Source organism: Arthrobacter sp. LAPM80 (assembly GCF_046736435.1).
Classification (GTDB): Bacteria; Actinomycetota; Actinomycetes; order Actinomycetales; family Micrococcaceae; genus Specibacter.
In genome coordinates this window covers 1-101,295 of sequence record NZ_JBCHVD010000013.1, presented here as the reverse complement: position 1 = coordinate 101,295, position 101,295 = coordinate 1, and the positions used below count along the sequence as shown (strand labels likewise).

Sequence of the window (101,295 nt, the reverse complement as noted above, 5' to 3'; positions counted from 1 at the left end):
GAATAGTTCTCGGAGCCATTGTTTGACGGGGTCAAAGCAGTAGGTGTAGTCGGCGGGCTGGAATTCTCTGCCGGTGATGTAGTAGCCCCAACGGGCCCGGAGGTCATGTCAGTGGATTCCGGCTTGGCGACGCCGTTGTTGGAGCCGACAGCCAAAATCTGCCGAGCCGTGGTGCTGCCTGGACTGCTGGCATCGACCGTCACGACGGCACAGAACAGTGCAACTACAACAACAAGAATGCCCCCAGCAATTGTTACCGCGACCACGTGGCGCCGGGACGCCCAATAACTGGGGTCGGCATCGGCAGAATCTGCCCCGAACGAACGTTCCCGATTGTTCACGGTGAAGCTCCTAACGTGAGGCGTCAGATCTGGCGGTTGGTGCAGTCGCCCACAGACCCAAAACAATGGCTCGGGGCAATCCTACGCTTACGCATCCATGCCAATGCCGTGTCAGCTTCCAATCCGCACAGTCACTTCATTGACAGCCGCAAAATAGGTCTGCATGAAAAATGCGCCCGTCCCCGCTTTTCGCGCCCGTTGTAACGGGCGCGAAAAGCGGGGACGGGCGCAGATCTCGACAAACTGGACCAGTGAGGTGAAGTTAGCCCTCAACGCCGAGCGTCTTGAGGATCAGCTCGCGCACACGGGCCGCATCAGCCTGTCCGCGGGTCACCTTCATGACGCCGCCGACAATGGCACCGACAGCCTGGATCTTGCCGCCACGGATCTTCTCGGCCACGTCGGGCTGTGCCGCCAGCGCCTCATCGATCGCCCTCTGCAGGGCACCGTCGTCGGACACCACGGCCAGGCCGCGCTTGGCCACAACCTCGGCGGGTGTGCCTTCGCCCGCAAGGACGCCGTCGAGCACCTTGCGGGCCAGCTTGTCGTTGATGGCACCGGAGGCGATGAGCTTTTCAATCTCCACCACGACGGCGGGCGTGACACCCAGTGCGGCGGGGTCGACGTCGGCCAGCTTGGCCCGGCGGGCGATCTCACCCATCCACCACTTGCGGGCCGCGGCTGCCGTTGCACCGGCAGCAACTGTCTCTTCGATTTCGTCCATGAGTCCGGCGTTGACAACGTCGCGGAACTCCAGGTCGGTGTAGCCCCAGTCAGCCTGCAGGCGCTTGCGGCGCTCGGCGGGCGGCTCGGGCAGGGTTGCGCGCAGTTCCTCAACCCACTCTGCGGTGGTGACGATGGGCACCAGGTCAGGTTCCGGGAAGTAACGGTAATCGTCGGAGTCGGACTTGGGGCGCCCCGAGGTGGTCGACTTCGTGTCCTCGTGCCAGTGGCGGGTTTCCTGAACGATCTTCGCGCCTGATTCCAAGACAGCGGCGTGTCGCTGGATCTCAAACGTCACGGCGTTTTCGACGGCGCGCAGCGAGTTCACGTTCTTCGTCTCGGTGCGGGTGCCGAGCTTTTCCTGGCCGTAGGGGCGCAGCGAAACGTTGGCGTCGCAACGGACGTTGCCGTGCTCCATCTTGGCCTCGGATACGCCGAGGTTCTTCACAATTTCGCGAATGGCTGCAACGTAGGCCTTGGCCAGTTCGGGCGCACGGGTGCCGGCACCGACGATGGGCTTGGTGACGATTTCCACCAGGGGCACACCCGAGCGATTGTAGTCGACCAGGGAGAAATCTGCACCCTGGATGCGGCCGGTGGAGCCACCCATGTGGGTCAGCTTGCCGGCGTCCTCTTCCATGTGGGCGCGTTCAATTTCCACGTGGAAAACTGTGCCGTCGTCCAGTTCAATGTCGATCCAGCCGTCGTAGCAGATGGGGTCATCGTACTGGGACGTCTGGAAGTTCTTGGGTGTGTCCGGGTAGAAATACTGCTTGCGCGCAAAGGTGCTGTGCGGGGCAATCTTGCAGTTCAGTGCCAGACCGATCAGGATCGAGGACTCAACGGCTTTTTTGTTGACAACGGGCAGTACGCCGGGCAGGCCCAGGCACACCTCGTTGACGTTGGTGTTGGGGTCATCGCCAAAGACGTTCGGCGCGGAGGAGAACATCTTGGTCTTGGTGTTCAGCTCAACGTGGACCTCGAAACCCATGACGGGTTCGTACTTTTCGAGGGCTTCCTCGTAGCTCACAATGGTGTCAACGCTCATTAGTTTGCCTCCTCGGCTGCGGTCTCGTTGGTGGACGCCAGGACCGGGGCCTGGTCCAGGATGGGGCCGCCCCACTGCTCTTCAAGCAGGGCTTCCAGGACTGCGCCGACACGGTACAGGCGCGCGTCCTCGCGGGCAGGTGCCAGGAATTGGATGCCGACGGGCAGGCCGTCTTCATCCGCGAGACCACCGGGCAGGGTCAGACCGGGGACGCCGGCCATGTTTGCCGGGATCGTGGCAATGTCGTTCAGGTACATAGCCAGCGGGTCATCGAGCTTCTCACCCAATTTGAACGCCGTCACGGGGGACGTCGGGGAGATCAGCACGTCAACCTGAGCGAACGCGGCGTCGAAGTCGCGCTGGATCAGGGTGCGCACCTTCTGGGCCGAGCCGTAGTAGGCGTCGTAGTATCCGGCCGACAGGGCGTAGGTGCCCAGGATGATGCGGCGCTTGACCTCATCGCCAAAGCCGGCGGCGCGGGTTGCACCCATGACGCGCTCAATCGTGAGCGGGCCCTCGGTGGGCAGGGTGCGCAAACCGAAACGGACGCCGTCGAACTTGGCAAGGTTCGAGGAGGCCTCCGACGGCATGATCAGGTAGTAGGCACCCAGGGCATAGCCGAAGTTGGGGCACGAGACCTCGATGATCTCGGCGCCGGCGTTGCGCAGCAGTTCCACGGATTCGTTGAAGCGGTTCTCGACGCCGGGCTGGAAGCCTTCACCGTGCAGTTCCTTGATGATGCCGATTTTCATGCCCGCAACGTTGCCAATGCGGGCGGCGTCGGCAAGGCCGGTTGAGGGGTCGGTCAGCGAGGTGGAGTCCTGCGGGTCGTGACCGCCGATGACTTCTTGCAGCAGCGCCGAGTCAAGGACCGTGCGGGTAACCGGGCCGATCTGATCCAGCGAGGAGGCCATGGCGATGGCACCGTAGCGCGAAACTGCACCGTAGGTGGGCTTCACGCCAACGGTGCCCGTGACGGCGCCGGGCTGGCGGATGGAGCCACCGGTATCGGTGCCCAAGGCAAGGGGGGCTTCGAAAGCTGCAACAGCAGCTGCGGAGCCACCGCCGGAACCGCCCGGGATCCGGTCAAGGTCCCAGGGGTTGCGGGTGGGGCCATAAGCAGAGTGCTCGGTGGAGGAACCCATGGCGAATTCATCAAGGTTCGTCTTGCCCAGCATCGGCATGCGTGCGGCACGGATCTTCTTGATAACGGTGGCGTCGTAAGGGCTCATCCAGCCCTCAAGGATCTTCGAGCCAGCCGTGGTGGGCTGACCCTTCGTCACAATGAGGTCCTTGATGGCGATCGGCACGCCGGCAAGCTCGTGGAGGTCTTCGCCTGCGGCGCGGCGGGCGTCGACATCGGCTGCGACGGCGAGCGCTTCTTCAGCGTTGACGTGCAGGAACGCGTGAACGCCGCGCTCTCCGCCGTCGACCTCGGCAATGCGGTCAAGGTGGGCCTGGACCAGTTCAACGGAGGTGATCTCGCCGGCGGCGAGCTTGGCGGCCATGACGGCCGCGCTGGAACGAATCAGTTCGTGGGCGCTCATGGTTTAGCTTTCCTCCAGAATGGCGGGGACCTTGAAACGGCCGTCGGCGGAATCGGGGGCGCCCGAGAGTGCCTCCTCGACGGTGAGTACGTGTCCGACGACGTCTTCTCGCATGACATTTGTCAGCGGAATCGGGTGCGAGGTGGCAGGAACATCCGCCCCTGCAGCCTCGCTGACGCTCTTCACCGAATCGACAATCACTGCCAGCTCGGTGGCCATGCGGTCCAGTTCTTCGTCGCTCATCTCGATGTGAGCCAGTTGCGCCAAATGCGCCACGTCGTCACGGTTGATCGCAGCCATGGATCTCCCCTACAAAAAGAAATAAAAGTGTGTACCCCTAGCTTATCTCCCGTGGCGCATGATGAATTGCGTCCCGTCGCGACCACAAACTCGACTTCTGGGCCGACAAGGCAAGCAGCAACAAGATGTCCACGGGGAGCCCGAAGAGGTCCCCGCGCAACGTGACGGACATGCCGCTGAAGAAGCCAACGGCCGCCACCACAATCAACACCACACTAAAGGCCATGACGGTGACCCTTGCCCGGTTGCTGCCACGGAAAACCAAGACGGCGAGCGCCACGTAGAGGAGCATGGAGGCGGACGTGACGGCGACGACGATGTCCACGACCAAGCCCGCGATGGCGACTTCGTTGGCGGGCAGTGAGGCCGCCGCTTCGCCAATAATGCTCGCACGGTCGCCCAGGGTCAGGCTCAGCGTCACGATGCCCACCACGACACGGATGCCCATGAGGACCACGCCCAGGGTTGTTGAGACAGGCCGGCGCCGTTCCCGCGCGGCCATCCGCGCCTCGGCACCCTGATGTGCAGCCATGGCGGCCGAGGGCACCTTGCTGACATCGACCACCGGCAGGTTGCCGTCGGTTTCGATCGTGTCCCCGCCGCCGTTGCGCGAGTGGTATCCGGTGGAAAAGTCCGCGATGGTGCGTACAGAAATTTCAGGGCGGCTCTCTACCAGGGTTGCCACGATATGGTCGCGCTCAACGTCGGTGTCGGCGTCGATCTTGTGCGTGATTTGAAGCGTGAAAAGTGAGAAGCCGACGGCCCTGTCAAAGGTGCCCGCCGCAAGCCAGCCAGCCTTATGTCCCCCGGGTAGCATCCAGCCCTCGGGACATTTCCGAAAGCGCACGTGGTGGCGTTTGGCGGGATTACCGGCGACTTCCTGCTGGTACGCCAGGTCCTGTTGGCGGCCAAAGAGCAGCAGGGGGCTCACGGGCGCCTCGTCGTAGCTGCGCCTGAACACCGTTGAGGTCACGATGCGCCAACTCGAACGCAGGGTGACCTCATCGGCCCTGATCCAGCCGGCACCGGTCATGGCGGCGTCCAATTGGGCTTCGCTGCCTTCTGCGGCGAGGTTGATGGGGTCCCCGAGCAGCCCGTCGGAGGTGCGGGCCCGGCCGATGAAGTAGTCGGGAACATAGATTGAGGTTAGGATCCTGTGTACCCGGGGCAGCACCAGGTAGGCCAGGAGCAGCCAGAAGAGAATGAAGGCAGGCACAAGGTACCAGCCCACGTGCAGGGACTCGGTCAGTACCAGCCAGGCCAGCCACAGCGCCGCCACACCGCTCAGGGCGAAGACGAAGTTGTCCATCAGGGAGTTAACGGAGGGCGGCTGCAGGAGTCTGCGGTGGCCGTTGCCCAGCTTTGCCGCCACGGGTTCGGAGTGCTCTCCGGGTGTCATGAGGCCATCCTCGGCTCGAGCGCCATCCGGTACACGCGCAGCATCTTGCCGTTTTCAGGGATGGGCCAGTCACGTTCGGGAACGCGCGAGAACCCCAGCTTCTGGTACAGGGCGTGGGCCGAGTGCCAGTCGTTGCCCGTGGTGAGGCTAACGGCCGTGATCCCCTCCGTGCTGCGTGCCTGATCCAGGATCCAGCTGACAAGGGCACGCCCGGCACCGCTGCGCTGCACGGCCGGATCAACCACCAAGAGTCGGAATTCCAGCTCATCCGGCAGGGCCAAGTCCGCCCATTGATCACCATAAACGGCGAGGGTGGCCGAGCCCACCACCGCCCCGTCGCGCTCGGCGACAATCATCGGCGCCACGGCCGCCCGCTCCGCCACCCTCATGATCTTGGCCATATAGGGATGGTTGGTGTCGGTAAAGTACCCCGCACCCAGGTACGCGTCGGCGGTAATCCGCGCCACGGCGTCGTAATCTGCTTCGGTGATGGGACGGACGGTGATGCTCATGCGATGGAGGCTCTCTGGCTGGTTCTATACTGCTGGTTCAGTGGTGCTGGTTCAGTCGCAACGTCCGGTGGTGGCCCTTGCCTTCCAAGTCTTCCGCACCCGGGGCCCGGCTGGGAAATTTCCGCGCCCGGCCCCCGTCCCGGCCGAACATTCCAAACTGCAGGTGATGCGATAAATCGCGCCTGTTTATCGCATCAGCTGCAGTTTGGAATCAGGAGACCGCCGGACCTTAGCCAGCGACAGCCCCTGCCTGTGGATAACTGCGGATGCCGGACGTTAAAGTGGGCCAGACTTGATGCATGGTCGCCCCTCCGAGAAGATTCGGCTTCCTTGCCCGGCGCTCCTTCACGTTTGAGGAGGGCCTGGCGTCAGGAGCCACGCGCAGTCATCTGCGTGCTGCCGGCCTGGGCACGCCCAGCAGGGGCATCAGGGTTCCTCTCGGCAGGCAGCAGAAGTTGCTCGATCGGGTGCGCCCCTATGCGCTCTTGTCCTCATCAGGGTGCATCTCCCACGTTACGGCGGCGCAACTTCACGGAATGCCGCTGCCATGGTTTGACGATGAGATTCGAACCATCCACATCACCCGCCCGGCCCATTCAGCCCAACCACGGCGCAGGAACGTCATCGGCCACACCAACACCCTGGCCCCCGAAGACGTCATGTACATCGACGGCGTCCCGGTGACAACTCCGGAGCGGACGTTCCTGGACCTCAGCGCAATTCTTGGCCTCGATGACCTGGTGGCTGTGGCCGATTTCCTGATCTGCTGGCACGACCGGCCCTTTGAACCACCCAAGGCGCCGATCGTGCCGGCAGGGAAACTCCGGTCCTATGTGGCCGGACACCACCGCGTCCGCGGCCTGAACGCCGCCCGGGCAGCCATGGAACTGATGCGGGTTGGCGTGGATTCCCGGCCGGAAACCAGGCTGCGGCTGCTGCTGCACCGCGCCGGACTTCCCGAATTCATGACGAACTTCGCCATACCCGGCGACCCGGAAGTATGGCCGGACCTGGCCTGCGAGGAATACAAGACCAGCGGCCAATATGAAGGTGAGATCCACCAGACAACGCAGAAGCAGCTGTACGACAGGAACCGCGATGAACGAAGCGCGGCGCGCGGATGGCTGCAGGTCAAGGTGTACAGCGCCGACATGCGCAAAGGCGAGGCCCATGTGGCCGGGATGTTCGCCAAAGCTCTGCGCAAGCAGGGCTGGCAGGGGTAAGTGGCCAGGCCAATCCCCGCCGGGGTGTCAGCTTCAGCCGGGGTCCCGGGATTTGAAATCGCAGCTGATGCGATAAATCGGCCGGATTTATCGCATCAGCTGCCATTTCAAATCAGTGGACAGGCAGGGCGTCGCATCAGCTGCTGTTTCAAGCGCCGGTGCCGTCCGCCCAGCGCGGCGGTGCCGAACCGAAACCCCGCGCCTGCACGTCCGTGGACATGGGCACTCCTTCGATCACGACCGCTGGAGGCAGCCGCAGCCCGGGACCCCGCACGGTTTCTTCAGCCACCAGTGACGCGGGTTCGGCACAGGGCAGGGGCGCAGCAGGGTCGGACGGCCCCGATTTCATCAGCTCCAGCGCCGTCCGGGCCAGCGAGAGCCGGGCATTGCGGGCCGTCCCCTCCAACCGGCCGAGCCAGGCGTCGACGGCGGCGCCCGCGCACAGGTACCCGGTGGCGTGGTCAAGGGCCTGGACGGGCAGCGGGTGCGGCGTGTCGGCGCCGAAGTGGAGCATCCCGGAGTGGGCAATGCCGCAGCTCATTTGAACCAGAGAGTCAAAGCCTCGCCTGTTGGCCCAGGGACCGCTCCACCCGTAGGCGTCAAGCGCCACCGAGACAAGGTTCCGATGGCGCACGGCAAGCGCCTCGTCCGAGAATCCCAGCCTGTCCAGGGCGTCGGGGCGGTAGCCGTGAATGAAGATGTCGGCCCCGGCCAGCAGCCCCTCAAGCACCGCCAAATCACTAGGCTGTTTCAGATCCAGCCGCGCGCAGTGCTTGCCCACGCTCATTTCCGCCTCAAGCCCCGCCTCCTCCCATCCGGGCGGGTCGATCCGCAGGACGTCAGCCCCGTACATCGCCAGGAAGCGGGTTGCCACGGGACCGGCAATCACCCGGGTGAGGTCAAGCACCCGCACCCCCGCCAGAGGCCTGCCCGCACTGGCAACCCGGGCATGTCCGGGTGCGCCGGCGTCGTCCGTCAGGCGCCCGGCACCCCACGCAACAAGCGGTTCGGCCGCAACTGCCGCGCCCTGCGGGTGGGCGAGCCACTGCTCCGGCGAGCGCATGAGCGCTGCACAGCCATTGGCCGCGACAACGGCGGCCTCCAACTCCTCCCCGTTCCAATGCCCGACGGCGGACGCCACAGTTGCGCGGGCGGCGCCGGCTTCCAGCCCGAGCACTCCAAGGGCCGCGGCTCGGTGGTGCGGGGCGTTGGTGTGCAGGCGGATCCAGCCGTCGGCGCAGCGGTAGTCTCCGGCAATGGCGTCCCATACGGGAGGAAGCTCCCAGCCAACAGGAGTGAAGGACTGCCCGAACCACAGTGAGGCAAGGTCCCTGTCGACGGTGACGGCGGGCGAGGAGGAGCCGTGGTGTTGGGCCAACCGGGCCATGGCGCCGGCAGCCTGCGCCATGGCCGACACCGCGAAGCCGGACACGTCAAAGGCGGAGAGCAGGGTCCCGGCACCCTTCACGGCTACTCTTTCCATCGTCATGGGATCAGGCTACTCTGCCGATCGGCCCTGGCCAGCCGGGGCAAAGCCGCCTTCCAGTCCCGGCACGCAGGCGCCCGTCCACACCGACAGCACTTCCTCCCGGCTGGGCAATCCGTTGACCGCCGGGCTAAGCACCGGCCGGTGCACCCAAGCGCCGGCCTCCTGGGCAATCAGCCCGCCGGCGGCAAAGTCATGCTCGAACAGGCCGTATTCGAGGTAGGCATCCACCGACCCTTCCGCCACGGCACACAGCTCAAGGGCCGCCGAACCCAGCCGGCGGAAGTCGCCAAAGTTGTCCATCCGCCCGTCAAGTTCGGAGACGAGGCGGCGTCGCACTGCGGGATCGTTGGTCAGCGCCGTAGACAGCAGGGTGCCGCCCCGCGTCTCGAGCGGTCCATGCAGGGGGCGCACCGAGCGCTCGCCGTCGGCCCGGGTTTCATCCAGCCACGCCCCGCCGTCGCGGGAGGCGAAGTAGATCCTGCGCAGGGCGGGCGCGTTGACAACCCCTGCCAGCCATTGCCCATCGGGGCCCATCACGGCAACGGATGTGCCGTAGTAGGCGATGTTCCTGATGAAGTTCATTGTCCCGTCGAGCGGGTCGATGCTCCAGCGGTACCCCGACGGTTCGGCGGGCAGCGCGGGGGCAAGTTCCTCGCCCGTGATGACGTCGTGCGGGCGGGCATCGGCGATGACAGCCCGCACGGCGTTCTCGGCGGCGACGTCGAAGGCCGTGACCCAGTCGGCGTCGGAGGACTTCTCGGTGGCACCGAAGCCTGCCGGGTCCCGGGCGGCAAGCACGGCGGCCCCCTCGGCGGCCGCGCGCAGGGCAACCTCCAGCAGTTCATCGACGCTCACGTTATGCGTGCTCATGTATTTCCTTTGCTTGGTTTATTGCTCGAATGCTGCGGGCCCGCTGGCCAGCAGCTCGCGGAAGGCGTCCTCGTCAAGGACCGGGATGCCCAGCGCCTCGGCCTTGTCCAGCTTGGTCCCGGCCGCCTCCCCTGCCACCACGTAGGAGGTGTTCTTGGAGACGGATCCGGCCGCCTTGCCGCCGCGGATGATAATGGCTTCCTTCGCCTCGTCGCGGCTGAGGTTTGGCAGCGTCCCCGTCACCACAATGGTCAGCCCCTCGAGGGTTTTCGGCACGGATTCATCCACGGCGTCGGCCATGAGGACCCCGGCCGCCGCCCAGGCGTCGACGATGTCCTTGTGCCAGTCGACCGCGAACCACTCGATGAGGGCCTCGGCAATGATGCCGCCGACGCCGCCGACGTTCGCCAGCTGTTCCGCGGCGTCCGGGGCCGCCAGTGCCGCCCGGATGGCGGCCATTGATCCGTAACGGGTGGCCAGGGCGCGCGACGCCGTGGGGCCGACATGCCTGATGGACAGCGCGACGAGCACCCGCCACAGGGGCGCCTTCTTGGCCTTTTCCAGCTCCTCGTACAGCTTCTCGGTGGTTTTGGTGGGCACGGAGGGCTTCTTGGCGGTCGCCTTCGTGTAAAAGTACGGCACCTGCGCGAAGCGCCCCGTCCCCTCGCCCTTGGACCTGATTTCACGCCACACCACGACGCCGGACAGGTCAAGTTCGGCGATGGAGAAGACCTGCGCCTCACTCACCAGGGGCCCCGGACCGGCCGGTGCGATGATGCCGCCGTTGCCTGCCGGGTCCGGTCCGGGCCCGGTGGTCAGGGCTGCAGCCGCCTCATAGCCCAGCGCCTCAATGTCGAAGCCGCCGCGCCCGGCAAGGTGCGCCACGCGCTCGGTGAGCTGGGCCGGGCACGACCTGGCGTTGAGGCAGCGGATGTCAATGTCGCCTTCCTTGGCCGGTGCCAGGGCGGTGCCGCAGGACGGGCAGTGCGTGGGCATGACGAACTCGCGCACGGGCGGGTCCTGCGCATCCCGCAGCGCCATGACCGGGCCAACGATCTCGGGGATCACGTCACCGGCCTTGCGCAGCACCACGATGTCCCCGATCAGCACGCCCTTGGCCTTGACCACGTCCTGGTTGTGCAATGTTGCCATCTCCACCACGGAGCCGGCCACCTTCACCGGTTCCATGACCCCGTAGGGGGTGACCCGTCCCGTGCGGCCCACGTTGACCCTGATGTCCAGCAGTTTCGTGTGCACCTCTTCCGGCGGGTACTTGTAGGCCACGGACCAGCGCGGCACGCGGGAGGTGTGGCCCAGTTCGCGCTGCGTGGCGAGGTCGTCCACCTTGACCACGATGCCGTCAATTTCGTGGATCAGGTCGTGGCGGTGTTCGCCGTAGTGGGAGATGAAGTCCATGACTTCCGGAAGGGTGTCCACCACCTTGTAGTACGGGCTGATGGGCATGCCCCACGATTTCAGCAGCTCATAGGTTTCGGACTGTGTCGCGGTGGTAAGCCCTTCGCGCGCTCCGATGCCGTGGACGTACATGCTCAGCGGCCGCTTGGCGGTCTCGGCCGGGTCCTTCTGGCGCAGTGAGCCGGCAGCCGAGTTCCGGGGGTTCGAAAAGGGCGCCTTGCCGGCCGCGACCATCTTTTCATTCAGCGCCGTGAAGTCCTTGGAGGCAATGAACACTTCGCCGCGGATCTCCACCTCGGACGGAAAGTTGGTGCCGTGCAGCTTCTGCGGAATGTCCTTGATGGTGGCCACGTTGTGGGTGATGTCCTCACCCGTGGTGCCGTCGCCGCGGGTCGCGGCCCGCACCAGCACGCCGTTGCGGTACAGCAGGTTCACGGCCAGCCCGTCGATCTTTAACTCGGACAGCCATCTCGGAGCCTTGCCCCCGCGATGCGCCACCGATGCGGCGGCCTTCGTCAGCCAGGCTTCCAGCTCCTCGAGGGAGAACACGTCCTCCAGCGAGTACATGCGGGCCAGATGGTCGACGGCGGCAAACGCCACCGAGACCTCCCCGCCAACGTTTTGGGTCGGCGAGTCGCCCGTGACCAGTTCCGGGTGCAGGGCTTCAAGGGTTTCAAGCTCGCTGTAGAGCAGGTCGAACTCGGCGTCGGAGACAATCGGTGCGTCGTCGTTGTAGTACGCCGCCCGGTACTTCTGGATCAGGTCCACCAGGTCGGCGTGGCGTGCGCGGTCGGCGGCCGCAGGCAGGGAATCGGCTGAAGGCGTTGAATCAGGGGTCTCTTGCTGGCTAGTCACGGTTCCATCTAACCCCAAACAGCCCGGCTTCGCACCGTCATGGGCGGTGATTCCCGCCGCTACTCCCCCAGCACCAGGTCCAGGGCGTTTAGTTCAACGTGGTCAAGGGCCAGGCGCACGGCCCCCAGCGTCACGATCGCGTCCCCGAGGGTCGACACCTCCACCCGTGGCGGATTCGGCATGAGCCGTGCAAGCTCCGCCTCCAACGGCCCGAGCAGGCCACCGGCCGAGGACGCCACGGCGCCGCCAATCACCACCACGTCGGGGTCGAAAAGTGTCCCCACGAGCGAAATAATGCGTGCCATGCGCACGGCGATGACGTCAAGGATCCCGCGGGCCGCCGTGTCCCCTGCGGCCGCCGCGGCAAACACCATTTCTGCCCCGACGGCTTCCCCCGCCTCGGCCACCATGGTGCTCATGAGGGTCTTGGCAGATCTGGACTCAAGCAGTTCCTGGGCCATGTCGCGCGCCAGCACAGCAATCCCTTCGGGTGTTCCAACACCCTTGACGAGTTCAAGATGGCCAACTTCGCCGGCGCGTCCGCCCACACCGCGCAAGAGGCGGCCCGATTCGATCAGGCCGAAGCCGATCCGGTCTCCTGCCAGCATCACCGCAAGGTCCTGGGCCCCTGCATGCACGCCCATCCAGCGCTCGGCCAGGGCTGCGAGGTTTGCGTCGTTGGCCAGCAGGACGGGCCAGCCGTGGCGGTCCCGCAGGTTTTCCTGCACGCCGATGTCCAAGTTCGCCCAGAACGGCTGGCTGTGCGAAATCCTGCCCTTTCGGTCAACCGGCGCGGCAATTCCGACGGCGGCCACCAGGACGTCCTGGGCCCGCACCCCGGCGTCGGCCAGGACTGCGTCGACAGCGGTGTCGATCGAGGCAAGGCGTGCGGCGGCGCCGGATTCGCCAAAGGCCCGGGTGGACTTGGCGAGGATTTCCCCCCGCAGGTTCGTCACGAGGGCAGTGGTTTTGGCCACGCCGATGTCAAGGCCCACCACCACCCCGGCCATGGCAGCAAACTCAAAGACCCGCGCGGGCCTGCCCTTTTGCGGTCCCGATACGGGGCGCTGGGCCGGCAGCTCATGCACCCAACCGGCCCGGATCAGGTCATCGCATACGGCAATGACTGTTGCCCGCGCCAGCCCCGTGGCCTCGATGAGGTCGGTTCCTGTCACCGCGGCCGAGCGGCGCATGACACCGAGGATGGCGCTCATGTTGGTGTGGCGAAGCTGCTGCGGAGTGTTTGCCGTGAGTTCCAAAAAGTGCCCCTTGACGTCTGGCCTTATGATGTAAATAATACTAACAGGGCATAAATTTATACTCTAAATATAAGCCGTAAATTATTACCGGTGGGGATTCGGCCACGGCAACCGTTCGGCGGCTGGCATGAAGGAGTTTTATTCATGAACGCAACAGCAGGCCCATGAGCGCCAACGCTGGTGGTCTACCACTTCGCACAGCGCTGGATCATGTCCGCCGTCATGCGGGGCGGCGTCAAATAGCGCCCCTCTAACCTCTTGCACCAACTCCACGAGAAAAGGACCACCCCATGACTGCTTCACCGCTTTCCGTGCTCAGCGCCGATATCCTGGCCACCGACCCCCACTGGTGGCGCCAGGCCGCCGTCTACCAGATCTACCCGCGCAGCTTCTACGACGCCAACGCCGACGGCTTGGGCGACATCAAGGGCATCACCGCCAAGGTCCCGTACCTGGTGGAACTGGGGCTCGACGCCGTATGGCTGAGCCCGTTCTACCCCTCCGAGCTGGCCGACGGCGGCTACGATGTCGCCGATTACCGCAACGTCGACCCGCGCTTGGGCACCTTGGCCGACTTCGATGAGATGACAGCGTCACTCCACGCCGCCGGCATGAGGTTGATCGTTGACATCGTCCCGAACCACTCATCCGACCAGCACGCATGGTTCCAGGAAGCCCTCGCGGCCGAAAAGGGTTCCGCTGCCCGTGCACGCTACATCTTCCGTGACGGCCTGGGCGCCAACGGCGAGCTCCCGCCGTCGGACTGGGATTCCATCTTTGGCGGACCGGCCTGGACCCGGGTTGCCGACGGCCAGTGGTACCTCCACCTGTTCGCCTCCGAACAGCCCGACTTCAACTGGGACAACCGCGAAATCCGCGACGACTTCCTGAGGACCCTGCGTTTCTGGTCCGACCGCGGCGTTGACGGCTTCCGCATCGACGTGGCCCACGCACTCTCAAAGGACCTCACCGAACCTCTGCCGAACAAGGCCGAACTGCAGCGGCTGGAGAAGCGGCACAACGGCTCCAACCCGCTGTGGGACCGCGATCAGGTGCACGAGATCTACGCCGAATGGCGCGCCTTGTTCAACGAGTACAACCCGCCGCGCACGGCAGTCGCCGAGGCCTGGGTGGACCAGTCCCGCCGCGCCCGCTACGCCTCCCCCACAAGCCTGGGCCAGGCCTTCAACTTCGACCTGCTCATGGCCGACTTCGAGGCCGAATCCTTCGCATCGATAGTGACGAAGAACCTCGCCGAGTCCGCAGCCACCGGCGCGTCATCGACCTGGGTCCTCTCAAACCACGACGTGGTCCGCCATGCCACCCGCTACGGCCTGCCCAAGCTTGCCGATGCGGAGAAGACCCAGGACGGCAAGACCTGGCTCCTCGAAGGCGGCGATGAGGCAGATCTGGACCGCGCGCTCGGCCTGCGCCGTGCCCGTGCCGCAACCCTGTTCCTGCTGGCCCTGCCCGGCTCCGCCTACCTGTACCAGGGTGAGGAATTGGGCCTGCACGAGGTGGCTGACATTCCCGACGCCGACCGCCAGGACCCCACGTTCTTCCGCAACACAGGCATCGAAAAGGGCCGCGACGGCTGCCGCGTGCCCCTGCCCTGGACCGCAGCGGACGCCTCCTTCGGATTCGGCGACGTTCAAGCACACCTACCCCAGCCAGCCTGGTTCGCCGAGTACGCAGTGGGCGCCCAGGACGCCGTTGCAGGGTCAACCCTGAACCTCTACCGCGACGCCCTGGCCCTGCGCCGCCAGCTCCAGACATCCGAGGAGCTGGCCTGGGTGGCCAACACCAACCCGGACTTCTTGCACTTCACCCGGCCCAACGGCTGGCAGACCGTCACGAACTTTGGGGATGCCGCCGTCGCACTTCCCGCAGGCACAGTGGCCCTCAGCAGCGTTCCGCTCGTGGACGGCATGCTGCCCGCGAACGCCACCGCCTGGCTCGTCTAGGAAACCTCTCCGCGGCCACCGCTAACCCACGGTGATCTGCAGAATCTCGGGCCGATTAAGCAAAAACGCCGGTCCCCGCATGATGCGGGGACCGGCGTTGTGCGTCTGTCAGTTAGTTCGCCGAGGTGTCGAGCTGCTGCTGGCGCTGCTTGCTGACCAGGGTCTTGACATCGTTCAGGTCGGATATGACCCGGTTGAGCTGCTGCTTGGATGCCGGCCACTGGCTGCCCTTGAAGCGGGTGGCGTCCGGGCCTGCCCACTGAACGGAGTTGGCCTTGCCGTCGATTGAGGACATGGCATGGGAGATCTGGTCGATTGCACTTGCGAGCTTGGACACCAAATCAGCCATGTCCTGCGGGTCGTTACCGATCATTCCGGCCATGATGCACATCCTTCGTACTGGAAATTTACCCCGGCTGGCTTCTCCGGCCGGGCAACTACTAAAAACATATCAACCCCGCGTGTGCAGCGTCGATGGGGACAACTCCCCTTGGCTTTATTACGCCTACCGCTCGTGGTCCATGGTGCTTGCGACCTGCAGCTTGTACGCCTTTCCGCGTCCAACCACATAGCCCCGTCCGGGGATGAACTTGTTGTTGTACAGGCGCCCCAGCGGCGTGCTCATCAAGGTGTCACCCTCGACGTCGCCGGGGTTCATCAGCAGCCCGCGGCGGCCCGCCTTGAACAACCCGGCAAGGCTCCAGGCTCCGGACCAGGTGGATGTTTCGGCCTCGCCGACCACAAAGTGGTTCGCCTTGATGGCCGCCTTGATCAGGTTCACCAAATCCATTTCTGCCTCGGAGTCGCCAAACTCCGTGACACCCTCGATGAAGAACGCCACGGGCTCGCTTTCCCGTTCAACCAGGTCGATGAAGCGCTGCAATTCAGGTTCCAGCGCTGCGGCTGTCACGATCGACTCATCCCACACCGGCAGGTTGGCGATGGCCGAGCGCCGCGAGCCGAAGTACACGCGCCGGGTGCCCGGCGTCGAGCGTTTCAGCGCTTCGGCCAGGGTGACAAGGGCTGTGGTGCGGCCCGACGACGGCGGGCCGGTGAGCATGAGTGCGCCGCTTGCCTGCAGTCCGGCAGGCTCCAGGCTGAAGTCGTCGACGCCGATCGTGACATGCCCGTGCGATGCCGCCGGCAGGACGTTCAGGTCGAGCATTTCAGGAAGCGACTCAACGCGCGGGGCAGCCTTGACGCCCTGGCGGATGAGCGATTCGGCCAGGCTGGCAACCTGCCGTGCCTGCAGCGCAAGGTTGGGTGTGCCGCCGAAAATGGCCATCTGGACCTCGGCGCCGTCGAGCATGCCGCGTCCGGGCGGGGATGCCGGGCTGAGGATGTCGCGGGGCAGGCCAAGGTTGGAGTAGTCGTCGGCCGTGGCAAGGCGGAGGACCAGCAGCCGTTGCACGGATGACGCCAACGACGCCGGAAGCGACTTCGGGCTGTCGCCGGCAATGACAATGTGCACGCCCATGGGACGGCCGTCGGTGGCGATCTGCTGCAGGGTTTCAAACTGCGTCATGCCGGCCCTGAACTCGTACAGCTCACGGAATGTGGCGAGCCCGTCGACCATGACGATGATGCGCGGCTCGTCAGGCTTGTTGGCCAGCCGGCGGTACTCGGCGATGGTGCCGGCCTTGACCTGGGCAAAGCTCTCGGCCCGCTCCTCGATGAGGCCGCGGACATGGCGCAGGAGGCGGCCGACGCGTTCGGCGTCCTCGGCGTTGATGATGCCCCCGACGTGCGGGAGGACATCGAGCATCTGCAGTCCGTTGGAGGCGGCGTCGATGCCGTACACCTGCACGGGGCCGCCGCGCGGGGTGATGGCCGATGAGATCGCGATGGTGCGCAGGGCCGCAGACTTGCCCGATCCGCTGGCACCGAGGATGGCCATGTTGCCGTCCCTGTCGGGCTCGAAGAACACCGTTGGCTGGGCCTGGTGTTCGGGGTCGTCCAGGACGCCCAGCAGCAGCTGCGCATCGGTGCGCCGGCTGGGGAGCTTTGACAGCTCGTAAATTTCAGACAACTCGCTCAGCCACGGCTTGCGGGGCGCCTTCACACCAAGTTCGACGGCGGCAAGAGACACGTTGGCGACGACCCGTGCGATGTCGTTGGGACCCTCGGATTCCTCCGCCGAAGCCGCTTCAAGCTCCTGTTCCCAGGGCGCGCCGGCGCCAAAATCCATCTCCACAATGTCGATGCGGGGGCGCTGCGGGGTGCGGGTGGTCCAGCCGCCGGCGTATCCTGTCTGGAATCCCTGGATGCGTCCCGGGCCTGTCTTGGCGGCGCCGCGTCCGGGAATGGACGGGCTGAAGTACGCCGCGGTGGATTCGCCCAGGATGTCCAGGGAGTCGTCGGCGTCGGCCATGCGCAGGGCAATGCGCATGTTCGTGTTCGCGCGCAGGCTGTCCTTGATGACGCCCGAGGGGCGCTGGGTGGCAAGGATCAGGTGCAGTCCCAGCGAGCGTCCGCGGGCGGCAACGTCAACCACGCCGTCAACGAACTCGGGCACCTCCTTGGCGAGGGCGGCAAATTCGTCCACCACAATGATCAACGACGGCGGCGTCTCGGGATCCGCTTCACGCTCAAGGGCCAGCAGGTCCTTGGCCTTCTTGCGGTTGAGCAGGTGCTCGCGGTAGTGCAGCTCGGCGCGCAGGGACGTCAGGGCCCGGCGGACCAGGTGTGGCGAGAGGTCCGTGACCAGGCCGACCGTGTGCGGAAGCTGCACGCAGTCGGCGAAGGCCGCCCCGCCCTTGTAGTCGACAAAAAGGAAGGACACCCTGTCGGGGCTGTAGGCCGCGGCCATGCCCAGCACCCAGGCCTGCAGGAACTCGGACTTGCCGGCGCCGGTGGTGCCGCCGACAAGGGCATGCGGGCCCTCGGTCTTCAGGTCAAGGTACATGGGCTCGATGCCCTTGGACCCGACCAGGGCGCGCAGCGAGCCCTGGTGCTTGCGGTTCTTCACGGCACGGGAAGCCACGGAGTTGTTCTCCAGCCAGCGGTCGGCAATGCCCGATGTGCCCTCCACGATGTCGTGGCCTGCAAGGGCAACGTAGGAGACGCTGCGCGGCAGGTCGGAGTCGTCCTCAACGGGCTTGCCGGCGTCGATCACGGGGGCAAGCATGCGGGCAAGCGCGGCGGCAAGGTCCTGGCTGACGCTTTCGCAGCTGACGGGGAACGTCAGCTGGCCCAGGCGGACCTGCCCGGTGGTTGCAGTTTCGGCCACGTGGACAAAGTCACGGCACGACGCCGGGAGCGCCTCGACCGAGCTGGCAACCCACAGGACGTGGACGCCCACGTCGGCGCCGTATTCACTTAGCCGTGTCAGGCGGGCGCGGTCAACCTTGACGTCGTCCTCAATGATGACCAGCAGTGCCGGCATGACCGGCTGGGGAAGATCAAACTTTTTGGGGTCAAGGGCACCCCTGTGCGCGGCCCTGTGGGCGTCCATGATGGCGCCGCGGGTGAGCAGCAGTTCCTCCAGCGAAGCAAGGAGCATGCTGGCGGCACCGCGGCCCGAGGCCAGGTGTTCACCTGGCAGGGGCGAATGCACGGAGCCGACGTGGGGAAGCCATTGCAGCCATTCCCAGCGTTCCTTGGACTCGGCTGATGTCATGGCCGCCACTGCCAGTTCGGCGGGGGAATGCAGCCCCACTGCCTGCAGGACAAGGGCGCGGGCCACGTCCTGGACCACGCCGCGCGGCCCGGCAACGCCCAACGCCCCGCTGGTGCGCAAGTGGGCGACCACGGGGACCGCGTCAATGTCCGAGAACTCGGTCTTGATGTCCTGGATCTCGGCCATGTATTCCGGGAGCGTGTTGTTCTCCCCCGGCGCCTTCACGGGTGTGCGTGAGGGTTGGCGGCCCACGCCCAGGCGCAGCGAAAGGAACGCCTTGTGCTCGGGGCGGTGCGTCCACATCAGGGGGCCCAGCTTGTAGATGGCCTCGACAGTTTCTGCCGTTGACGGGGTCTCAGCCAGCCGCACGGCCCGCTCCACCTGCTGGCGCGCCGTCATTTGCCGGCGGAACTCGGCCACTGCGCCACGGAACTGGGCGATTGCTTCGCGCAGCTCGCGCCTGGTGTTCGCCTTTTGGTCGAAGTGGCTGGCGATGATCATCAGCGGCATCATGGCGACGAAGATGAGGCTGTAAATGCTCCCGGTGACACCAAACATGACGGCGCCCATCAGGACGGGGGCGATCAGCATGATCATGGGGAAGCGTTCACGCTTGGGGCGCTGCGGGCCGGCGGGAATGGTTTGTTCCTCGGCTAAAAAGTGCGGGACCACGCGCGGGGAACGGTTGAATTCCACGAGCGGGCTGCTGGGGCCGGCCTGTGCGCCGCGGCCAAGGCTCACCACCGAAATGGTGGTTTCGCCCAGCGTCACCTCGTCGTAGGAGCCAAGGACGGCACGGGACACCTGGGTGCCCTCCATCATGAGCCCGTTGGCCGATCCGGTGTCCGCAATTTCAATGGTGTCGCCGACGGTGATGCGGGCGTGCCGTTTTGAGGTCATCGGGTCGCTGAGCCTGACGTCGACGTCAAAGTCGCGGCCAACATAGCTGGTGCCCTGCGGCAGGGCGAATTCGCTGCCCGCGTCAGGACCTGAGATGACGCGCAGCGTTGCAGCCGCCGGGCCGCGGTCCTGGTTCGCCACGGCAAAAGTTTCGCTGACCTGGGTCAGGGACACGACGGCGCCGGGCCGCAGCCCCGATTCCAGCAGGTTACTGTCGGGGGGAAGGGTGCGTCCGCGCATGCCGCCAACCATGGATTCCTCCACCAGCAGGGACAGATTCTCCGGCGCGCGGGCGCCTTTGCGTGCGGGGTCCGCAAGGTAAAGTTCGGTGGCGATGTCGCCAACGGATGCCAGGCCGTCAACCGTCACGGCGAGGTTTTTGTCCTCCAGCGGGGCGCGCTTGAGTGTCAGCCTGATCCTCATTCGGCGTCAGTTCCGCGCTGGGATTCCAGCAGTGGCAAGTCCTCGGGGGTGACCAGGTGGGAGGTGACTGCGTGCTCGACGAGCCGTGCGCGCCTGTTCGTAGCCAGCTTGCCGCCGCCGCCTCGCAGGCCGACCACGCCGACCCGATCAAGCTTGTCGCACACATTGTCCAGCTTGCGGTTGAAGCGTGTGAGCGCCCAACCAAGCCGCCTGGCTGCCTCCGCCGAGGACGGGATGGAGCTGAACCCTGTCCCGCCGCGGCGGAGCATCGGCTCGGCCAGGGCAACGATCAGCGCCTTCTGCGATGGGGTGAACGCCACTGGGCCGATGGTGGTTGACCCTGCCGAGTCCTCCTCGCGGCTCAGGGACGTGAACGATGGCGCGGCCAGGTGCACCGAGAATTCGTAGGTTGTGGGGCCGGCAGTGAAAATCACGTTTGTCTGGCTAAAGACCAGCGGGATGCGCGCACCCGGCGCCATCCACGCCTGCATGCCGCCGGCGGCGTCGGCGATCGTGGCAGAGAGCATGGTACCGGCGTTTGTCAGCCACCAAATGCCGTCGTACTTGCCCACTTCCAGGAATTTCCTGTGCAGGTAGGGGTTCTCGTCAACCTCGATGTCCCCTTCACGGCCAATCTTGAAGATTGCCTCGGCCGAGGGTTCGTACCATTCGCCGCAAAAGTCAATCCTTAGTTCCCCCATGAAGGCTCCCCCTGGTGTGCGTTGTTGTTTCTGGTTGTTGCTAGGAGCACTTCTTGCTCTCCTGGGACGTCTGGCCGTTCTTGCGCACCAGTTTCACCGCAATGCACGACTGGTCGTTTGATCCGTTGACGGCAAAGACCCTTGCCTCGGTGATCGGCTTGAACTCGCCGGAGTCGACGGCACTGACGGCCGCCCACACGTATTTGTCGCCATCTTGCGGATCAGGATTGGTCCAGGTCCACTCCGAGCCGCCGTTCATGGGCGTGGCGCTCAGTCCGGTGACGGCGGGAACCTCCGCTCCAATCACCAGTGCCGTTGCTGGTGCGGACTGCGCAACGTCGCCAGGGTCGCTCTTGTGCGGCGCCCCGACATTGATGAAGACCATCGCCCCAACCACGACGGCGGCCGCGAGCACCAGCCCCGAGACCAGTCCCAGCCACTTGCGTTGCGGGTGGGCGGGTGCGGCCGGTGCCTGCACGGCGTCCCCCGGCAGATCGTTGCGCGCGATGGTTGAATCAAGCACGAATTCATGGGCCGGTGGCGGCGGGGCCTGGCGGAGCAGGGCCGGGCCGGGAATTGTCTGCCCGTTGCGGGTCAGACCCGTGGTGGACCCGGTGGACCCGGTGGTTCCGGTAATTGCGGCGGGGCCGCCGCGCAGCGGGCGCGTCGGGAACGTGGGGTTTGAGGTGGCTGCATCGGGGTCAATGGAAATGATGCTGCGGACCCTGGTGGCTTCGGAATTTTCGGCGGGCACCTCGTGGGATGGCGCCTCCTCCTGCACCTCAAACGGGGTGACTGAGAGGTTCATATCTGCCTGGACGCGCATCAGGGCGCGGGCAAAGTCCTTGGCAGAGCCGTACCTTGAGCTTGGCGGCTTCGCCATCGCCGTAGCCAGCACCAGTTCCAAGGCCTCGGGCACGTCGGCCCGGCCCAGGCGGGGCAGCGGCGCGGCAGCGATGCGGTCCATGAGGTTCCGCTGTGAATTGTCGGCGCCGGGGATGACAAACGGCGAGTGCCCGGCCAGCAGGGTGTAGATGGTGGCGGCGAGTGCCCAGATGTCGACCTTGACGCCATCCGTTGCCCCCGGACCAAAGGACTCCGGCGGCGACCACGGGATTGACATGCCACCGCCGCCGGACTGGATTGAGTCCGTGGTTCCCGATATGCCAAAGTCGGTCAGGGCAGGGCGGTTGTAGTCGGTGACAAGGATGTTGGCCGGCTTGATGTCGCGGTGGGCGATGCCGGCCCGGTGGGCGGTTTCAACGGCCGAGGCCACCTGGATGCCGATTTCAAGTGCCTTGTCGGCGCTGAAGCGGCCCTGCCTGTATTGCATGTCAAGGCTTGGCCGGGAGCAGTACTCCATGGCCAGGTAGGAATGCCCGGAATCGGTGATCTCCGCCTCGAAAATCGTGACGATGTACGGGTGGGCCGACAACTGCGCCATGAGGTTGGCCTCGGACTCGAAGCTGGCGCGGGCGCCCTCGGTCATGAGGTCGGCGGTGAGCACCTTGACTGCGACCTTGCGCCGCGGCCTGTCCTGCGCGTAGAGGTAGACGTCGGAGAAGCCGCCAGATCCGAGGACCGAGACAAACCTGTAGCCCGGCAGCGTTGGTGGTGCCGCCGGGGCCCGCCGGCTGCTCACAGGAGTCCGTCAAAGAGCAGCGAGACGCCGTCTCCCAATTCGGCAATGTCGCCGTTGAGCAGGATCGCTTCCTCGCCCTGGCTCAGGCGGCGCGGCATCTGGCCCTCGCGGACAAGCACCGTGCCGTTGGTGGCCTTGAGGTCAACGAGCAGCACGTCCCAGCCGTCGAGGCGGACCTCGACGTGGGAGCGTGAAATGTCGCCGTTGCCGCTCTTGACCTGCACCAGCCGGGGCATGGCACCGCCCATGACGCGGGACACCGATGGCTGCCGGCCAATGATCAGCGAGTGGTCAAGCTCAATCACTTCACCGGTTGAAATGTGCATGGTGCCCAGCCGGGGCCTGCCCACTTCGCGGGGTTCGGAACTGATCATTGCGCCGCAGTCGGAGCACTGCGAGTGGCTCGGCGGGTTTGCATGCCCGTTGGGGCACACCCGCGCCAAAACCATGGGGCCTGTGGGCGGGCGTGATGCCACTGTCTCGGGGGCAGGCTGTCCGTCGCGGAGAAGGCCGCTGCGCATGACTGTGTGACCGTCGTGGTCCGGGTCGTAGGCCGTGTCCTCCTGTTGGGTTGCCTGCTGCGCTGCTGGGGCCTGTTCGTCTTCAGGTGCTCCTTCAGGCTGCGCGGAGGCGATGTCCCACGGTACGGAGTCAATCAGCAGTCCCTCAGGCGCCGTCTCCGCAGGCTCGGGTTCGGCCACGGCGGTGTCCACTGCCTTGGCGATGTGGCCGGCAGACGGGGGCAGGGGCGGCAGTGGGGGCAGCGAATGCTCCAAGGGCGCCTGGCTGATGGGCTGGCCGTCTTCATCCAGCCGGACCGCTGCATTCTCAACGCTTCCGCCGACCAAGGTGTCGCCGAAGAGGAAGTCATAGTTGGTGGTGAAACCCTCGTCGACAGCCTCGGCCCCCGCCGGTGCCGCGTACTCGAAGGGGTCCGGTTCGGAGGCTGCCTGATCGTCCGCGTCATCGTCCGCGTCATCGCCCGTCTCGGGGCGCATGGTGAGGTTCATGTCGGCTTCAACGGCCTGCAGTTCCGGGGATTCCTCCGCAGCACCGTCGTCGGCAATGTAGGGTTCAGCGTCGTGTTCGACATCCGGTTCATCGGCGTCCGGATGCGGCACGTCGAGGGGGGCCAGCTGCGCATTCCATTCGGCATCGGCGGCCTCCGCGGCCATGGCGAATTCGGCCAGCGCCCAGGCGTCCTCCTCCGGGGTGGTTTCCTGCGGTTCGGCCTCCTCAGGGGCGGGTGGCTGGTCTGCCGGCTCCTCAAGTACCCCGGGCGCTGGCGGGCCGGGAACGGGGGTGGGCAATCCGCCGTCGTGGGTGGCTTTTGCCTCGACGGTGGCGGCGGTGGATGCGCCGGCCATGGCCAGTGCCCGCAGCCGCACCACGGCTTCGCCCAGGGGCAGCACGATCGCTTCGCTGCCGGAAGCAGGTTCGCCCATGGCCATCTCGATGGCGCCCGACAGCTGCAGGGACCGTTCGCTCCAGGTGGTGACGTCGCGGCCCGACACCATTTCGATTCCCTGCGGCGTGTGGGCAAGCAACGTGATGTCCCCGCGCAGGATGGCGTGCAGCCTGTCGCTTTGGACCACGATGGCGAAGTCGGGCATGCCGGTCAGGCTCGTGCCGAACTTTTCGGTGACAGCGTTCAGGACGCCGTGGATGGTCGGCTCCTGGCCCAGGAAGTCCCACAGCTCACCCACGGTGGAGGGATCGGTGTGCCCGTCAAGGACAATGATCGATCCCGAGCGCACGATTCCTAGCCAGGAACCCGTCGTGTAGGTCGTGCTAACCATGATTCTCCTCGTGCAAGGGTGCTGATAAATGGGGTGTGCGCACTGACTCCGGAATGGATTCAAGCACGGGCAGGACGCCGGTTGACGGCGACATCCGGGGCAAGGTGGTTTTCTCGACGATGGGCTGCGCCGCGGTGTCGACGTTGTTTAGGGTTTCCTCGGCCGCGCCGCCGTTGACGTTGCCGGCATCGACCACCACGACAGTGATGTTATCGCGCCCGCCGGAACGCAGTGCGGACTGAATCAGCGAATCGACGGCGTCCTGCGGATGGCGCAGGGTGCCCAGGGCACGGTGTATCTGGTCGTCGCTCAGCTCACCGGAGAGTCCGTCGGAACAGATAAGGATCCTGTCGCCGTCTTCGATCGGCACAAGCCAAAAGTCCGCCTGGGTGTCCGGTCCTGTGCCCAAGGCGCGGGTCACCACGTGGCGGCGCGGGTGGACCAGGGCCTCGGCGGGGGTGATTAACCCGGCGTCGACAAGCTCCTGGACCTCTGAATGGTCCACGCTGATTTGGCCAAAAGTGCCTTGGCTCAGGCGATACGTGCGGGAGTCGCCCACGTTGAAGACAAGCCAGTAGGGCACGCCGCGTTCCTCCACCACAACGACGCCGCTGACAGTGGTACCCGCCCTGGCGTTGGTGAGTTCGCGAATGCGCTGGTCGGCCAGTCGCAGGGCCGTCTGCAGGTCCGACGCCGTTGCCTCCCGGCAGCCCCCCGTCAGGAGCGGCTGTTGGCTCAGTGTCAGGATGCATTCGCGGCTTGCGACCTCGCCGGCCTCGTGGCCGCCCATGCCATCGGCGACAGTGAACAGGGGGTCCGCGGCCAGGAAAGAATCCTCGTTCAGTTCCCTGCGCAGGCCGCGGTCGGTGCCGAAGCCAAAGCTGATCCGCACACCCCCGCCCTCATGCCCTGTGCCATTGCCCGGCATCACGCGGGACCCACCATCAATGAGCGGTCGCCAAAGTCCACGCGGGAGCCGACCCCGGCGAGTGCGGGCGCGCCGGGAGTGAGCGGGGTCCGGACGCCGCCCGGGTTGGTGATGGCGCTTCCGTTGGTGGAATTCCTGTCCGTCACCCACAGGCCCTCCCCGCCGACTCGAAGATGCAGGTGCGTCTTGGACACCGACCTGCCGGAGTCCTGGACGGGGATGAGTCGCTGAATCATTTCACCATCGTATCCGGCGGGATTGCGGCCGATCAGGGCCACCGCGCTGATGTCCTCCGTGCGGCCGTCATCGAAGGTCAGCCGCAGGGACTGGCTGGGGGCGTGCGGACGCATGCGGGTCTCCCCCGCGTCGTCGTCGGATTCGGCGGTTGCCGCAGACTGTTGTGCTGCGGCAGGCTGCACGGGCTGGAAGGGTTCGGTGGGGCGGGCCACGCCGGGAACTGAAGTGATGGGCCCCTCATCGACAGGGATCCGGGGCTGCGGGCTCGACGGCGGCGCGAAGGGACTGCCCTGGGCGGGCCGGGCCAGCGGCGAATGGACCTGTGAAATGGTGGGAACAGGTGCCGGGGTGAAATCGGCGCGTCCTGCGATGCCGCCGGTTTCCAAAGGATCCCGTCCGCCCTTGACGTTGAAGACCAGGGTGTGGGCCACCTTGTCGTGCCAGCCCTGCCTTTTGCCGTTTGCGTCCCAGACGTTGGAAATGATGACGATGATCGGGCCGATGGTGGGAACAATGCCGCCCAGGCCGATGATCAGGTTGCGCAGGAAAATCGCCAGGATGCCGGCGGGTCCGCCGTCCATGTTGGTTGTGCGCAGCCCCAGCAGGATGTTGCCCGGCGTCTTGCCGGCCTTGGCTTCCCACAGCCACAGCCAGATGCCGTAGGCAATCGACAGCAGTGCGGCAATGCCAACGAAAGTGCTCAGCCAAAGAAAGTTGTATTGTTCAAAGTTGCCAACCCGGGTCACCGTGACGGTGAAGCTGCCAATGATGACGGCCACGGTCAAAAGGAGGAAGGGCAGAATCCCGTCGATGATCTTTGCGGCGAAGCGCAGGCCGGCACCGCCGGGAACCAGTGCGGCCGCCGCGGCGATGCGCGGGTCTGCCCCCAGCTGTTGCGGGGCAAGCAGCGGCCCCTGGGACGTTACGCCCACGGGCACGATGCCGGGCATCGAAACGGGGGTGATGGTTGAAGCCTGCGCCACGGAGGAAGGCGCCGGAGAGGCAGCACGGTTCGCCACCGCGGCCCCGCACAGTGTGCAAAAGGCCGCGCCGGGGGCAAGCACCGTCCCGCAGTTTCGGCAGGGGTCAGCCACTTTTTGCGCCATTTCCTTCGTACCCTTCTTAGGACTTCTTCATCCACCGGGCCAGTGCGGAGCGTTGTGCCCCACTGCCAGGCGTTGCATCTTCGGCGGGGTCGCTCCGTGCACGGGCCTTGTTCCTGGCCCGTGCCTTGGCGTCCGCCATGAGCGACCTCGGGGAGAACTTTGCCCGTTGCCGCTTCCAGAATCCTACCGACCCGCTCATGGTGTTGACGGATTGTTCGACGTTTTGCCAGTATGTGGCGACGTCATCTTCACTTGGCTGCCCCGGGCCGAAGATTGCGGCATCGGCCCGTTCTGCCAGCAGCGCGTTGGTTGCCTGGCTTTCGGGGAAGGCCCCGTGAAGCAAAACCGCCATCTCGCGCCGGGTGCCTTTTCCCTCCAGCGGCGCCCCCAGATCGGTCGCGACGCTGAGCACCTCTGACCATCCGCCGCCCAGCCTGTCGGTGGGCAGGCCTGCCCGGTGGCGGCGTTTCCGGCGTCGTGTTTTAAGGGCAACGATGAGGATCAGCGGCAGCGCAATGACGGCGACGGGGATGGCTGCCACGCCGATGACCATCAAGATGGCGCCGAACATCTCGTCCTGGTTGTTCTTCTTCCCGTCGGTGTCCAGCGCGTCGGGGGCACTGTCGGGAGGAAGGTCGGCCGGCTCCTGCGGCGGGGGCGGCGGCTGCAGCACCTGCGGCTTGGGTTTGGAGGCGTTCTGTGGCTCGGGCGGGCTGGGCACGTGGTCCTTGTCAGGCGTCGGGTTGAAGGGCACCCAGCCGAGTCCGGCAAAGTTCACCTCGACCCACGCGTGGACGTCCGAACCCTTGAGCTGGACGGTCGATGCCCCGTTGTTGGGATCCTTTTCGTCCAGGTAGAAGCCCATCACGACGCGGGCGGGAATGCCAAGGTGGCGGGCCATCAGCACCATGGCGGAGGCGTATTGCTCGTCGTCGCCCACCATTTCCTTGCCGCTGAGCAGCTTGGTGATGCGCGCGGCGCTGTGGCCCGAGTTCGACGGCGTCTGGCCGTCGAGCCCGTTGCTGAACTTGCCCTCGCGTTGGAGTGCGCCTTCAAGTGCCTGCACCTTTTTCAGCGGTGTGTCGGCCTCACCGATGATGTCGTTGGCCTTGGTGCCCACCACGGGTGGCACGTTCTCGAGCGTTGGCAGGCGGACGGAACCGAAGCCGGAGCCTGCAAGCTTGTTCGCATCGACGCCGGGGAATTCCGCCTCCATGGAGTACGAATCCCCCTTGGCCACGCCGGAGAGGTTCAGCGCCGTGCCCGATTCCTTGTTCAGGTACAGCGTGGGGGTGGCGCCCTGGGCGCTTGTGTAGCGCAGGCTTAGCGGCACAGAGAGGCTGGGGATCCAGACTCCCGCGTAGCCGTCGATGACAAGCCCGACGTCGGCCCCGGTGCCTGTGCCGCCGTGGTTCAGTGACTTGGGGTCGCCGATCGGGGCAAAGGATGCAGAGCTGTTCGGGTCCACGTTGAACACGACGCCGTCGTAATTGTCCATGGCGGCGACCCGGACGCGGCCGTTTTTGGGCAGCCCCTGGACGTCAAACAGGACGGTGTCCTTTTCGTTCTTGACGTAGTCGCGGAACTTCGTCAGCGGCGAGGGCAGCTCGTGCAGTTCAGGCGGCGGGATGACGGTGTCCCGCAGGACCTCCCTGCTTGAGCTGGTGGTCAGCGCGGGTGCGGCACCCATCGTGACGGCGCCGGCTATGGCGATCACGCCAGCGGCGAGGCCAATGCGGCGCAGCAGGGACGTGCGGGCGCCGGCGGCATCCTGCACAGGCTGGTTGGCGGAGATGGCCACGGCGGTTTCCCGGCGCAGCAATTCCTGCCTGTAGGCAAGCCACCCGATGGCGCCGACGCTCAGGAGCGAGCCGCGCAGGACAGGAAGGAAGACCTCCGCGGTGCCGAACAAGATGGCGGTGACGAACAGGACAAGCACTGGCAGCATGGCCCAGTAGGCGCTGCGCAGGCGCCAGGCGAGCGTGCCGGCAACCACCGCGCACACGAACGCCGACAGGTACGGAACCACCATGACCTCGACGCCGATTCCCACCGGCGGGGCCAGGGTCAGCAGCTGCTTCCACGAAAGCATGATGCCAAGCAGAAGCCCGCGCAGGGAGGCAAGGCTGGGAATGATGCCCAGAATCGCCTCGTTCGACGCCGCCAGGGCACTGCCAAAGAGCATGTAGACAACAAAGCCAAGCCCGACCATGGTGATGAGGCCAAGGCGCCAACGGACCCCCGCCGCGGCAACGCCCAGGCCCAGCACTATCGCACCAAAGCCGGCAACCAGGTACCGCAGGTCGTGGCCAAAAGTGGGGCCGAAGCCCAGGACCGCGATGCCCAGCAGAACGAGCAGCACGGCGCCGTCGAGCAGGAAGTGCCACGTTGCACGGCCGCCGGCAAAGGGCGACGGGGCCCGGCGCACCGAGGTGCGGGGCAGGTTTGGCTGCGGCCGGTTTGGCTGCGGCTGTGCAGCCGCGCTCCTGCGGGCGCTCACGCGACGGCCTTTCTGAGGACAACGGCCAGATCGTTGATGTCTCCCAGTGTCAGAACTGTCAGATCGGCAATGTTGGCGCGGGCTGACTGCGCCCCGGTGTGGCACCGGATGGCGAAGGCCCGGACGCCCGGCGGCACTGACGCAGCGGCACTGCGCAGCTGCGCCGGGGTGACCTTGGAGCCCACCACCATGAACATGACAGAGGCGTTGGGCACGGCGTCCGACAACGTGCGTGCCAGGTCAACGGATGTGCCGCGGCGGTTGTGGCCGGCAAGCCTTGTCATGTCGTCCAGGAGGTTCCTGCCCGTCTCGCAACGGACCGGACCCCGCTGGGTGAGCACGCTCAACTCCCGGTTTTCCTTGATGGCCTGGCGGCCAAGCGATGCCGCAGCCGAAATGGCCAACTCGAAATCGTCGTCGTGCTCGTATTCATCGGTGTTGATCGACAGCGCCACCGCCATGTGCGATCGGCGGGTCTCCTCAAACTGGCGGACCATCAGCTTGCCGGTGCGGGCTGTGGTTTTCCAGTGGATGTGCCGACGGTCGTCGCCCGGTACGTAGTCGCGCAAGGCGTGGAAGGCGATGTCAGAACTTGTCAGGTCCTTGGTGGTCAGGCCCTCGAGGTCCTTCAGGAAGCCGGCCGCGGGGCCGTCAAGGGACGTGGTCCTGGGGTGGACGAAGAGGTCTGTCGGCTCGGTCCACAGCACCTGGCGGCGCAGCAGTTGCAGGGGGTCCGCGCGCACCGAACGCACGGGGCCCACAGTGATGACGGCGCGGCGGGTGGTGGGAATCGTGAACAGGTCCTCATGGACCCCGGCCGTCTTCATGCGCGGCAGGTGGAACAGGGCCGTTGCCTGGCCGACGGGAAGTTCGACGGCGGCCGGCAGCACCGTGCGGGAGGACGTGTTGGTGACGGCGATGCTGCCAACGGCGTTGTCGCCAACGGCAACCCGGGTGCGGGCGAGGTCAAGCGTGACGGCGTACATCGACGTGCCCAGGACGAAGGCAACGGCAATGAGCAACAGCACCACGGCCAGCAGCGCCGCAACCTTGGCTTCCTGCCAGCCGAAGCCGGCACCAAGGATCCACAGGAGCACGGCCGCACCCATGACCACATAGCCAAAGGTGCTGACCGTGGCAAGAACGGGCATGATGTGGCGCCGGCACCACACGGCGGCCTTGGACCACACGGGGGCAACGTATATGCCTGCCACCTTGCCAGCCTCACGACCCAGGGATGTGGGGTGCAGGCGCGTGGGTGTCCCGTCGCGGCGGAAGGGTCGGGACAGGACGTCCCGGACCTTTCCTGCGCTGGATTCAATGCTCATTATTTACCTTTGGCCGACTGGGCTGTTGTTGTTAGACGGAGGCCCGTTGTTGGGGTGCTGCAACTTCGGCGAGAACCCGGGAGAGGACTGCCTCCGGGGTGGCGCCGGCAAATTCGGCTTCGGGGTCCATGACGAACCTGTGCGTCCACACGTAGGGGGCAAGCTCCTTGATGTCGTCGGGCAGGACGTAGTTGCGGCCCTTGGCGGCAGCCCACACCTTGGCGATGCGGACCATGGCGATGGCGCCGCGGACTGAGACGCCCAAGCGGGTTTCCGGGGCGTTGCGGGTCTCTTCACAAAGGCGCGAAATGTATTCAAGCACGGCCGCGTCGGTGTGGGCGGTGGAGGCCAGGTCAGCCATTTCAGAGACCGCCGTCGGGGTGATGATTGCCTGCAGGCTGGCGGACCTGTCGCGTTGGCTTGAGCCGGCAAGCAGCTGGACAGTGGATGCGTGGTCCGGGTAGCCGATCGAGGTCTTGACGATGAAACGGTCAAGCTGGGCCTCGGGCAGGCGGTAGGTTCCGGCTTGCTCGATGGGGTTTTGCGTGGCCAGCACCATGAACGGGCGGCCCGTTTCGTACGTGGTGCCGTCCATCGTCACGCGGGACTCTTCCATCACTTCAAGAAGAGCCGACTGGGTCTTCGGCGATGCACGGTTGATCTCATCGGCCAGCACGATCGTTGCGAAGATGGGTCCCTTGTGGAACTCAAATTCCTGCTTCTTCTGGTCGTAGATCATGACGCCGGTGACGTCCGAAGGCAGCAGGTCGGGGGTGAACTGGATGCGCGAGTTGGTGCCCTTCACCGTTGCCGAGAGGGCCCTGGCCAGCATGGTCTTGCCGGTGCCCGGGGCATCCTCAAACAAGACGTGGCCCTCGGCGAGCATCGCGGCAATGGTCAGGCTGATGACGTGGGACTTGCCCAGGATCGCCTGGCCGACATTGGCTACCAGCTTGTCAAACGTTCCAGCAAACCATGTGGCCTGTTCCGGCGTCATGGACATAGTCGATCCTCTTTCAGTCTTGTTCATTCGTGCCTTGCACGCGGATAAACCCGGATTAGTTTATCCATTAGTTGGCGTTACCGGCCATTTGAGTCGCGATCTACGGCGTCAGCAGATCGCGACCCGTTGTTTCAGGGATCAACCACGGCGCTCAAGGCAGTTCGGACCTGGTCAATAATCGCTGGGTGGTTTTATCTGCTCCAAAAACCATCTCCATCCCCCACGCTGGCCGTGTCAGGTTGCGTCGGGGTGGTTGGTGCGGAAGTCTGCGATGGCTTGTTCGGTCAGGATGGTGTTGTCTTCGGCGTTGGGGATGGCCCAGGCGGGTTCTTCGGGGAGGTTCTCGGGGTCCCAGTCTTGTTCCTGATCGATGGTGGCTGCGGCTTGGGTGTAGTAGGCGTCATCGTGCCAGTTGCCGCTGGTTTGGAGGTCTTCGAGGGTGGTGTTGATGAGGTTTTTCAGGAATGCGGGGTAGAGCGGTGGTTGCCCGTCCCCGGAATCTGGCGGGTAGTAGTAGCCTGCCGGTGAGGTCCAGGCGACCCCTGTTTCTGTCATGGTCGGGGTCCAGCCGCGCAGGGTGATGGCGGCCCGGTCCGGGGACTGGTCGGTGCGGTACGCACCGGTGCGGGTCCTATCGTCCTTGAAGTGCTTGAACCGGGCATGGTGGCGGTGGCACAGGTGCTGGAGATTCTTATAGGTGGTGGTGCCGCCGTGTTCGTAGGCGTGGAGGTGGTCGATGTCGCAGGTGGCGGCCTTGGCCAGGCAGCCCGGGAATTGGCAGTATTCATCCCTGATCGCCAGCATGGTCCGCATCGCGGTGGTGACCCGGTAGCGTTGCGGGGCACTGTCCAGGGGCTCGTTGCTGATGGGATCCACCAACACCCGGTAGAAACTGGAGGATTGCGCGAGGAGGTGTTCGGCGACGTCCATGCTCAAGGGCCCCACGCCCTCCATCCACGCCGGCTCATTCGTGCACCCCAACAACGACAGGGCCGGGATAAGGATGATCGGCAGGACCTTCGGCATCGGCGGCCACACCACCGGCGACCCCGCCGGGGTGGCCTCCGCCACCCCGGGCCCATCGGGGTGGTCGTGGTTGGCTGGCGGGTCAGGTGGTGTCCCTGCCCTGGCCGGTGCTGGTGCTGGGGTTCTGGGTGGGGCTGGGGTGAGGGTGGGTTGTGTGGCCAGGGGCCGCCACGTGTTCCAGTCGAGGACGTCGGGGTCCGTGAACCCGGGGTCTTCGTAGTCTGGGTCATCAAAGTGTGGGACCCCTGAGGCTGGCGGGTTGTAGCCGCCGTGGAACGGGTCCGGGAACCCGCCGCCGGCACACCCCTCCGGCTCCACCGGAGCAAACCACGGCCCACCGTCCTGCCCTCCAGCCGGTGCCTGCGCCTGTGCCGGAGCCCGTACCTGGACCGGTGCGGGTGTGGGTGTGAGTGTGGGTGGTGGGGTGTGGATGTGGTTTTCGTCCATGGTTTGATTCAGCAGCAAGGCGGTGGCGACGTCGGCGCGGAGTTGGGTCAGGGTGCGGGTTTCGTGGGGGCCTTGGGCTGCTTGGGCGGTGCGGGTGCATTGGTCCCAGATCCCCTCGATACTGGGGGCTGGGGCCCACAGGCTCAGCAGTGACATGCCATCCACGGCGCGGCTGATCCGTAAGTTCCGGTGCGTATAGGCTTGGCGGGTTTTGGCCGGGATCGTTTCCGGGTACGAGCGTTCACGCAGGCGGCGGGCTTTTTCCTTGAAGCTGGGCAGGCTGGACCCTTCAGCCTTGCCCAACAAGGCCGCCTCGAACCTCTCAATCGTGTCCCCGGCGATGCCGCCCTGGCGCAGCAGGGCGGTTTCTTGCGCGATGATCACCGCATGCTCCCACCCCAGCCCGCCCGCCTCCAGGACGGCCATGGTGGCTGGCAGGTCCCGGACCAGGGTCTTCGCGTGGGCCATCAACTGGTAGTTCACGCCCTCGGGCAGGTGCAACAGGGAGGCGATCTCGGCCCGGGACCCGTCCAGGTGGGCCTCCCGCGCCCACACATCCAACCCCAACACCGTCCCTTCGAAGGCGGCAGCGGATTCAAAACGTTCCAACAAGCGCGCAGCAACCCCGGCACACCGATTCTGCAACCGGTTCAAGGCCGCGATGTCCGCAGCGCACTGATCCATCAAAAGCCGGGCACCATCCAACTGACACTCAGGCACAAAAACAGCATCAGCATCAGCATCAGGGCCGGAACCGGATGGGTCGGAGCCGGATGGGCCGGTGGGGCGGCTCTGGAACCTGGCGGCGGGATCGGGCAGGCGCGGCAAATCCGCCAGGCACGCAATGTCAGTGGCAAGGGGTTCAATGGAGGGAAGAACAAGACCGGCCACCAGTGCCGCCACACCGGAGGTGGCGGGGGAAGGATCCCGACCCGTCGGGAAATTCACTGAACTGCCCATACCACTATTTTAGGCCTTTTGTATGGGAATTACTACACTTTCCAGAACTTTCCCGTTAATAAATCCGATGGACTGGCGGTGCTCAATGACGGGCCAGGAGGAGCGGAAGTGGTCCCAGTGTGGCCGTCCGCAGTCATGCTCAGTGCGGACGGCCAAGAGACACGCGCTAGCAGGCCGGTATGCCGCTGGTGTTGGGCCTGTTGGTCGTGTCTACCTTGACGTGGTTCCACCTCTCATAACCGGGGGTGATGATGTGGTACCAGGGCTGGCTTCCCCAAATCCTGTAACAGTTCACTTCTACGGGGACGTTCGGGGCCAGCCATTGCGAGGTGCAGGTGGCCGGATTTCCGGGGAAGAAGTGGTTGCCGCTGCCTGAGGCGATATCCAAACACGTCTGGTACGGCGTTGCGTGGACGGTCCAGCTGGTGGGCTTGGGGGGTGTCTGGGCACCGCTTCTGGGCGACACCGACTGCACCGGACCGAATGTACCCACGGAGTTGACCGCACGCGCATTGATGGTCACCGTTTTGTCAAAGCCGCCTGTGTTGTAAGTGGCACTGCCATTGCTGGCCTTGGCCGACCAGGCACCTCCGTCAACCTGGACCTGGACACTCTTGGCATCTGTTGCCCCGCCCGGGAAACTCCAGGCATAGGACACTGTTTGGCTGTCTTGTGCGCCGTTGCCGCCGCTGAGCCCAGGCGTCCCGGGTGCACCGAAGGGCGTCACCGCGTTCGACGGCGGAGAAGCACTCCCGGCGCTGGCGAAGACTGAGGACCTGGCATAGACCGTGACGGACGTGGCGGAACCGTTGGAAGCCGGCACGCTCTGGCCCGGAGTCACCGGGATGTTGCTGCCACCAGGGGCGACATTGGCAAAGTAGGTCATCTCCCCTGCCGTTGCACCACCGAGGGCGGCCCCGCCCAACGGTGTGAAGTTGACGGTGACCTGCCCTCCGGCCCCACCGGTGTTGGCTACGGCAATGGAAGGCTTGCCCACCTGACCGGGCTGGCTCACCGACCGCCAGCCGGCCGATGCCGGCCCCGGATCGGAGGCGGCCACCTCCGTGGCCACCTGAACCTTGAAGGTGTAGTTGGCTGCCGCATTGGGCAGGGAAACAGTCTGGCTTGTCTGCGTGGTGGTGATTGAGTCCTTCTGTACCCCGTCCAGATAGGTCATGAGCGTGTACTGCTTCAGCTCACCGCCGTTGAGGTCAGGCGCGGTCCAGTTGACCCGCAGCTGGTTCTGATTGCCCACCTGGTCGACAAGGGCCGTGGTCGGGGCAGCAACGGCAAACGGCTTGCCCGCAGGCTTGCCGGGTTTGACAGCGTATGCGCTCCAGTCCGACGGCTTGGGTGCCTTGTTGACGGCCTGAACCCTGAACGTGTATTCGGTGCCGTTGACCAGGCCCGGCCAGGTGAACTTGGTGCCTGTCACCGACCTTTGCGCATTCTGCCCTGCAGGAACCGGGGAGATTTCGAGGTTGAAACTCGTCACGGCCGAATACTCCCCCACAGGGGTCACCCAGCTGACATCCAATTGTTTGTCTCCTCGCACCACAACGGGCGGTGCAGGCTTGTCCGGCTGCTGGTCCGGCGTTGCCGAGGCGGACGCCCTAGAGAAGGCGGACTCCCCCACGGCATTCTTCGCACTCACGGTAAACGTGTAGGGCGTGGCATTTTTCAGTCCGGTGATCAGGCAGGTGTTCGTGGCACATTCCTGCGTGACGCCGTCGTTCCTCTTGACCGTGTATCCGGTCAATGGCGAACCGTTGTCAACGGGAGTGGCCCATTTCAGCATCACCGACTTGCTCTTGACCTCCTGCACCAGCGGAACCGAGGGTACGGAAGGTTTGCCCTTCACATTCAAGGTGATGCGTCCGTCCACCCTGCGAGCCTGGTCGCCGGTCTTGTCGGCAACGGTGTAGGTGACAACCACGTTGCCCGTGAAGTCATCCGGCGCCTGCACCGTGACGTTGTCCCCCGCCACGGCGACCCTGGTGCCGGCGGCCCCGGTCGTCATTTTGGCATCCACAACTTTCAAGGGTGTGTCCGGGAACGGGTTCACGTCATTGGCCAGCACGGGGACCGTTTCGAGGCGCCCTGCGTGGGCATCCGGAACGGTGTCGGCATTTGCCACGGCCTTCGGCTTGGTCGACGACGTCACAGTGACGGTCACAGCGGCAGTGACAGGAGGGTTGTGGCCATCGTCGGCCGAAATCCCCAGTGAGTGCACGGATCCCAGGACGGCGTCCTTGCCTGCCTCCACGGTGAGGATCCCGCCGTCGAGCCTTGCCTTGAGGCCTGCCGAATTCTCGCCGGAAAGGGCGAACTTCAGCGGATCCTTCTCGGGGTCGCCCGCCAGAAGCGCCAGGTTCACCGTGCCGGATTCCAGCTGGGCAACCGTAAGCTCCGTGCCCTGGAGCTTCGGGGGCAGGTTCTTCGCGGGGGCAGGGGCCACCTGGGTCATGATGGTCAGGGTGGACTTCAAGCCATCAGGATCTTCCGGGCCGGTGCCGTCGGTCACTTCAAAGGTGATGGAGCCCGGGCCGTAGAAGTCGAGGTTGGATGTGTAGACCAGCCCGGATCCGTCGGCCGTCACGGCGTTGCGGGCCGGTGCGCCGATCATCTGGATCTTGTCGGCCTGAGTGATCCGCGGGGTGCGCCCTTCGCGGACCTTTACGTAGTCACTCAGCTTGGCCGTGGCGGTCTGCCCCGCTTGGACCTTGATGACCGCGTTGTTGGCCAGCACCGGGTACTGGGCGTTCAGCCCGGGCAGCCACACGATGGCCGTTGACGACAGCTTGTCCTGATCGGTGACCGTGTACGGCACCATCTGCGGTTGGGGCGTCAGCACAACCTGCAGGGTACCGTCGGCGTTGACCGACGCATTGGGGTTGGGAGCAGCCAGGGTCACCGTGAGCTGTTCGGCCACACCGTCCGGGTCCTCGTCGTTCTTCAACACTGGAATGTTGACTGTGTTCTTGCCCAGCGCCTCCCGCACCGTCACCTCATCGTCACGGGCAATGGGTGCACGCAGCGGGGCGTCGGGGGTGACGCTCATGCGGATGTTGGCCGTGGCCGTGGCCCCCGAGGGATCGCTGACCGTGTAGCCCATCGTGGCGGCGCCCGTCTTGGCGGGACTTGTCAGAAGGACCCGGCCAAGTTCGGTCACCGACGGGTTCATCTCCTGTGGACCGGAGAAGCCGTCCTTGGTGACGAACAGCCTGTCGGCGTCGGGATCGCTGTCGTTGAGCACCACGTCGAGCGCCACCTGGCGGCCCGGTCGCATGGAAATGAAGTCGTCGGAGGCAACCGGCGGACGGTTCGTGGAATCTTCAGGGGCAATGCCCACCTCAACGGTGCCGATGGCTTCCGCGCCCAGCCGGTCCCGCACCTTGTAGGTGAACTTGTCCGTCCCTGCCGCGTTCCCGGCAGCCGTGTACAGGATGTATCCATTGCCGGCGACGGCGGTGCCGAGGGTCGGCGGGATGTCCACACCAACCAGGCGCACGGAGTCGCCGTCGGGGTCGATGCCGTCAAGGGGGATCGCGATTTTCGTCTGCCCTCCGGCGATCACCCGGCCCTGAACGTTCTTCGGCGCTGGCGGCAGGTTGCGTTCGGGGTCGGCGGCGATGATGTTGATCGTCACCGCTGCCGAGTCCGACTGGCCCGAGTCATTGGTGACCTTGTAAATCGCCGTGAACGAGCCTGGCGTGTCCTTCGCCAGGAACCGCAGGCTGTCCTGGTCTACCCACAGCTTGCCGGTTGCACCATCCGGGGACTGCACAATTTCGGGGTGCTTCAAGGTGTCACCGTTGGGGTCCATGTCGTTGGCCAGGACAGGGATTCTGGCGACGTCGCCCACGCGGACGTCAACCACGTCGGGGCGCGCCACTGGCGGCTGGAGTGTTGACGCCGAGGGGATGCGGACGACGGCGATGCTCCCCTTCGATGTGCCCTGGCCGTTGGCCACTGTGTATTGGATGGTGACAGGGAAACCCGGGTCTCGGATGTCGGTAATTTTTACGACGTTGTGTTCGAGCACCGTCACCGAAACACCTGCGTCCTCCTGCACGTCGACGCCGCGCACCACCAGCACGCCTCCCGTCGGGTCGGTGTCGTTGCCGAGCACGTCAACGAGCACGGTTCCGCCCAGGGGGAGCAGCGCCATGTCCTTGACGGCAATGGGGGCAAGATTTTCCTCGGCCGGAACCACGTCGATCCGGATGAGCCCCGTTGCGCTCTGCGGACCATTGGTGACCTGGTAGGTCAGGTACGTGGCGCCCACGGTTTCCGATTTGAAGGTGAAGGTGCCGTTGTCGGCAATGGGGGAAACAGTTCCTGTTGCGGGCTTGTCCACGCTGGCAAGGCGCAATTCGCCGCCCAGGGGGTCCTGGTCATTCTTCAGCGGTGCCACGATGGCGCTTTTGCCGACCACCACACGCACGTAGTCGGCGTTGGCCACCGGCGGCACTCCCCCGGCTGGCTTGACGCTGACAGTAATCTTCTTTTCGACAATGGAGCGGGTGTCCGAGACCTTGACTGTCACTGTCCGCAGGCCGTTGGAGGAGCCGTCGTCGGTGTAGGTCAATTCGCCGTCGGGGGTGAACTTGACCTGACCGGTTTCCTCCCCGGAGGTGGCGCCTACGAGGAAGATACTGTCGCCGTCGGGGTCGATCATGTCGGCCAGGACGTTTTGGGTGATGCTCTGGCCCTGGGCCACAACCATGGTGGTGGGCCGCATCGAAACGGGCGCGGAGTTTTCGGATTCGGGCACCACGCGCACGCTGACGGAGCCTTGCGCCGTGCCGCCGCGTCCGTCGTCGGCGGTGTACCCAAAGGATTCGGTGCCGGGCGCGGCATCCGCGGGCACCACCAGCTGCAGGCCCGTTCCGCCGTACACGGTTTGCAGGGTACCGGCCTTGATCCGTGCGGCACTTTCGCGCACGGTCAACACGTCCCCGTCGGGATCGGAGTCGTTGTACAGGACGGGCAGCAAGGTGGTGGCTCCGGCCCTGACGCCGAAGGTGTCCGGCGCTGCCACGGGCGGACGGTTTGGCTTGGTCCGGTCAGGCAGCGTATTGACAACGTTCGGGTCCGAGGATTCCTTGTCGGCATTTTCCGCGTTCTTTTGGTCAACCTTCAGGTCATCCCAATTGTTCACGAGCATCATGTTTTCGTTGACGAGCCACACGTCGCCGCCCGCCATGTCGTTGAGCACCACCACGTCCCGGTTCTTCCTGAACACCACCTCCGAGGCCGCTGTGGCCTTGGGGATGCTGATGGGCTTCGAGTCGTTGCCGGGGCAGTGGAACAGGTACTTGTTGGATCCGTTCCATGCCGCATGGACGCAGCCGGCCTGCTGCACGGGCGCGATGGGCCGGCCCAGCGCACCAACATCGACGCTGCTTGCCTGCCCGCCACCAAGCGGCTGCAGCACCAGCGCATTGCCGGTTTCCAAGGCCACAAAATCGCTGTCGGCACTGCGCTGCTGCAGCATCGCGCCCTTGGCCTGCGCAACGGTGACCCGCTTGTTGCCGGGCAGGAACACGGTTCCGGTGTCGGGATCGAGCACCACGGGCTTGTCCCCCACAGTGCTCAGGAGCAGCTTGGCCGAATCGGGGAGGCCGTCCATGGCCGTTTCCTTGGCATCAACAACTTTTCCGTCCGCCCCAATACGCGCTTCGGTGAGCACCCCGGCACGCGGGTTGAGCACGAAAACCTGGCTCACGCCGTCGTGCGTTTTAAGTGCGACGGCGGCCCGGGCGTTGGTCATTTTCGTCAGGATGGGTTTGCTGGTCTTCTCATCGAACGACGCCGCCGCGGTGGTGGGCACGGCCCAGACCTTGCCCGACCCCGGGTCGGTGATGATGGTGATGTCGCTGCCGAGCGAGACCGACTTGCCGCCACCGAGCGCGATGTCCTGCGTGAGCGTCATGCCGGGCACGTCGACCTGGTTCAGGAGCGTGCCTGAATCGTTGTCCATGAAAACTGTGCCGGCGTCCTGGAGCACGTTGAAGCCGGGCACGGTGGCTGTGAACCCGCCGTCGAGGACCGTCGATGGCACGTTGAGGTGGCCCACCATGTTGGCGCTGCGGTTTGTCACCCACACCCCGCCGTCGTTGAGGTCGACGTCTGCCGTGCTGAAGCCGGGGTAGATCAGCGCACCCGTGACCACGGCGGTTGCGACTACTGCCGCGGCGGAAACCGAAAAGAGCTTCCTGCGGGAATTAGCGCGGGTGAAAACCTTCGAAACCATGAAATACCTTAATTCGACAAATGTGCCATCTTGAGTTTTGCGGCGCCAACGCCCGGGATGCGGGCCGTTCGACATTAGGGGCTCAGGTGCGGCGGCGCTGATCCGGCTGCATCCCCCCATGCCGGAAATATCGGGTGAAACCAGACGGGAGACCTAAGAACATCGCCCATGGCATCCTAGCGGATTGCTCCACATGATGGCGTAATACTTGATGTGCCACATTTCTTAGCTCTGCCCAGGGAGGCGGGGTCCCGCGGCGCTCGAACAAGGGCCGGGCCGCACTCTATCCGCAGGAGAGACACCTCAGTACTATGGAACCGTAATCAGGGAGGGCTTTTGATGCGCAGTGTGACGTACTCCATGCTCGTGTCACTGGATGGCTACGTTGTCGGGCCCGACGGCTCCCTCGACTGGGGGACTACCGACGAGGATGTATTCCGCCTCGCCACCAACGAAGTGCGCGAGGCGGGCGTCCATCTGCTGGGGCGACGGCTGTACGAGACGATGCTCTACTGGGAGACCGCCACCCAGAACCCGGCGCTGGACTTCTCGACAGTCGACTTCGCGGAAATCTGGGTGGCGCTCCCGAAGGTGGTTTTCTCTTCCACTTTGTCGGCGGTGCAGGGCAATGCCCGGCTGGCCTCCGGCACCCTGGCGGAGGAAATCGAGCGTTTGCGAGCCGAATCTGCCGAGGGCAGCATCGCGATCGGCGGGGCGATGCTTGCCGCAGAAGCGGCTGCCTTGGGATTGATCGACGAGTACCGGATCAGGGTATGCCCGGTCCTGCTCGGTGGTGGTATTCCGTTCTTTTCCCGGCACGAGGACCGGGTGAACCTTGAAAGGGTCGAGACCCGCACCTTGAGCTCGGGAGTCCTCTACCTCCGCTACCGCGTGGTGCGTTAGCTGGACCCGGCGCCGAAGCACCCCCGACCCGCGGGGGCAGGCGTTAGTCGACCACGAGCCCCTTGCCCTTGCCGCGACCGAGCAGCACGGGGGCAATCTCGCCAAAACCACGGACATTTTGTACGGGCAGTTGCGTCAGGACGAACCTGTCGTCATTGGTCAGCGCAGACGCCGTGACGGAGTCAACGAGCACGGTCCCGGGCTCGGCAAGGGACGTCAGCCTGGCCGCGAGGTTCACCGTCGGGCCGTAAATGTCGCCCAGCCGCGAGAGCACCCGGCCCCACACCATGGCAACGCGGGCCTCGGGCAGGAAGTCGTCGGCCGCCATGGCCTCGGCCAGGGCCAGGGAGATTTGGGCGCCGGCAACCGGCGTTTCGCAGTTGAACAGTACCTCGTCCCCGATGGTCTTCACCAGGCGGCCGCCGCCCACGCTGATGATTTCCGCGCAGACGTTCTCAAAGCGCTGCACCAGGCGGGCCAGCGTCTTCTCATTCATGCGCCGGGACAGCGATGTGTAACTGACAAGGTCCGCAAATCCGACGGCGCGGGCCAAGGGAAGCGGCGCATCGTCCTCATCGCCATCACGTCCCAGTTCGCTGGAGGCCAGGCCCTCCTCGGCGCGCACGGCAAGGCGCTGGATGCCGGCGTTGAGCTGGCGCCTGTAGGAATAAATCAACAGCTCTTCGAGCGGGGCGATCAGGTTGGGCAGCTCGGAAACCACTGCACGGCGGGCTTCGGCATCGCTGACGCCGTGTTCAGCCACGAGGTCCTCAACGAGGGCCTCAATCTGCCAGACGGCCATGCGGTCTGTCATCTGGCCGATGGAACGGGTCACCGATATGGCCGTTTCCTCGGTCAGCAGGCCCTCGCGGACCATCGTGACAACGGTTTGCAGCGCTTCCTTGTCGCGTTCGGTGAAGGCGACGTCGTCGTCCCCCAGGTTGGGGAAGCCCATGGCGCGCCAAATTTTGCGCGCGGACAAAAGCGACACGCCAACCCCGGCGGCTACGTCACGGCGTTTGAGCGTCCGCTCACCGCCGAGCAGCTGTGTTTCCAGGGCCCGCGTTTGATGGCGTGATGCAGGAGGCAACAATGGCTCGGGTGGATCAATGGACTCTTCCAAGCTTGCGCAGCTCCTTCTCTTTCATCCCAACTTCACTAGCCTAGTCCCCCGGCCGGGGACTTTGCTGAATGGACTCTCTGAACACCTTGGTCCACGCCTGTTGGGTCTCACTATTAAACCTGTTAAGTACGGGAACTTCAGCAATCGTTCGGACAGGACCCCTGTACATGTGCAATTGCAGGTCACCGGAACCGACCATTTTTTGCCGCCAATTCTGTACGGGACGCACCTCCTGGACCTGTTCCAGGACGTGGATCTCCTTGATCCGGCCCAGCACACCACGCCTGACGAGCAGCCTCTGGTTGGTCAGCACGTAGCGCGTGAACACCCAGCGCAGCACGCGCCGCACCGGGTAGGCCAGCAGCATGAAAATCACCCCCGTCGACACCAGCGCAACGGCTGGCTGGCGCAAGGCGGCGGCGCCGGGTGCCCACCGGGCGAAGGGCACCGGCTGCAGGGCGCCCAGCCCGGCAAAACCAATGAAGAGCAGCATCAAGCCCACCGTGATGGGCCAAATAAGCGGGCGCGGGTGGGGGCGGATGCGAAGTTCCACCTGTTCATCCTCCAGCAGCCACTTAGGCATACGTCACCGTGCCGTCTGGCCCCGTGCGGCGCAGGTGGACCACATCCCCGGCGCTGACGGCGTGGACCGTCCCGCCCGCATCGCGCAGCAGTAGCGCGCCGTCGACTCCCAGGCCCGTAGCAGTTCCCTGCAGCATGGCGCCGCCGGGCAGTTCGGCCCGCACCTCCGCGCCCAGGGTTCCCATATGCGACCCAGCCAGTTCCAGCAGGCTCAACCCGCCTGCCAGCGGACGCTGCGCATCCCCGCCAACGGCCACAAATTCCCTGTACAGGGCGGCAAACTTGTTCAAATACGCCGGCAGCAGGACATTGCGGTCAAGCACTGTTCCGCCCTCCACCAAGAGGGACGTGGCGCGGGGTGTCGGCAGCTCATCGGCCCGCAGGCTGACATTGATCCCCGCCCCGACCACGACGCCGGGTCCCTCCCGGGTGCCCGAGGCAGGCACGACCTGGGCCAGGATTCCCGCCAGCTTGCGGCCGTTGGCAACGACGTCGTTTGGCCACTTTAGCTCGGCCGGCACCCCTGTGAGGGTACGCAGCCGCTCGCACGCGGCAATTCCGGCAAGGATGGAAAGCCAGCCGTAGCCTGTCGGCAGGAAAGCGGCAGGGTTTCCGGTTCCGTTGTGCCGCAGCTGTGCCGCGGGATGCAGGTAGACACTTGAAATCATGGCCGCCCCCGCCGGCACCTCCCAGGATCTGCCCAGGCGGCCCTTTCCCGCGGGCTGGGCATCGGCAATCAGAACGCTCAGGTCAGGCCAGCGCGCCGTACTGTCCGCGGCGTGTGCGGCAAGGTCGGTGTTCGTTGATCCGGCGGAGGCGACAACCTCCACACGGGCGAAGTTCCCCTGGGGGTGGGTCAGCGCGGCCTTCAGCGATGCTGCGTTCAGTGGCGCGGGCTGCGGGCCGGGTTGCTTGGATATTATTGCTGCGCCATTCATGGTTTCAATCCTATCGGCACCCTCTGACACGCCGACCGGTGGCGGTATCTAAGATTGTTTTCTGCCGACTTTGTAGGGTTCCTACACACGCAAGCGCCAATTCCCTTATTAGACTGATCCTAGAGTTTGCCCTTTTGTGCAATTCCTATGAATGGGCACGACGTTTTCCACACTATTGAGCCGGAGTACCAATGAGCCACGATCTATCAACGACAGCAGGCAAAATTGCCGATTTTCGCGACCGCCTGGCTCAGTCCGAAAAGCCTTCCGGTGAGGCAGCCATAGAAAAGCAGCATGCCAAGGGCAAGAACACCGCCCGCGAACGCATCGACTTGCTGGTTGACCCCGATTCCTTCGTGGAGTTCGACGCCCTGGCCGTACACCGTTCCACAGCGTTCGGCATGGAGAAGAAGAAGCCGCTGGGCGACGGCGTCGTCTCCGGCTACGGCACAGTTGACGGCCGCCTCGTGGCCATCTACAGCCAGGACTTCAGTGTTTACGGCGGCTCATTGAGCCAGGTCAACGGCGAGAAGATCGTCAAGGTCCAGGAATTTGCCATGCGCAACGGCTGCCCCGTGGTGGGTATCAACGACGGCGGCGGCGCCCGCATCCAGGAGGGCGTGGCCTCGCTGGCCATGTTTGCCGACATCTTCCGCAACAACGTGCATGCATCCGGCGTCGTCCCCCAGATCTCCCTCATCATGGGCCCCTGCGCCGGCGGTGCCGCCTACTCCCCCGCCCTGACCGACTACGTTGTCATGGTCGATAAGACCTCTCACATGTTCATCACCGGCCCCGACGTCATCAAGACGGTGACTGGCGAGGACGTAGACATGGAAACCTTGGGCGGGGCCCGCCAGCACAACGCCACCACGGGAACCTCCACCTACCTGGCCACGGACGAGGCAGATGCCATTGAGTTTGTCCGCGAGCTCCTTGACTTCCTGCCCTCGAACAACCTCGCCGAGGCGCCCGTCAGCGACCATGGGCAGGAGTTGACGCTCGAGGACGCCGACCTCGCCCTTGACACGTTGATTCCGGACTCGGCGAACCAGCCCTACAACATGCGCGACGTGATCGAGCAGATCCTCGACGACGCCCACTTCCTTGAGATGCAGGCCCTCTACGCACCCAACGTCATGATCGGCTACGGCAGGATCGAGGGCCGCACCGTGGGCATCGTGGCCAACCAGCCGATGCAGTTCGCGGGCACCCTTGACATCAACGCCTCCGAAAAGGCCGCCCGCTTTGTCCGCAATTGCGACGCCTTCAACATTCCGATCATCACCTTGGTGGACGTCCCCGGCTTCCTGCCCGGTAAGGACCAGGAATTCCAGGGCATCATCCGCCGCGGCGCGAAGCTGCTCTACGCCTACGCCGAAGCCACAGTGCCGAAGCTGACTGTCATCACCCGCAAGGCCTACGGCGGAGCGTACATCGTCATGGGTTCGAAGAAGCTCGGCGCCGATTTGAACCTGGCCTGGCCCACGGCCCAGATCGGCGTTATGGGCGCCCAGGGTGCTGTGAACATCTTGTACCGCCGCGACCTGGCGGCCGTTGAGGCCGAAGGCGGCGACGTCGAGGCACGCCGGGCCGAGATTGTGCGCAACTACGAAGACGAACTGCTCAACCCGTACCAGGCAGCAGAATTGGGCTACGTTGACGCCGTCATCGCCCCTTCGGATACGCGCATCCAGCTCATCAAGGGCCTGCGCGCACTGCATGATAAGCGTGCCAGCCTGCCCGCCAAGAAGCACGGGAACATGCCGCTATGATCCCCGAACGCTCCCAGAGCTCACAAGCTCGCTCCGGGGCCCTCGCGTTCGGGGGCCCAACCACCGACCCAACACATGGGAACCCCGCCGCGGAGCCTTTGCTGAGCGTCACCAAAGGCAACCCGACGGCCGAAGAGCTTGCTGCCGTGACCGCCGTCGTGCTTGCCTTGGCGGCCGGGGGTGAAACGGCATCCACTGCGGCGCCCACGAGGCATTGGGCCAGGCGGTCGCAGCTGAACCTGCCACCGAGCCCCGGCGCCGGTTCATGGCGGCGTTCGGCACGCTAGGCACGCCAGTAACGACGCCGGCACCAGATGCGCCCCCACCAGCTCGCGAAATCAGCCGGGGCTGCTTGTTTGAGGCCGCGGATGGGGAGCGGGTTTGGCGTGTTCGCGCAGTAGGTGCACCGTGGTGTCCAGGGCATTGGCGATTCGATCCGTGGCATCCAACAGTGCCGGGCGCACCGTCGCTGGCCCTGCTTGAACCTGGTCCAGCGCGTCCTTGAGCCGTGCATAGGAATCGCGCATGTTGGGCGCTCCCCGCGGCGCGCTGCCATCGACGACCGACTTCTCACAGGCCCTCATGGTGCGGGCGTAGTCGCTGATAAACGGCTCCATTTTCTCCAACAGCGGCCCCGCGGACAGGCCATCAGCCTGCATGGACAGGCGTGCGGCATCCACCACCATGGCGGCCTGGATCAACAGGTGGCTTTGCACCAAGACACCCTGCCCCACGTCAAGGCTGGCCTGCCCGGACACCGGTTCAGCCTCGGTTCGTTGCAAGGACGCCTGGGCGTTGGACCGGGCCAGCCTGGCCGTGCTCCGGGCACCCTCAAGGGCAAATTTGGCGGCGTCCTTATCCGCCACCGTCACCAAGTATTGACGGTAGGCGCCCAGCAGGTCCGCAATCTTCGCCGGCAGGTAGCTGCGTTCCCACGCGGGCCAAATCACGGTTGCGCCCACGGCAAGGATGCCGGCCAAGATGGTGTCCACGATGCGCGGAATAACGACGGCGGTGGCTGGCGAACCGGCAAGGTCAAGCAGCGCCACCAGGTAGGCAGCGGTCCAGATACTCATGAAGAAGGCGTTGGGCGCCCCTGAAATTCGAACCCCAAACACAAATACCACCACGAGTGCCACGAGTGCGTACTCGGCTCCGGGTGCCACCAGAAACGTAGCCGCCGTACCAATGGCAAGGCCCAGCAACGTCCCAAAAAGTCTGGCGCTGGTGCGATGCAGCGTGGCGGCAAAGTCGGGGCGCATGAGCAACAGCACCATCAAGGAAATCCAATAGCCCCTGTCACTGCCCGGCAGGAACCGCGCCAACCCGTCGGCTGCCGTGACCACCACCGTCAGGCGGACGGCATGCCGGGCGATGGCTGAATCCCAGCGCAGATTGGCTTTGATCGTTTGCAGGGGAGCCTGCACGGCCATCTTCACGCTCCCCACACGGGCGGTGTCCTGGACCACACGCCCCTCCACGGCTCCGGGATTGACCATGCGCGAACAAGCACGGAGTTGACCGGCCAGTGCCCTGGCATGCATGGCGGCAAACCTTCCGGTGGGCGAATCCGGGTAGCCGGCCATAACCTCCTCCAGCACGGCCAGCGCGGCCCGCGCCGGTGCCAGCACTTCCGTGTCAATGACGGCACCCTTGCGCAGGCACCCTGCCACGGCCTCCAACGCTGTGCCGCTGGCGCTCAACATTTCGTGGATGGCGTCACGGGGCTCCAGCATCTCAACCCGCTCAAACCGCTCCAAACAATAGGCCAGGGCCATGACCTCCAGCCGGATTCGTTCAGCCTCATCCAGCAGTCCCCGGTAGGACTGCATGCTCGGTCCTTGCCCGTGGCCGAATCCGGTGATGGTGGCCCGTGCGGCGTCCAACAGCGCCCCCGCCCCCGGGGCCATCATGACCGGGTGTGCCGACCGGGTGCGCAGGGCCAGGGCGTCAAAGACACTGGCCAGCGCTCTTCGCTCCGGCGCATGCCGGTGCAGCGGCCACCCGGCGATGGCAAGCAGGCTTTGCAGGAGCCCGGCGGCAGTCACCACCGCGGCAATGCCCAACGCCCCTGATAGCGACATGGGGAAGCGGTTCAAAACAATGGCCACGGCTGTTCCGGCAATACCGATTTGGGCCACATTGGCGCCCAGCGCGAGCATCATGCCTGACGTGAAAGCAAAAACGGCGACCAGCAGCAAGGACAGCGGCACCGAATGTGCACACAGCACAGAAAGGCCACCGCCAATGCCGACGGCCAATGAAGTCCCTGACATTCGAGCAAAACGGACCCGGTAACTGCCGGGGCGGTCGGCGAACGCGGCAAACAACGCGCCCACCGCGCCGAAGACGGCGATGGGATAGTTTCCGCTGGCCACCCCGATGAGCAGAACAATAGCCACCCCGATCGCGTTGCGCGCCGCAACAACAGGGTCCGACTGCGAGAAATCCAGTCGCAGCGACTTCTTAAACGTCGCCGCAACTGCTTGTATTGCGCTCACGAAACCCAGTATGGCAGGCCAAGGCGGCAAGCTGGCGAAAAGTTCTCCAAGGCCCCGTTCGTGTCCACCAAGCGCCCGGCCGAAGTGCCCGGCGCAGAGGAGACCTCAGCAGATATGCTCGTGCCATGACTCTCGCTTCCGCAGCACACACCCGCCCGGCCACCGCCATCGATGCGGCCGCCAACGCATACACAGAACGCCTCCTGGAGCTCGACCCCGGTTTTGCCACACAGCTGGGCCGGCCCGGACACGAAACCGACTACAGGGACCACTCCCCTGCCGGGCTGCAGGCTGGGGCAGACGCCACCCGCCGCGCCCTGGCCGAACTTGCCGGGCTGGAGCCCGCGGATGAGGTGGACAGGGTGACCCTGCACGCCATGCGCGAGCGTCTCGGGCTGGAGCTGGAACTCCACGAAACAGGGTGGCCGCTTGCAGACCTGAACAACATCGCCTGCCCCGCCCAGGAAATCCGCGCCATCTTTGACCTCATGCCCACGGCAACAATCACCGATTGGGAGCACATATCCGGCCGCCTGGCGAACGTCCCGGGCGCGGTGGACGGCTACGTGGCCTCATTGCGTGAGGGTGCTGCCCGCGGACTCGTCGCCGCCCGACGCCAGGTGTCGACGGTGATCGCGCAGTGCACACGGCACGCCGCGGCCGACGGATTCTTTGCCTCGCTGGCCGCAGGTGCAGCCCTGGACCGTACAGAAGGGACGGACGACGGCGTCACGCAGCTCCCGGCCTACCTCGCCGAGGCGCTGGCAGCCAATGCGGAACTGGCGCGTGCCGGTTATGGCACGCTCGTGACGTTCCTGCGCGAGGAACTGCTGCCGCTGGCGCCGGAGGCCGACGCGGTGGGCCGGGAACGCTACGCACTTGCCTCGCGCACCTTCCTCGGCTCCGCCGTCGACCTTGACGAAAGCTACGCGTGGGGCGTTGCCGAACTGGATCGGGTCATTGCCGAGCAGGAGGCCGTGGCCGGGAAGATCCGGCCCGGCGCCACCGTCGAGGAGGCGAAGGCGCTGCTGAATGCAGACCCCGCCCGGGCGCTGCACGGCACGGCGGAACTGGTGGCCTGGATGCAGGAACTTTCCAACGCGGCCGTCGCCGACCTCGCCGGCACCCAGTTCGACATCCCCGAGATCATGCGCACGCTCGAGTGCAAGATAGCGCCGACGCATGACGGCGGGATCTACTACACGGGCCCTTCGGAGGACTTCTCACGGCCGGGCCGCATGTGGTGGTCGGTGCCCGAGGGTGAGGATTCGTTCACGACCTGGGCCGAAACCACCACTGTCTACCACGAGGGCGTGCCGGGCCACCACCTGCAGGTTGCCACGGCCACCTACCAATCGGCCCTGTTGAACGACTGGCGCCGCAATGCCTGCTGGGTGTCCGGCCACGGCGAGGGCTGGGCGCTTTACGCCGAGCGGCTCATGGACCAGCTTGGCTACCTGTCGGATCCGGGCGATGCGATGGGCATGCTTGACGGCCAGCGCATGCGCGCCGCCCGTGTGGTATTCGACATCGGCGTGCACCTTGAACTTGAAATCCCTGCCCGCTGGGGCAGCGGCACGTGGACGGCCGGGAAGGGCCGTGAGTTCCTGGCGAAGAACCTTGACATCTCCGCCGGGCAGCTCGACTTCGAGTTCAACCGCTACCTCGGCTGGCCTGGGCAGGCGCCGTCGTACAAGATCGGCCAGCGCCTGTGGGAGGAAATCCGGGACGCCCGTGCCGCCAGGGACGGCGACGCGTTCTCACTGCGCGACTTCCACACACAGGCCCTGAATCTTGGCTCGGTCGGGCTCGACACGCTCAAGATGGCGTTGCTCGGCTGACCCTTTTGGGCTTCCCACCAGCCGGGAAACTAGGAAACCCTCCGGAATAACGCTGCGAGGGCCTGGCCGCCACCTATGCACATGGTCACCACGCCCAGTTCCAGATCGCGGCGCACCAGATCCTTGGCAACACGCAGGCTCAGCATGGCACCCGTGGCACCCACCGGGTGGCCCAAGGCAATGGCCCCGCCGTACGGGTTGGTCTTGGCGGGGTCCAATCCGGCATCTCGCATGACAGCGACGGCCTGTGCGGCAAAGGCCTCGTTCAGCTCGATCGTGTCAATGTCCGCCGCAGTAGTCCCGGTCAGTGCGAACAACTTTTGCAGAGCCAGGGTGGGCGCATATCCCATCAATTGTGGATCCAGTGCGGCCGTTGTGACGGCTTCCAGTGTCACCAGGCCCTGCAGTCCGCGCTCCAGGGCGGCACCTGCACGGGCCAATACCACCGCTGCACCGCCGTCGTTGATGCCCGAGGCGTTGCCGGCCGTGACCGTCCCGCCCTTTTCAAAGGCAGCTCGCAGCCCGGCGAGGGTTTCCAACGTGGTCTCAGGCTTGGGATGCTCATCGAGGGTGACCGTGTGTGGCTTGCGCCCGCCCACCTCCACCGGGGTGATCTCCTGGGCAAAGGCGGCCTGCGCAGCCGGTGTTGCCGCCCGACGCTGGGACTCAACGGCAAATTCGTCCTGGTCTTGGCGAGATACCCCGTACTTACGGGCCACGTTTTCGGCCGTGACGCCCATGTGGATGTTGCTGAACGGGTCCGTCAGCATGGCCACGGTCCCATCTACCAGGGTGCGGTCCCCCATCCGGAACCCAGCCCGGGCGTTGAAATCGTAGAACGGCATACGCGTCATCGACTCGTTGCCTCCGGCCAAGGTGAAGTCCGTCCCGGCCCACCGCATTTGCATGGCTGCAGACCAGATGGCCTGCAGCCCACTGCCACACAGCCGGTTCACGGTGTACGCAGGAGTGGACTTGTCCAGGCCGGCTGCCAAGGCTACCCGGCGCGCGTTGTAGGCATCAGCCCCCACCTGCCCGATGCAGCCCATCACCACTTCGGAAATATCCGCCCCTGAAATACCGGAACGCTCAATGGCGGCCCTGGCTGCCGCCGCCCCCAGCTCATGGGCCGGCACATCCTTCAAGACCCCGCCAAAACTGCCGATCGGGGTTCGAGCACCCTCCAAGATGACAATTTTCTCTGCGTTCATCGCTGCTGCGTTCATTGCGTGTGTCCTTCGTGTTGAAGTTTTTCCCAGATAGGGCGAAGGTGCTGCAACCCCGTTGCAGTCAATAATGGTTGACAAGAGCCGTTAGCGGCTGACCCTGCCGGTGAGGGAGGCGATGGAGCGCAGGAACAACGGCCTCGCCATGAACCAGGCAGCCACCATGACCGCCAGCGACACCGCAAAGATCCCCACACCCAGCCAACTATCATCAGTTCGTCCTGCGTACATGTGATTCAAGTTTTGCAGGGCCCCAGTGGTCAGCACCAGGGTCACATGCACTGCCATGAAGGCCACAAAATAGAACATGACGGGAAGGTGAAGTGCCCGGGCTACCTCGATCGGGTACAGCTTGTTAAGTGCCGTGTTCTTCGGCCAGGCCGGGGACATCCTTAATCCTGAGATCAGTGCCAGCGGTGCAGCCACAAACACGGTCACAAAATATGCCAGTACCTGAAGCGCGTTGTAGTTCACCCAACCAGATTCCAAAGGCCAATTAAAGGATGCGTATTGCAGCATGGCCGAGGCCGCGTTCGGGATAATATCCCAGCTTGTGGGCACAATTCGCATCCACTGGTTCGTGGCGAACAACAACACCATGAATACGATGCCGTTCAGCACCCATAAAGCGTCCAAGGAAAGGTGGAGCCACAGGTCAAGACTGATCTTTTTTGGAGTCCCCTTGGTCCGGATCAGTCCTTTGTTGTTCCGGGTCCAATAGGCCGCAGGACGCGTGGTGGTGCGCACCTGCCACCCTGTGCGCACTATCAGCAGGAGGAAAAACCCGTTGAGGAAATGCTGCCAGCCCAGCCATGCCGGCAACCCCACAGGAGCCCCGGCTGGCAGTGCCGAGTGCCCGGTGTACCGGGTCAGGAAGTCCTGTGCCCCGTCAGTGCCGCGCAGCCATCTGGCACCGAGCACCACCAAGACCAAAAGCACCACGGCGGCCACTGTTGTGAGTGCCAACCGCACCTTTTTATCTCCTCCGGCGCGCCGGGTCTGCAAGGTCGTCATGTGCCCGAACGTGCTTCCAGTGCGGAGATCAATTGCGGCACTACAGTAAAGATGTCTCCCACAATGCCGAAGTCTGCCACGTCAAAGATCGGTGCGTCCGCGTCGGAGTTCACGGCCACAATGGTCTTGGCCGTCTGCATTCCGGCCCTGTGTTGGATGGCCCCCGAAATGCCCAAGGCAATGTAGAGCTGGGGCGAGACGCTCACTCCCGTCTGACCCACCTGCGCCGACTGTTGCACATATCCAGCGTCCACTGCAGCCCGGGACGCTCCCACAGCAGCGCCGAGCGCGTCGGCCAGTTCGTCAACCAACGCAAAGTTCTCCATGGAACCCAGTCCACGCCCACCAGCCACCACGCGGGCTGCCCCACGCAGTTCCGGACGGTCGCTCAGTGCTGTGGCTGCCTTTGTTGAAAGGATCGTGGCCGCCGGTCCCTGTAACGGTTCCAGCACAACAGTGGTCACGGCGGGAGTTGCCGCCGGGGCCTTGTCCTCGATGGCGCCTTGGCGAACGGTCAGAACTGCAACTCCGGCCGTAACGGTGGCTTCCACTGTGTAGTCACCACCTAGGACCGAGTGCGTTCCAATGATGGTCTCACCCTCCCTTCGTACGTCAACGATGTCGGCAAGTAGTCCTGCACCTGTGCGGGCGGCGAAACGGGCGGCTGCGTCGCGTCCGGCCACGGAGTTCGCGGCCACAACGGCCACCGGGTTCAGTGCCTGCGCCGCCGCCGTGAGTGCCGCGAGGTCAGGGGCTACCAAAAGCTGGCCAACGCTCTGGGACTCAGCCAAGAACACCGTCGCGGCGCCCCAGGCACCAAGCTGCTCTACTAGTTCGGCGCCGCGTCCCGGAGCCACAGCCACAACAGCTACGGGCGAGCCGATCTTGGCGGCGGCACCGAGCAGACCTGCGGTGGTATTGCTAAGTGCTCCGCTTGCGGTGGTTTCAATGAGTGTCACGACATTTTTCATGATGGTCCCTATGTCCTAGATCAAACGGCTGGAGCGCAGGAACGCCGCCAATTCTGTCCCTGCATTTCCTTCATCGACAATGACCCGCCCTGCACTACGGGCTGGGCTGCGCACCGTGCTGAGAACAACGGTGCTAGCCGCTGTGCCGTTAGAGGGCTGTGGGCCCAGCTCGGCGACGCTCATCACGGACAGCGGCTTGCGCTTGGCTGTGATGATGCCCTTAAAGCTGGGGAACCGTGCCTCTGCGCAGCGTTCGGTGACCGAGACGACCGCGGGAAGGGGGACGCTGGCACGCAGCGAACCGGATTCAGTGCCGCGCTCCCCTATCACTGCCTGTTCAGAAAATTCAAGGGTGTCAACGGCACTCATCAGTGGCATCGATAAGTGCTCGGCGATCATGGCTGGCACAACACCGCCGCGACCATCGGTTGACTCGTTGCCAGCCAACACCAGGTCGGCGCCGGTGTGGCGCAGGGCGGCGGCGAGCACTGCTGCCGTCCGCCCCGCATCCGCACCGGCTAGGTTCGCATCGAGAACGTGAAGTGCAGAGTCGGCGCCCATGGACAGGGCTTTCCGCAACCCCTTCGTGAGGGTGTCTGGGCCCATGGAGAGAACTACTACCTCGGTGCCTTTGTTTGCGTCCTTATACTTCAACGCCACTTCCAAGGCACGTTCGTTGATCTCGTCCAACAAGTTTTCTCCGGAGCGGTCCAAGATCCCCTGTGCGGGGTCAAGGCTGCGCTGCTCCCCGGTGTCTGGAACCTGCTTCACCAACACTGCAATCTTCACGTTGAACTTCCTTCTCATCCCCGATGGGTGGGCCTTATGGGCTAGGCCGTTGACTGGTAGTGCTAGAGGTTGCGGGAGATCACCAAGCGCATGATGTCCGAGGTGCCTTCCTCGATTTCCTCCAGCTTGACATCGCGCATCCACTGCTCAACCGGGTACTCACGCGAGTATCCCCAACCACCGAGGGTCTGAACAGCCGCCCAGGTGACAAACATGGCGGTCTCGGAGGCCTGCAGCTTGGCCATGGCGGCCAGACCGTTGACGTCTTCACCGGCGTCGAGCTGGCGTGCGGCGTGCAGCGTCATCAGCCATGCCGATTCAATCCGGGTGGCCATGTCGGCCAGACGGAACGCCACGGCCTGGTGTTCGATGATGGGCTTGCCGAACTGCGTGCGTGTCCGTGCGTAGTCCAGTGCGTACTCGTAGGCTGCGCGGGCGGCACCCGTGGAGGCGGCTGCCAAGATCACCCGGGAAACATCGAAGGTCTTCATGAGTCCGTAGAAACCCTGGCCTTCCTCGCCCAGGCGGTCTTCTTCCGGAACAAACACGTTGTCAAAGAACATTTCGCGACACACGATGGCTCGCTGGCCCATTTTTTTCATCGGCTCGCCAAAGGAAATGCCGGGGGTGTCCTTTTTTAGCAGGAATGCGGTGACGCCCTTGGAGCGCTGGGACGGGTCGGTCTTGGCAAACACCACGTACTGATCGGCCAGGCCGGCGTTGGAGATCCAAGCCTTCTGGCCGTTGATGGAGTAGCCGCCTTGAACCTTCTCGGCGCGGGTCACCATCGAGGCGGAGTCGGAGCCGGAGCCGGGCTCGGTGGTGGCCAGGGCTGTAAACACAGCATCAGGACCGGCCAGCGGGGTCAGCCACTTCTTCTTCTGGTCCTCGCTGCCCAGGGCCAGGATGGGGTCGGCGAAGAAACCGTTGGAGCACACAAAGTTGCCAATGCCAGGATCCCCCCAGCACAGTTGCTCCTGCACCAGGCACTGGGTGAAGGCGTCGGTAAACCCGCCGCCGCCGTATTCCTCCGGCATCATAAAGTCGGTGATGCCCACTTCGGCGGCTTTTTGGAAGATGTCCACGGGGGAGACGGTGTCCGCCTCATCCACTTCACGCCCACGCGGGCGGATCTCATTGGTGGCAAAATCCTTGACCATTTCAACGATGGCGCGCTGCTCATCGCTCAACGGCCAGTATTCAACGTTCTTCTTTGCCATGGTCTTCTCCTGTGTTTTAGTGTTAAGTGTTTTGGTCTAGGCCGTGAACTGCGCCACAAGGGGCGTGTTCACGGGGTTCTTGGGGATCTGGCGGTGGTGCCAGGAGACAACATTTTCTGCTTGTTGAAGCACGTAGTCCCGTGCCGATTCGGCCGAGAGATACGCCGCATGGGGACTGAGTAAAACCCGGGGATGGCCCACCATGGCGTCTGCCGCGTCGGGCGGTTCCACAGCCAGCACATCCAGGGCTGCCCCGCCCAGCTGCCCACTGTCCAGCGCGTGCGCCAGTGCCCCGTGGTCAACCAGTCCCCCGCGGGAGACATTGACTAAAAACGAACCTCTTGGCATGAGTGCCAGGGTTGCCGCGTTCACCAGGCCAGCCGTCCCGGCGCTGAGCGGAAGATGCAAGCTGATTAGCTCGCTGCGGGCAAAAAGCTCCGGGAGTGCCACGGATTCCACCCCGTCAGGAACGTCTAAGAAGGGATCGAAGCCCAGGACGGTGCCCACCGCAGGGCGGATCAGGCTTGCGAACCGGGCACCGATGCGCCCCAGCCCCACCACGCCCACGGTGGTTTCCGAGAGGCGGCGCGGCTTTTCGTTGCTGACGTTCCAGTTCCCGGCCCGAACGTCCCGGTCCAGGAACGGCAACCCGCGCATCAGCGACAACGCCATGGCGAAGGCGTGCGTGGCCACTTCTTCGGTGGCCGCAGCCGGGACGTTGGATACCCAGATGCCGCGGTGGGCGGCGGCTTCCGTGTCCACCATGTCAAAGCCCACTGATTGGGTGGCCACAATGCGCAACTCCCCCAGCCGGTCCAAGAGCTCAGCATCCACCGGGGAGTAGCCGATCAACAGCGCCTGCGCGTCCTGCGCCGTTTGGGCGATCATCGCCGGATCGGCACTGCTGGCCACGCGAACCTCAAAGCCGGCAGCTTCCAGCAGCTCAATGCCGGGCTGCGGGTCGGTTCCCACCACATCCGTGTAGACGGCGATGGGGCGGGTCATCGCTGCACCGCCGTGATTTCGGTGTATTCTTCCAAGCCCAGGGCTCCGAGTTCGCGACCGATCCCGGAATCCTTCCACCCGCCAAACGGTGCCTGCGGGTTGAACGCTGCGCCGTTGAGGTCCACCTGGCCGGTGTCCAGCTGCCGGGCGATCGCCAGCGCACGTTCGGTACTGGCGGCCCAAACTGCACCGGCCAGACCGTACACCGTTCCGTTGGCAATTTCCACGGCATCCGCTTCAGTGTCGTAGGGGTGGACCACCAGTACGGGTCCGAAGATCTCTTGCTGGCTGGCGGGATCATTCGGTTCCAGATCCGCCAGGATGGTCGGGTTCACAAAGTGACCGACGTCGTTTCCCGGGCTGGTGGGGCCCGTCACAACCCGTGCGCCGCGGGCAACGGCGCCGGCGATCACGGCGAGTACGTCCGCCTTCTGCGTGGCGCTGATCAGCGGGCCCAGGTCGGTGGTTTCCAGGCAGGGGTCTCCCACCACGAGTGATTTGGCGTGGGCTGCCGCCACTTCCAGGGCTTCCTCGTACCGTTCGGCCGGCACCAGCAATCGGGTCCAGGCGCTGCAGGTCTGACCGCTGTTGAGCATGGCAGACTCCACTGTGCCCGTGACAGCCGCCGCAAAGTCGGCGTCGCGGGCCACGATGGAGGATGATTTGCCGCCCAGTTCCAGGCAGGCCCGCTTCAAGTTCCGCGCCGCGGTGGCCCCCACCTGGCGTCCCACGGCCGTGGAGCCGGTGAAGGAGACCAAATCCACGCCGGGGTGGCCGGTCAAGGCGTTGCCGATGGCGCTGCCTGCCCCGCTGATGAGGTTGAAGACGCCGTCGGGCAGTCCGGCGGCAAGCGTGGCCTCGGCGAAAATGTAGGAAGACAGGGGCGCCAGCAGTGCTGGCTTGAGTACAACCGTGCACCCGGCGGCCAGAGCCGGGCCCACCTTGGCGGCGAGTTGATAGAGCGGGTAGTTCCAGGGTGTGATGCAGGCGATTACCCCCACCGGCTTGCGCAACAGCACCGAGTTTCCGGTTTCCTCCTCAAAGGCGTAGCTGCGGGCGTGCCCGGCGGCGGCCTCAAACAGTTCAATGGCCAAATCCACATGCCAGGCACGGGCGTTCACCACCGATACACCCACCTCAGCTACGGTGACCTCAATCAGTTCCTCGCGGCGATCCTTCAGTGCCGCCACGAGCCTGTCCAGGGCACAGGCACGCTCAGCGGGAGCAGTTTGGCCCCAGGCGCCGGCAGCCTTGCGTGCTGCCGCAACGGCGGCGTCCACCACGGCTTCATCGCAGAGTGCGGCGGAGCCGATGATCTCCTCAGTGGCCGGGTTCTCAACGTTGGCGGCGGCGGCGCTCTGCTGCCAGCTGCCGCCGATCAGTACGTCGTCACGGAACCAGGAGGTGGTGGGTGTGCTCATGACATTCCCTTCGCTGCTCGGCTGTATTCATGGATGTGCAGCACGGTGGGCCGGTCTGCGTCGAGCGCCGACTTGATGGCGTTGGTGAGTTCGTCAGCATTTTCAATGGCAATGCCGTAGCACCCCAGCGACCGGGCCAGGGCCGGGAAGTCCGGGGCGCCCAGAGCCACTGCGTGCACGGGTTCGTTACGGTCGGCCATTTCGTTGCGGATCTCCCCGTAGCCGCCGTTGTCAACGATGACAATGGGCAGCGCCAGCCCCAGTTGTGCGGCCGTGGCCAGTTCGGCGATGGTGAACATGATGCCGCCGTCGCCTTGAAGGACCAGCACGGGAGTGTCCGGGTTGGCCACCTTGGCCCCAATCCCGGCGGGCAGACCATAGCCCAGCGTGCCGACGCCGGTCGGGTACAAGAAGGCGTTGGGCCGGTGCAGGGGCAGGTTGGACAGAGCCCCGTAGTAGCATGCCATGGCGCTGTCTGCGGCCACAATGGCGTCCCTGGGCAGTGCCGCCTCAAGGGCGGCGACGATCTCCAGCCACGGGGCGCCCTCGGTCTGGGCGTCCGTTGTAAAAGCCTTGAGGCACGCGGCTGCCCGCTCGGCACCGGAGTCGGTTCTTGCACCAGCACCGGCGTCGGAACCGGCGTCGAGCATGGGCACCAGCGCATCCAGCACGGTGGCCGCATCCCCCACCAGGGCACGGGCGGGGACGGCATTGGTGTTGATGGACGTGGCGTCGATGTCGACCCGGACCAGCTTGCCGGCCAGCTCGGGCAGGCCCAGCCACCAATCGGCGGGCGAGAGCTCCGTGCCGACGGCCAGCACGGCGTCGGCGTCGCTGAAGGCTGTCAGCACGCTGGGGTGCTGGACGCCGGCGCCGACGGACAACGCATGGTCCTCGTCGAAGATGCCTTTGCCGTTCGTGGTGGCAAAAACAGGTGCGGACAGGGCTTCGGCGATGGCCCGGACCTGGGCGGCGGCGCGGGATGCGCCTCCACCCACCAACAGCAACGGGCGTTTGGCGGCGGAGAGCAGCGCCGCGGCGGCGGTGAGCTGCGCGGCAGGGGCCGAAACGATTCCGGCGTGGACCGGCGGGACGACGGTGGCCTCCCCCACCTCGTCCAAGAGGTCCAGCGGGATTTCCAGGTGCACGGGGCGCGGACGGCCACTACCCATGGCGGCAAATGCCTGGGCCACGGCCAGCGGAATCTCGGCCACGCTGGTGACGCGGTGACTGTAGGCCACCACCGCGGCCAAGGCAGCACCCTGGTCCTTGATTTCATGCAGCAGCCCATTGCCCAGGCCCGGATGGCGCAGCGGCATCCCTGGGGAGATGAACAGCACAGGGATGGAGTCCGAATAGGCCTGGGCGGCGGCGGCCGCCGCGTTAAGGATGGCCGGGCCCGTGGTGGTCAGCACCACGCCGGGGCGCCCCGATGACCGGGCGTACCCGTCGGCGGCGTAGCCGGCACCCTGCTCATGGCGGGGCGAGACGTGGGTGATGCCGTACCGTGGCAGTGCCGCGTAGGCCGCGAGGTTGTGGGTGCCGGGGATCCCAAAAATGGTGTCGACGCCGTGCGCAGCCAGCCCTGCAACGAGGGCCTCCCCTCCTGTCATGGTGCTCATGCCTTGGTCTCTTCCTTGGTGTAGACGCTCTTTCCCAGCCACTGTCCGCCGTCAACCACCATGACTTCGCCGGTCACGTAATCGGCGCGTGGGCTCAGGAGGTAGGAAGCAGATTCGGCAATTTCTGCCGGGCTGGCAAACCGGCCGGCAGGGACACCGTCCAAGACCTTGGCGCGGGCAGTTTCGTTGCCCCACAGTGCTGCGCTGGCGCCTTCGGTTTCGGTGGGGCCGGGGGCGATGCAGTTCACGCGGACACCGCGGGCTGCCCATTCAACGGCCAGGGTGCGGGTCATGGCTACGATGCCGCCCTTGGCCGCGGCGCTGTGGACCGTGCCCGGGTGGCCGTGCCATGCGTACGTGGCAATGACGTTCAGGATGCTGCCCGTCCCGGCCGCAAGCATGTGCTGCGCTGCGGCGTGGGTGGCGAAGAACGTGCCGTTTAGAACAATGTCAATCACGGCCTTCCACCCATTGGGGCTCAGGTCTTCACCGTTGGCGATGAAGTTGCCGGCCGCATTGTTCACGAGGGCGTCGATGCGCCCCTCGCGCTCCACCACGCCGTTGATGGCCTCGGCCAGGCCCTGGGCGTCACGGACGTCGCAGGAAATGTAGTTGGCTGCGCCGCCGGCCTCGGTGATGAGCCGAACGGTTTCCACCAGCGGCTCCTCCCGGCGGCCAACCACCACTACCTTCCCGCCGGCGGCGGCATAGCGTTGGGCGATCGCACGGCCAATGCCGGAGCCTCCCCCGGTGACGACGGCCACCTTTCCGTTGAACTCTTCCCTGATGTCCGGAATAATCATGGCGTTCTCCTTCATGCGTTGACCGCGGCAGCCGTTAACACCAGTGCGTCGACGGCGAGTGCCCCCTCGGGGGCCACGCGGATGGGATTGACTTCAAATTCGGTAATGTGTTCGTTCGCTGCCACGGCCTCGGAGACTGACACCACAATGTCGGCCAAGGCGTCGATGTCCGTCGCGGGGCGCCCTCGCCAGCCCTGCAGCAACGGGAAGCACTTGAGCCGGGCGATCATCTCCAGAGCCGTGGACTTGGACACGGGCGCCAGTTCCACGCAAATGTCCTTGTGCAGTTCCGTTTCCGTGCCACCGGCCCCCACTGTCACCACTGGGCCAAAGTCCCTGTCGGACCGGGCGCCCACCAGCACTTCGACGGTGTTCGCACGCAGGTCCTGCTCTTCCACCACATAGTCCCCGTCGCCCAGGCGGGCGAACATGTCGTCATAGGCGGCCAGGAGCTGTTCAAGCGAGCCCAGGCCCAGCTTGACGCCGCCGTGTTCACTCTTGTGTTCAAGCCAACCGGCCTTCAGGACCACGGGGAACCCGAGCGTCTCCGCAGCCCGTACGACGTCGTCCCGTGACTGTGCCAGTTTGCCCGCCGGGGCGGGGATGCCCAGGCTTTCCAGTAATCCGCGAGCTGCCCAATAGCCTGGGCGGGGGGTGTCATCGCTGCGCACCGGGGTAGCCAGCTTACGCCCCGGGGTGGCGGCCAGGGCAGCCGCGGAAGCGAGCGTCCGCATGGCAAATTCAATCCCGTTGAAGGTTGGCACGCCGCGTTCCCACAGCCGGGTGACGGCAGCTGACCCGGCGCTCATGCTGTGCACCACCAAGGACAGCCCGGTGCGTGCAACGATGCTGCCCATTCTGTCCACCACCTCCAGCTCACGGTCCTCCATGGAGGGTGTGTCTTCGCCATAGCAGCCCAAATATCCCGAAAGCACCACCGCATCCACCTCCCCGGAGTCCAATAGCACTTCCACCAAGTCCGCATATACGTGGAGGTTAGCTTCGCCCGCGCCAGCCAAATCCACCGGGTTGGACACTGCTGCCCCGGCCGGAAGGATCCTGGCCAGACGTCCCTGCAGCGCCTCGGAAAACACGGGTGTTTCCAGCCCGTTCAAGGCAGCGGTGTCGGCGGCGATGCCGCCCTGTCCCCCGCTGTCACTAACAATGGCCGTCCGGCGCCCACGCGGTTTCGCGGCTGCCACCAAGAAGTGCGCCGTGTTCACCAGTTCTGTGGGCGTTGAGACTCGGATGGCGCCGGCGGCACGGCACGCTGCATCCACCGTGTCCAACGCTGACGTCAGTGAACCGGTGTGCGACTGGGCCAGGCGCTGGCTGCCGTCGCTTGCCCCTGTGGTCAACACCAGCGTTGTAATCCCGCCAGCAGCCAGCTTGCGCATGGTTTCCACCAGGCGGGCCCCACCGGTGAAGCTCTCCATGTACAAGGCAATGACCTTGGTTTCCTCGTGGTCGGACAAATCCGCCAACAGTTCAGCAGCCGTAACATCTAGCTGGTTGCCGACCGAGATGAAGCGTGAAACGCCCATTCCTACGCGCGCACCCAGATTGGCGATCTCGGAGCCGAGCTGGCCACTTTGCGAGATGATCGCCAGCGGACCGGGGGTGAAGTGACCCCAAGCAAGCTGCAGTTCTGAGCTGCCGTCAAAGAGCCCCAGACTGTTGGGTCCAATAATGCGCGCACCTGCGTCGCGGATCATGGCGCCGAGCGCCGCCTCGTCGGGGACGCCGGCGGTGATGCCCAAAAAGGCCTTAACACCGCAGGCCAGAGCTTCCCGGACCACGTCATGGACAAACCGCGGCGGCACGCACAGAACTACAAGGTCCGGTGTGGCGGGGAGAGCAGAAATATTGTTGTAGGCCGTTTGGCCCTGAACTGTGCTAGCCGAGCCATTGATCAAGTACACCTGACGGCGGGCGCTGCCGCGCAGTGCGCCGTTGGCCAGCCAGTATCCCCATTTGGCGTGATCGTCGGAGGCGCCGACCACGGCCACGGAGGACGGGTTGCGGAAAGGGTTAAGCGAGGACGCGTGCATCGGTGGCCTCCCAGTGCATCTGGATCTGGGCACCAACGTGGATGCCGTCTGGAGAGCGAGGAACGTCAGTGCGGGCAACCAGCAGGGCGCCAGCCCCGGTCCTGGCCTGCACGGTTCGGCTGCTGCCCAAATAAATGCAGTCCTCAACCGTGGCGAAGACATGATCGTTAGCTGGATTGGTCACGGCTCCAGCCGGCGCAACGCGGAGGTGCTCGGGGCGGATCAGCAGGGAGGTTCCTTCCGTGCGGTGTCCGGACGGAAGTTTGAATTCGCAAGCATGGTCCCCGTCAACGAAGGTGGAGTTTCTTACGTTGCCGTGGAAGAGGTTGGAAACTCCAACAAACTCTGCCGCGTAGCGGCAGTTCGGTGCATCGTAGAGCTCTTCGGGCGTGCCCAATTGAACGATTTTCCCATCCTGGAGCAGAGCAATGCGATCTGACATAGTCAACGCCTCGTCCTGATCGTGGGTGACAAACACAAACGTGATGCCAATGTCCTTATGCAATTTCCTGATTTCCAACTGCAGCTGCTCTCGAAGCATCTTGTCCAGGGCTCCCAGGGGCTCGTCCATCAGCAGAACACGGGGGCGGAAAACTATGGCACGGGCCAAGGCCACGCGCTGCTGCTGGCCACCTGAAATTTCGGTGGGCTTGCGGTTGCTGAGCCGGCCAAGTTCCACCAGGTCCAGCGCTTCGGCAACTCGGACGGCGATCTCAGCCTTGGGCACCTTCAATCGCTTGAGCGGGAAGGCCACGTTCTCGGCAACACTCATATGCGGGAAGAGGGCGTAGTGCTGGAACACCATGCCCAGCCCACGTTTGTGCGGAGGCAGCCTGGACATGTCGACCCCGTCGACCTCGATGGTCCCGGAAGATGGCTTGACGAAACCGGCCAAGATGTTCAACAGTGTGGACTTGCCGGAGCCGCTGGCGCCAAGCAGGGTCAGGAATTCCCCGCCGTGGATGTCCAGGTCCACATGGTCCAGGACAGTCAGGTCCTTGTAGGTCTTGCTGATCCCGGAGATGCGGATGGGTGCTCCCGGTACTTCCGGGGTCGTTCTGTGAGACTTCGTCATCTCATTGTCCTTCGTTGATGGTCAGGGCCGCACGGCGGCCAACAATTTTGCGGATCAGCTTCACGGCACCCATTAATAGGAACGTGGAGACGATCACGAGCAAGGCGAGGCTGGACACTGCGGCCACTGCCGGATCAACCTGGACCCGGATACCTGACCACATCTTCACGGGCATCGTGGTCAGTTCCGGGCCGGAGAGGAAGATGGCTGTGACCACTTCGTCCCAGCTGGTGATGAAGGCAAAGAGCGCGCCGGCCAGCACGCTGGGCAGAATCAACGGCAGCGTGATGCGGAAGAACGTTGACACCGGCCCGGAGCCCAGGTTCATGGCCGCCAGCTCCAGGCGGCGATCCACCGAGACCAGCCCCGAGGCGACGTTGATCATCACATAAGGCACACCCAGGCAGGTATGGACCAGCACGAAGCCGAGAGTGGTTTCGGTCAGACCCAGGTTCAAGAACGCGATGTAGACAGCCAGGCCCACAATCACGTACGGCACGATCAGCGGTGCCAGCAGGACTGCTGTGATGGCGTTTCGGAAGGGGAAGCGCCCGCGGACAAGGGCCAACGCAGCCATGGTGCCCAGTACCACAGAGATCATGGCGGACAGCACGGCCACCTTGAGGCTGGCAAATGCCGAGCGCCCCCAGGTGGGGTCATCAAGGAGCTGCTGGTACCACCGCAAGGACAGGTCCTTGGGGGGAAAGGTGAGGAAGGAACTGCTCGATAATGACATGGGGATGACCACCAGCACCGGCAGAAGCAAGTACATGCCGACTGCGACGGCCAGCAGGACAAGTCCCGATCTGGTCAGTATTTTTGTCATGACCGTCCCATCAAATGTTTTTGCAAATCAAAGTACTTGCTGGCAATGCCGATGAGGATGAAGGTTGTCACCAGCAACATCGTTGCCAGCGCCGCGGCAAACCCAAAGCGCAAGACAGTGCTGACCTGTTGGACAATAAGTTCACCAATCATGGTGTTCTTTGGCCCGCCTAGGAGTGCCGGGGTGATGTAGTAGCCCAGGGCCTGGACAAAAGTAAGCAAGACAGCGGCTGCCACGCCAGGCAGGCTCAGCGGCACAAAGACCCTCAAGAATGCCCCGGACGGCCTGTCCCCCAGACCTTCGGCGGCCTGCAGGAGTCGACGGTCGATGGTGCGCATAGTGGCGTAGATGGGCAGCACCGCGAAGGGTAGTGCCACTTGGACCATGCCAAACACCACCCCACCCATGGTGCGGATGATGGTGAGGGGCTGATCTATCACTCCGGCGTCTTGGGCCAGGGTATTGAGCACGCCGGTGTCACGCAACAACAGCACCAAGGCAAAGCTGCGGACCAAGATGCTTGTCCAAAATGGCACCAGAACCAGCACCATCATTACCGACCGCCACGCGGGTGTGGCCAGGGTCATCAAGTACGCGTAAGGGAAGGCCAGCAACAACGTGACGATGGTGACCACTGCCGCAGTGAAGAACGTGTTACCCAGCACCTTCACGTACACGGATTGGGCAAAAATTGCCGTGTAGTTTTGCCAGCCAAGGTTTGGATCGGTGAAGCTCTTTTGCAGCATCACGAACAGCGGGACGATGAACACCAACACCAAGAAGACAAGCAGCGGCAAAACCAGGGCACCCCACCCATCAATGCGCACCAAACGTGAAGCCCGGCGTTTGACTGCGGAGGGCGTGGGCGCGGGCAGCCGCAAGTCCTCCTTGGGACCTACGGCGAGACTCACTTGGCGATCCAGTTGTTCAGCTGTTCGGTAACTGTGTCATAGTTTTTGGCCCAGTATCCGTAGTCGATCAGACCGGCGGAATTCTTGGCGACTTCCTCGCTGCCAGCCAGGTCATTTCGATTCGCGGCGGGGACCAGGCCAATGGCTGCGCTGGAGACCGGGCCGTAACCGGAAGCCACTGCGTCATCGGCTTGGGCCTGGGGGTTGCCCAGGAACCACACCATCCAGTCAGCAGCCAGTTCTGCGTTGGCGTAGCCCTTGGGGATGACGACCTGATCGTAGGAGATGAGGTTCTGGCCATAGTCGTTGGCCACGGCCTGGCCTTCGGCAGCTGCTTTGGTGATGCGGCCGTTCCAGGCCTGCACCAGGGGCGCTTCGCCACTGGCAACAAGCTGAGTTTGTTGGTCACCGGTGTCGTACCAGACGATGTCCTTTTTGATCGTGTCCAGTTTTTTGAAGGCCCGGGGCAGATCCAGTGGGTAAAGCTTGTCGGCCGGGACACCGTCGGCGAGCAGTGCTGCCTCAAAGATGCCGCCGGTGGCGTACTTCCAGAATCCTCGCTTGCCGGGGTACGTCTTTGTGTCAAAGAATTCGGCCCATGTTGTGGGGTGCTTGTCCGCGAAGGTCTTGGTGTTGTAAGAGATGCTGAATGTGTATTGGAGATTGGGGATGGCACATGCACCCATCTGCGCATCAGGCACGCCGGCTTTCTTGGCGGCATCGATGACCCGCTGTGGGAGCTTCTCGAGAAGTCCCTTCTCGCAGGCCGTGTTGGCGAAGTTCGGCTCCACCTCCACGACGCCCCAGTTGACTTTTCCGGCGTTGACCTGAGCTTCGATCTTCGCGTAGTCCGTGGGTGAATCCTGTTTGATGGTGACTCCGTTTGCCTTGCCCCACGGTGTGAAGTAGCTATCCACGTGTGCGGTCTGCGCCTGGCCTCCCCACATCGTGACGGTGAGCGACTTGGCTTCATCGGCTGTGCTGCCACCCCCACAGGCCGAAAGTGTGAGTGCGAGCGCTGCCGCTCCTGCTAGTGCCGTGTACCCTCGTGCCACCATGTGGTCCAACTTCCATAGTTAACTAATCAGTCAGTTATCAATAAGACTGTGACGCAGTTCACCTGGATTGTCAACACTTGGGATCAGAGTTTCTCGAATAATGAGATTCCCGGGGTACGCGCGGCCGCCGGGTACAACACGCACTCAGAACAGGCGCACAGCAGCCGGCGCAAGGCACTGGCGCACGGCAGTCGGCAGGAGCACGGGCGCCGTGCTGGCGCTAGCGATGCCCCGGCGCCCCGGAACCAGAATTCTCAGAGCCCGAAATTTTCAAGGAGCGCCTGAGGAACTGCTGTCCAGCGGACTGACCTCCAGGAACTTACGGCACAAGGAAGTTGTCGATGAATGAGGTGCAGGTCTCCTGCATGCGTTGCACGGTCATGTGGGTGGCCCCGATCAAGACTTGGATTGCCAATCCGTCCAGCATGGCCACGTACACGTCGGCAAACGCCACAACGTCGGAAATGTTGAGCAGGCCTTCGTCGCGGGCAGCGGTGGCCGCTTCCAAAACGGCGTTGCGCCAGTCCCCGTAGTAAACGTCATTCAAAGCCGCCAGGGGACGATCGCGCAGCGCTGACACCCACAATTCCAGCCAGACCCGCCATGCTTGGATAGTGCTCTCTGAACTTGGCAGGTACCCTCTGGCCAGCTTGCGCAGCCGGAGCACAGGGTCATCATCGTCTTGGAAATAATATTCCCGCCGACCTACCGATTGTTCATATTGGAAGCGGAAAGCCTCGACCAGAAGTTCATCTTTGGAGTCGAAGTAATAATGCACAGTACCGGTGCTGTATCCAGCAATCTTTGCCACATCCGCAATCCGTAGATCACGGAAGCCCCGTTCAGAGATCACCAGGCAGGTTGCCTTCAGTATTTCGTGGCGCCGTTCAGCAACCGCACTTGGACGGGGCATGACGTGATTCCTCTCCTGAAAGGTGATTCGTGCCTTGACTCTAACCCGGGGCAGCGTTTTTTCGGCACCCGGCGTGTCACTGGATACCGTGAACCCTTGGCAGGTGCCAGCCAACGTCCGCACCCTGTGGTTCAGAAAACGTCAACCGGTTCCGGCACGTTGGGATTTTTCCTGGATTGACAAACCGCCATGACCGGAAGGCCCAGCACGGCCACAACAATGGCTACCATGCCAAGAATTTGTACCGGAAGCAGCCGTTCGCTCAGGGCGAGAACTCCAATGAGGGCTGCGATGGCCGGCTGCGACGTGTCTGTCAACGAGGTGAATGTTGCCCCCAGACGTTTCAGCCCCGCATAGTAGGCGGCCAGACCGATGGGTACGATGACCACGCCGTGGAGAGCCAAATACCCGGCGCCTACCACCGTCTGGGGAAATTCAAGCTGCCCTGTCACGAGCGCGGCAACAACACTGGAACTGCCGGCGCCGAGCAGGACCAGGCTGGCTGCCGCCAGAGGTGGAGTGTCCCCCACAACGGTCCCTGCTGAAAAGACGTACAAGGCATATCCCACCGCAGTCACTGCAGCCAAAACCAGTCCGGCAGCAGAGCCTGTACCCACGGGGTTGGCGAGAACTATAGTGCCCACGCCACACAGCCCAAGGACCAGCAGCCCAATTTCTGCACCTTGGGGAACCTTGCGCGCCTGCAGCGCGACCAAGATGGCCACCAGGGCCGGATACACATACACCACTGCCACAGTAATGGAAGTATCAAGCCGTCCCAATGCGGCGAAATAGGCCCACATCTGCGGTCCAAAAAGGAACGCACCCACGAGAATCAGCCGCCAGGCATTTCCCCACGGGGCCGCCTTTTCCCGCACCAGACGGGCCACGAGCCACAACACGGCCGCGGCGATCAAACATCTGAACACCACCAGTGAAAGCCCGTTGATTTGTGCCGTGTAGGCCAGACGGACAAACGCCGGAGTGCTGCCAAAAGCCAGTGCTGAAAGCAGCACAAACCCTACGCCAATGGTGACCGTGAACGGCTTCGAGCGCACCTTCCGGGCGTATCCGTGGGACTGACTCTCAGGCTTCTTTGCCTGCACTTCGAATGCTTCCACCAAGGTCCAATCACACGCATATTATCCAAACTTGTCTTCTTACCGCCGTCGACTGCGCCCTGGCGATCCCGAAGGGATGCTATCAGGGCTGCGGGTACGCTGCATCAATGGCCCGCAGCTGGTCAGAAGTAAAAGCCAGGGCAGCCTTGCGCAAGGTGATCCCTTCCTTCCGGGAGCGGTTGAACATGTCGGTGACGATTCGCCGCATTTCGGTCCGGATCTTGTCCTCGGACTGCGCGGCGTCGGAGTCGATGTCTCCAAAGAGCATCCACCACCACCACGCGTTGGTGCCCGAGTTGGAGACGAAGTCCGGCACCACCTGGATTCCCCGCGCCGTCAGCAGTTCTTCGGCTTCCTTGAGCACGGGCATGTTGGCAGCTTCCACGATGAGCTGCGCCGCCACCTCATGTTGGTTCTCGGTGGTGATGCAGTAGGAAATGGCGGCCGGAACCAAAACGTCTGTTTCAATGGCAAGCCACTGCTCCCGCGGCAGCTGCAAGTCGTCGGGCTGCAGGCGCGATCGGTCAATTTCCCCGAAGGAATCACGTGATTGCAGCATTGTTTCAACATCTAGCCCGTTTTGGTTGACGATGACGCCGTTGGCATCGGCAATCCCCACCACCAGCATTCCGGCCCGGGCCAGGTAGCGGGCTGTTGCCCCGCCCATTGACCCAAATCCCTGCACCACCACCTTGGATCCAGCGTGCGGGCGTCCCAGTTCATCCAGTGCCGTCAAAACGGATTCGGCAACCCCCAGGCCGCCGACCAATTCATCCAGTCCAATCCCATCCACGTCAATGGTGAAGGCCTTATCCAGCCGGGCAATCGCTTCCTTGCGATTTTCCAGCAACGGGTAAACCGCCTGGACGGAGCTGCCCATGTCCAATTCTGCCAGCACCTCATCTATCAGCTTTTGCTGCAACCCCAGGTCCTCGCCCATGGTCCAGTGCTCCTTGAGCAGCGCACTGATGGCTTGCAGATAGCGTTTGAGGACGCCGCGCTTATTGGGATCGTGCGGATCGCAATCGATCCCGCCCTTGGCACCGCCTAGAGGGACGTAGTGGCTGTTGGGGCGGTAGTGGAGACTTTCCTTGAGCGTCATGCCCCGGGCGAGTCCTCGAACCTCTTCCAAGGTGCAGCCCTTCCGCATGCGGAGCCCTCCGCTGCAGACCCCCCTGACCAGCCTGTCGATGACCAAAAATCCTTTGCACCCGGTAACAGGATCCGTCCAGGTCACTTCCAACAATGATGGCAATACGGCGACCTGCGTTTTCTCTTCGACAGCAACCAGCATGAGACGACTCCTAGCACTCTTGGGAATTTTTACTGAATGACTATTCAGTCTGTTGCCCGCCCAGAGAGTTGTCAAGGTTTTTATTCGCCAGCCACTTCCACGCTCATTTCGGAAGCCAGCCAGTCCTCCTGAACACCCAACTCCCAGGCAACCTGGCGCAACAACCAGGCCTGCGTATGCGCCCGGTCAATGGCCTCTTTGTGGACAAGCATGCGGACTGCCAGGCCATCGAGTAGCGACGTCAACCGGGTGGCTGCAGCGTATGAACTCTCGGTCGTAAAGGTCCCCGCAGCCACGCCGTCGTCGATAATTCCCGAAATGGCCCGCGTCCATTGGCCTTGCAGGTCAGCCAGTACATGGGCCAATGAAGCATCACGCATCGACGCCGACCACGCGTCAACCCAGATTTTCCACCCCCTCGCTTGGCCCGTGGGGGCATACCATTGCAGTGCGGCCATGAGCAGCCTGGCCGGCGAAAAGGACCCCCTCATAATTCTGGCCAGCTTTAGCAGATCCCTTTCAGCGGCATATGTCAGGGCCTCCACCATGAGTTTTTCCTTGGTTTCAAAGTGGTACATGATCAGCGCCGGGCTGACGTTCATGCCTGCGGCCACATCTGCTATCCGAACGGTCGCCATGCCCTTCTCCCGGATTTGCCGAACCGTTTCTCCGAGCACCTCGACGCGTCGAGCCTGCGCATTCATCCTTGTCATACTCGAACTCTATAGCCCCAGCAGCCACCCTCGAAGCATTGTCCGCAGCATTGAAAAAACCTTCCGGCAACCGTTGACAAGTGCTGTCATGCACGGCACAGTCTAACTATTACCTGTACGGCCAGTCAGTATGAGTGGCCTGCTTCCACAATTGAATGGTGAGGCAATCCGATGGTTCGAGAACGATTTGGCACCCTGCTGGTGATGGCAGCTGCCACTAGCTTGGCTTTGACGGCCTGCGGGGGTGGGGCGCCCGCCGCGTCCGGCGGAGGAAAAGCGGCCTTTGGTGAATGCCAGCTATATGGTGCCGCGGGTTCCATTTCGCTCACGCCGGTCACCCCGGACACCCTCACGGTCCAAACGAACCTGCCTTCTCCCGGGTGGTGGAAGGGGATCTCGCCGGAGAAGATTGTTGGCGGTTTTGAGTACTGCCTGGCGGCGAACATTGCCCACCGCGCCGGGCTGAGCAAACTTCAGGTGGTCAATGCTTCCTTTGATGCCCTCGTTGCCGGGCAGACCAAGGGCTTCGACATCGCCATGGCGCAGGTGTCCGTCACCCCGGAGCGGGAAAAGGTGGTTCAGTTCTCCAAACCATATTTTGATTCCAACGTTGCTGTCCTTGCCAAGAAGGGCTCCGGGGTCACGGCTGCCAACATCGCTGAGAAGAAAATCGGTGTAGCCCTGGGCACCACCGCCGTTTCCTTTGCGCAGGAGAAAATCAGGCCGGCCACACCGGCCCGCGTGTTCCAGGAAACTGATGCAATGGTCACGGGCGTGGCATCCGGGCAGGTTGATGCCGCCATCCAGGACACGGCCATCATGTTGGGTTTTGCCAGCGGCTCGGGAGGGGCATTGGAGGTGATTGGCCAGTACAAGACCGGTGAACAGTACGGGGCTATCTATCCCAAGGGTTCCGCGAATGCCGCAGCCATGGATAAGGCCATTGACGCCATGTCCACGGACGGGACGCTTGGAAAACTGTCCGCTGACTGGCTTGGGCCCACGCTGGGCGGGGATCCGGCCACGATTCCGGTGTTCCCGGCGCCATGACAAACCTTCTACCCACCAAGAATGGGAACACCCTGCATGGCCGTGGCATGCTGGCGCCGCCGCCTGCTGTGACTCCTTTCACCATCTCTGCCGTTGGAGTTGTTGCCATCACTGCGGTGGTCTCCTTCTACTCCTTGACGTGGTTTTACGCCTACGCGTTTCCGCAATCAGCCAATGGGATCGTCACGACTCTGTTCGTCCTCGCCTGGTTGTCCGCCCTGACGCCGGCGGTCCCGGCTGTCCAGGCCTTCGGGCGGGCCCGGAGGGCAGCTGCCCTGATGCGTACTCAGGATGTGGTCGGGGCCAGGCATCACGCGGCGCTTGGCCGCGAGGCTGCGCTCACCAGCTTGGGTTATTCGGCAGCCGTCCTGGTTCTCGCAGCACTCGTTGCTTTTGTCAGCACCAACAACGGGGCCATAGCCAGCACCTTCCTGCGCCCGAGCTTCATCGCCCAGGCCTGGTCGGATGTGGTCTCGGCATTCTGGGTGAACGTGCAGGTGGCCATCGGCGCCGAAATTCTGGTCTTGGTCCTGGGCCTGGCCATTGCCATCATGCGCATGCTTCCCGGGCGTGCCGGGCGCCCGCTGCGGGTCTTGGCCATCCTCTATACCGATATTTTCAGGGCCATCCCCGGCATTATTGTCCTGTACCTTGTAGGGTTTGGCCTGTCCCTTGCCGAGGTTCCAGTCTTTAAGGACCTGCCACCGATCTGGCTGGCCATTTTTGCCCTGACCCTGACGTACAGCGCCTACGTGGCGGAGGTGTACAGGGCCGGCCTTGACTCCATCCACCGCAGCCAGTGGGCGGCAGCCCGATCCTTGGGACTGTCCTATCCGCAGGCACTTCGAACTGTCATCATTCCGCAGGCTGTCCGCCGTGTCATCCCGCCGCTGCTCAATGACTTCATTGGACTCCAGAAGGACACCGCATTGATTGGCGTCATGGGTGTCATTGATGCCTTCACCCAGTCCCGCCTGGTGGGCTCTGCAGTGTTCAACCTTTCACCGGTGACGGTTGTGGCCATCATCTTTGTGCTCGTCACCATCCCGCAGTCCCGCTTTGTGGACCGGATGATCAGTAAAGACCAGGCCCGCCAGCGCTCAGGATCAAACTAGGAAAATCATGCCCTTTCTCCAGATTCGCGACCTACACAAATCCTATGGTTCGCTGGAAATCCTCAAGGGTGTCTCCCTTGAAGTGGCCCAGCACGAGGTGGTGTGCCTCATCGGGGCATCCGGTTCCGGCAAGTCGACACTGTTGCGCTGCATCAACGCACTGGAGCCCATCGATTCGGGACAAATCCTTGTCAATGGCGATCAAGTCACAGGGCTGGGCGTGGACTTGAATACGCTTCGGCGCAACGTTGGGATCGTCTTTCAGTCCTACAACTTGTTTCCCCACATGTCGGTGCTGAAGAATATCACCCTTGCTCCCACCATGGTGGGCGGTGTATCCAAGGAAACCGCAGAACAGCGGGCCATGGAGCTTCTGGGAAAGATCGGTCTAGCCAACAAGGCCGGGTCCTTCCCCGACGCCCTGTCCGGCGGACAGCAGCAGCGAGTGGCCATAGTCCGCGCCATGGCCATGGATCCGCAGGTTCTGCTTCTTGATGAAATCACTGCCGCACTTGACCCGGAGCTGGTAGGCGACGTGTTGGAGATGATCCGTGAATTGGCCGTGGGCGGGTTGACCATGCTGCTGGCCACCCATGAAATGGGATTCGCAAGGGAAGTTGCCTCGCAGGTGTGTTTCCTGCACCAGGGAAAGATCCTTGAACGGGGAACCCCCGAGGAAGTCTTTGAAAATCCGCAGGAGGAACGCACCCAGCAGTTCCTGAGCCGGGTCATCAAGGCCGGGCGGCTCTAAGGACCCGTCCCACACGCATTCAACGCAGTGATTACTTGCCCCGTTGTGCAACAAAGGCAGCAATGCTCTTGTGGGTCTGGGGGTGGGCAATCATTGTGGTGATGGTGGCGGCCTCGTCGGCCAGGTGCGCGGCATAGTCCGAGGCGCGCCTTCCGGCCAGCAGCCGCTTGGTGGGTCCCAGGACCTGTGTGGCGCCCGAGCCCAACTGCTCCCCCAGCTCGGCCGCGCGTTGGATCAGCCCGGTTTCCTCCACTATCTCGCTCACCAGGCCCCACTGAAGTGCCTGCGCAGCACCCACGGTCCCGCCCAGCAGGCTCATCTGGGTGGCCCGCCGGGGACCCACAACCATCGGTAGCAGATAGGAGACTCCGCAATCGGGCGTCAGGCCCACGGCACCATAGGCCGTGAGAAAGCCTGCCCGGGGCGAGGCCAAGACAATGTCGGAGTTCAACACCAGTCCCAGTCCTGCCCCTGCGGCCACGCCCTGGACCACTGCGATGGTCACCAGCCGGGAAGCGGCCAACAGCAGGAGGGCTTCATGCATGGTGGCGGCCAGCTGGCCCAGAAAGCCGGCAGGATCCGCGGCCCCGGCCATCATGGCAACGTCGCCGCCGGCACAAAAATACTTCCCGGCACCTTGGAGGATCAGCACATGGCAGCTGGCGTCTGCCTCGGCCTCTTCAATGGCAGTGATGAACTCTTGGGACATGAGGGTGCTGATGGCGTTGGCTTCGGCCGGGCGGTTCAACGTCAGCCACACCAGGGGCCCGTCCCGCCGCACCAAAATTTGCTTATATGACATGTCCACCCCGAGGTTGGGTCCGCGGACGCCACAAGGGAAGGCCGCTGACAGCGAATGCATCCACACCCAGAACTTAACCGTCCGGACGGTGTATTGCAAGGGCTGGTGATGGCAGGCCCGCCATTCCTCGAGATGTTCGCGTAACAATTGAAATTGCTACGCGTAACAAGGGGAAACACAAATTCTTCGATGCTATCTTTTGGCGCCTACCTTTGATTCATGACTTCCACAGCGACCACTCCCAAAGTGTCGAAGCTGCCCAAATGGGCGGGCTCTTTCGGCGTACAAATCATTGCCGGCCTCATTGCCGGCCTCATCCTGGGCCTGATTGCCCGCCAGCTTGGCGGGGACCCCAAGACCGATCCCAACGGCCTTGTCACCACGCTCGGTGTCATTGGCTCAAGCTACGTGTCCCTGCTCAAGGCGGCCGTGGTGCCGTTGATCTTCACGGCCGTGGTTTCCTCCATCGCCAACCTGCGCCAGGTCACCAACGCCGCACGGTTGGCATGGAACACCCTGCTCTGGTTCGCCATCACCTCCCTGATCGCCGTGAGCATCGGCATCGTCCTGGGTCTGGTGTTCCAGCCGGGCGCTGGCACTGGCACGGCAACACCCAAGGAATACACGGGCAAGTCCGGCGACTGGTGGGCCTTCCTCATTGGCCTGTTCCCCTCGAACTTCCTCGGCTTGAGCGCCACAACGAAGGCTGCCGAGTCGGGCGCCTTGACAACCGCCGTGAACTTCAACGTGTTGCAGATCCTGGTCATTGCCATCGTCGTCGGCATTGCAGCCCTGAAGGTCGGCAAGGCAGCCGACCCGTTCCTGAAGCTCAACGGTTCCGCACTTGCAGTCATCCAGAAGGTGCTGTGGTGGATCATCCGCCTGGCCCCGATCGGCACCGTCGGCCTGATCGGTAACGCTGTTGCCAGCTACGGCTGGACCACGATTGGCTCACTGGGCAAGTTCACCGTTGCCATCTACGTGGGCCTGGCCCTGGTGCTCTTCGTTGTGTACCCCGTGCTGATCAAGACCCACGGCCTGTCCATCAAGCAGTACTTCTCCGGTGTGTGGCCTGCCGTACAGCTGGGCTTCGTTTCCCGCTCATCCATCGGCACCCTGCCCCTGACCCAGCGCGTGACCGAACGCAACCTTGGCGTTCCCCGCGGCTACGCATCCTTCGCCGTACCGCTGGGCGCCACCACCAAGATGGACGGTTGCGCCGCCATCTACCCGGCAGTTGCAGCCATCTTCGTCGCACAGTTCTTCGGCATCCAGCTGGACCTGGGCCAGTACCTGCTGATCGTGCTCGTCTCGGTCCTGGGATCGGCCGCCACCGCGGGCACCACCGGCGCCGTCGTCATGCTCACGCTGACGCTGTCGACGCTGGGACTGCCGCTGGCCGGCGTCGGACTCCTGCTGGCCATAGACCCGATCCTTGACATGGGCCGCACGGCCGTCAACGTCGCAGGCCAGGCCCTGGTTCCCACGATCGTCTCCAAGCGACAGGGAATCCTCGACGAGGAGCTCTACAACGCAGCCCGCAACGGCAACCCCTTCGCGGACGACGCCGATGACCTCCTGGCCGGACTGAACCCGGCGCAGGACGTCGATGGCATCGACCCGAAGCGCGAACCCGCCAACGCCTAAACCAAGGGGGAACAAACCCCGCACGCTGTGAAAGCTCATACAACGTCCCGTCCCGGGGCGGTCCACGGACCGCATTCGGGGCGGGACTTTGCGTTTCCCGCGGCGAGCTGCCCGTAAGTCACTTCGCCGCCCGCCGCCGCGCGATTTGCACTGCGTGCAAAGTTGCACTTAGTGTAGGTACGTGAGTATTCCAGCATCCCCTCCCGCAGCGCAGCCCTCCCCCACGCAGCCGTCCCGGCGCGAGCTGAACAAGGCCGCCACCCGCGAGGCAATCGCCACCGCAGCCCTTGATTTCCTGCGCAACCAGACCCTGAACACCTTCACTGTCGACGACGTTGCGGCCGCCGCCGGGGTGTCTAGGCGCACCTTCTTCAACTACTTCTCCTCCGTCGAGGCAGCAGTTGCCAGCTTCACGCAGAATTACCTGGACCAGGTCATCGTGGAACTTGTTGGCCGCCCCGTCGACGAGCCGCTGCTTGAATCGGCCCAAATCGCCCTCACGGCCGTGGGCAGCCCCCGCGATCTGGCGATCCTGGCCGAAACCTTCGCCCTGACGCAGGACCCCCAGCTCGGCCGCTTCCAGCTTCAGGCCTGGGAGGAATGCAGCCTCAAGATCACAGACGTCGCCCGGCAAAGACTCCCGGAAGGCACCGACGAACTGTACCTGTACGCCCTGGTTGGCGCCGTCGTCGGAAGTTGCCGTGCGGCATTCCAAGTCTGGTTTCAGACCCATGGAACCACCATCACCCCGGAGTCGTTGGCTCAATTGCGTGCCAATCTGCAGCGCACCATCTCGCACATCCGCAACGGTTTCAACAACTAATTTTTTTACTGCCTGCGCCCCCCCGCAGGCTTCCTTAGAGAACGGAATGATCATGGCCCTCTGGCTTTATCGACTGGGACGGTTTTCCGCCCGCCGCGCATGGCTGGTGATTGCCGCCTGGGCAGTCATCGTGGGCCTGGTGGGCGGTGCCGCGGCATTGTTCATGGGGCCCATGTCCAACAACTTCCAGATTCCCGGAACCGAAACGCAGCAGATGGCCGACAAGCTCCAGGGCGCTTTGCCCGAGGCGTCGGGCGGCACCGGCTCGGTGGTGTTCACCAGCACCGACGGCAAAGCATTCACCGCCGCCCAGGAAAAGGCAATCACGACCGCGCTGAAGACTGTGACAACAGTTCCCACCGTCAAGGGCGTCATCGACCCGTTCCTGACAACAGCCGCCAAGGAAGCCGGCGCAGCCAAGCTGGCCGACGGTGCAAAGCAGCTCGCAGCAGGCCAGGCGCAGGCCGCGGCTGAAAAGCCAAAGCTTGATGCTGCCGCCAGCCAACTTGCAGCGGCGAAGACGCAGCTCGACGCCGGCCAAAAGCAGCTTGACACCCAAAAGGCACAAGTCGCCGCGCTGCCGGCAGGTTCCCCGCAGGCCGAAGCGGCGGCGGCCCAACTCGCGCCGGCGCAGGCGCAACTGGATGCCTCCAAGGCCCAGTGGCAGGCGGGCCAGGACCAGTACGGGGCCGGGCTGGCCAAGTACAACGAAGGACTTGCCACCCTGGCAGCCACGAACGGTGAGCTGCAGGCCGGCCAGCGCACCGCGGAGGCGGCGGCACCCATCCGCTTTGTTTCAGAAAACAATCAGGCCGCGATTGGCCAGATCCAGTTCACCGAGTCGATCAACGCCGTGACCCCGGCGAACCGACAGCTGGTCCAGGACAAGTTGAACACCCTCCAATCCAGTGGCGTGAGCGTTGACTACAGCAAGGAAATCGTCGAGGACGTCTCCCAGCTGTTCGGCATCTCGGAGGTGCTGGGCATTGCCGTTGCGGCCGCCGTGCTGCTGATCATGCTGGGCACCTTTGTTGCCGCCGGCCTGCCGTTGCTCATGGCAGTTGTTGGCGTTGGCATCGGCGTGGGTGGCACCATGGCGCTGACAACCGTCATTGAAATGTCCTCCATCTCCCCCATGCTCGCGTTGATGTTGGGCCTTGCTGTGGGAATCGACTACTCCCTGTTCATCGTCAACCGGCACCGCCAGCAGCTCCTGGCGGGCATGGCAATGCGTGAATCCATCGCCAAGGCCACAGGCACCTCCGGAAACGCTGTGACCTTTGCCGGACTGACGGTTGTCATTGCCCTGGCGGCACTCTCGGTCACCGGTCTGCCGTTCCTTGCCATCCTCGGCCTGGCCGCCGCGGCAACCGTTGCGGTCTCGGTACTGATCGCCTTGACGCTGACACCTGCCCTGCTGTCCCTGTTCGGCACCAAGATCATCTCCAAGAGGGCGTGGGGCAAAAACGAGGCCGCGACCGCCAAGCACAATGTGGCGCTTGTTGGCCTGAACGACGCCGAAAAGGCCGCCGCCGACGGCGCAGCCGACATCGCCCAAAGCGCCCGCGGCTGGGGCGGACTCGTCACCAGGCACCCTGTTGTATCGCTCGTCACCGCCGTTGTTGCTCTGGCCGTCATTGCCATCCCGGCCGCAGGTCTGCGCCTTGCACTGCCCGACGGCGGATCCGAACCCGTCGGCTCAAGTGCCTACAACGCCTACTCCATTACGGGCAAGGACTTCGGCGAGGGCATGAACGGGCCCATCATCGTCGTCGGATCACTGCCAGCAGGCCTTGATGCAAGCAGCGCCGCTGTCCTGAACCTTGACGTGGCCGACCAGCTGCGCTCAGTCACCAACGTCAAGGCCGCCCTGCCGGTCGCGCTCAGCAAGGATCTGCGCACCGCCGTCTACCAGGTCATACCCACCGAGGGTCCAGCCAGCGAAAGCACCGTCCAGGTGGTCCATGACCTGCGGGCCGAAGGCGCCACCATCAAAGCAGACCACGGAGTCAGCATTGGCCTGACGGGCCAGACGGCGGCGAACGTCGACGTCTCGGAGAAGCTGGGGGCGGCGCTTCCGCCCTACCTGGCCATCGTCGTCGGACTTTCCTTGATCCTGCTGATCCTCGTGTTCCGCTCCATCCTGGTTCCCCTGCTGGCAACCGCCGGCTTCCTGCTCTCCCTCGTCGCTGCGTTTGGCGGCGTGGTGGCCGTGTACCAGTGGGGTTGGCTCGGCGGGATCTTCGACGTCGCAAACCCTGCGGCCGTGCTCAGCTTCCTGCCCATCATCCTGATCGGCGTGCTGTTCGGCCTGGCCATGGATTACCAGGTGTTCATCGCATCGGGCATGCGTGAGGCCTACGCCCACGGGCAGGACGCGAAGCAGGCGGTGCGGACAGGCTTCAAGCATGCAGCACCCGTTGTCACGGCGGCCGCGATCATCATGATCAGCGTGTTCTCCGGCTTCATCTTCAGCCACCTGACAATGGTCCGCCCGCTCGGCTTTGCCCTGGCGTTCGGCGTGCTGATCGACGCGTTCGTGGTGCGCATGACCATTGTTCCTGCGGCCATGCACCTGCTGGGCAAGTCCGCCTGGTGGATTCCGAAGTGGCTGGATAAGATCCTGCCCGACGTGGACGTTGAGGGCGCAAAGCTTGCGGGCATGGAAGTTCCCGAAGCGGAGCTGGTGGCGGAACCGGCCATGTAGCGCCCCAGCCGCCCCGCTTCCCACCGCTCCCCACCGATCCCCACCGCGAACGTACAGTAGGTGCCAATGTTCAAGACGAACATTGGCACCTACTGTACGTTCGGCGCAACTACCCGCTGGCGGCGATGAACACGGCAGGCTGCTGTGGCTTGAAGGCTAGGGAATCCAGATGGTGCGTCATTAAGCGGCGAGGTATTGCTTCGCAGGGACGCAACCAGCAGACTGGCCTCATGGGGAACAATCGAGATTTGATTGCGCTGGCTTGCGACGTTGCAGCTGCCGCGCACGCCGGGCAGGTTGACAAGGTCGGGGCCAGTTACATTGAGCATCCTGCACGGGTGGCGGCCAATGTCAGGCTGCTGTTTCCCCACGCACCCGATGCCGCGGTGGCGGTCGCGTGGCTCCATGACGTCGTCGAGGACACGGAGATCGGCTTCTCGGACCTGCGTGCCCTGGGATTCTCCCTTGATGTGATGGAGGGGGTCGATGCCATGACGAAGCGGAACGGCGAGCGCATGGAGGACTACTTTGCCCGTGTGCGTGCGAATCCGTTGGCGCGCATGGTGAAGGCAGCTGACCTGTTGGACAATACCGATCCCGTGCGGGTTGCCCGGCTGGACCCGGCGACGGCCGACCGTTTACGGTTCAAGTACGCTAGGGCCGCTGAGCTGCTCGCGCGGCTCTGACACCACCGAAGCACACTCCCGCAGGGCAAACGGTTCCTACTCCGATCCAGCCCTTTGCAGACCCGGCGGGCGGGTCAGGTGCCTGCGGGTCCGTCAATGATGGCCTGGACAATCGCCCCGTACTGCGCGATGAGTTCCTCGTCCGCCATTTCCTTTGATTCCAGCAGACCCAGCACCCGTGTTCCCGCACCCAGACCCATCACGGCACAGACCAGCATTTGCGCCTTTCGGCGGGAGGGTGAGGTGTCCCCGATCTGCTCTGCCATCCACTTCACATAGCGCTCACGCAAATCTGCATGGGCCCCGTCTTGATCGGGTGCGTCCTTGACCAGCATTGCCACCATTGACCAGGGCTCCGCCTCCCCTTTCCGGCGCCGCACCACAATTCTGCGCACCAGCGCGAACCCCAAGGCTTCACCCTCATCGCCCACCAGGTCAGTACGGGGAACATCCGGTGCGGCGGCCGCGTAGAGCTTGGCCTTGTTTCCCATCACCTTCATCACCATGGCCGGGGAATAGCCTGCACGCGCCGCCACGTCCTTGATGGTCACGGAGTTGTAGCCGTGCTCGCCAAACAGGTGCCGGGCGGCCTCCACGATCGCCGCGCGGGCACCGGGCTTGCTCACAGCACACCCACCGGGGTGTTGGCTGCACGCTCGGGGCGTGCTGCAAGGTGGAAGTCGGCCACAGCCGAATGCACGGTGACAGCCAGCTGGATTGACTGCGCGGTGCTGCCGGCCGGGTCAAGGCAGGTCGAAATGTATCGCCCTGCGGGAGGGAGGGGAACTTCGTAGCTGCCCTCGGCGGTGGTGAAGGTGGAGACAAGGAATTCCCCGGTGGATTTCGTCAGTGTCACCAGTGCGCCTTCCAGTGGCTGGCCGTCCTTGTGCACAACCCCGGAGAGGGTGAGCCGGCGAGCGAGTCGGATCTGCTCGGATGAGGAGGAGTCGGCAAAGTCAAGGACCCGGGAGCTGGGCGCCCAGCCCTCGGCGCTGGCAACCACAAGGTAGCGTCCGGGTTCGGGCAGGACCAGGGAGTAACGTCCGTCATTGTTGGCGCGGCTCCAGTCAGCAGGCTCACCATTGGTGTACAGGGCGTTCACCACTGCCTGGCGGATGGGGCGGCCATCGGCGTCGAGCACTGTTCCACCAACCACAATCTCCGCCTCGGAACCGGGCCGGTCCTGGGCGACTGCACCGGCAGCCGGCACAGTGCTGAGCACGCCCGTGCTTGTACCCGCCGTGACACCGGCCGTAGACCCGGGGGCCGTCTGGAACCTGGGAATGAACACGGCGATGCCGATCGACAGCAGTGCCGCGATGGCTGCGTACCAAAAAATTTCCTTGAAGGCGTCCACCGTCGGCAGCGACACTGGCCCAACCTTGACTACCACGGAGGTGAGCACAACACCAACGACGGCGGACATGGTTGAGGTACCCACTGCCCGCAGCAGTGAATTGAGCCCATTGGCGGAGGCCGTTTCCGTGATCGGCACTGAGCGCATGATCAGGGTCGGCATGGCTGCGTAGGCAATGGCGGTGCCCATGCTCACTGCTGTGGCGCCCAGGATCACCATCCAGACCTCACCGGTGAGGAATACTCGGGATACGTAAGCCAGTGCCAACACCAGCGAGCCCACGATCAAGGTGATCTTGGCGCCGTATTTCTTCGTGATCATCGCAGAGACGGGCGCCAGCGCCACCATGGCCAGCCCGGAGGGGATCATGCAGAGCCCGGCCACCACCACGCTGAGCCCGAATCCGAAACCGGCCACTTCGGGCAGTTGCAGCTGCTGGGTGGTGCTGAGCATGTTCGCGTACATGGAAAAGCCAACCAGGATGGAGGCGATGTTGGTCAGCAGCACGGGGCGCCGGGCCGAGGTCCGCAGGTCCACCATGGGCTGACTGACACGCAGTTCGTAAGGGAACCAGACCGCCAGGAACACCACGGTGCCGATGAACAACAAGATCACCGGCTCACTCTTCCAACCCCAGTCCGCGCCCTTGGAAATGGCCAGCAGCAAGGAGGTCAGGGCTGCGGTTAGCAAAATGGCCCCGACAAAGTCGAACTTGCCCTTGGTGCGAACCGATGATTCCGGGACAACCAGCACAACGGCCACGATGAGCAGCACACCGATCCCGGCGGAAATCCAGAAGATGGCCTGCCACCCCATGGACTCGTAAATCAGGCCGGAAAGCGGAAGCCCCAAGGCGCTGCCAATACCTAGCGTGGCGCTCATGAGTGCAACGGCGGAGGCAACTTTTTCACGGGGCAGCTCATCGCGCATGATGCTGATACCCACCGGGATCAGCGAGGCCGCCAGGCCTTGGAATGCCCGGCCAACCAACAGCATCGTAAAGGTGCCGCCCACGGCGGCGATAAGTGAACCGATGACCATCATGACCATGGCCACCACCATCATGCGGCGCTTGCCGAACATGTCCGCCAGCCGGGAAACGATGGGCGTCGCCACTGCGCTGGTGAGCAGCGTGATGGTCACCAGCCAGGAGGTGTTATCCGCCGAGGTGCCAAGGATCTTCGGGAAGTCCGGCAGCAGCGGAACCACCATGGTTTGCTGCAGTGCCACGACGGTGCCAGCCAGGCACAGGATCGTAATCACCAAGGAGGTGCGCTTTGGTGCGGCGGCCTTGCGCCCTGGGCGGGCGGGGGCGGTTGGGGTGGCCAGGTGGGAGGGCACGGTATTCCTTCACGTGAAATCAAAATGGTGAACGGTCGTTCACCATTTAAGTGAACCACCGTTCACCCCCATCGGTCAAGAATGGCCCATCCCTCAATAGCTGGCCGCTTTGGCCTGGTTTTTCCCCGACTTTTAGGTGAGTACCACTACCTCCGCGACCCGGCCGGCACACGCGGCGTGAGGCATTTCACGCGAATCCGCCCTTCGAAGGCGATCCCTGCCCAGTGCCGTGCGGCCATTAGGCTGGGATATATGAGTTCACCTGCGCCCCTTGTCCTGGCTTCCGCCTCCCCCGCCCGCACCAAGTTGCTGTCCGACGCCGGCATCACCCACATCGTCAAGGTTTCCGAGGTGGACGAGGATGCCCTGGCAGCCGCGGCCGGACCGCTGACGCCCGCAGAAACAGCGCTTCTGTTGGCACGAGCCAAAGCGGAATCCGTCGCCTCGGGCACCCGGGCCGGTGAACTGGTCATCGGCTGCGACTCCATCTTCGAACTGGACGGCACCGCTTATGGCAAGCCATGGGAGCCGTCCGTTGCGAAGGAACGCTGGAGGCTGATGCGCGGGCGCTCCGGAATGCTGCACACCGGCCATTGGCTCATCTCCACATCCGACGCCGGAGCTCGGATTGGGCGCGGTGAGGTCACCAGCGCGGTGGTCACCTTTGAAGACGTCTCCGATGCTGAAATCGACGCTTATGTGGCCACGGGTGAGCCGCTGCAGGTGGCGGGCGCCTTCACCATCGACGGCCTGGCCGGGGCCTTCATCACTGGCATTGAAGGCGATCCGCACACTGTGGTGGGGCTGTCAATTTCCACCTTGCGCCGCCTGTTGGCCGCCGCAGGAGTGTCCATCACCGGGTTGTGGCGCTGAGCCAATCCGTTCTGCGCTGAGTTCAGCCCCGGGCGTTGCGCAGAACACTGTTGTGCGCTGACCCCGGGGTCCACCTCGACGCACGGGAAAGTAGTTTCCGAGGGCATCGGCAGCGTGGCCACCAATGCCCCCGGATGGCCCACTGCCATGGTGTTCATGAGCATGGCGATCTTTGGTTCCCTGCTCATGATCGGACTGCAGATCGCTGCCCACACCGGCTACGGCGTGCCCCTACTGGCAGTGTCAGTGGGCGTCTGGGCGGTCTTCACCTCACTGACATGGACATTCATGCCGCGCACCACTAAGGCTGGCTTCTCCCGGTGCTTTCTCCGATCCTTGTTTTCCTACATGGCTCTCTACGTCATCGCCGTACTGGGCGGCACCCTGGCATTTGCAGACGGGAACATTGCGTACTACGTGAGCAGTGCGCTGGTCCTTGCCGTAACAGGCATTGCCAGCGCATTCAGGGAACTGCGAGCATGAGCACCGAAGCCGAAAACAGCCAGGAGAATACGCCCCAACACCCCCGCCACGAACTCAGCGATGTACTACATCAGCCCGGGCGGTTCTCCATTGCCGCGACCCTGTACAGGACCGAAACCATGGACTTCAGGACCTGCGCACCTCGGTGAAGCTGACCGGCGTCGGCGAACAGGCATGGGAACACCACCTGGCCACGCTGCGTCTCATTGCCGGGCAGTAACCAAAGCAAATCTTGTAGGAACCCAACAAAAGAACCGGCACTCACACGCATAAAGAGCATCATGTGTGCGGAAGATCGACATATTCGGCTAGGCTCTGCAGAGAATAGAAGGAGTCTGACGTGACTAATCCACAGCCTGCAGGTGCCCACCTGCTGCGCAAAGTCCTGATCGCCAACCGCGGCGAAATTGCCGTCCGCATCATTCGCGCGGCCCGCGACGAAGGCATCCTGTCCGTCGCCGTCTACGCGGAGCCGGACCGGGACGCGCTGCATGTTCGCATGGCCGACGAGGCGTTCGCCCTTGGCGGCGCCACGGCCGCGGACTCCTACCTCGCCATGGACAAGATCCTCGACGCAGCCAAGGCATCGGGTGCCGATTCCGTGCACCCCGGCTACGGCTTCCTGGCCGAAAACGCCGACTTCGCACAGAAGGTCATCGACGCAGGCCTGATCTGGATCGGCCCGCCCCCCGCCGCCATCGCGGCCCTTGGCGACAAGGTCCAGGCCCGCCACATTGCAGAGAAGGTTGGCGCACCGCTGGTTCCCGGCACGAAGAACCCGGTTGAATCCACCCAGGAAGTCCTGGACTTCGCCGATGAATTCGGCTTCCCTCTGGCAATTAAGGCGGCCTACGGCGGCGGCGGACGAGGCATCAAGGTTGTCCGCTCGCGGGAGGAAATCCCCGAACTTTACGAGTCGGCCGTCCGTGAAGCCGTCGCAGCCTTTGGCCGCGGCGAGTGCTTCATCGAGCGTTTCCTGGACTCCCCCCGCCATGTGGAAACGCAGTGCCTCTCGGATGCAGCCGGCAACGTCGTCGTCGTTTCCACCCGAGACTGCTCCCTCCAGCGTCGCAACCAGAAGTTGGTGGAGGAAGCACCCGCCCCGTTCCTGACGGATGAGCAAAACGCCCAGCTTTACGAGGCCTCCAAGGCCATCATGAAGGAAGCCAAGTACATTGGCGCCGGCACCTGCGAATTCCTCGTGGGCACCGACGGCACCATCTCCTTCCTCGAGGTCAACACGCGCCTGCAGGTGGAGCACACCATCTCCGAGGAAGTCACGGGCATCGACCTGGTCCGCGAGCAGTTCAGGATCGCCCGCGGCGAGGAACTGGGTTACTCCGATCCCGAGATCCGCGGTCACTCCTTCGAGTTCCGCATCAATGGCGAGGACGCCGGCCGCGGTTTCATGCCGGCCCCGGGTACAGTGACCAGCCTCGAGCTGCCGTCGGGCCCCGGCGTCCGCGTCGATTCTGGCATCACGGCTGGCGAGGTCATTGGCGGCAACTTCGATTCCATGCTGGCCAAGCTGATCGTCACCGGCGCCACCCGCGAGCAGGCGCTGCAGCGTTCAAGCCGCGCCCTGGCTGAAATGCACATCGGCGGACTGCCCACAGTGCTGCCATTCCACCGCGCAGTGGTCGTGGACCCCGCCTTCGCCCCCACCGACGGCACCCCATTCACTACGCACACGCGCTGGATCGAGACCGAGTTCAACAACACCATCCCGGCGTTTGATCTCAGCACCGCCGGCACGTCCACGGACGACGCCGGCACGCGCCAAAGCGTGACCGTCGAGGTTGGAGGCAAGCGCCTGGAGGTGACGCTCCCGGCGTCGCTTGCGGTCAGCAACGGTTCCTCAGCGGGCACCAAGAAGGCCAAGAAGGCAGGGCGCAACCGCAGCGCCGGCCCCGCTGCCAGCAACGGCAACGCACTGACCTCGCCCATGCAGGGCACCATCGTGAAGGTGGCAGTGGCCGACGGCGACGTTGTGGCCGAGGGCGACCTCATCGTGGTCCTTGAGGCCATGAAGATGGAGCAGCCGCTGACCGCGCACCGCGCAGGCACCATCACGGGCTTGAGCGCAGCCCCGGGGGACACCGTCTCCGCCGGCGCAGTGCTGGCCACGATCGAGGACTAACACAAGAAAAGGTTGCCCGCCGCAGTGGTCTGTGACCACTGCGGCGGGCAACCTTTTCCTGTGCCAAGAACGGCCAGACGGGCCCTATTGCAAACGTTCGGCCGCGTCATGATTCTAGTCAGCTCGGCCTTGACGGTGGCTTCGCTGAGATAAAGGTCGCGGCCGATTTCAGCGTTGGTGTTTCCCAAAGCCACGCGCGACACAAGCTTCTCGTCACGACCATTCAGCCTGGCCCCGCGACGGATTCTTTCCCTGTCCCGCAGCTTTCCTTCAACACGACGTAGTCAAGACCCGCCAGAATAGCCTGAAGACCCTGACGCAGGGGAACGTCCCCACCGACCAGATGCGGTCAAGTCCCGTCCCATTTATGCATCATCACAGACCCCTAATTCAGGGGAAATTAAACGACTGAAGTAACCAGCACCCGCTTCTCAATGTCCGGCCGGGCCAAGAAGATTGCGTGGGTGGTCCTGGCACCGGCAGGGATCGCCGGCGGCACTCCGGCAGGTACGTGTGACACCTCTGACTACACCCTCACCGGAGCCGTGATGACTGTCACCGCTGACGTACCTCTCGGATTCAAGCAGGGCGCATGGGCCGGCGCCACCAACCAGGACGCCTGCAAGGGCGGCAGCTGGGTGCATCGAGGGAAAGGCAGGGACGCGTTGAATCGCTCTGTGTTGTGCGGTCATCGCGACAAGCCGCCGACCACCCGCAGCCTCGGTGCCGGCTCCCTGCTCGCGGCCCTCATGTTGCTGCTTACAGCAGCCAGCAACCCTCCCGCCCCGGATACGCGGGGCTCGAGCCCGTCCACGTTCCAGATCGCGGGCGAGGTCCGGTCCATGCCTGCCGGATCCCCGGCCACGCTGCTGTGCGAAGGCTTTGGCCACGGGTTCTGGTCCTTTTCCGGTCCTTATGGGAGTCTCCGGAGCGCGGCCAGGATCACCAGGGTCAAAACCGTCTCTTGATCGAAGCTTTGGATGATTAGGGGAGGTCCTTAAGCTGCTTGAGAGCATTTTCCAAGGATTGAGGGAATCTTTAGATGCCGGGGAAAAATCTTTAGGTCGAGGCTGGAATCTTAAGCGAATTTCGGGGTTCATCTTGGGCGGATGTAAAGGATCGCGGTTCAGAGTTGGACTCACTTGAAGCTGAACAGCGAATGGAGAACCAAAGTGACTGCACATATCCAGGACCGCACGGAGTCCAATTACCTATCTGTCCTTCCGCAAGAGGAGCACCAGACCAACCTGGCCACCATTGCCTGTGTGATTCCCGCATACAACGAAGAGGACACCATTGCGGAGGTGCTCGAAGCCCTGCTCAAGCAGACCCGCCTGCCCGACGTCATCCACGTCGTCGTCAACAACTCCACCGATGAGACCTTCTACATTGCCCGCGAGTTTGCCGGTCCCCACCAAAACGTTTACCAGGACACCCTGTACCGTACCGAGGTGTTCGTCCATGACATTGGGACGAACAAGGACAAGAAGGTCGGCGCGTTGAATTACGGTTTCGCCCAGGTTTGCGATGACTACGACTACTTTCTAGGTGTGGACGGCGACACCGTCGCCGACCGTCATGCGGTGGAACAACTGGAAGAGGAAATCCTTAGCGATCCCAGAATTGGCGGGATTTCCGCGATCTACACCGTCGCCGAGCCCCAGAAGCGTGGTTTCACGGCAAAGTTCCTCACCGCCGGCCAACGTGCCCAATTTGCCGCGTTCAACATGGACAACCTGCTTCGCGGAAGGAACATGGCAGTGCTGGGAGGTCAGTGTTCCTTGTTGTCAATGGACGCCTTGAAGAACATCATGGTTGACAACCGGCAGTCCACACCTTGGGTGAAGGACTCCGAAGTGGAGGATTCACTGCTGTCACTGCAGATCAAGAACCTCGGATATGCCACGAAGATCTCCGCCCGTGCCCGTGCCTCAGTCGGTGGAATGGACACCTTGCGTGCCCTGGACGGCCAGCAAGTGAAGTGGAACTATGGAGCCATCGACTTGATGTGGCCTGGTCAGCGCAGCAACACACCGGGGCAGCCATTGCACCCCAATCTGAGGCTGCGGTGGAGCGAGAACGCCTCGATGGTCATCAACATCCTGACACGTATCTCCTTCATCATGCTTCTGACGGCGTCGTTGAGCATCAACGCTTACGTCTTTTATCCTGTGTGGCTGATCCCTCCGATGGTGGCGGTGGTGTTGAACCTCCGCATTGCCCTGTCAATTCAAGGCAAGACGGGTAAGGACATCGCTTTCGCTTTGACAGGGTTGCCAGCGGAAATCTACCTGTGGCTGCGAATGGGTCATTTTGTCCGGGCCTGGGCCAAGTTCTTCACCGGTGCACAAACCGACAACTGGGCCGCCCAAGCGAAAGCAGAACGTGGATCCGGCAGCGCGTATCTGATGCCGGTTGTGGTGTTCGTGGTAGTAGGCGCAGGCATGGTTTTCGCCTGGATGCAGCTTCCCATCGGCCTCCAGTCCGGGATCCTTTCCATTGGCTGGCCCGTGCTGTACATCACCACCATGGTTCAGACGGCATTCATGCTCCGCAAAACTCTCCGCAACCACCACGGGTTCCACGTATGAGCCCCGCGAAGCACCGGCTTAGCCGGGCGGACACCAAGCGCCCCGGCGCCACACAACAGCAACAGCCCCCCGCCACCGCCCGTATTACTCGCGGTCCCGCTCGGCACTCCGACAAGGACACCACGATGACCCCCTCAAACAGCTCTCACCGTCTGCGCAACACGACCACCCTCGGCGCTCTGTCCCTGGCGACCGTTCTGGCCATCTCCGGATGCTCCGTTCCAGGGTTGCCCGGCGCTTCCGGCGCCCCCATGGCCCAAAAAGCCGCCCTGGTCCAGGCCGCCACACCGGCAGCCACCCCTGTCCCGTCACCGACGGCCAGCACCGAAACTCCAACACCGTCACCCAAGGCACCGGCATGGGTTCCTGTCAGCGGGGACCTCAGCCGGGGATCGGTCACCCACACCCTGGGCGCTGCGTCCCGGCATCTGACCATCGATTACTGGATGAGCGATGATCCAGCCACCTTGACACCTGATGATTCACCCATCATCCGCCTGAGCGCCCATCTTGACGGTCCCTCGGATGCCGGAGCCATTGAAGTCACCAGCTTTAACGCCACCGCCCTTGGAAAGGTTCTGGCCAACGACACGGGCAACTTCGCCGTCCAGCCGCCGTATTCCTACTCCTCCGGTCTGGTGCTCCCGGCCAATCCCACCGCCCACAGCACCCAAATCATCGTCACTTTTGACCTGCTCACCGAAACGGCTCCGGGAACCGGCGTCTTCACCCGTCAAACCATTTTGGATACGGTAAACGTTGGCTACGCCCGTCCGGGCACAGAGTCACGGAACTGATCCAGTGGACACGATGAAGCAGCAATTGACGGCGGTCGTCATGGAACAGGATCCAGTTCAGCGTGACGTCTTGAGTGCGCTGCTACGTGAGAGCGGCTACAACGTCCACACCGCGCCAACAGCAAAGGAGGGCATCAAACTCGCACGGGAGAACCAGCCGGACCTCATCTTAACGGAACTGATACTGGGCGGCATGGATGGTTTTGAAGCCATCCGGCAGATACAAGCATTCAGCGACCCTTATATCCTCATCATCAGCGCAAGCAACGCTCAACTCGACATGTGCCTGGGGCTGGAGATGGGGGCCGACGACTACATTGTCAAACCCTTCAACCCCCGCATCCTGCAAGCCAAGGTACAAGCCTTGGGCCGCAGGCCGCGCAATAACGGGCCCGCGGCCCCGGTCCCCCTGCGCACCGACGGTGCTTGCACACCGGAGGCCAACAGGGCCCGATCCGAAGTTGACGTGCTGCGCTACCTGACCGGCCCCGGGAGGGTCTCCCACAGCCGGGGCTTGCGCCCCACCGCAACCCCATGAGCAAGAACGCGGTGAGCCGCAACCCTGCCAGCGGAAACCACACCAGCGCGAAGCAGGGTGACACCCTCCCGGCGGGTCCAGGGAAGCGGCGGTTCTCCCGTGGCATCCGCGTTCCGGTGTGGATTCTCAGCGCTGCCGTCATCCTTTCCGCCCCCGGCGCCCGGGCCTCGACGGCGTTGGGGTCCGGCACGCTTCCCCCGCTCGTGTTCAACATGGCCCCGGCTCCGGGCCGGAACCCGCAGCTGGCCCTCCAGGAGGCGGCGTCGGAGTTTCTGCTCAACTGGGTGGACGGGGACGGGCGCGTGGTGCGGCGGGACCAGGGCAATGACACTGTGAGTGAAGGGCAGGCCTACGGCATGCTGATTGCCGCAGCCGTGGGCGATGAAAAGACCTTCCAAAAGATCTGGGACTGGACCCGGGCCCACCTGATGCGCAGCGACGGGCTCCTGGCGTGGCACTGGGCCAACGGGGCTGTGATGGACTCCTCCCCCGCCAGCGATGCCGACCTGGACGCCGCGCGTGCACTGGCCATGGCAGGCACCCTCTTCGGGCGTGCGGACTTCGCTGCGGACGGACGGCACCTGGCCGGGCAGATCATGGACAAGCTCACCACCATGACGGTGCACGGGCGGATTCTGTTGCCGGGTCCGTGGGCCGATCAGCACGCCGGAATCTCCTACAACCCCTCCTACGCCTCCCCGGCGGCTTTCGCCGTCTTGGCACGAAGCACCGGGGACCCGCGCTGGCAGGAACTCTCAACAGGGACCGCGGCTGTTGCGGCTGAGCTCCTGTCCACGAATTTGTTGTTGCCGGACTGGGCGCGGATCAGGTCAGACGGTTCCATCCAGCCCGTGGACAGCCCCAACGGCAACGGGCCTGGAAGATACAGCTATGACGCTGCCAGGGCGATGGTGCGCATGGGCGAATCCTGCCTGCCGGCAGATGTTGCCGTTGCCGCGAACAGTGCGGGCACCCTGGCCTCCAGCCAGCAAGGAAGCCCGCTGACACTGCACGGTGCACCATATTCGGAGGAGGAACACCCACTCTTTTATGTGGCCCGAGCTGCCGCACTGGCCGCAGCAAACCGCCCGGCAGCGGCACGCACCAACCTTGACCGGGCCGAAACGCTCAATGACGCCCACCCCAGCTACTACGGTGCAGCCTGGACGGCGCTGGGCCGGATTTACCTTGATTCCCCGGTCCTCGGCGGCCGCCCCGCGTTGTGGCAAACGTCGTGCGCGTCAGCTGACGTTCGAAGCGTAGTCGAGGTCGCGGGTTTCCTTCAGCAGCACCAAGGCGATCAAGGTCAGCACGGCCATGGCGGACAGGTACACGCCCACTAGGACGGGGCTGCCGTCGGCGGCCTGCCACAGGGCCACGGCGATGAACGGGGCCACTGCGGCACCAAGAATGCTGGACATGTTGTAGGCGACGGCCGATCCGGTGTAGCGGACATTCGTGGGGAACATTTCCGGCAGCAACGCACCCATCGGGCCAAAGGTCAGGCCCATGAGTGTGAAGCCCAGGATTAGCAGCGTCATGACACCGGCCGTGCCTGCACCAAACAGTGGCACAAAGGTGAAGCCAAAGAGCAGGATGGCGGAGGTGACCACCAGCAGCATCTTGCGCCGGCCAAACTTTTCCGCCAGGGGTCCGGAGACCAGGGTGAAGATGCCGAAGAAGAGAACACCGATGATCAGCATGATCAGGAATTCATTGCGCGTGTAGCCCAGCCCGGGGACCCAGGCGGCAATGGCATCGGCTGACATGGGCTTGCCGGCAGCGTCCGCCTTGGCTTGCGCCGCGGCCAAGGTGGCCGGTGCGGTGCCGTAGGAGAGCGTGAATGTGGTCATCAGGTAGAACAAAACGTAGGTGGCCAGCATGACGAAGGTACCCAGGATCAGGGGGCGCCAGCTGGTTTTGAACACCCGGCCCACCGGCAGCTTGGAGATCTCGCCCTGGTCGATGACCTTTTGGAAGGCGGGGGTTTCTACCAGCTTCAGGCGAACCCACAGGCCAATGATGACCATGACGGCGCTGAGCAGGAACGGCAGGCGCCAGCCCCAGGCCATGAACTGCTCGGTGCTCAGGCCAAAGCTGATCCACAGGAACAGGCCGTTGGCCAGGATGAAGCCGATGGGGGCACCCATCTGCGGGAATGTACCCCAGATGGCACGCTTGCCGGCGGGTGCATTTTCGGTGGCCAGCAAGGCAGCGCCGCTCCATTCCCCGCCGAGCGCCAAGCCCTGCAGGAACCGCATGACCACGAGCAGTGCCGGGGCCAAAATGGTCCAGCCGGGGACCAGTGCCGTGGGCAGGCAGCCGATCAGGAAGGTGGCCACACCCATGGTCATCAACGATGCGACGAGAGTGCCTTTGCGGCCGATCTTGTCACCAAAGTGACCAAACACGATCGAACCCAGGGGGCGGGCAATAAAGGCAACGCCAAAGACGGCGAAGGAGCTCAGCAGGGCCACGGAGCCTGTGGCATTGGGGAAGAATAGTGCCGGGAAGACCAGCACGGCGGCTGTCGCATAAACGTAGAAGTCGTAAAACTCAATCGTGGTGCCAATGAGACTGGCAACAATGACCCGTCCTTTGCTGTTGACTGGCGGGGTCTCCACTGTGGCGGCGTTTCGGGGCGTACTCATGAGGCGGCTTTCTTTTGTGCCGCCCAGCAGCAAGAGGGCTGTTGCGCGGCGGTGTGATCAGGAGGTCAGTACATCAATATTAGCCAGCATGTCCGACTGGTGGACAGCTGGCGCCACACTATGGACATCCCACCTCCTGCCCGTGCACTCTTGTGGGCACATAAATTACGACGGCGGGAGGTTCCCTTATCGTGAAGGGAACCTCCCGCCGTCGTGCGCGGAAGCAGGGCCAAAAGCAGCCTCAGCGGGTTTGGCCGTGCGTTAGAGCTCGTGCGGCATTTCTTCCGGGAGCTGTTCTTCATCTTCCGGGTGGCGGGCCAGGTTCCACATGGACAGGGCCAGACCGCCCCAAATGGTTACCAGGGCAATGATCATCATGGTGATGGCTACGGGGGTCATGCGTTCACCTCTTCCTTGATGTTCTCGAGCGTGTTGTTGTCCACGTCACCATCACGTTCCTCGGCGGCGTTGAAGGCGTCATATTCGGGGTCCTTGAGCTTGGACTTCTCACTCCAGGGGATCAGGGAGAGCAGTACCGAGCCTAGAATCAGCGCACCGGCCATGCCCCAGCCAAAGACCCCGTTGAACCAGGCAGGGTAGCCGGAGTACTGCTCCGCGCTCTTGATTTGGATCTCGTTGATCAGCATGTATCCCAGGGCCACCGGCACAACGCCGCCGACCAGGATGCGCCATCCGGTCCCCATCTTGATGGTGGAGGTCTTGTTCAGGTGCTTTTGCAAGCGAGGGAGGCTGCCGAGCCCGGCCGAGACCACGATCACAGCGACGAGGGCACACGCCAGGATGCCGAACTGGTTCACAAACGCATCCGAGGTGTCCAGCAACTGGATACCTGTGGTGGTCGGGAACAGGATCAGCGAAATCAAGGCAATGGGAATCGTGACCACCAAGGTGGCACTCTTGCGGCTCCAGCCCAGCTTGTCCTGGAACGCCGCCACGATGACCTCAAGGATTGAGACCAGGGAGGTCAGCCCGGCAAACACGAGCGAGCCGAAGAACAGCACACCGAGCACCGCGCCGAAAGGAGCTTGGGAGACAATTGTGGGGAACGCCACGAAGGCCAGGCCGATGCCACCTGAGGCCACCTCGTCCACGGGCTTTCCCGAAGCCACGGACATGAATCCCAATGCTGCGAAGACGCCGATGCCGGCGAGCATTTCAAAGCCGGAGTTGGCGAAGGCCACCACCATACCCGAGCCGGTCAAGTCGGTCTTGCGCTTGAGGTAGGAGGAGTAGGTGACCATGATGCCGAAGGCCACGGAGAGGGAGAAGAAGACGTGACCGAAGGCCGCGGCCCACACGCCGGGATTCTGCAGGGCTCCCCAGTTGGGGGTGAAGAACGCATTCAGGCCCACCATGGCACCGTCCAGGAACAGGGACTGCACCACGAGAATCAAGAACATCGCCACCAGCAGCGGAAGGAACACCGCATTGGCCCGTGAGATGCCCTTGTTCACGCCGGCCACCATGATCACAATGGCCACGATCCACACAGCAAGCATGGGGAAGAAGACATTGGAGACGAAGTCGAAGGACAATCCGGCCGTGTCGGCGGTCTTGAGGAAGTCCTTGAAGAAGAAGCCCTCGGCGTCGTCGCCCCAGGCCTTGGTTAGGGAGAACCAGGCGTACATGGCAGCCCAGGCGATGATCGCGGCGTAGTAGATGGCGATGACGAAGCAAATCATCACCTGCCACCAACCAATCGGCTCGGCTGCGCGGTGCAGGCGCCGGTAGGACAGGGGCGCCGAGCCGCGGAAACGGTGTCCGATGGAATAGTCAAGGAAGAGCAGCGGGATGCCGGCACACAGCAAGGCCACAAGGTAGGGGATCAAAAAGGCGCCGCCGCCGTTTTCGTAGGCGACGTAGGGGAAACGCCAAATGTTTCCCAAGCCTACGGCGGAGCCGATCGCGGAGAGAATGAAGAGTCGGCGAGAGGAAAATGTCTCGCGTCTGGCCGGGGCGGGCTTGCCGCCCCGGCTCGCGGGTGATGTTGTCATGAGGGAATATTAGCCAAAGTGTCCGCCTGATGGACATTTTGTTTCACTATGTGGACGTCCACCGTTGCGGCACAGTCCGTTACACCGGCCTGAGGCCTTACATGTGGACGTGCAGGCGGCGGGCCGCCTCGGAGATGGAGCCGGACATCGACGGGTACACCGTGAAGGTGCTGGCGACGTCGTCGACGTGCAGGTTCTGCGTCACGGCCAGGGCGATCGGGAAGATCAGCTCACAGGCTCCGGCGCCCACAACCACGCCGCCAATGACTGTACCCGATCCCTTGCGGGCAATGATCTTGATGAAACCGTCGTTCACGTTTCTCATCTTGGCCCGCGGGTTGGTCCGCAGCGAGAGCTTGATGACGTCGCCCTGGTATCTTCCTGCGGCAAGGTCGGCCTCGGAGACACCCACTGAGGCAATCTCCGGCGAGGTGAAGATGTTTGAGGATACCTGGTTCAGTTTCAGCGGGCGCACGCCGTCCCCGCCGAGGTGGGCCACGGCGATGCGACCCTGCATGGCGGCGACGGATGCGAGCGCGAACACGCCGGTGCAGTCGCCCGCGGCGTACACGTTGGGCGCGGTGGTGCGGGAGACGCCGTCGACCTTGATGTGGCCGCTGGGTGTGACCTCGACGCCTGCGGCTTCCAGGCCGATGTCGGTGGTGTTGGGGATTGAGCCAACGCAGACCAGGCAGTGCGTGCCAGTGACGGTGCTGCCATCGCCGAGCGTGACGATGACGCTGTCGGCCGTGCGCTGGACGGAATCGGCGCGCGAGCGGGACAGCACGCGCAGGCCGCGGCGGGCAAAGACATCCTCGAGCACGGCTGCGGCGTCGGAGTCCTCACCGGGCAGTACCTGGTCGCGGCTTGAAATCAGGGTGACCTTGGAGCCAAGGCCGTTGAAGGCTGAGGCGAACTCGGCGCCGGTGACGCCTGAACCAACCACGATGAGTTCCTCGGGGAGTTCCTCGAGGTCATAGATCTGCGTCCAGTTCAGGATGCGTTCACCGTCGGGCTGGGCCGTTGCCAGTTCGCGGGGGTGGGCACCCACGGAGACAAGGATGGCGTCGGCCTTGACGATTTCCTTGGTTTCGCCGCGGTCCACCTCGATGGTGCGGTTATCCAGGAGGCGGCCGGTGCCGATGATGATCTTCACGCCTACGGCCTCGAGGGCGCGGCGGATGTCAGTTGACTGCTCGCGGGCCAGGCGCATGACACGCTCGTTGATGAGCTTCATGTCTGCCTGCATGGCTTCCTTGGGGTTGCCGTCCGCGGCCTGGAAGCTGACACCCAGTTCGGTGGAGTCGATGCTGCGGTTCATGGCCTCGGCCGCGGCAATGAGGGTCTTGGAGGGGACAACGTCCGTTAGCACGGCCGAACCGCCCAGTCCTGCGCGTTCGACGATTGTCACCTGGGCACCCATCGAGGCTGCCACCATGGCGGCTTCGTAGCCGCCGGGTCCGCCGCCGAGGATCGCAAGGCTGGGAAGGGCAAAGGGCTTGAATACATCCTGTTGGCTGGTCACAGTTGTTAATTCTCGCCTATGTATGCGTGGGCACCAAGTTGCAGGCGTTCGAAGGTGCTTTCCGGGTAGGTTTGTCCCATGAGCGAATCAAAGACTTTATCAACACAGGACCCCATGGATTTGGCTGCTGCAGCGGCGCAGCACATTGCCACGGCCACCGGAGTTGCCCGCCACGACCTTGCCCTGGTGCTCGGATCGGGCTGGGGTGAATCGGCAGGACTCATTGGTGAGGTGACCGCCGTGGTGCCTGCCGCCGAGGTCCCCGGCTTCAGCGCCCCCTCCGTGCCGGGGCATGTGGCAACACTGAGTTCCATCCGCACCCCCGACGGCAAGAACGTGCTTGTCCTTGGCGCGCGCACCCACTTCTACGAGGGCAAGGGCGTGCGCGCCGTGGTCCACGGCATCCGTACTGCGGCCGCCACCGGCGCCAAGACAGTGGTACTGACCAACGGCTGCGGCGGGCTGAACCCCGACTGGGCACCCGGCACGCCCGTGCTGATCAGCGACCACATCAACCTCACGGCCGCCTCCCCTCTGGAGGGCGCCACCTTCGTTGACCTCACTGACCTGTATTCCTCCCGGCTGCGGGCAATCGCCCGCGAGGTGGACCCCACCCTGGACGACGGCGTGTACGCCCAGTTCACTGGTCCGCACTACGAAACCCCGGCCGAGGTGCAGTACGCCAAGCGCATCGGCGCGGACCTGGTGGGCATGTCCACGGCACTGGAGGCTATTGCCGCCCGCGCTGCCGGCATGGAGGTCTTCGGCATCTCCCTGGTGACAAACCTGGCTGCAGGCATTAGCTCCGAACCGCTCTCGCATGCGGAGGTTCTCGCGGCCGGCGCGGCTGCCGGCCCGCGAATTTCCGCCCTGCTCGCTGCGATCATCGCGAAACTGTAGACTCCGTCCCGTTGTGCGCCGCGTTCATCCCCGACCACGGCGCACAACACTGTCCTGCGCCGTTCACGCGGACGGACGTTGCGCACAACGGATCCGGGCCAAGGCCCGCTCGACGTAGTTAAGGAAGACCTCCGGGTGGTAGAGGACCACCTCGGCTGGCAGCCTGAGCCGCCAGACCCCGTTGAGGACGTACATCGCATCACGGCGCAGGTCCTCTTTCCAAGCTTCTGCCGTGGCGTGGAATTCCCGGCCGTCCCCCTCGATGCCCAAGATGCCGTCAACGAGCAGATCCAGGTGCCCCACCTCACGCACATAGGCCTGCGCCACTACATTGTGCCCGGCCCTGAGCAAATGGTGGCGTCCTGCCGTTTCAGTGATGGACATGGACTGTGGATCGATCAAAGCGATCATCTCCCGTGCCCGTTTGTCGCTCCGCCGATCGAATTCCATCCGAAGCTCCTCAATGGTGCACTTGTTCTTTACCACGGCCGATTCCATGGTGATCAGCCCGTCCAAATCACTCCCGCACCCTACTGCCTGGCGCACCACTGCCATGAATGTCTCCGGCCCGGCCGTCCTGTGCGCGGTGCACCCTGGCACGGGGCGGCCGTGCGCCGTCGCCACGTGAAGGTCCCGCGGCTCGCGCAACACCCACAGTCCCAGCCCCTTCAGCCTGCTCAGACATGCCAGACGGGCCTGGTTCCGGGCAAGAAACACATCAAGTTCGTTGAATCCCGGCAGGGCATAGTGGCCACGGGCCACCCGGCAGATCCTCCCCGCTGTCACGGCGTCGGCAATTTGACGGGTGGAGATTCCGATCGCCTGCAACTCGTGGTGCCGCGCCACAGACCCAAACCGGGCAATCGCGTCCTCCACGGCCAGTCTTCCCCGTACGGTGATCAGCGCTGTTTCCATGCTCATCCCCCAGTGTGGGCCGTTGCGCCCCTCTACTGCAGCCGAAATTCAGCCAGGGTGGACGCTCTGCCACCTCGCACCCCCTGTGGAGGAACCCTTGAGCACAGGCGCCGTCCCGTTGTGCGCCGCGTTGACCCCCGACGCCGGCGCACAACACTGTCCTGCGCCGGTCAGGGGACGGACGTTGCGCACAACGGCACTGGCCTGTCATCTACCTCTATTGGCCACCTGCCGCTACATTGGTCTGGTGAACCATTCTTCCGACGCCACCTCCGAGTCCAACGCCGCACTCGAGTCCGCAGCCCTTGCCGAAGCCGCGCTCCAGTGGGCGGACCACGACCCCAACCCGGCCACGGCCACGCAGCTGCGCGGGTTGGCCGAGCGGGCAGCCTCGGGGGCGGATGCCGCCGCCGAGCTGGCCGACAGTTTCGACGGCAACCTGCAGTTCGGCACTGCAGGCCTGCGCGCCGCCATGGGGCCGGGGCCCAACAGGATGAACCGCACGGTGGTCCGCCGCGCCGCCGCCGGCGTCGCCGCGCACCTGCTGGATTTGGCCGCAGGCCCCGGCACAAAGGGGCATCCCGACGACGGCCCGTACATGCCGCGCGCCGTCATCGGTTTCGACGCCCGCCACAACTCCGCCGACTTCGCCCGTGACACCGCCGCGATTTTCACCGCCGCCGGGGTGGAAACCTTCATCCTGCCCGCTCCCCTGCCCACGCCGGTGCTGGCCTTCGCCGTCCGGTCACTGGGCTGCGAGGCGGGGATCATGGTCACAGCCAGCCACAACCCGGCTCAGGACAACGGCTACAAGGTCTACCTCGGCGGGCGAGCCGTGGCGCCCGAGGCCCGCGGGGTGCAGATCATCGCACCGCACGATTCGGCCATTGCCGCTCACATCGCGGCGGTGTCCGCAACGGCCGAGGCCGGGGACACCTCCACCATCCCCCTGGCCACGGACGGCTGGAGCGTGCTCGACAGCGACCTGCAGGCCGGTTATGTGGCGGCCGTCGCCGCACTTGCCGAATCGGGAAACGGCAAAGCCGCCCCGCCCCGGGAATTGAAGATCGTGCACACATCGATGCACGGGGTTGGCAACGACACCGCCCTGGCCGTGCTTGAAAAGGCGGGTTTCAGCGACGTCCACGCCGTCACCGAGCAGGCACAGCCCGACCCCGACTTCCCCACCGTCTCCTTCCCCAACCCGGAGGAGCCGGGGGCCATGGACCTGGCGTTCGCGCTGGCGCGGGAGGTGGATGCCGACATCGTGCTGGCAAACGACCCCGACGCCGACAGGGCGGCCGTGGGTGAGGTTGATCCGGCGACCGGTGAATGGCGCAAATTCCACGGCGACGAGGTGGGTGCCCTGCTCGGCGCACACATCGCACGCCGCGGCGGGCGCGTCGGCTCCACAGGTGAGCAAGCCGGGGAACCGGTGTTCGCCAACTCGATCGTTTCCTCCCGCCTGTTGGCACGGATTGCGGCCGCGGCCGGGTTCCGGCATGAGGAGACGTTGACAGGGTTCAAGTGGATCTCCCGTGTTCCCGGGCTGACCTTCGGCTACGAGGAGGCCCTGGGTTACTGTGTGGCGCCGGACGTTGTCAGGGACAAGGACGGGATGTCGGCCGGGCTGCTCATAGCGGAAATGGCCGCGGCCCTGAAAGCCAGCGGTCGCACCCTGCACCACGTCTTGGACGACCTCGCTGTCGCCCACGGCCTGCATGCAAGCGACCAGCTAAGCCTGCGGGTAAAGAGTCTGCAGGACCTCTCCACCTTGATGCGGCGCCTGCGCAGCAGCCCGCCGCAGGGCTTTGCCGGGTCCGAGGTGGTGGAGAGCATTGACTTGTCCGAGGGCAGCCCCACCCTGCCTGCCACCGACGGCATGCACTACCTGACGGCCAATGGCACCCGCGTCATCGTGCGGCCCAGTGGCACCGAGCCCAAGCTCAAGTGTTACATCGAGGCCATTGTCCCGGTGGCCGGACCCGAGGAGCTTCCCGCGGCCAGGGCCACGGCCCAGGAACGCCTCTCCGGGACAGCTGCTGCGCTGAACGTGCTGCTCGCGCTGGAGAACTAGCATGGACGGCACCACAGGAACTGCACTGCCGTTGGCAGGACTACGGATAGGAGTGACAGCGCACCGGCGGGCAGCCGAGTTGATCGGGGCGTTGAAGCGGCGCGGAGCCACTGTGCTGCACGCACCTGCGCTCAAGGTGGCACCGTTCGAGGACGACGGCGCACTGCTCGCAGAAATCCGAGCCGTTATTGACGCGGCACCGGAGATCGTCATGGTGACGACCGCCTATGGACTGCGCCGCTGGTGTGACGCCGCCGAGGCTGCCGGCCTTTCCGGGCAGCTCATGGACACTCTGGCCCGTGCCGACATTTACGTGCGCGGGCCCAAAGGTCGCGGTGCCGTGCGCGGCCTGGGCCTTGACGACGTCGGCATCAGCTCCGACGAGACCACGGCCACCCTGACGGAGTTGGTGATTGATGCCGGCGTGGCCGGGAAGACTGTCGCGCTGCAGGTGCACGGATTCACCGACGTCGACGCCCTGGCGCGGCTGGGCGGTGCCGGCGCGAGAGTCCTCACGGTGACCCCGTACCGCTGGGTCACGGCCGAGGAGGGCGACAGCATGTCGGCCCTGATCAACGCCGTCGCCAACAGGGAACTCGACGCACTGACGTTCACCAGTGCCCCGGCCGTGGACGCCGTGCTCAGCTCGGCGGCCCAGTCGGGCAGGGCGGCCGACTTCCTGGCCGCGTTGCGGGGGCCGGGAGCACCGGGGCCGGGATCGGGCGTTGTGGTGAGCGCCGCCGTCGGCCCTGTCACAGCAGCTCCCCTGGTGGCCGCCGGCATCGAGCCGATCGTCCCGGAACGGTTCCGCATGGGCGCGCTGGTCAAGCTCGTCACCGCGCACCTCACCGGGATGCACGACGGCGACCCCACCAATCCGAGCTAAGGCTGGCGGATACGCCGGCCGGAACCGGCCACGGGTTCACCCGCGTTGCACCTGGGCGCTGATGGCACATCCGGCAAGGAAACCTCCGGCGCCCGCCTTGCGGCCTTTGAGACCGGGTGGGGTCCGGCCCGCTGGAAGTCGCTGGCACCGGGACTTGCGGTGTGCGCTCCCTCTGGCCCGCAGCGAACACGCTGCTCATCGCGATCGTACTGGGCGTCCTCCTGCGCAACCAAAACGATGCTGCGGGCCGGAGTCGTGCTCCTGGGCTATCAGCTTCTGGTGGCTGACGTGTCACTGGGCCCGGGCATGATCCTCGCCGACGGCGTCATCGAGACCAAGGACGGGCGCGAGGTCATGACGGCCGTGAGGCTGGGCTGTGGGCAGGTGGCAGCATCCATGAGGTGGCCTGGGTGCCGGCGTCCACGTGAAGTCACTGCTTTCCGTTGGCTTGAAGCCCTTCGTGCTAGCCGCCGTATCAACACTTTGGTTCGCCGGCCTGGCCCTGGCGGGTGTGCGGCTCTTCGGTGCAACCGCCTGAGTGCATCGGCACTGAGGCCCCAACAAGGGTTAGGGCACGGGCATGGAAGAGTTTTGGATTAGGCCTGACTCAAGCTGCCAGACTGTCGGTTCCACTCGCGAATTGGGAACTGCCTGCGCCCGGCTCGAATCCGGGGACGTCCGGCGTGCGGGCTGCGGGGGATAGGTGGTCCTCCCGGTCAAGGCGGGACAACTCGGGATAGGGGTCCTCGGCCACAATGTATTTTGCTATGAAGCGGCGGGCTGCTTCACGTAGTTGTCTCATAGCCAGATACTAAATCTAGAGGCTGAATAACTACTGGGTGACGGCTGGGTATCCCCTGCCTAACCGGCGGATGATGCCCACCGCCACCTTCTGGGGTTCCCCCGATCAGGGAGAAAGCCCATAAAAGCTCGGCGGCCCCGGTGCTGAGACGTTGGCGCACGGCATGCCCTTCTTTGCCCTTTCCACGATCGTCATGTTCGCCCTCGACAACGGCGTCCACGTGAAGTCACCGTTGTCAGTGGGCATGAAGCCAGTCTCCTGACAGTCACTTCAACGGTGCGGATGGCTGGTTTGGCGATGGAG

Annotated in this window: 79 protein-coding genes; 25 read left to right on the top strand and 54 right to left on the bottom strand. The window is 64.2% G+C overall.

The annotated features are described in order from the left end of the window. From AAGW05_RS13670 to AAGW05_RS13645, 6 genes are all read right to left on the bottom strand, one after another. On the bottom strand, nt 1-341 hold a 341-nt coding region (locus tag AAGW05_RS13670; RefSeq protein WP_411805103.1), incomplete at its 3' end, for a hypothetical protein. A 262-nt stretch (nt 342-603) separates the two neighbouring features. Further along, nucleotides 604-2,112, bottom strand: a complete 1,509-nt coding sequence (gene gatB, locus AAGW05_RS13665) for an Asp-tRNA(Asn)/Glu-tRNA(Gln) amidotransferase subunit GatB (RefSeq protein WP_411805102.1) — start codon at nt 2,110-2,112, stop codon at nt 604-606. Next, nucleotides 2,112-3,659 (bottom strand): Asp-tRNA(Asn)/Glu-tRNA(Gln) amidotransferase subunit GatA, encoded by a 1,548-nt coding sequence (gene gatA, locus AAGW05_RS13660; RefSeq protein ID WP_411805101.1) that lies wholly within the window; start codon nt 3,657-3,659, stop codon nt 2,112-2,114. Before gatA ends, gatB begins: the two co-directional genes overlap by 1 nt. Before the next feature lie 3 nt (nt 3,660-3,662). Further along, the gene (gene gatC, locus AAGW05_RS13655) at nt 3,663-3,959 is read right to left on the bottom strand and encodes an Asp-tRNA(Asn)/Glu-tRNA(Gln) amidotransferase subunit GatC (protein WP_411805100.1); all 297 of its coding nucleotides are present in this window, start codon (nt 3,957-3,959) and stop codon (nt 3,663-3,665) included. A 37-nt stretch (nt 3,960-3,996) separates the two neighbouring features. Continuing rightward, nucleotides 3,997-5,358: an LssY C-terminal domain-containing protein gene (locus AAGW05_RS13650; RefSeq protein ID WP_411805099.1), complete on the bottom strand. Its 1,362-nt coding sequence runs from the start codon at nt 5,356-5,358 to the stop codon at nt 3,997-3,999. Further along, the gene (locus AAGW05_RS13645; protein ID WP_411805098.1) at nt 5,355-5,870 is read right to left on the bottom strand and encodes a GNAT family N-acetyltransferase; all 516 of its coding nucleotides are present in this window, start codon (nt 5,868-5,870) and stop codon (nt 5,355-5,357) included. The genes AAGW05_RS13650 and AAGW05_RS13645 overlap by 4 nt, the downstream gene beginning before the upstream one ends. A 299-nt stretch (nt 5,871-6,169) precedes the next feature. On the opposite strand from AAGW05_RS13645, the gene AAGW05_RS13640 reads away from it, so the two are divergent. Continuing rightward, entirely contained in the window at nt 6,170-7,093 is a 924-nt protein-coding gene (locus tag AAGW05_RS13640; protein ID WP_411805097.1) for a hypothetical protein, read from the top strand. A gap of 148 nt (nt 7,094-7,241) precedes the next feature. Here AAGW05_RS13640 and AAGW05_RS13635 read toward each other — a convergent pair whose 3' ends face one another. From AAGW05_RS13635 to AAGW05_RS13620, 4 genes are read right to left on the bottom strand one after another with little or no spacing between them, the layout of a single operon-like run. Beyond that, nucleotides 7,242-8,582: a CoA transferase gene (locus AAGW05_RS13635; protein ID WP_411805096.1), complete on the bottom strand. Its 1,341-nt coding sequence runs from the start codon at nt 8,580-8,582 to the stop codon at nt 7,242-7,244. A gap of 9 nt (nt 8,583-8,591) precedes the next feature. Next, on the bottom strand, nt 8,592-9,452 hold the full coding sequence (locus tag AAGW05_RS13630; RefSeq protein ID WP_411805095.1) for an inositol monophosphatase family protein: 861 nt from the start codon (nt 9,450-9,452) through the stop codon (nt 8,592-8,594). Between the two features lie 18 nt (nt 9,453-9,470). Then, nucleotides 9,471-11,723, bottom strand: a complete 2,253-nt coding sequence (gene ligA / locus AAGW05_RS13625) for an NAD-dependent DNA ligase LigA (protein WP_411805094.1) — start codon at nt 11,721-11,723, stop codon at nt 9,471-9,473. A 59-nt stretch (nt 11,724-11,782) separates the two neighbouring features. Beyond that, nucleotides 11,783-12,982, bottom strand: coding sequence for an ROK family protein (locus AAGW05_RS13620; protein ID WP_411805093.1), 1,200 nt, complete (start codon nt 12,980-12,982; stop codon nt 11,783-11,785). A 290-nt stretch (nt 12,983-13,272) separates the two neighbouring features. On the opposite strand from AAGW05_RS13620, the gene AAGW05_RS13615 reads away from it, so the two are divergent. Next, nucleotides 13,273-14,946 (top strand): glycoside hydrolase family 13 protein, encoded by a 1,674-nt coding sequence (locus AAGW05_RS13615; protein WP_411805092.1) that lies wholly within the window; start codon nt 13,273-13,275, stop codon nt 14,944-14,946. Between the two features lie 112 nt (nt 14,947-15,058). Here AAGW05_RS13615 and AAGW05_RS13610 read toward each other — a convergent pair whose 3' ends face one another. The 12 genes from AAGW05_RS13610 to AAGW05_RS13555 all read right to left on the bottom strand — a co-directional run bounded on the left by AAGW05_RS13610 (nt 15,059) and on the right by AAGW05_RS13555 (nt 39,824). After that, nucleotides 15,059-15,328 (bottom strand): hypothetical protein, encoded by a 270-nt coding sequence (locus AAGW05_RS13610; RefSeq protein ID WP_411805091.1) that lies wholly within the window; start codon nt 15,326-15,328, stop codon nt 15,059-15,061. Nucleotides 15,329-15,451: 123 nt separating this feature from the next. Continuing rightward, nucleotides 15,452-19,888, bottom strand: a complete 4,437-nt coding sequence (locus AAGW05_RS13605; protein ID WP_411805090.1) for an FtsK/SpoIIIE domain-containing protein — start codon at nt 19,886-19,888, stop codon at nt 15,452-15,454. Then, nucleotides 19,885-20,589 carry a hypothetical protein gene (locus tag AAGW05_RS13600; RefSeq protein WP_411805089.1) on the bottom strand — a complete coding sequence of 235 codons (705 nt, stop codon included), beginning with the start codon at nt 20,587-20,589 and terminating at the stop codon, nt 19,885-19,887. Before AAGW05_RS13600 ends, AAGW05_RS13605 begins: the two co-directional genes overlap by 4 nt. Nucleotides 20,590-20,629: 40 nt before the next feature. Then, nucleotides 20,630-22,231 carry a serine/threonine-protein kinase gene (locus AAGW05_RS13595; protein ID WP_411805088.1) on the bottom strand — a complete coding sequence of 534 codons (1,602 nt, stop codon included), beginning with the start codon at nt 22,229-22,231 and terminating at the stop codon, nt 20,630-20,632. Beyond that, nucleotides 22,228-24,030 carry an FHA domain-containing protein gene (locus AAGW05_RS13590; protein WP_411805087.1) on the bottom strand — a complete coding sequence of 601 codons (1,803 nt, stop codon included), beginning with the start codon at nt 24,028-24,030 and terminating at the stop codon, nt 22,228-22,230. The genes AAGW05_RS13595 and AAGW05_RS13590 overlap by 4 nt, the downstream gene beginning before the upstream one ends. Then, complete coding sequence (locus tag AAGW05_RS13585; RefSeq protein ID WP_411805104.1) at nt 24,023-24,958, bottom strand: PP2C family protein-serine/threonine phosphatase; 936 nt, start codon at nt 24,956-24,958, stop codon at nt 24,023-24,025. Before AAGW05_RS13585 ends, AAGW05_RS13590 begins: the two co-directional genes overlap by 8 nt. Beyond that, nucleotides 24,958-26,289, bottom strand: a complete 1,332-nt coding sequence (locus AAGW05_RS13580) for an RDD family protein (RefSeq protein ID WP_411805086.1) — start codon at nt 26,287-26,289, stop codon at nt 24,958-24,960. The genes AAGW05_RS13585 and AAGW05_RS13580 overlap by 1 nt, the downstream gene beginning before the upstream one ends. A 28-nt stretch (nt 26,290-26,317) precedes the next feature. Continuing rightward, nucleotides 26,318-28,801 (bottom strand): transglutaminase-like domain-containing protein, encoded by a 2,484-nt coding sequence (locus AAGW05_RS13575; RefSeq protein WP_411805085.1) that lies wholly within the window; start codon nt 28,799-28,801, stop codon nt 26,318-26,320. Then, nucleotides 28,798-30,129, bottom strand: a complete 1,332-nt coding sequence (locus AAGW05_RS13570) for a DUF58 domain-containing protein (RefSeq protein ID WP_411805084.1) — start codon at nt 30,127-30,129, stop codon at nt 28,798-28,800. The genes AAGW05_RS13575 and AAGW05_RS13570 overlap by 4 nt, the downstream gene beginning before the upstream one ends. A gap of 31 nt (nt 30,130-30,160) precedes the next feature. Continuing rightward, the gene (locus AAGW05_RS13565; protein WP_411805083.1) at nt 30,161-31,132 is read right to left on the bottom strand and encodes an AAA family ATPase; all 972 of its coding nucleotides are present in this window, start codon (nt 31,130-31,132) and stop codon (nt 30,161-30,163) included. Between the two features lie 234 nt (nt 31,133-31,366). Then, nucleotides 31,367-33,565 carry a DUF222 domain-containing protein gene (locus AAGW05_RS13560; RefSeq protein WP_411805082.1) on the bottom strand — a complete coding sequence of 733 codons (2,199 nt, stop codon included), beginning with the start codon at nt 33,563-33,565 and terminating at the stop codon, nt 31,367-31,369. A gap of 166 nt (nt 33,566-33,731) precedes the next feature. Further along, nucleotides 33,732-39,824 carry an Ig-like domain-containing protein gene (locus tag AAGW05_RS13555; RefSeq protein WP_411805081.1) on the bottom strand — a complete coding sequence of 2,031 codons (6,093 nt, stop codon included), beginning with the start codon at nt 39,822-39,824 and terminating at the stop codon, nt 33,732-33,734. 339 nt (nt 39,825-40,163) lie between these two features. Between AAGW05_RS13555 and AAGW05_RS13550 the strand changes: the two genes are divergently transcribed. Beyond that, nucleotides 40,164-40,727, top strand: a complete 564-nt coding sequence (locus AAGW05_RS13550; RefSeq protein ID WP_411805080.1) for a dihydrofolate reductase family protein — start codon at nt 40,164-40,166, stop codon at nt 40,725-40,727. 43 nt (nt 40,728-40,770) lie between these two features. Here AAGW05_RS13550 and AAGW05_RS13545 read toward each other — a convergent pair whose 3' ends face one another. From AAGW05_RS13545 to AAGW05_RS13535, 3 genes are read right to left on the bottom strand one after another with little or no spacing between them, the layout of a single operon-like run. Then, nucleotides 40,771-41,850: an adenylate/guanylate cyclase domain-containing protein gene (locus AAGW05_RS13545; protein WP_411805079.1), complete on the bottom strand. Its 1,080-nt coding sequence runs from the start codon at nt 41,848-41,850 to the stop codon at nt 40,771-40,773. Between the two features lie 40 nt (nt 41,851-41,890). Continuing rightward, the gene (locus tag AAGW05_RS13540; protein WP_411805078.1) at nt 41,891-42,433 is read right to left on the bottom strand and encodes a PH domain-containing protein; all 543 of its coding nucleotides are present in this window, start codon (nt 42,431-42,433) and stop codon (nt 41,891-41,893) included. Next, nucleotides 42,426-43,370 (bottom strand): biotin--[acetyl-CoA-carboxylase] ligase, encoded by a 945-nt coding sequence (locus AAGW05_RS13535; protein WP_411805077.1) that lies wholly within the window; start codon nt 43,368-43,370, stop codon nt 42,426-42,428. Before AAGW05_RS13535 ends, AAGW05_RS13540 begins: the two co-directional genes overlap by 8 nt. Before the next feature lie 191 nt (nt 43,371-43,561). Between AAGW05_RS13535 and AAGW05_RS13530 the strand changes: the two genes are divergently transcribed. Further along, nucleotides 43,562-45,145 (top strand): acyl-CoA carboxylase subunit beta, encoded by a 1,584-nt coding sequence (locus AAGW05_RS13530; RefSeq protein ID WP_411805076.1) that lies wholly within the window; start codon nt 43,562-43,564, stop codon nt 45,143-45,145. Next, nucleotides 45,142-45,432 (top strand): acyl-CoA carboxylase subunit epsilon, encoded by a 291-nt coding sequence (locus tag AAGW05_RS13525; protein WP_411805075.1) that lies wholly within the window; start codon nt 45,142-45,144, stop codon nt 45,430-45,432. The genes AAGW05_RS13530 and AAGW05_RS13525 overlap by 4 nt, the downstream gene beginning before the upstream one ends. Before the next feature lie 51 nt (nt 45,433-45,483). Here AAGW05_RS13525 and AAGW05_RS13520 read toward each other — a convergent pair whose 3' ends face one another. Further along, a complete protein-coding gene (locus tag AAGW05_RS13520) occupies nt 45,484-47,646 on the bottom strand; it encodes an FUSC family protein (protein ID WP_411805074.1) in 2,163 nt (720 codons plus the stop codon). 125 nt (nt 47,647-47,771) lie between these two features. On the opposite strand from AAGW05_RS13520, the gene AAGW05_RS13515 reads away from it, so the two are divergent. Then, nucleotides 47,772-49,487 (top strand): DUF885 domain-containing protein, encoded by a 1,716-nt coding sequence (locus AAGW05_RS13515; RefSeq protein WP_411805073.1) that lies wholly within the window; start codon nt 47,772-47,774, stop codon nt 49,485-49,487. Between the two features lie 29 nt (nt 49,488-49,516). Here AAGW05_RS13515 and AAGW05_RS13510 read toward each other — a convergent pair whose 3' ends face one another. From AAGW05_RS13510 to AAGW05_RS13425, 18 genes are all read right to left on the bottom strand, one after another. Further along, on the bottom strand, nt 49,517-50,713 hold the full coding sequence (locus tag AAGW05_RS13510) for a thiolase family protein (RefSeq protein WP_411805072.1): 1,197 nt from the start codon (nt 50,711-50,713) through the stop codon (nt 49,517-49,519). Nucleotides 50,714-50,800: 87 nt separating this feature from the next. Further along, the gene (locus AAGW05_RS13505; protein ID WP_411805071.1) at nt 50,801-51,727 is read right to left on the bottom strand and encodes a cytochrome b/b6 domain-containing protein; all 927 of its coding nucleotides are present in this window, start codon (nt 51,725-51,727) and stop codon (nt 50,801-50,803) included. Further along, nucleotides 51,724-52,698: an electron transfer flavoprotein subunit alpha/FixB family protein gene (locus tag AAGW05_RS13500; RefSeq protein ID WP_411805070.1), complete on the bottom strand. Its 975-nt coding sequence runs from the start codon at nt 52,696-52,698 to the stop codon at nt 51,724-51,726. Before AAGW05_RS13500 ends, AAGW05_RS13505 begins: the two co-directional genes overlap by 4 nt. 15 nt (nt 52,699-52,713) lie before the next feature. Continuing rightward, nucleotides 52,714-53,487 (bottom strand): electron transfer flavoprotein subunit beta/FixA family protein, encoded by a 774-nt coding sequence (locus AAGW05_RS13495; RefSeq protein ID WP_411805068.1) that lies wholly within the window; start codon nt 53,485-53,487, stop codon nt 52,714-52,716. A 62-nt stretch (nt 53,488-53,549) separates the two neighbouring features. Next, nucleotides 53,550-54,707, bottom strand: coding sequence for an acyl-CoA dehydrogenase family protein (locus tag AAGW05_RS13490; RefSeq protein WP_411805067.1), 1,158 nt, complete (start codon nt 54,705-54,707; stop codon nt 53,550-53,552). Nucleotides 54,708-54,743: 36 nt separating this feature from the next. Continuing rightward, entirely contained in the window at nt 54,744-55,712 is a 969-nt protein-coding gene (locus AAGW05_RS13485) for a C-terminal binding protein (RefSeq protein ID WP_411805066.1), read from the bottom strand. Continuing rightward, on the bottom strand, nt 55,709-57,133 hold the full coding sequence (locus tag AAGW05_RS13480; protein ID WP_411805065.1) for an aldehyde dehydrogenase family protein: 1,425 nt from the start codon (nt 57,131-57,133) through the stop codon (nt 55,709-55,711). Before AAGW05_RS13480 ends, AAGW05_RS13485 begins: the two co-directional genes overlap by 4 nt. Continuing rightward, entirely contained in the window at nt 57,130-58,755 is a 1,626-nt protein-coding gene (locus tag AAGW05_RS13475; RefSeq protein WP_411805064.1) for a thiamine pyrophosphate-binding protein, read from the bottom strand. Before AAGW05_RS13475 ends, AAGW05_RS13480 begins: the two co-directional genes overlap by 4 nt. Then, entirely contained in the window at nt 58,752-59,558 is an 807-nt protein-coding gene (locus AAGW05_RS13470; RefSeq protein ID WP_411805063.1) for an SDR family oxidoreductase, read from the bottom strand. The genes AAGW05_RS13475 and AAGW05_RS13470 overlap by 4 nt, the downstream gene beginning before the upstream one ends. A gap of 11 nt (nt 59,559-59,569) precedes the next feature. Then, the gene (locus tag AAGW05_RS13465; protein ID WP_411805062.1) at nt 59,570-61,609 is read right to left on the bottom strand and encodes an acetate--CoA ligase family protein; all 2,040 of its coding nucleotides are present in this window, start codon (nt 61,607-61,609) and stop codon (nt 59,570-59,572) included. Further along, nucleotides 61,590-62,684 carry an ABC transporter ATP-binding protein gene (locus tag AAGW05_RS13460; RefSeq protein ID WP_411805061.1) on the bottom strand — a complete coding sequence of 365 codons (1,095 nt, stop codon included), beginning with the start codon at nt 62,682-62,684 and terminating at the stop codon, nt 61,590-61,592. Before AAGW05_RS13460 ends, AAGW05_RS13465 begins: the two co-directional genes overlap by 20 nt. 1 nt (nt 62,685) lies before the next feature. After that, complete coding sequence (locus AAGW05_RS13455; protein WP_411805060.1) at nt 62,686-63,510, bottom strand: ABC transporter permease; 825 nt, start codon at nt 63,508-63,510, stop codon at nt 62,686-62,688. Further along, nucleotides 63,507-64,421 (bottom strand): ABC transporter permease, encoded by a 915-nt coding sequence (locus tag AAGW05_RS13450; protein ID WP_411805059.1) that lies wholly within the window; start codon nt 64,419-64,421, stop codon nt 63,507-63,509. Before AAGW05_RS13450 ends, AAGW05_RS13455 begins: the two co-directional genes overlap by 4 nt. Further along, entirely contained in the window at nt 64,418-65,479 is a 1,062-nt protein-coding gene (locus AAGW05_RS13445) for an ABC transporter substrate-binding protein (RefSeq protein WP_411805058.1), read from the bottom strand. Before AAGW05_RS13445 ends, AAGW05_RS13450 begins: the two co-directional genes overlap by 4 nt. Nucleotides 65,480-65,798: 319 nt before the next feature. Continuing rightward, a complete protein-coding gene (locus AAGW05_RS13440) occupies nt 65,799-66,392 on the bottom strand; it encodes a TetR/AcrR family transcriptional regulator (protein ID WP_411805056.1) in 594 nt (197 codons plus the stop codon). A gap of 131 nt (nt 66,393-66,523) precedes the next feature. Continuing rightward, the gene (locus AAGW05_RS13435; protein ID WP_411805055.1) at nt 66,524-67,513 is read right to left on the bottom strand and encodes a DMT family transporter; all 990 of its coding nucleotides are present in this window, start codon (nt 67,511-67,513) and stop codon (nt 66,524-66,526) included. A gap of 82 nt (nt 67,514-67,595) precedes the next feature. Further along, complete coding sequence (locus AAGW05_RS13430) at nt 67,596-68,807, bottom strand: Glu/Leu/Phe/Val dehydrogenase dimerization domain-containing protein (RefSeq protein ID WP_411805054.1); 1,212 nt, start codon at nt 68,805-68,807, stop codon at nt 67,596-67,598. Between the two features lie 80 nt (nt 68,808-68,887). After that, nucleotides 68,888-69,520, bottom strand: a complete 633-nt coding sequence (locus tag AAGW05_RS13425) for a TetR/AcrR family transcriptional regulator (RefSeq protein WP_411805052.1) — start codon at nt 69,518-69,520, stop codon at nt 68,888-68,890. A 171-nt stretch (nt 69,521-69,691) separates the two neighbouring features. On the opposite strand from AAGW05_RS13425, the gene AAGW05_RS13420 reads away from it, so the two are divergent. Genes AAGW05_RS13420 through AAGW05_RS13410 form a run of 3 tightly spaced genes read left to right on the top strand, consistent with a single transcriptional unit; the run spans nt 69,692 to nt 72,436 of the window. Further along, a complete protein-coding gene (locus AAGW05_RS13420) occupies nt 69,692-70,570 on the top strand; it encodes an ABC transporter substrate-binding protein (protein ID WP_411805051.1) in 879 nt (292 codons plus the stop codon). Continuing rightward, nucleotides 70,567-71,685 carry an amino acid ABC transporter permease gene (locus AAGW05_RS13415; protein WP_411805050.1) on the top strand — a complete coding sequence of 373 codons (1,119 nt, stop codon included), beginning with the start codon at nt 70,567-70,569 and terminating at the stop codon, nt 71,683-71,685. Before AAGW05_RS13420 ends, AAGW05_RS13415 begins: the two co-directional genes overlap by 4 nt. Before the next feature lie 7 nt (nt 71,686-71,692). Beyond that, nucleotides 71,693-72,436: an amino acid ABC transporter ATP-binding protein gene (locus AAGW05_RS13410; RefSeq protein WP_411805049.1), complete on the top strand. Its 744-nt coding sequence runs from the start codon at nt 71,693-71,695 to the stop codon at nt 72,434-72,436. Between the two features lie 31 nt (nt 72,437-72,467). Here the strand turns inward: AAGW05_RS13410 and AAGW05_RS13405 are convergent, their stop codons facing one another. Continuing rightward, nucleotides 72,468-73,238 (bottom strand): enoyl-CoA hydratase/isomerase family protein, encoded by a 771-nt coding sequence (locus AAGW05_RS13405; protein WP_411805048.1) that lies wholly within the window; start codon nt 73,236-73,238, stop codon nt 72,468-72,470. A gap of 219 nt (nt 73,239-73,457) precedes the next feature. On the opposite strand from AAGW05_RS13405, the gene AAGW05_RS13400 reads away from it, so the two are divergent. The 4 genes from AAGW05_RS13400 to AAGW05_RS13385 all read left to right on the top strand — a co-directional run bounded on the left by AAGW05_RS13400 (nt 73,458) and on the right by AAGW05_RS13385 (nt 79,101). Further along, the gene (locus tag AAGW05_RS13400) at nt 73,458-74,885 is read left to right on the top strand and encodes a dicarboxylate/amino acid:cation symporter (protein ID WP_411805047.1); all 1,428 of its coding nucleotides are present in this window, start codon (nt 73,458-73,460) and stop codon (nt 74,883-74,885) included. Between the two features lie 181 nt (nt 74,886-75,066). Further along, nucleotides 75,067-75,708, top strand: coding sequence for a TetR/AcrR family transcriptional regulator (locus AAGW05_RS13395; RefSeq protein WP_411805045.1), 642 nt, complete (start codon nt 75,067-75,069; stop codon nt 75,706-75,708). A 52-nt stretch (nt 75,709-75,760) separates the two neighbouring features. Next, entirely contained in the window at nt 75,761-78,415 is a 2,655-nt protein-coding gene (locus AAGW05_RS13390) for an MMPL family transporter (RefSeq protein WP_411805044.1), read from the top strand. A 230-nt stretch (nt 78,416-78,645) separates the two neighbouring features. Continuing rightward, nucleotides 78,646-79,101 (top strand): HD domain-containing protein, encoded by a 456-nt coding sequence (locus AAGW05_RS13385; protein WP_411805043.1) that lies wholly within the window; start codon nt 78,646-78,648, stop codon nt 79,099-79,101. A 74-nt stretch (nt 79,102-79,175) separates the two neighbouring features. Here the strand turns inward: AAGW05_RS13385 and AAGW05_RS13380 are convergent, their stop codons facing one another. Next, the gene (locus AAGW05_RS13380) at nt 79,176-79,727 is read right to left on the bottom strand and encodes a TetR/AcrR family transcriptional regulator (protein WP_411805042.1); all 552 of its coding nucleotides are present in this window, start codon (nt 79,725-79,727) and stop codon (nt 79,176-79,178) included. Then, a complete protein-coding gene (locus AAGW05_RS13375) occupies nt 79,724-81,799 on the bottom strand; it encodes an MFS transporter (protein WP_411805041.1) in 2,076 nt (691 codons plus the stop codon). The genes AAGW05_RS13380 and AAGW05_RS13375 overlap by 4 nt, the downstream gene beginning before the upstream one ends. 252 nt (nt 81,800-82,051) lie before the next feature. Here AAGW05_RS13375 and AAGW05_RS13370 point away from each other — a divergent pair, with 252 nt between their 5' ends. The 4 genes from AAGW05_RS13370 (at nt 82,052) to AAGW05_RS13355 (ending at nt 85,295) form a co-directional block, all read left to right on the top strand. After that, the gene (locus AAGW05_RS13370) at nt 82,052-82,672 is read left to right on the top strand and encodes a Maf family protein (protein WP_411805040.1); all 621 of its coding nucleotides are present in this window, start codon (nt 82,052-82,054) and stop codon (nt 82,670-82,672) included. Between the two features lie 114 nt (nt 82,673-82,786). After that, complete coding sequence (locus tag AAGW05_RS13365) at nt 82,787-83,155, top strand: hypothetical protein (protein ID WP_411805038.1); 369 nt, start codon at nt 82,787-82,789, stop codon at nt 83,153-83,155. Beyond that, a complete protein-coding gene (locus AAGW05_RS13360) occupies nt 83,152-83,304 on the top strand; it encodes a hypothetical protein (RefSeq protein ID WP_411805037.1) in 153 nt (50 codons plus the stop codon). Before AAGW05_RS13365 ends, AAGW05_RS13360 begins: the two co-directional genes overlap by 4 nt. A gap of 191 nt (nt 83,305-83,495) precedes the next feature. Beyond that, nucleotides 83,496-85,295 carry an acetyl/propionyl/methylcrotonyl-CoA carboxylase subunit alpha gene (locus AAGW05_RS13355; RefSeq protein WP_411805036.1) on the top strand — a complete coding sequence of 600 codons (1,800 nt, stop codon included), beginning with the start codon at nt 83,496-83,498 and terminating at the stop codon, nt 85,293-85,295. On the opposite strand, the gene AAGW05_RS13350 is transcribed toward AAGW05_RS13355, so the two are convergent. Further along, nucleotides 85,292-85,489 carry a LuxR C-terminal-related transcriptional regulator gene (locus AAGW05_RS13350; protein WP_411805034.1) on the bottom strand — a complete coding sequence of 66 codons (198 nt, stop codon included), beginning with the start codon at nt 85,487-85,489 and terminating at the stop codon, nt 85,292-85,294. The genes AAGW05_RS13355 and AAGW05_RS13350 overlap by 4 nt on opposite strands. Nucleotides 85,490-85,729: 240 nt before the next feature. On the opposite strand from AAGW05_RS13350, the gene AAGW05_RS13345 reads away from it, so the two are divergent. The 5 genes from AAGW05_RS13345 (at nt 85,730) to AAGW05_RS13325 (ending at nt 90,564) form a co-directional block, all read left to right on the top strand. Further along, complete coding sequence (locus AAGW05_RS13345) at nt 85,730-86,263, top strand: hypothetical protein (RefSeq protein WP_411805033.1); 534 nt, start codon at nt 85,730-85,732, stop codon at nt 86,261-86,263. 204 nt (nt 86,264-86,467) lie between these two features. After that, a complete protein-coding gene (locus AAGW05_RS13340; protein ID WP_411805031.1) occupies nt 86,468-87,886 on the top strand; it encodes a glycosyltransferase family 2 protein in 1,419 nt (472 codons plus the stop codon). Nucleotides 87,887-88,011: 125 nt separating this feature from the next. Next, the gene (locus AAGW05_RS13335) at nt 88,012-88,683 is read left to right on the top strand and encodes a hypothetical protein (RefSeq protein ID WP_411805029.1); all 672 of its coding nucleotides are present in this window, start codon (nt 88,012-88,014) and stop codon (nt 88,681-88,683) included. 13 nt (nt 88,684-88,696) lie between these two features. Continuing rightward, on the top strand, nt 88,697-89,221 hold the full coding sequence (locus tag AAGW05_RS13330; RefSeq protein WP_411805028.1) for a response regulator transcription factor: 525 nt from the start codon (nt 88,697-88,699) through the stop codon (nt 89,219-89,221). After that, entirely contained in the window at nt 89,218-90,564 is a 1,347-nt protein-coding gene (locus tag AAGW05_RS13325; RefSeq protein ID WP_411805027.1) for a glycosyl hydrolase family 8, read from the top strand. Before AAGW05_RS13330 ends, AAGW05_RS13325 begins: the two co-directional genes overlap by 4 nt. On the opposite strand, the gene AAGW05_RS13320 is transcribed toward AAGW05_RS13325, so the two are convergent. The 4 genes from AAGW05_RS13320 to AAGW05_RS13305 form a co-directional block, all read right to left on the bottom strand. After that, entirely contained in the window at nt 90,463-91,872 is a 1,410-nt protein-coding gene (locus tag AAGW05_RS13320; RefSeq protein WP_411805026.1) for an MFS transporter, read from the bottom strand. The genes AAGW05_RS13325 and AAGW05_RS13320 overlap by 102 nt on opposite strands. A gap of 261 nt (nt 91,873-92,133) precedes the next feature. Next, on the bottom strand, nt 92,134-92,271 hold the full coding sequence (locus AAGW05_RS13315) for a methionine/alanine import family NSS transporter small subunit (protein WP_411805025.1): 138 nt from the start codon (nt 92,269-92,271) through the stop codon (nt 92,134-92,136). Next, on the bottom strand, nt 92,268-93,887 hold the full coding sequence (locus AAGW05_RS13310; RefSeq protein ID WP_411805024.1) for a sodium-dependent transporter: 1,620 nt from the start codon (nt 93,885-93,887) through the stop codon (nt 92,268-92,270). The genes AAGW05_RS13315 and AAGW05_RS13310 overlap by 4 nt, the downstream gene beginning before the upstream one ends. A gap of 97 nt (nt 93,888-93,984) precedes the next feature. Further along, nucleotides 93,985-95,412: an NAD(P)H-quinone dehydrogenase gene (locus tag AAGW05_RS13305; protein ID WP_411805023.1), complete on the bottom strand. Its 1,428-nt coding sequence runs from the start codon at nt 95,410-95,412 to the stop codon at nt 93,985-93,987. A gap of 78 nt (nt 95,413-95,490) precedes the next feature. On the opposite strand from AAGW05_RS13305, the gene AAGW05_RS13300 reads away from it, so the two are divergent. Further along, entirely contained in the window at nt 95,491-96,312 is an 822-nt protein-coding gene (locus tag AAGW05_RS13300) for a purine-nucleoside phosphorylase (protein WP_411805022.1), read from the top strand. Nucleotides 96,313-96,375: 63 nt separating this feature from the next. Here AAGW05_RS13300 and AAGW05_RS13295 read toward each other — a convergent pair whose 3' ends face one another. Beyond that, nucleotides 96,376-97,233, bottom strand: a complete 858-nt coding sequence (locus AAGW05_RS13295; RefSeq protein ID WP_411805021.1) for a hypothetical protein — start codon at nt 97,231-97,233, stop codon at nt 96,376-96,378. A 241-nt stretch (nt 97,234-97,474) separates the two neighbouring features. Between AAGW05_RS13295 and AAGW05_RS13290 the strand changes: the two genes are divergently transcribed. After that, a complete protein-coding gene (locus AAGW05_RS13290) occupies nt 97,475-99,304 on the top strand; it encodes a phospho-sugar mutase (protein ID WP_411805020.1) in 1,830 nt (609 codons plus the stop codon). 1 nt (nt 99,305) lies between these two features. Next, the gene (locus tag AAGW05_RS13285) at nt 99,306-100,190 is read left to right on the top strand and encodes a uroporphyrinogen-III synthase (protein ID WP_411805019.1); all 885 of its coding nucleotides are present in this window, start codon (nt 99,306-99,308) and stop codon (nt 100,188-100,190) included. 607 nt (nt 100,191-100,797) lie between these two features. Here the strand turns inward: AAGW05_RS13285 and AAGW05_RS13280 are convergent. Continuing rightward, on the bottom strand, nt 100,798-100,992 hold the full coding sequence (locus AAGW05_RS13280) for a hypothetical protein (RefSeq protein ID WP_411805018.1): 195 nt from the start codon (nt 100,990-100,992) through the stop codon (nt 100,798-100,800). Nucleotides 100,993-101,295: the final 303 nt, after the last annotated feature.

Bases quoted from the DNA above. Each gene is read 5' to 3' on its own strand.
- gatB (WP_411805102.1), bottom strand. From the start codon at position 2,112: ATGAGCGTTGACACCATTGTGAGCTACGAGGAAGCCCTCGAAAAGTAC.
- gatA (WP_411805101.1), bottom strand. From the start codon at position 3,659: ATGAGCGCCCACGAACTGATTCGTTCCAGCGCGGCCGTCATGGCCGCC.
- gatC (WP_411805100.1), bottom strand. From the start codon at position 3,959: ATGGCTGCGATCAACCGTGACGACGTGGCGCATTTGGCGCAACTGGCT.
- AAGW05_RS13650 (WP_411805099.1), bottom strand. From the start codon at position 5,358: ATGACACCCGGAGAGCACTCCGAACCCGTGGCGGCAAAGCTGGGCAAC.
- AAGW05_RS13645 (WP_411805098.1), bottom strand. From the start codon at position 5,870: ATGAGCATCACCGTCCGTCCCATCACCGAAGCAGATTACGACGCCGTG.
- AAGW05_RS13640 (WP_411805097.1), top strand. From the start codon at position 6,170: ATGGTCGCCCCTCCGAGAAGATTCGGCTTCCTTGCCCGGCGCTCCTTC.
- AAGW05_RS13635 (WP_411805096.1), bottom strand. From the start codon at position 8,582: ATGACGATGGAAAGAGTAGCCGTGAAGGGTGCCGGGACCCTGCTCTCC.
- AAGW05_RS13630 (WP_411805095.1), bottom strand. From the start codon at position 9,452: ATGAGCACGCATAACGTGAGCGTCGATGAACTGCTGGAGGTTGCCCTG.
- AAGW05_RS13615 (WP_411805092.1), top strand. From the start codon at position 13,273: ATGACTGCTTCACCGCTTTCCGTGCTCAGCGCCGATATCCTGGCCACC.
- AAGW05_RS13610 (WP_411805091.1), bottom strand. From the start codon at position 15,328: ATGGCCGGAATGATCGGTAACGACCCGCAGGACATGGCTGATTTGGTG.
- AAGW05_RS13605 (WP_411805090.1), bottom strand. From the start codon at position 19,888: ATGAGGATCAGGCTGACACTCAAGCGCGCCCCGCTGGAGGACAAAAAC.
- AAGW05_RS13600 (WP_411805089.1), bottom strand. From the start codon at position 20,589: ATGGGGGAACTAAGGATTGACTTTTGCGGCGAATGGTACGAACCCTCG.
- AAGW05_RS13590 (WP_411805087.1), bottom strand. From the start codon at position 24,030: ATGGTTAGCACGACCTACACGACGGGTTCCTGGCTAGGAATCGTGCGC.
- AAGW05_RS13585 (WP_411805104.1), bottom strand. From the start codon at position 24,958: ATGCCGGGCAATGGCACAGGGCATGAGGGCGGGGGTGTGCGGATCAGC.
- AAGW05_RS13570 (WP_411805084.1), bottom strand. From the start codon at position 30,129: ATGAGCATTGAATCCAGCGCAGGAAAGGTCCGGGACGTCCTGTCCCGA.
- AAGW05_RS13565 (WP_411805083.1), bottom strand. From the start codon at position 31,132: ATGTCCATGACGCCGGAACAGGCCACATGGTTTGCTGGAACGTTTGAC.
- AAGW05_RS13560 (WP_411805082.1), bottom strand. From the start codon at position 33,565: ATGGGCAGTTCAGTGAATTTCCCGACGGGTCGGGATCCTTCCCCCGCC.
- AAGW05_RS13555 (WP_411805081.1), bottom strand. From the start codon at position 39,824: ATGGTTTCGAAGGTTTTCACCCGCGCTAATTCCCGCAGGAAGCTCTTT.
- AAGW05_RS13550 (WP_411805080.1), top strand. From the start codon at position 40,164: ATGCGCAGTGTGACGTACTCCATGCTCGTGTCACTGGATGGCTACGTT.
- AAGW05_RS13540 (WP_411805078.1), bottom strand. From the start codon at position 42,433: ATGCCTAAGTGGCTGCTGGAGGATGAACAGGTGGAACTTCGCATCCGC.
- AAGW05_RS13535 (WP_411805077.1), bottom strand. From the start codon at position 43,370: ATGAATGGCGCAGCAATAATATCCAAGCAACCCGGCCCGCAGCCCGCG.
- AAGW05_RS13530 (WP_411805076.1), top strand. From the start codon at position 43,562: ATGAGCCACGATCTATCAACGACAGCAGGCAAAATTGCCGATTTTCGC.
- AAGW05_RS13525 (WP_411805075.1), top strand. From the start codon at position 45,142: ATGATCCCCGAACGCTCCCAGAGCTCACAAGCTCGCTCCGGGGCCCTC.
- AAGW05_RS13515 (WP_411805073.1), top strand. From the start codon at position 47,772: ATGACTCTCGCTTCCGCAGCACACACCCGCCCGGCCACCGCCATCGAT.
- AAGW05_RS13510 (WP_411805072.1), bottom strand. From the start codon at position 50,713: ATGAACGCAGCAGCGATGAACGCAGAGAAAATTGTCATCTTGGAGGGT.
- AAGW05_RS13505 (WP_411805071.1), bottom strand. From the start codon at position 51,727: ATGACGACCTTGCAGACCCGGCGCGCCGGAGGAGATAAAAAGGTGCGG.
- AAGW05_RS13500 (WP_411805070.1), bottom strand. From the start codon at position 52,698: ATGAAAAATGTCGTGACACTCATTGAAACCACCGCAAGCGGAGCACTT.
- AAGW05_RS13490 (WP_411805067.1), bottom strand. From the start codon at position 54,707: ATGGCAAAGAAGAACGTTGAATACTGGCCGTTGAGCGATGAGCAGCGC.
- AAGW05_RS13485 (WP_411805066.1), bottom strand. From the start codon at position 55,712: ATGACCCGCCCCATCGCCGTCTACACGGATGTGGTGGGAACCGACCCG.
- AAGW05_RS13480 (WP_411805065.1), bottom strand. From the start codon at position 57,133: ATGAGCACACCCACCACCTCCTGGTTCCGTGACGACGTACTGATCGGC.
- AAGW05_RS13475 (WP_411805064.1), bottom strand. From the start codon at position 58,755: ATGAGCACCATGACAGGAGGGGAGGCCCTCGTTGCAGGGCTGGCTGCG.
- AAGW05_RS13470 (WP_411805063.1), bottom strand. From the start codon at position 59,558: ATGATTATTCCGGACATCAGGGAAGAGTTCAACGGAAAGGTGGCCGTC.
- AAGW05_RS13465 (WP_411805062.1), bottom strand. From the start codon at position 61,609: ATGCACGCGTCCTCGCTTAACCCTTTCCGCAACCCGTCCTCCGTGGCC.
- AAGW05_RS13460 (WP_411805061.1), bottom strand. From the start codon at position 62,684: ATGACGAAGTCTCACAGAACGACCCCGGAAGTACCGGGAGCACCCATC.
- AAGW05_RS13455 (WP_411805060.1), bottom strand. From the start codon at position 63,510: ATGACAAAAATACTGACCAGATCGGGACTTGTCCTGCTGGCCGTCGCA.
- AAGW05_RS13445 (WP_411805058.1), bottom strand. From the start codon at position 65,479: ATGGTGGCACGAGGGTACACGGCACTAGCAGGAGCGGCAGCGCTCGCA.
- AAGW05_RS13440 (WP_411805056.1), bottom strand. From the start codon at position 66,392: ATGCCCCGTCCAAGTGCGGTTGCTGAACGGCGCCACGAAATACTGAAG.
- AAGW05_RS13430 (WP_411805054.1), bottom strand. From the start codon at position 68,807: ATGCTGGTTGCTGTCGAAGAGAAAACGCAGGTCGCCGTATTGCCATCA.
- AAGW05_RS13425 (WP_411805052.1), bottom strand. From the start codon at position 69,520: ATGACAAGGATGAATGCGCAGGCTCGACGCGTCGAGGTGCTCGGAGAA.
- AAGW05_RS13420 (WP_411805051.1), top strand. From the start codon at position 69,692: ATGGTTCGAGAACGATTTGGCACCCTGCTGGTGATGGCAGCTGCCACT.
- AAGW05_RS13415 (WP_411805050.1), top strand. From the start codon at position 70,567: ATGACAAACCTTCTACCCACCAAGAATGGGAACACCCTGCATGGCCGT.
- AAGW05_RS13410 (WP_411805049.1), top strand. From the start codon at position 71,693: ATGCCCTTTCTCCAGATTCGCGACCTACACAAATCCTATGGTTCGCTG.
- AAGW05_RS13405 (WP_411805048.1), bottom strand. From the start codon at position 73,238: ATGTCATATAAGCAAATTTTGGTGCGGCGGGACGGGCCCCTGGTGTGG.
- AAGW05_RS13400 (WP_411805047.1), top strand. From the start codon at position 73,458: ATGACTTCCACAGCGACCACTCCCAAAGTGTCGAAGCTGCCCAAATGG.
- AAGW05_RS13390 (WP_411805044.1), top strand. From the start codon at position 75,761: ATGGCCCTCTGGCTTTATCGACTGGGACGGTTTTCCGCCCGCCGCGCA.
- AAGW05_RS13385 (WP_411805043.1), top strand. From the start codon at position 78,646: ATGGGGAACAATCGAGATTTGATTGCGCTGGCTTGCGACGTTGCAGCT.
- AAGW05_RS13370 (WP_411805040.1), top strand. From the start codon at position 82,052: ATGAGTTCACCTGCGCCCCTTGTCCTGGCTTCCGCCTCCCCCGCCCGC.
- AAGW05_RS13360 (WP_411805037.1), top strand. From the start codon at position 83,152: ATGAGCACCGAAGCCGAAAACAGCCAGGAGAATACGCCCCAACACCCC.
- AAGW05_RS13345 (WP_411805033.1), top strand. From the start codon at position 85,730: ATGTCCGGCCGGGCCAAGAAGATTGCGTGGGTGGTCCTGGCACCGGCA.
- AAGW05_RS13335 (WP_411805029.1), top strand. From the start codon at position 88,012: ATGACCCCCTCAAACAGCTCTCACCGTCTGCGCAACACGACCACCCTC.
- AAGW05_RS13330 (WP_411805028.1), top strand. From the start codon at position 88,697: ATGAAGCAGCAATTGACGGCGGTCGTCATGGAACAGGATCCAGTTCAG.
- AAGW05_RS13325 (WP_411805027.1), top strand. From the start codon at position 89,218: ATGAGCAAGAACGCGGTGAGCCGCAACCCTGCCAGCGGAAACCACACC.
- AAGW05_RS13320 (WP_411805026.1), bottom strand. From the start codon at position 91,872: ATGAGTACGCCCCGAAACGCCGCCACAGTGGAGACCCCGCCAGTCAAC.
- AAGW05_RS13315 (WP_411805025.1), bottom strand. From the start codon at position 92,271: ATGACCCCCGTAGCCATCACCATGATGATCATTGCCCTGGTAACCATT.
- AAGW05_RS13310 (WP_411805024.1), bottom strand. From the start codon at position 93,887: ATGACAACATCACCCGCGAGCCGGGGCGGCAAGCCCGCCCCGGCCAGA.
- AAGW05_RS13300 (WP_411805022.1), top strand. From the start codon at position 95,491: ATGAGCGAATCAAAGACTTTATCAACACAGGACCCCATGGATTTGGCT.
- AAGW05_RS13295 (WP_411805021.1), bottom strand. From the start codon at position 97,233: ATGAGCATGGAAACAGCGCTGATCACCGTACGGGGAAGACTGGCCGTG.
- AAGW05_RS13285 (WP_411805019.1), top strand. From the start codon at position 99,306: ATGGACGGCACCACAGGAACTGCACTGCCGTTGGCAGGACTACGGATA.
- AAGW05_RS13280 (WP_411805018.1), bottom strand. From the start codon at position 100,992: ATGAGACAACTACGTGAAGCAGCCCGCCGCTTCATAGCAAAATACATT.